At 71.6% G+C, this 108,134-nt stretch carries 120 protein-coding genes, 2 tRNA genes, 1 rRNA gene and 2 pseudogenes (1 of these 125 running past the window's edge); 29 read left to right on the top strand and 96 right to left on the bottom strand.

Annotated features, from left to right (window positions below; translation table 11 throughout):
• From AC07BS_RS11725 to AC07BS_RS11715, 3 genes are all read right to left on the bottom strand, one after another.
• Positions 1-256, bottom strand: the 5' portion of a protein-coding gene (locus AC07BS_RS11725; protein ID WP_478931668.1) for a hypothetical protein. Its footprint begins 218 nt before the window's first position; the window shows 256 of its 474 coding nt (coding positions 1-256); the start codon lies at positions 254-256; the stop codon falls past the left edge of the window.
• A 72-nt stretch (positions 257-328) separates the two neighbouring features.
• Positions 329-1,330, bottom strand: coding sequence for an IS481 family transposase (locus AC07BS_RS11720; protein WP_478931666.1), 1,002 nt, complete (start codon positions 1,328-1,330; stop codon positions 329-331).
• Between the two features lie 5 nt (positions 1,331-1,335).
• Entirely contained in the window at positions 1,336-2,151 is an 816-nt protein-coding gene (locus AC07BS_RS11715; protein ID WP_478931664.1) for an NAD(P)H-binding protein, read from the bottom strand.
• A gap of 85 nt (positions 2,152-2,236) precedes the next feature.
• Between AC07BS_RS11715 and AC07BS_RS11710 the strand changes: the two genes are divergently transcribed.
• Positions 2,237-2,659 (top strand): winged helix-turn-helix transcriptional regulator, encoded by a 423-nt coding sequence (locus AC07BS_RS11710; RefSeq protein WP_478931662.1) that lies wholly within the window; start codon positions 2,237-2,239, stop codon positions 2,657-2,659.
• A gap of 380 nt (positions 2,660-3,039) precedes the next feature.
• Here the strand turns inward: AC07BS_RS11710 and AC07BS_RS11705 are convergent, their stop codons facing one another.
• From AC07BS_RS11705 to AC07BS_RS11655, 11 genes are all read right to left on the bottom strand, one after another.
• On the bottom strand, positions 3,040-5,547 hold the full coding sequence (locus tag AC07BS_RS11705; protein ID WP_478931660.1) for a helicase associated domain-containing protein: 2,508 nt from the start codon (positions 5,545-5,547) through the stop codon (positions 3,040-3,042).
• A 56-nt stretch (positions 5,548-5,603) separates the two neighbouring features.
• Positions 5,604-6,254, bottom strand: a complete 651-nt coding sequence (locus AC07BS_RS11700) for a hypothetical protein (protein ID WP_478931658.1) — start codon at positions 6,252-6,254, stop codon at positions 5,604-5,606.
• A gap of 115 nt (positions 6,255-6,369) precedes the next feature.
• A complete protein-coding gene (locus AC07BS_RS11695; protein WP_478931656.1) occupies positions 6,370-6,825 on the bottom strand; it encodes an Aca2/YdiL-like domain-containing protein in 456 nt (151 codons plus the stop codon).
• Positions 6,826-6,924: 99 nt separating this feature from the next.
• Positions 6,925-7,560, bottom strand: coding sequence for a hypothetical protein (locus AC07BS_RS11690; protein WP_478931654.1), 636 nt, complete (start codon positions 7,558-7,560; stop codon positions 6,925-6,927).
• 48 nt (positions 7,561-7,608) lie between these two features.
• Positions 7,609-8,037: a hypothetical protein gene (locus tag AC07BS_RS11685; protein ID WP_478931652.1), complete on the bottom strand. Its 429-nt coding sequence runs from the start codon at positions 8,035-8,037 to the stop codon at positions 7,609-7,611.
• 179 nt (positions 8,038-8,216) lie between these two features.
• Positions 8,217-8,729 (bottom strand): hypothetical protein, encoded by a 513-nt coding sequence (locus AC07BS_RS11680; protein ID WP_478931650.1) that lies wholly within the window; start codon positions 8,727-8,729, stop codon positions 8,217-8,219.
• Positions 8,730-9,018: 289 nt separating this feature from the next.
• The gene (locus AC07BS_RS11675; RefSeq protein WP_478931648.1) at positions 9,019-9,219 is read right to left on the bottom strand and encodes a hypothetical protein; all 201 of its coding nucleotides are present in this window, start codon (positions 9,217-9,219) and stop codon (positions 9,019-9,021) included.
• A 13-nt stretch (positions 9,220-9,232) separates the two neighbouring features.
• The gene (locus AC07BS_RS11670) at positions 9,233-9,379 is read right to left on the bottom strand and encodes a hypothetical protein (RefSeq protein ID WP_478931646.1); all 147 of its coding nucleotides are present in this window, start codon (positions 9,377-9,379) and stop codon (positions 9,233-9,235) included.
• On the bottom strand, positions 9,376-9,864 hold the full coding sequence (locus tag AC07BS_RS11665; RefSeq protein ID WP_478931644.1) for a hypothetical protein: 489 nt from the start codon (positions 9,862-9,864) through the stop codon (positions 9,376-9,378). The genes AC07BS_RS11670 and AC07BS_RS11665 overlap by 4 nt, the downstream gene beginning before the upstream one ends.
• 97 nt (positions 9,865-9,961) lie before the next feature.
• Positions 9,962-10,315 (bottom strand): hypothetical protein, encoded by a 354-nt coding sequence (locus tag AC07BS_RS11660; protein WP_478931642.1) that lies wholly within the window; start codon positions 10,313-10,315, stop codon positions 9,962-9,964.
• A gap of 69 nt (positions 10,316-10,384) precedes the next feature.
• Positions 10,385-10,762 (bottom strand): hypothetical protein, encoded by a 378-nt coding sequence (locus AC07BS_RS11655; protein ID WP_478931640.1) that lies wholly within the window; start codon positions 10,760-10,762, stop codon positions 10,385-10,387.
• Between the two features lie 136 nt (positions 10,763-10,898).
• Between AC07BS_RS11655 and AC07BS_RS11650 the strand changes: the two genes are divergently transcribed.
• The 4 genes from AC07BS_RS11650 to AC07BS_RS11635 all read left to right on the top strand — a co-directional run bounded on the left by AC07BS_RS11650 (position 10,899) and on the right by AC07BS_RS11635 (position 12,312).
• Positions 10,899-11,126, top strand: coding sequence for a hypothetical protein (locus AC07BS_RS11650; protein ID WP_478931638.1), 228 nt, complete (start codon positions 10,899-10,901; stop codon positions 11,124-11,126).
• Positions 11,127-11,161: 35 nt separating this feature from the next.
• A complete protein-coding gene (locus tag AC07BS_RS11645) occupies positions 11,162-11,470 on the top strand; it encodes a hypothetical protein (RefSeq protein WP_478931636.1) in 309 nt (102 codons plus the stop codon).
• Between the two features lie 94 nt (positions 11,471-11,564).
• Positions 11,565-11,915, top strand: coding sequence for a DUF6221 family protein (locus tag AC07BS_RS11640; RefSeq protein ID WP_478931634.1), 351 nt, complete (start codon positions 11,565-11,567; stop codon positions 11,913-11,915).
• Positions 11,916-11,970: 55 nt separating this feature from the next.
• Positions 11,971-12,312 carry a hypothetical protein gene (locus tag AC07BS_RS11635; RefSeq protein ID WP_478931632.1) on the top strand — a complete coding sequence of 114 codons (342 nt, stop codon included), beginning with the start codon at positions 11,971-11,973 and terminating at the stop codon, positions 12,310-12,312.
• Positions 12,313-12,374: 62 nt separating this feature from the next.
• Here AC07BS_RS11635 and AC07BS_RS11630 read toward each other — a convergent pair whose 3' ends face one another.
• The 18 genes from AC07BS_RS11630 to AC07BS_RS11545 form a co-directional block, all read right to left on the bottom strand.
• Positions 12,375-13,016, bottom strand: coding sequence for a hypothetical protein (locus AC07BS_RS11630; protein ID WP_478931630.1), 642 nt, complete (start codon positions 13,014-13,016; stop codon positions 12,375-12,377).
• Positions 13,013-13,261 carry a response regulator transcription factor gene (locus AC07BS_RS11625; protein ID WP_478931628.1) on the bottom strand — a complete coding sequence of 83 codons (249 nt, stop codon included), beginning with the start codon at positions 13,259-13,261 and terminating at the stop codon, positions 13,013-13,015. The genes AC07BS_RS11630 and AC07BS_RS11625 overlap by 4 nt, the downstream gene beginning before the upstream one ends.
• A gap of 38 nt (positions 13,262-13,299) precedes the next feature.
• Positions 13,300-13,869: a hypothetical protein gene (locus AC07BS_RS11620; RefSeq protein ID WP_478931626.1), complete on the bottom strand. Its 570-nt coding sequence runs from the start codon at positions 13,867-13,869 to the stop codon at positions 13,300-13,302.
• A 395-nt stretch (positions 13,870-14,264) separates the two neighbouring features.
• The gene (locus tag AC07BS_RS11615; protein ID WP_478931624.1) at positions 14,265-14,573 is read right to left on the bottom strand and encodes a hypothetical protein; all 309 of its coding nucleotides are present in this window, start codon (positions 14,571-14,573) and stop codon (positions 14,265-14,267) included.
• Positions 14,566-15,006 (bottom strand): hypothetical protein, encoded by a 441-nt coding sequence (locus AC07BS_RS11610; RefSeq protein ID WP_478931622.1) that lies wholly within the window; start codon positions 15,004-15,006, stop codon positions 14,566-14,568. The genes AC07BS_RS11615 and AC07BS_RS11610 overlap by 8 nt, the downstream gene beginning before the upstream one ends.
• Positions 15,003-15,185: a hypothetical protein gene (locus tag AC07BS_RS11605; RefSeq protein ID WP_478931620.1), complete on the bottom strand. Its 183-nt coding sequence runs from the start codon at positions 15,183-15,185 to the stop codon at positions 15,003-15,005. The genes AC07BS_RS11610 and AC07BS_RS11605 overlap by 4 nt, the downstream gene beginning before the upstream one ends.
• Positions 15,182-15,415, bottom strand: a complete 234-nt coding sequence (locus AC07BS_RS11600) for a hypothetical protein (protein WP_478931618.1) — start codon at positions 15,413-15,415, stop codon at positions 15,182-15,184. The genes AC07BS_RS11605 and AC07BS_RS11600 overlap by 4 nt, the downstream gene beginning before the upstream one ends.
• 48 nt (positions 15,416-15,463) lie before the next feature.
• On the bottom strand, positions 15,464-15,691 hold the full coding sequence (locus tag AC07BS_RS11595; RefSeq protein ID WP_478931616.1) for a hypothetical protein: 228 nt from the start codon (positions 15,689-15,691) through the stop codon (positions 15,464-15,466).
• A complete protein-coding gene (locus AC07BS_RS11590; protein ID WP_478931614.1) occupies positions 15,688-15,861 on the bottom strand; it encodes a hypothetical protein in 174 nt (57 codons plus the stop codon). Before AC07BS_RS11590 ends, AC07BS_RS11595 begins: the two co-directional genes overlap by 4 nt.
• Entirely contained in the window at positions 15,858-16,097 is a 240-nt protein-coding gene (locus AC07BS_RS11585; protein WP_478931612.1) for a hypothetical protein, read from the bottom strand. Before AC07BS_RS11585 ends, AC07BS_RS11590 begins: the two co-directional genes overlap by 4 nt.
• Before the next feature lie 106 nt (positions 16,098-16,203).
• Positions 16,204-16,575 (bottom strand): hypothetical protein, encoded by a 372-nt coding sequence (locus tag AC07BS_RS11580; protein ID WP_478931610.1) that lies wholly within the window; start codon positions 16,573-16,575, stop codon positions 16,204-16,206.
• Positions 16,575-16,763, bottom strand: coding sequence for a hypothetical protein (locus tag AC07BS_RS11575; RefSeq protein ID WP_478931608.1), 189 nt, complete (start codon positions 16,761-16,763; stop codon positions 16,575-16,577). The genes AC07BS_RS11580 and AC07BS_RS11575 overlap by 1 nt, the downstream gene beginning before the upstream one ends.
• The gene (locus tag AC07BS_RS11570; protein ID WP_478931606.1) at positions 16,763-17,092 is read right to left on the bottom strand and encodes a hypothetical protein; all 330 of its coding nucleotides are present in this window, start codon (positions 17,090-17,092) and stop codon (positions 16,763-16,765) included. The genes AC07BS_RS11575 and AC07BS_RS11570 overlap by 1 nt, the downstream gene beginning before the upstream one ends.
• Positions 17,093-17,115: 23 nt before the next feature.
• Entirely contained in the window at positions 17,116-17,295 is a 180-nt protein-coding gene (locus AC07BS_RS11565) for a hypothetical protein (RefSeq protein WP_478931605.1), read from the bottom strand.
• 25 nt (positions 17,296-17,320) lie between these two features.
• Positions 17,321-17,464 carry a hypothetical protein gene (locus AC07BS_RS11560; protein ID WP_478931603.1) on the bottom strand — a complete coding sequence of 48 codons (144 nt, stop codon included), beginning with the start codon at positions 17,462-17,464 and terminating at the stop codon, positions 17,321-17,323.
• Position 17,465: 1 nt separating this feature from the next.
• Positions 17,466-17,618, bottom strand: a complete 153-nt coding sequence (locus AC07BS_RS11555; RefSeq protein WP_478931601.1) for a zinc finger domain-containing protein — start codon at positions 17,616-17,618, stop codon at positions 17,466-17,468.
• Positions 17,615-18,355, bottom strand: a complete 741-nt coding sequence (locus AC07BS_RS11550; protein ID WP_478931600.1) for a zinc finger domain-containing protein — start codon at positions 18,353-18,355, stop codon at positions 17,615-17,617. The genes AC07BS_RS11555 and AC07BS_RS11550 overlap by 4 nt, the downstream gene beginning before the upstream one ends.
• Complete coding sequence (locus tag AC07BS_RS11545; protein ID WP_478931598.1) at positions 18,352-19,317, bottom strand: mucin-2; 966 nt, start codon at positions 19,315-19,317, stop codon at positions 18,352-18,354. Before AC07BS_RS11545 ends, AC07BS_RS11550 begins: the two co-directional genes overlap by 4 nt.
• A gap of 129 nt (positions 19,318-19,446) precedes the next feature.
• Between AC07BS_RS11545 and AC07BS_RS11540 the strand changes: the two genes are divergently transcribed.
• Positions 19,447-19,644 (top strand): type II toxin-antitoxin system prevent-host-death family antitoxin, encoded by a 198-nt coding sequence (locus AC07BS_RS11540; RefSeq protein WP_478907680.1) that lies wholly within the window; start codon positions 19,447-19,449, stop codon positions 19,642-19,644.
• A gap of 65 nt (positions 19,645-19,709) precedes the next feature.
• Here the strand turns inward: AC07BS_RS11540 and AC07BS_RS11535 are convergent, their stop codons facing one another.
• The 21 genes from AC07BS_RS11535 to AC07BS_RS11435 form a co-directional block, all read right to left on the bottom strand.
• On the bottom strand, positions 19,710-19,913 hold the full coding sequence (locus AC07BS_RS11535; protein ID WP_478931596.1) for a helix-turn-helix domain-containing protein: 204 nt from the start codon (positions 19,911-19,913) through the stop codon (positions 19,710-19,712).
• Positions 19,910-20,626, bottom strand: coding sequence for a hypothetical protein (locus AC07BS_RS11530; RefSeq protein WP_478931594.1), 717 nt, complete (start codon positions 20,624-20,626; stop codon positions 19,910-19,912). Before AC07BS_RS11530 ends, AC07BS_RS11535 begins: the two co-directional genes overlap by 4 nt.
• Positions 20,627-20,659: 33 nt before the next feature.
• Positions 20,660-20,734, bottom strand: a tRNA-Leu gene (locus tag AC07BS_RS11525).
• A gap of 7 nt (positions 20,735-20,741) precedes the next feature.
• Positions 20,742-21,629 (bottom strand): hypothetical protein, encoded by an 888-nt coding sequence (locus AC07BS_RS11520; protein WP_478931593.1) that lies wholly within the window; start codon positions 21,627-21,629, stop codon positions 20,742-20,744.
• Positions 21,629-22,102 carry a hypothetical protein gene (locus AC07BS_RS11515; RefSeq protein WP_478931591.1) on the bottom strand — a complete coding sequence of 158 codons (474 nt, stop codon included), beginning with the start codon at positions 22,100-22,102 and terminating at the stop codon, positions 21,629-21,631. Before AC07BS_RS11515 ends, AC07BS_RS11520 begins: the two co-directional genes overlap by 1 nt.
• A gap of 66 nt (positions 22,103-22,168) precedes the next feature.
• The gene (locus tag AC07BS_RS11510; protein WP_478931589.1) at positions 22,169-22,423 is read right to left on the bottom strand and encodes a hypothetical protein; all 255 of its coding nucleotides are present in this window, start codon (positions 22,421-22,423) and stop codon (positions 22,169-22,171) included.
• On the bottom strand, positions 22,420-22,647 hold the full coding sequence (locus AC07BS_RS11505; protein ID WP_478931587.1) for a hypothetical protein: 228 nt from the start codon (positions 22,645-22,647) through the stop codon (positions 22,420-22,422). The genes AC07BS_RS11510 and AC07BS_RS11505 overlap by 4 nt, the downstream gene beginning before the upstream one ends.
• Positions 22,644-23,129, bottom strand: a complete 486-nt coding sequence (locus AC07BS_RS11500; protein WP_478931585.1) for a WhiB family transcriptional regulator — start codon at positions 23,127-23,129, stop codon at positions 22,644-22,646. The genes AC07BS_RS11505 and AC07BS_RS11500 overlap by 4 nt, the downstream gene beginning before the upstream one ends.
• Positions 23,126-24,562: a DNA cytosine methyltransferase gene (locus AC07BS_RS11495; RefSeq protein WP_478931583.1), complete on the bottom strand. Its 1,437-nt coding sequence runs from the start codon at positions 24,560-24,562 to the stop codon at positions 23,126-23,128. The genes AC07BS_RS11500 and AC07BS_RS11495 overlap by 4 nt, the downstream gene beginning before the upstream one ends.
• Positions 24,559-25,143 (bottom strand): hypothetical protein, encoded by a 585-nt coding sequence (locus tag AC07BS_RS11490; RefSeq protein WP_478931581.1) that lies wholly within the window; start codon positions 25,141-25,143, stop codon positions 24,559-24,561. The genes AC07BS_RS11495 and AC07BS_RS11490 overlap by 4 nt, the downstream gene beginning before the upstream one ends.
• Positions 25,140-25,388, bottom strand: a complete 249-nt coding sequence (locus AC07BS_RS11485; protein ID WP_478931579.1) for a hypothetical protein — start codon at positions 25,386-25,388, stop codon at positions 25,140-25,142. The genes AC07BS_RS11490 and AC07BS_RS11485 overlap by 4 nt, the downstream gene beginning before the upstream one ends.
• Positions 25,385-25,672, bottom strand: coding sequence for a hypothetical protein (locus tag AC07BS_RS11480; RefSeq protein WP_478931577.1), 288 nt, complete (start codon positions 25,670-25,672; stop codon positions 25,385-25,387). The genes AC07BS_RS11485 and AC07BS_RS11480 overlap by 4 nt, the downstream gene beginning before the upstream one ends.
• Positions 25,669-26,067, bottom strand: a complete 399-nt coding sequence (locus tag AC07BS_RS11475) for a hypothetical protein (RefSeq protein WP_478931575.1) — start codon at positions 26,065-26,067, stop codon at positions 25,669-25,671. Before AC07BS_RS11475 ends, AC07BS_RS11480 begins: the two co-directional genes overlap by 4 nt.
• Before the next feature lie 64 nt (positions 26,068-26,131).
• On the bottom strand, positions 26,132-26,992 hold the full coding sequence (locus AC07BS_RS11470) for a recombinase RecT (RefSeq protein ID WP_478931573.1): 861 nt from the start codon (positions 26,990-26,992) through the stop codon (positions 26,132-26,134).
• Positions 26,989-27,927 carry a YqaJ viral recombinase family nuclease gene (locus tag AC07BS_RS11465; RefSeq protein WP_478931571.1) on the bottom strand — a complete coding sequence of 313 codons (939 nt, stop codon included), beginning with the start codon at positions 27,925-27,927 and terminating at the stop codon, positions 26,989-26,991. The genes AC07BS_RS11470 and AC07BS_RS11465 overlap by 4 nt, the downstream gene beginning before the upstream one ends.
• Positions 27,924-28,169 carry a hypothetical protein gene (locus AC07BS_RS11460; protein WP_478931569.1) on the bottom strand — a complete coding sequence of 82 codons (246 nt, stop codon included), beginning with the start codon at positions 28,167-28,169 and terminating at the stop codon, positions 27,924-27,926. Before AC07BS_RS11460 ends, AC07BS_RS11465 begins: the two co-directional genes overlap by 4 nt.
• On the bottom strand, positions 28,162-28,362 hold the full coding sequence (locus AC07BS_RS11455) for a hypothetical protein (RefSeq protein WP_478931567.1): 201 nt from the start codon (positions 28,360-28,362) through the stop codon (positions 28,162-28,164). The genes AC07BS_RS11460 and AC07BS_RS11455 overlap by 8 nt, the downstream gene beginning before the upstream one ends.
• Complete coding sequence (locus AC07BS_RS11450; protein ID WP_478931565.1) at positions 28,359-28,661, bottom strand: hypothetical protein; 303 nt, start codon at positions 28,659-28,661, stop codon at positions 28,359-28,361. The genes AC07BS_RS11455 and AC07BS_RS11450 overlap by 4 nt, the downstream gene beginning before the upstream one ends.
• A 68-nt stretch (positions 28,662-28,729) precedes the next feature.
• Positions 28,730-28,954 carry a hypothetical protein gene (locus AC07BS_RS11445; RefSeq protein WP_478931563.1) on the bottom strand — a complete coding sequence of 75 codons (225 nt, stop codon included), beginning with the start codon at positions 28,952-28,954 and terminating at the stop codon, positions 28,730-28,732.
• On the bottom strand, positions 28,951-29,349 hold the full coding sequence (locus AC07BS_RS11440) for a hypothetical protein (RefSeq protein WP_478931561.1): 399 nt from the start codon (positions 29,347-29,349) through the stop codon (positions 28,951-28,953). The genes AC07BS_RS11445 and AC07BS_RS11440 overlap by 4 nt, the downstream gene beginning before the upstream one ends.
• A 242-nt stretch (positions 29,350-29,591) precedes the next feature.
• Positions 29,592-29,810 carry a helix-turn-helix domain-containing protein gene (locus tag AC07BS_RS11435; protein ID WP_478931559.1) on the bottom strand — a complete coding sequence of 73 codons (219 nt, stop codon included), beginning with the start codon at positions 29,808-29,810 and terminating at the stop codon, positions 29,592-29,594.
• 236 nt (positions 29,811-30,046) lie between these two features.
• Between AC07BS_RS11435 and AC07BS_RS11430 the strand changes: the two genes are divergently transcribed.
• Together AC07BS_RS11430 and AC07BS_RS11425 are read left to right on the top strand one after the other, a co-directional pair.
• Positions 30,047-30,505 carry a helix-turn-helix domain-containing protein gene (locus AC07BS_RS11430; protein ID WP_478931558.1) on the top strand — a complete coding sequence of 153 codons (459 nt, stop codon included), beginning with the start codon at positions 30,047-30,049 and terminating at the stop codon, positions 30,503-30,505.
• An 11-nt stretch (positions 30,506-30,516) separates the two neighbouring features.
• Positions 30,517-31,056: a hypothetical protein gene (locus tag AC07BS_RS11425; RefSeq protein ID WP_478931556.1), complete on the top strand. Its 540-nt coding sequence runs from the start codon at positions 30,517-30,519 to the stop codon at positions 31,054-31,056.
• Here the strand turns inward: AC07BS_RS11425 and AC07BS_RS11420 are convergent.
• A complete protein-coding gene (locus tag AC07BS_RS11420; RefSeq protein WP_478931554.1) occupies positions 31,043-32,623 on the bottom strand; it encodes a recombinase family protein in 1,581 nt (526 codons plus the stop codon). The two genes, AC07BS_RS11425 and AC07BS_RS11420, sit on opposite strands and share 14 nt — an antisense overlap.
• 35 nt (positions 32,624-32,658) lie before the next feature.
• Positions 32,659-32,814, bottom strand: a pseudogene (locus AC07BS_RS11415) (DUF4192 domain-containing protein); the annotation flags it as partial.
• A 157-nt stretch (positions 32,815-32,971) separates the two neighbouring features.
• On the opposite strand from AC07BS_RS11415, the gene AC07BS_RS11410 reads away from it, so the two are divergent.
• Complete coding sequence (locus AC07BS_RS11410) at positions 32,972-35,137, top strand: RecQ family ATP-dependent DNA helicase (RefSeq protein WP_478931552.1); 2,166 nt, start codon at positions 32,972-32,974, stop codon at positions 35,135-35,137.
• Positions 35,138-35,356: 219 nt separating this feature from the next.
• Positions 35,357-35,935, top strand: a complete 579-nt coding sequence (locus AC07BS_RS11405) for a hypothetical protein (protein WP_478931550.1) — start codon at positions 35,357-35,359, stop codon at positions 35,933-35,935.
• Between the two features lie 61 nt (positions 35,936-35,996).
• Here the strand turns inward: AC07BS_RS11405 and AC07BS_RS11400 are convergent, their stop codons facing one another.
• The 5 genes from AC07BS_RS11400 to abc-f form a co-directional block, all read right to left on the bottom strand.
• Complete coding sequence (locus tag AC07BS_RS11400; protein WP_478931548.1) at positions 35,997-36,590, bottom strand: hypothetical protein; 594 nt, start codon at positions 36,588-36,590, stop codon at positions 35,997-35,999.
• A 59-nt stretch (positions 36,591-36,649) separates the two neighbouring features.
• Positions 36,650-37,351, bottom strand: coding sequence for a ribonuclease HII (locus AC07BS_RS11395; RefSeq protein WP_478640969.1), 702 nt, complete (start codon positions 37,349-37,351; stop codon positions 36,650-36,652).
• 79 nt (positions 37,352-37,430) lie between these two features.
• Positions 37,431-38,324 (bottom strand): ADP-ribosylglycohydrolase family protein, encoded by an 894-nt coding sequence (locus tag AC07BS_RS11390; protein WP_478640971.1) that lies wholly within the window; start codon positions 38,322-38,324, stop codon positions 37,431-37,433.
• Between the two features lie 11 nt (positions 38,325-38,335).
• Entirely contained in the window at positions 38,336-38,995 is a 660-nt protein-coding gene (locus AC07BS_RS11385) for a histidine phosphatase family protein (protein ID WP_478640973.1), read from the bottom strand.
• A gap of 34 nt (positions 38,996-39,029) precedes the next feature.
• Positions 39,030-40,661, bottom strand: a complete 1,632-nt coding sequence (gene abc-f, locus AC07BS_RS11380; protein WP_478931545.1) for a ribosomal protection-like ABC-F family protein — start codon at positions 40,659-40,661, stop codon at positions 39,030-39,032.
• Between the two features lie 89 nt (positions 40,662-40,750).
• On the opposite strand from abc-f, the gene AC07BS_RS11375 reads away from it, so the two are divergent.
• A complete protein-coding gene (locus AC07BS_RS11375; RefSeq protein WP_478931543.1) occupies positions 40,751-41,407 on the top strand; it encodes a TetR/AcrR family transcriptional regulator in 657 nt (218 codons plus the stop codon).
• A gap of 62 nt (positions 41,408-41,469) precedes the next feature.
• Here the strand turns inward: AC07BS_RS11375 and AC07BS_RS11370 are convergent, their stop codons facing one another.
• On the bottom strand, positions 41,470-42,075 hold the full coding sequence (locus tag AC07BS_RS11370; RefSeq protein ID WP_478931541.1) for a YdbC family protein: 606 nt from the start codon (positions 42,073-42,075) through the stop codon (positions 41,470-41,472).
• A 315-nt stretch (positions 42,076-42,390) separates the two neighbouring features.
• Positions 42,391-43,176, bottom strand: coding sequence for an amidohydrolase family protein (locus AC07BS_RS11365; RefSeq protein WP_478931539.1), 786 nt, complete (start codon positions 43,174-43,176; stop codon positions 42,391-42,393).
• Between the two features lie 101 nt (positions 43,177-43,277).
• Here AC07BS_RS11365 and AC07BS_RS11360 point away from each other — a divergent pair, with 101 nt between their 5' ends.
• Positions 43,278-43,640: a MerR family transcriptional regulator gene (locus tag AC07BS_RS11360; RefSeq protein WP_478931537.1), complete on the top strand. Its 363-nt coding sequence runs from the start codon at positions 43,278-43,280 to the stop codon at positions 43,638-43,640.
• Positions 43,641-43,780: 140 nt separating this feature from the next.
• On the opposite strand, the gene AC07BS_RS11355 is transcribed toward AC07BS_RS11360, so the two are convergent.
• Positions 43,781-46,660: a vitamin B12-dependent ribonucleotide reductase gene (locus AC07BS_RS11355; RefSeq protein ID WP_478640986.1), complete on the bottom strand. Its 2,880-nt coding sequence runs from the start codon at positions 46,658-46,660 to the stop codon at positions 43,781-43,783.
• A 110-nt stretch (positions 46,661-46,770) separates the two neighbouring features.
• A complete protein-coding gene (gene nrdR / locus AC07BS_RS11350; protein WP_478640988.1) occupies positions 46,771-47,304 on the bottom strand; it encodes a transcriptional regulator NrdR in 534 nt (177 codons plus the stop codon).
• A 615-nt stretch (positions 47,305-47,919) separates the two neighbouring features.
• Between nrdR and lexA the strand changes: the two genes are divergently transcribed.
• Positions 47,920-48,705, top strand: a complete 786-nt coding sequence (lexA, locus tag AC07BS_RS11345; RefSeq protein WP_086570154.1) for a transcriptional repressor LexA — start codon at positions 47,920-47,922, stop codon at positions 48,703-48,705.
• A gap of 79 nt (positions 48,706-48,784) precedes the next feature.
• On the opposite strand, the gene AC07BS_RS11340 is transcribed toward lexA, so the two are convergent.
• The 4 genes from AC07BS_RS11340 to AC07BS_RS11325 form a co-directional block, all read right to left on the bottom strand.
• Positions 48,785-50,761 carry an ATP-dependent DNA helicase gene (locus AC07BS_RS11340; RefSeq protein ID WP_478640990.1) on the bottom strand — a complete coding sequence of 659 codons (1,977 nt, stop codon included), beginning with the start codon at positions 50,759-50,761 and terminating at the stop codon, positions 48,785-48,787.
• Between the two features lie 173 nt (positions 50,762-50,934).
• A complete protein-coding gene (locus AC07BS_RS11335) occupies positions 50,935-51,693 on the bottom strand; it encodes a GNAT family N-acetyltransferase (protein WP_478931534.1) in 759 nt (252 codons plus the stop codon).
• 6 nt (positions 51,694-51,699) lie between these two features.
• Positions 51,700-53,634, bottom strand: a complete 1,935-nt coding sequence (locus tag AC07BS_RS11330; RefSeq protein WP_478931532.1) for an IucA/IucC family protein — start codon at positions 53,632-53,634, stop codon at positions 51,700-51,702.
• A complete protein-coding gene (locus AC07BS_RS11325) occupies positions 53,631-55,226 on the bottom strand; it encodes a diaminobutyrate--2-oxoglutarate transaminase family protein (RefSeq protein ID WP_478931530.1) in 1,596 nt (531 codons plus the stop codon). Before AC07BS_RS11325 ends, AC07BS_RS11330 begins: the two co-directional genes overlap by 4 nt.
• Positions 55,227-55,528: 302 nt before the next feature.
• Between AC07BS_RS11325 and AC07BS_RS11320 the strand changes: the two genes are divergently transcribed.
• Positions 55,529-56,737, top strand: coding sequence for a trypsin-like serine peptidase (locus AC07BS_RS11320; RefSeq protein ID WP_478640997.1), 1,209 nt, complete (start codon positions 55,529-55,531; stop codon positions 56,735-56,737).
• A 96-nt stretch (positions 56,738-56,833) separates the two neighbouring features.
• Here the strand turns inward: AC07BS_RS11320 and hflX are convergent, their stop codons facing one another.
• From hflX to miaA, 6 genes are all read right to left on the bottom strand, one after another.
• Positions 56,834-58,327 (bottom strand): GTPase HflX, encoded by a 1,494-nt coding sequence (gene hflX, locus AC07BS_RS11315; RefSeq protein WP_478640999.1) that lies wholly within the window; start codon positions 58,325-58,327, stop codon positions 56,834-56,836.
• A 136-nt stretch (positions 58,328-58,463) separates the two neighbouring features.
• Positions 58,464-59,942, bottom strand: a complete 1,479-nt coding sequence (locus AC07BS_RS11310; RefSeq protein WP_478641000.1) for a M1 family metallopeptidase — start codon at positions 59,940-59,942, stop codon at positions 58,464-58,466.
• 162 nt (positions 59,943-60,104) lie between these two features.
• On the bottom strand, positions 60,105-62,255 hold the full coding sequence (locus AC07BS_RS11305) for a RelA/SpoT family protein (RefSeq protein ID WP_478641002.1): 2,151 nt from the start codon (positions 62,253-62,255) through the stop codon (positions 60,105-60,107).
• 242 nt (positions 62,256-62,497) lie between these two features.
• The gene (gene dapF / locus AC07BS_RS11300) at positions 62,498-63,388 is read right to left on the bottom strand and encodes a diaminopimelate epimerase (RefSeq protein ID WP_478641004.1); all 891 of its coding nucleotides are present in this window, start codon (positions 63,386-63,388) and stop codon (positions 62,498-62,500) included.
• 95 nt (positions 63,389-63,483) lie between these two features.
• The gene (locus AC07BS_RS11295) at positions 63,484-63,960 is read right to left on the bottom strand and encodes a hypothetical protein (protein ID WP_478931844.1); all 477 of its coding nucleotides are present in this window, start codon (positions 63,958-63,960) and stop codon (positions 63,484-63,486) included.
• A 107-nt stretch (positions 63,961-64,067) separates the two neighbouring features.
• The gene (miaA, locus tag AC07BS_RS11290; RefSeq protein ID WP_478641006.1) at positions 64,068-65,006 is read right to left on the bottom strand and encodes a tRNA (adenosine(37)-N6)-dimethylallyltransferase MiaA; all 939 of its coding nucleotides are present in this window, start codon (positions 65,004-65,006) and stop codon (positions 64,068-64,070) included.
• 183 nt (positions 65,007-65,189) lie between these two features.
• Here miaA and AC07BS_RS11285 point away from each other — a divergent pair, with 183 nt between their 5' ends.
• Positions 65,190-65,432 carry a hypothetical protein gene (locus AC07BS_RS11285; RefSeq protein WP_478641007.1) on the top strand — a complete coding sequence of 81 codons (243 nt, stop codon included), beginning with the start codon at positions 65,190-65,192 and terminating at the stop codon, positions 65,430-65,432.
• Positions 65,433-65,472: 40 nt separating this feature from the next.
• Positions 65,473-65,709, top strand: coding sequence for an antitoxin (locus AC07BS_RS11280; RefSeq protein WP_478641008.1), 237 nt, complete (start codon positions 65,473-65,475; stop codon positions 65,707-65,709).
• 203 nt (positions 65,710-65,912) lie between these two features.
• Here AC07BS_RS11280 and AC07BS_RS11275 read toward each other — a convergent pair whose 3' ends face one another.
• Positions 65,913-66,635: a class III extradiol dioxygenase subunit B-like domain-containing protein gene (locus tag AC07BS_RS11275; protein ID WP_478931525.1), complete on the bottom strand. Its 723-nt coding sequence runs from the start codon at positions 66,633-66,635 to the stop codon at positions 65,913-65,915.
• Between the two features lie 73 nt (positions 66,636-66,708).
• Positions 66,709-68,235, bottom strand: coding sequence for a tRNA (N6-isopentenyl adenosine(37)-C2)-methylthiotransferase MiaB (gene miaB / locus AC07BS_RS11270; RefSeq protein ID WP_478641012.1), 1,527 nt, complete (start codon positions 68,233-68,235; stop codon positions 66,709-66,711).
• A 78-nt stretch (positions 68,236-68,313) separates the two neighbouring features.
• Here miaB and AC07BS_RS11265 point away from each other — a divergent pair, with 78 nt between their 5' ends.
• Positions 68,314-69,315 (top strand): TAXI family TRAP transporter solute-binding subunit, encoded by a 1,002-nt coding sequence (locus tag AC07BS_RS11265; RefSeq protein ID WP_478641013.1) that lies wholly within the window; start codon positions 68,314-68,316, stop codon positions 69,313-69,315.
• An 83-nt stretch (positions 69,316-69,398) separates the two neighbouring features.
• Here the strand turns inward: AC07BS_RS11265 and AC07BS_RS11260 are convergent, their stop codons facing one another.
• Positions 69,399-70,808 carry a sensor histidine kinase gene (locus AC07BS_RS11260; protein WP_478641015.1) on the bottom strand — a complete coding sequence of 470 codons (1,410 nt, stop codon included), beginning with the start codon at positions 70,806-70,808 and terminating at the stop codon, positions 69,399-69,401.
• 14 nt (positions 70,809-70,822) lie between these two features.
• On the bottom strand, positions 70,823-71,521 hold the full coding sequence (locus AC07BS_RS11255) for a response regulator transcription factor (protein ID WP_478641016.1): 699 nt from the start codon (positions 71,519-71,521) through the stop codon (positions 70,823-70,825).
• A gap of 258 nt (positions 71,522-71,779) precedes the next feature.
• Between AC07BS_RS11255 and AC07BS_RS11250 the strand changes: the two genes are divergently transcribed.
• The 8 genes from AC07BS_RS11250 to AC07BS_RS11215 all read left to right on the top strand — a co-directional run bounded on the left by AC07BS_RS11250 (position 71,780) and on the right by AC07BS_RS11215 (position 78,539).
• Complete coding sequence (locus AC07BS_RS11250; RefSeq protein ID WP_478641017.1) at positions 71,780-72,556, top strand: amino acid ABC transporter ATP-binding protein; 777 nt, start codon at positions 71,780-71,782, stop codon at positions 72,554-72,556.
• Positions 72,557-72,803: 247 nt separating this feature from the next.
• Positions 72,804-73,724 (top strand): glutamate ABC transporter substrate-binding protein, encoded by a 921-nt coding sequence (locus AC07BS_RS11245; RefSeq protein ID WP_478641018.1) that lies wholly within the window; start codon positions 72,804-72,806, stop codon positions 73,722-73,724.
• A 49-nt stretch (positions 73,725-73,773) separates the two neighbouring features.
• The gene (locus AC07BS_RS11240; RefSeq protein WP_478641019.1) at positions 73,774-74,424 is read left to right on the top strand and encodes an amino acid ABC transporter permease; all 651 of its coding nucleotides are present in this window, start codon (positions 73,774-73,776) and stop codon (positions 74,422-74,424) included.
• A complete protein-coding gene (locus tag AC07BS_RS11235) occupies positions 74,421-75,290 on the top strand; it encodes an amino acid ABC transporter permease (RefSeq protein WP_478641020.1) in 870 nt (289 codons plus the stop codon). Before AC07BS_RS11240 ends, AC07BS_RS11235 begins: the two co-directional genes overlap by 4 nt.
• A gap of 262 nt (positions 75,291-75,552) precedes the next feature.
• Positions 75,553-77,397 carry an FAD-dependent monooxygenase gene (locus tag AC07BS_RS11230; RefSeq protein WP_478931521.1) on the top strand — a complete coding sequence of 615 codons (1,845 nt, stop codon included), beginning with the start codon at positions 75,553-75,555 and terminating at the stop codon, positions 77,395-77,397.
• 32 nt (positions 77,398-77,429) lie between these two features.
• Positions 77,430-77,516 (top strand): putative leader peptide, encoded by an 87-nt coding sequence (locus AC07BS_RS11225; protein ID WP_372478799.1) that lies wholly within the window; start codon positions 77,430-77,432, stop codon positions 77,514-77,516.
• A 100-nt stretch (positions 77,517-77,616) separates the two neighbouring features.
• Positions 77,617-78,156, top strand: a complete 540-nt coding sequence (locus AC07BS_RS11220) for a cupin domain-containing protein (protein ID WP_478641117.1) — start codon at positions 77,617-77,619, stop codon at positions 78,154-78,156.
• A complete protein-coding gene (locus AC07BS_RS11215) occupies positions 78,153-78,539 on the top strand; it encodes a rhodanese-like domain-containing protein (RefSeq protein WP_478641022.1) in 387 nt (128 codons plus the stop codon). Before AC07BS_RS11220 ends, AC07BS_RS11215 begins: the two co-directional genes overlap by 4 nt.
• A 113-nt stretch (positions 78,540-78,652) precedes the next feature.
• Here AC07BS_RS11215 and recX read toward each other — a convergent pair.
• The 4 genes and pseudogenes from recX to AC07BS_RS11195 all read right to left on the bottom strand — a co-directional run.
• Positions 78,653-79,258: pseudogene (gene recX, locus AC07BS_RS11210) on the bottom strand (recombination regulator RecX); the annotation flags it as partial.
• A complete protein-coding gene (recA, locus tag AC07BS_RS11205; RefSeq protein WP_478641024.1) occupies positions 79,180-80,301 on the bottom strand; it encodes a recombinase RecA in 1,122 nt (373 codons plus the stop codon). The gene recA and the pseudogene recX, both read right to left, overlap by 79 nt.
• A gap of 198 nt (positions 80,302-80,499) precedes the next feature.
• Positions 80,500-81,822: an AI-2E family transporter gene (locus AC07BS_RS11200; RefSeq protein WP_478931519.1), complete on the bottom strand. Its 1,323-nt coding sequence runs from the start codon at positions 81,820-81,822 to the stop codon at positions 80,500-80,502.
• 113 nt (positions 81,823-81,935) lie between these two features.
• Positions 81,936-82,130 (bottom strand): DUF3046 domain-containing protein, encoded by a 195-nt coding sequence (locus AC07BS_RS11195; RefSeq protein ID WP_478641026.1) that lies wholly within the window; start codon positions 82,128-82,130, stop codon positions 81,936-81,938.
• Between the two features lie 80 nt (positions 82,131-82,210).
• Here AC07BS_RS11195 and AC07BS_RS11190 point away from each other — a divergent pair, with 80 nt between their 5' ends.
• The 3 genes from AC07BS_RS11190 (at position 82,211) to AC07BS_RS11180 (ending at position 88,877) form a co-directional block, all read left to right on the top strand.
• The gene (locus AC07BS_RS11190) at positions 82,211-83,152 is read left to right on the top strand and encodes a hypothetical protein (protein ID WP_478641027.1); all 942 of its coding nucleotides are present in this window, start codon (positions 82,211-82,213) and stop codon (positions 83,150-83,152) included.
• A gap of 119 nt (positions 83,153-83,271) precedes the next feature.
• Complete coding sequence (locus tag AC07BS_RS11185) at positions 83,272-88,032, top strand: ATP-dependent helicase (RefSeq protein WP_478931516.1); 4,761 nt, start codon at positions 83,272-83,274, stop codon at positions 88,030-88,032.
• Between the two features lie 41 nt (positions 88,033-88,073).
• Positions 88,074-88,877, top strand: coding sequence for a DNA-formamidopyrimidine glycosylase family protein (locus AC07BS_RS11180; protein ID WP_478931515.1), 804 nt, complete (start codon positions 88,074-88,076; stop codon positions 88,875-88,877).
• Positions 88,878-88,967: 90 nt separating this feature from the next.
• Here the strand turns inward: AC07BS_RS11180 and AC07BS_RS11175 are convergent, their stop codons facing one another.
• The 11 genes from AC07BS_RS11175 to AC07BS_RS11125 form a co-directional block, all read right to left on the bottom strand.
• Positions 88,968-89,291, bottom strand: a complete 324-nt coding sequence (locus AC07BS_RS11175; RefSeq protein WP_478641032.1) for a hypothetical protein — start codon at positions 89,289-89,291, stop codon at positions 88,968-88,970.
• A 28-nt stretch (positions 89,292-89,319) separates the two neighbouring features.
• Positions 89,320-89,532, bottom strand: coding sequence for a hypothetical protein (locus tag AC07BS_RS11170; RefSeq protein ID WP_478931513.1), 213 nt, complete (start codon positions 89,530-89,532; stop codon positions 89,320-89,322).
• A gap of 11 nt (positions 89,533-89,543) precedes the next feature.
• Entirely contained in the window at positions 89,544-90,014 is a 471-nt protein-coding gene (locus tag AC07BS_RS11165; RefSeq protein ID WP_478641035.1) for a Dps family protein, read from the bottom strand.
• A 257-nt stretch (positions 90,015-90,271) separates the two neighbouring features.
• Positions 90,272-90,655 (bottom strand): helix-turn-helix domain-containing protein, encoded by a 384-nt coding sequence (locus AC07BS_RS11160; RefSeq protein WP_071965196.1) that lies wholly within the window; start codon positions 90,653-90,655, stop codon positions 90,272-90,274.
• Positions 90,656-90,764: 109 nt separating this feature from the next.
• Positions 90,765-91,289 (bottom strand): CinA family protein, encoded by a 525-nt coding sequence (locus AC07BS_RS11155; protein WP_478641037.1) that lies wholly within the window; start codon positions 91,287-91,289, stop codon positions 90,765-90,767.
• Positions 91,286-91,912 (bottom strand): CDP-diacylglycerol--glycerol-3-phosphate 3-phosphatidyltransferase, encoded by a 627-nt coding sequence (gene pgsA / locus AC07BS_RS11150; RefSeq protein WP_478641038.1) that lies wholly within the window; start codon positions 91,910-91,912, stop codon positions 91,286-91,288. Before pgsA ends, AC07BS_RS11155 begins: the two co-directional genes overlap by 4 nt.
• Positions 91,909-93,426, bottom strand: a complete 1,518-nt coding sequence (gene rimO / locus AC07BS_RS11145; RefSeq protein ID WP_478641039.1) for a 30S ribosomal protein S12 methylthiotransferase RimO — start codon at positions 93,424-93,426, stop codon at positions 91,909-91,911. Before rimO ends, pgsA begins: the two co-directional genes overlap by 4 nt.
• Positions 93,427-93,556: 130 nt before the next feature.
• Positions 93,557-94,411, bottom strand: a complete 855-nt coding sequence (locus AC07BS_RS11140; protein WP_478641040.1) for a helix-turn-helix domain-containing protein — start codon at positions 94,409-94,411, stop codon at positions 93,557-93,559.
• Positions 94,412-94,610: 199 nt separating this feature from the next.
• Positions 94,611-97,382 (bottom strand): DNA translocase FtsK, encoded by a 2,772-nt coding sequence (locus AC07BS_RS11135; RefSeq protein ID WP_478641042.1) that lies wholly within the window; start codon positions 97,380-97,382, stop codon positions 94,611-94,613.
• A gap of 137 nt (positions 97,383-97,519) precedes the next feature.
• Positions 97,520-98,206, bottom strand: coding sequence for a response regulator (locus tag AC07BS_RS11130; protein WP_478641043.1), 687 nt, complete (start codon positions 98,204-98,206; stop codon positions 97,520-97,522).
• 274 nt (positions 98,207-98,480) lie between these two features.
• Entirely contained in the window at positions 98,481-103,976 is a 5,496-nt protein-coding gene (locus AC07BS_RS11125) for a HAMP domain-containing protein (RefSeq protein ID WP_478641045.1), read from the bottom strand.
• Between the two features lie 212 nt (positions 103,977-104,188).
• Here AC07BS_RS11125 and AC07BS_RS11120 point away from each other — a divergent pair, with 212 nt between their 5' ends.
• Entirely contained in the window at positions 104,189-106,843 is a 2,655-nt protein-coding gene (locus AC07BS_RS11120; protein WP_478641046.1) for a SpoIIE family protein phosphatase, read from the top strand.
• A gap of 58 nt (positions 106,844-106,901) precedes the next feature.
• Here the strand turns inward: AC07BS_RS11120 and AC07BS_RS11115 are convergent.
• The 3 genes from AC07BS_RS11115 to rrf form a co-directional block, all read right to left on the bottom strand.
• A tRNA-Thr gene (locus AC07BS_RS11115) sits at positions 106,902-106,974 on the bottom strand.
• Positions 106,975-107,035: 61 nt separating this feature from the next.
• On the bottom strand, positions 107,036-107,743 hold the full coding sequence (locus AC07BS_RS11110; RefSeq protein ID WP_478931507.1) for a DegT/DnrJ/EryC1/StrS family aminotransferase: 708 nt from the start codon (positions 107,741-107,743) through the stop codon (positions 107,036-107,038).
• Between the two features lie 119 nt (positions 107,744-107,862).
• A 5S ribosomal RNA gene (rrf, locus tag AC07BS_RS11105) occupies positions 107,863-107,979 on the bottom strand.
• Between the last annotated feature and the right edge of the window lie 155 nt (positions 107,980-108,134).

The raw sequence follows: 108,134 nt of genomic DNA, 5'->3' as shown, positions 1-108,134 counted from the left end.
CGCCTTGCACCTCCCACGCTGTCCTTCTGTCCTGGGGCGGGTTGGCGTCCCAGACTTCGACGGTCAAGGTGGCGGTGTGCGTGTGGCCGGCGCTCTCGATGTCGATCCGACCTTCGTAGGCGGAGAGGAACGGGCCACCCGGTTCACGCCCGTCGGGGTAAGGGTCGGGCACAGCTGAGTCGTCGGTGTCTTGCAGCCCGAATCCGTTGAAGTCGACGTCCACGTCAACTTCTTGTCGGCGCAACATGGTTGCCATGGCTACTCCACTATGAAGGCGGTGGGTTGCATCCCGGTGGGGTGGATCGTATCGATTGGTTGCCCATCGGCTCTAGATGTACGAGGTCAGGACGTTGGTTACGCCGTCTCGTAGTCGAGCCGCCGGGGGCTGGTTCCCGATGGAGGTGTGGGGCCGGTGGTAGTTGTAGTGGATGTTCCAGACGCCGAGAGCCTCGCGGCGTTGGTCTTCTGATGTCCAGGTGCGGGCGTACAGGAACTCCTCGGAGATGATCCGGTTGTAGCGCTCCACCTTCCCGTTGTGGCGCGGCGTGTAAGGCGTGATCCGCTGGTGACGCGAGCCGAGCAGCGCCCGTGGGAAGGCTTCGGCGCGGTAGCAGGCTCCGTTGTCGGTGACGATCCGCTCGATGCGGGTGATGCCGTGGGCCACGAACCATGCACGGGCGCGGTGCATGAACGCGATCGCAGTAACTGCTTTCTCGTTAGGCAACGCCTCGGTGTAGGCGAGTCGGGAGTAACCGTCGACCGCGGAGTGCAGGTAGACGTAGCCGCCCCGCTTCGTCCTCCTCTTGGAACGTTCGGCTGCCTTGGCCTGGTCTGTTCCTCGGCCGTGGACTCGCCAGCCGCCGCCGTCGGGGATGCGGCCGACCTTCTTCACGTCGATGTGGACCATGTGGCCGGGCCGCCGAGCGATGATCTTGCGTGGTTCGCGGTTTGAGGAGCCGTTCGGGTCGATGAACTTGCGGCGGTTCAGCCCGAGGGCGAGAAGGTGACGAGAGACCGTGCGACAGCTGACCTTGATGCCCTCGTCTCGGAGTTCGAAGGCGATCCGGGAGGCGGGCCACTTCTGCGTGCGACGTAGGTCCTCGATCCGTGCCACGGCGTCCGCAGAGACTGCTGTCGGTTGGCGGTGAGGGGCCGAGGAACGATCCAGGAGGCCGAGCTCCCCATCCTGGCGGTAGCGGTTGACCCACTTCGATGCGCACGCACGAGAGATGCCCATCTCAGCGGCCACATGCGCGATGGGACGGGTAAGGCAGCGTTCGACCAGCCGCCGACGACCTTCGAGGGACAGCGGCGCGTTGCGATGAACCATCCGCGTCAGCGTGCGCCGGGGCGCATCGCAGCCGCGGTGTCCACCGCAACGGCCAGCGCATCGGTGAGCGGTCGGTCGAGCAGTCCCACAAGGTCGGGGCTGGAGTTGCTGAGGAACCTATGGCGGACGCTGGTGGCGATCGAGGCGAGCATCGGCGGCTGGAACGGCAGCAGTGCGTCGTCCGCGAGGAGCCGGGCGCGGTACTCGCTGAGCCCGATCGCTCGGTGGGCGACGTCGAGACGTTCGGCGACGTCGCCGGCGGTGATCGGGTCGCCGACCAGGTCGTAGGTCTTGTCGACGTGCGCGGTCGGGTGGCTGGCAACGATGGCTGCGGCTGCGGCCAGGTCCGCCCGAGCCACCGCAGAGAGAGCGCCATCGCCAAAAGCTGACTCCAGGCCATCGGGTGTCCACGTCAACAGCGCTCCGAAGAGCTCGGCGTAGAGACCATTGCGCAAGATCGTCCACCCGAGACCGCTGGCCTTGACCAGGTCCTCAGTGGCGCGGTGGGCGAGCGCGAACCCGAGATGATCCCCGGCGCCGGTCAGGCTGGTGTAGATCACGTGCGCGACGCCGTCCCGGACCGCAGCGTCAAGAAGGGCCCGGTGACGAGCGATGACCTGGTCGTCCTCCGCATACCCGGCCGAGACCAAGACCAGCGTCGAGACACCGGCGAGGTCCAGGCTGGTGGAGTCGTCGAAGTCCAGTCGGCGCTGCCCGTCGGCGGGTGTTCGGCTGCCACCCAGAGCGGGCACCTTCCGGCCGGCCAACTCCTGGAGCGTGAGGGAGGCAAGCTGTCCGTTCGCGCCGGTCACCATGATCATTGCCGTTCAATCTCCTACCGTGGTTCTCTTCAGTAACTACGGCGATCCTGAACCGACCGCGGTCGGCCCACAAGGAGGCAGTTTCATGTCAGTGACGCACACCGATGTAACCGCTGGCCCCGCAGGGCTGGAACCGTGCGGGCAACCGGACCACCCCGACTGCGGAATCCGCGACGTTCTCGACCGCGTGGGCGACAAGTGGTCGGTCCTCGTGATCGTCGAGCTTGCGAACGGGGCGCGGCGCTTCCGGCAACTCCAGCGCGCCATCGATGGAATCTCCCAGCGGATGCTGACGCTGACCGTGCGCCGGCTGGAACGCGACGGGCTGGTAATTCGGACCGTCTACCCAACCGTGCCTGCCCAGGTCGACTACCGACTCACCGAGACCGGCGCAAGCCTGACCCACCTCGTCAAGGCACTGGCCGACTGGTCACTCGAGCACCGAGACACCATCGCCCAAGCCCGCCAGGCTTACGACGCGCAGCATCCCGACAACGAGATCCGATGACCATCGGCGTCAACAACGTCATGACCCGCAACATCTAGATCCACCTGGACCTACTGGATGTGGTGCTCGCGCGCCTCGTGGAGCTCGTCCTTCCTAGTCCTCCGGTACGGGCCTGGTGGTTGTGGCCCCGTGAGTCCCTCCAGCGCACCGCGGATGCGGTCCGGATCCGAGTCCGGACCGCACCATCTGGGTGACGCCTGCCTCGGCAGCAGCCTCCTCAACGCTCTTCCCCCTCGCGCAGCGCCATGAGTACGGTCTGCCGCTCGTCGAGTCGAAGGCCGCGGTACCGGTTGCTCTCTTCGTTGTGGGCGTGCCGGCATCGAAAGCAGCGTCCTCCCGTACGCCAGCCGGAGGGCGTGCCGCAGTGCTTCGTTGTGCACTCAGTCTTTCCCGCGAGGCGTTCCCTTACTCGCTCGTGTGGTTCCGCGGGTGGTCCAGGTGCCGGTTTCTTTGAAGTGTTCGATTTTGGAAGTCAGGTAGGAGGCGTGATAGCCCACGGCGGCGGCGATGCTCTTCCGTGTGACTCCCTGATCAACGAGACGAATGATGGCGGTGGCGAGTTCGGTTCCACTAAGGCCCTCGAGGATCTGGTGCTCGTCGGGGTGCAGGTCGCGCAAGGGGGCGATGCGCCAGACCATGCCGCGTTTGTCGAGTTCCTCCCGGCGCTGGGCGGGGAGGGGGTGGGAATTGGCCTTGGTGCCGTTGTAGAGATTGCGGTGGTAGGAGATGCGGGAGCCGAGGGCATATCCGTGGTCGTCGACGTACTTCTTTTCCACGGTTGCCAGGGTGCCGTGGGCCGCAATGTATCGGTCGCAGGCGGCCAGGAATTTCACCCAGGCCTTATCTGGCTCGAACTCCAGGCCAAGTTCCTCCAGCGAGAGGCGCTCGGCTGGGTCAAGGCGTCCTTCGGCTGCGAGCCTACGCAGGCGCTTGATGCGTTTGCCGAGGGTGTAGCCGGCGGGGGTGACGTAGGCGGCGGGGACGTTGAGGTGGCCGTGGTCGGCGGAGTACTGCTGGCAGGCGGTGAACAGCTGTTGCCAGCGCAGGTCGCGGGTATTCCAGACCATGCCGAGGTCGTCGAGGGCTTGCAGGACATAGTCGGGGGTGCGTTCGCGGTGGGTGCGGGTGGAGTTGATCTTGCTGCCCAGGGGGTAGCCGGAGGGTGAGGTGTAGGTCTGGGGGACGAGTGCGTGGCCGAACTGCTCGTGGAATGCCTTCAGTTCTTCCAGGAACCTGCGCCAGGGGAGGCCGGTGGTGTTCCAGATCATGTCGATCTTCTCGAGGGCGCCGACCCGGTCGGGGCGTAGCCACCCCTTGCGGTGGTGCTGGCGGGCATTTTGGATCCATCGCCCCAGATGGAAGCCGCCGTTGGTGGTGTGGTTGGAGGGGACCTGGAGGTCGCCGTGCTCGGTGTGATAGTCGCGGGCGTGGCCGTAGCCGGCCCACCAAGCGGAGGTGGTCTGGCGGACGGTGAGGGCGGTGAGCTGGTCCAGCATGCTGTCGCTGGTTCCGGGAGGCAGCTGGATGGTGATCCGTGCGGGCAGTTGAGGGTTGTCTGTGGAGTCGTGGCTGCGCTGGATGTCGAGCTCGATGCCCAGGGATTCGTCGTGAACGCGCAGGGCGCGCACAACTTGCCATAGGGTGCGGAACTCTCCCGGGTCTAGATCGCCGATGTCCTCGGTGGAGTCGGGGACGATGATGGGGACGATCACTGTGGCGGTCTTGTGGTCGCCGGAGCGGCGCAGGGCCCGGCCGACGGCTTGGACGATGTCGACCTGGGATTGCTTGGGGTGGGTGAAGAGCACGGCGTCGACGCTGGGTACGTCCACGCCCTCGGACAGGCACCGCACGTTGGCCAGCACGGTCCAGGCTCCCGGAGGTTCGCGCAGTGTGTGGAGGATCTCCTCGCGCTGGGTGTGGTTGTGGTCACCGGTGATCCGTTCGGTGTGCACGGATCCGGCAGGCTGCTGCTCGGCAGGGATTCGGCGAAGGGTGGAGGGCAGGGTGCGGGTGAACTCAGCTGCGGCGTCCAGTCGGGGGCAGAAGGCGATGACGCGGCGCAGCCCGTACCGGCGGGCGGCCTTGGCCAGGACGCTTTGGGCGGCCATCGTGCGCAGGTCCGCAGTACCGGGGGCATCGACGTAGTGGTGCTGGTCGTCCTGCAGGAGGCTGAGGATCTCCGGCTCGGTGACGCCGGCGATGACGACGCGGTAGTCGTCGAGGTGGCCCTCACTGATGGCCCGTGCCCATGGGTAGTTGTACAGGACGGGGCCGAAGACGTCCTGGTCGTCCATCGACAATGCGTTGCTGGTCTCCGCGCGGACGTCGTCGATCCGTGGAGTGGCCGTCATGAACAGCCGGCGCCGGGCCGGAAAGAAGCCGGCGTCCAGGATGCGTCGGGTAGTGAAGTCGGACCGGCCCGCAAGGTGATGCGCTTCGTCGTGCACGGCAAGGTCCGCCGTGATGTCCGTGCTGCGCAGCACCTCGGCCAGCAGGTGCGCGGAGAGGTAGGTGGCGACCACCAGCCGCCGGCCGCGGGCTGTGCCCAGCCATGCGTTGATCTCCTGCTCGTCCGTGGTGACGTGTGCGGGGATGTCGGACAGGTGGGCGGGGGCGTCGGTGACGGTGTCGTCGCTGCACACGGCCAGGACGGCGTCAACGCGTGAGGCGGCCCGCCACTCTTTGATCGTCTGGGCGATCAGGGCCAGCGATGGGGCGAGCACGACCAGCAGCCCATCGCCGGGCACCAAGCGGGAAGCCGCGGCAATGGAGATGAAGGTCTTTCCGGACCCGCAGGCTGCATGCAACTGGCCGCGGCCCCCGTCGGCCAGGCCGGAGCCGATCGCCTCCACAGCCTCGGCCTGGTAGGGACGCAGCTGGCGCACCATCGATACACCAGGCGCGTGGTTCTCCCCCGGGTGTGGCGCTGTGGCCTCGATGCTCCTCATCGGCGCACGCCCCTGGTGACATGGCGGGTCTTGGCCTTGGGCTTCTCCGCGTCGTACCACTGTGGCTGATAGCTGGGGTGGATATTGGAGTGGCCCAACTCTTCCGCGTGGTCCAGGCAGAACGCCGAGATCAGGTTAGGCGCACCCGGGCGGTTGGCGGCCAACCGCAGGGGGCCCCGGTTGCTCTTGAGGATCTGAGCCAACCAGCCATCCTCGGGCACGTCCAAGCGGGCCAGCAGCCTCTCCACGTCTGCAGCTCCGGCAAAGTCCTCGTCGGTCATCCACGTGATCACGTAGGCGGCCGCAGTCAAGGGCAGGACCCCCTTGGTCATGGAGATGTAGCGGCAGGCATTGAAGACGAATGCGTCCGTGCGCCGGCGCAGCTCCTTCATCTCCTTCAGCGCCGCGTCGCGTTCCTGGCGAGCGGTGGCCGCCTCCTCTGCCAAGTCGGCCACAGCCTGCCCAGCCAGATCGCTGGCCGTCCGGGCCGCTTCGAGCCTGAGCTGGCTAACCTCGCTCTTCAACCTGGCCGTCTCCTGGGCATGCTGAGACTTCAGGTCTGCGAGCTCCGCTCGCAGCTTCTCGACCTTCTTCTGCGCAGCGGATTCGCGGCGCTGAGAGGCCTTCGCGGCTTCCTTACCCCTCACGATTCTTGTCCCCCCTGAAGGAGGCGTGGCGGCGATCGACGATCGCCCCACGCGCATGAAGATGGGTATTCCGGGCGCGGCACGGCCACGGAGGCCGTGCGGTGGCGCGTTGTGCTCAGGCCTGCAGGACAGCGCCCACAGGCTGCGTGGCAGAACCCCGCTCCGGCCCTGGCGGCGCGTAGGCGATACGCACGGCAGGGACGTCCTGGGCGACGCGGGCCACGACCGCGCGATGCCATGAGGCGGGGAACGGGTCTTCCGGATGGGCGGTGTGGTACTCGTCGTCGTCCCGGTAGGTGATCAGCACCGGATCTGACATGTCCGCCAGCTTCTCGATGATCCCGCCAATGATTTCGACGGTACGCGTCTCGAGGTCCTCGATCTCCAGGCGCTTGTCGTCAGGGACGGCGTACCTCCCCTGCTCCCAGTGGCGGACAGTCCGGGGGGAGACGCCGAGGTGGTTGGCGAGCCAGTCACCGGTGAGGCCAAGGAATTCGCGGGCGACCTTGAGCTCGGCTGGGTTCATCGCTTCGCCAGCCGGGAGTTCTGACGTTCCGCTAGCGTGATTCATGGTCTGGGTTCCTTCCATGCCTTTCCGGCCCGTATTCCGGGCGGGCCGGGAAAAGGGCTCTCCCCTGCTCGTGGGGGGAGAGCCCGTCTGTGCCAGGAGTCAGTCCTGGTCGGCGTTGTCGCGAAGCTCACGGAGGTAGGCGCCCAGGCCGGAGCAGACCACGATGCCGCTCTCGCTGGTGTCGGCCAGATCCGCGAGGATCTCCGCTTCGATTTCGTTCAGCTGCTCGTCGGTGGTCTCGGGCGTGATGTCGTAGTCGGTGGCCTCGTTGCCGTTGGTGGCGCTGTCGATGTCGTACACGTCGATCAGGTCGTCCAGGGCGAAGCCCTGGGTGTCCTCGTCGATGTCGCCGTAGCCGAGGTGGAGGCCGAGCTTCTCCTCGATGGCGTCCTCTGCCTCACGGGCGTCGGGGCCGAGCGCGGCCTTGTGGTTGTTGCCGTCCCACACCATCTCCCAGTCGGCGAGGATGCGCTCGGCGAGCGGCAGGAGTTCCGTCATGGTGCGGTTGGCGGCCTCGGCGGTCAGGAGGGGGATGCGGTAGCGGCGCTCAAAGCCGTGGTGCACGGCGGCCGGGACCGCGTTGCCGACCTCGCTGTTGTAGTCGGCCAGCAGGGTGCTCTCGCGGAGGTCGAGTTCGATGTAGGCGGGCTGGGGCTCGGACTGGCCGTGGTAGTGCTGGTAGAGCTCGGTAGGGCTGGTGCAGGAGATGATGCGGACGGTGGCAGTGCGGGTCATGACTTCTCCTTGAGGTGTGTATAGGCGGAATAGACCGGCGTAGGCTGGTCAGTTCGCCGGGGTACTGGCCGTTGACGTGTTCAGCTGGATGGCAGGGGGCTTGGCTGCCCACTTGTGTGCGGCTACCCAGAGCAGCAGGAATCCGATGGTGAGAGCAGTGGAAACCCAGAGCGACGGTCCGGGGAGGGTTTCGGAGTAGCCGATGTGGCCGTGGCTGAAGTCGCTCACGCAGGTTGCTCCTAGCCCGCCAACCATTAGACAGTCAAGGGCGAAGGCGAGGTTTGCCCAACCGCGGTGGACATAGCCCACCGGTCGATCAGACAGGCTCGCGCTCCCCAGGCCTGTCCTGAAGAGGTCGTCGTAGGACTTGCCGAGGATCGCCCTGAGCACGCTCGCAATCAGGACACCGGTGAGCCACGAGATCCCGATGTACGTCAGGCTGCTTGCAGTCAATCGGACAGCCATGGCAAAGATCACGAGGGCCAGGCACCAGTGGGCGTGCCAGCAGTAGCGGTGGGGGCAGCGTGCCGTGGGCTTCCGGGGCTGGAGCATGCTAGGCCTTCGCATGAGATTTCTCCGGTGTAGGGGCCAGGCGGTGCAGGACGGTGAACAGCAGTGCGGCAACCGGGGCTTCCACTGTGCGAGGGCGCACCTTCTCAGAGGGCGGCGATGGCGGTGCGGATGCCGGCGACGATGTGGCCCCAGACCTCCTGCGGGGTGGCGACGCGGGACTCGCTGTAGCCGAGGCGGCAGTGCAGCTTGCCGGTGGCCGTGTCGAACCAGACCTTGTCGATCGAGCCGAGAAGCTTGGAGCCCTGCGAGTTGGAGATGTGCTCGCCCCGGTAGGAGGCGCTGGAGATGTTCCCGGTCCCGTAGTAGCTGAGGTCAAGGCCGGCGAAGCGGGCCCAGTCGTTGATGTAGACCCGGTCCATGCCGTTGCGCTGCCAGCGGTTGCCGCCGATCGCGGTCATCGTCTCGACGCTGAAGATGACCTTGGTGGCCTTGCGGGCGGTGCGCATGGCGGCGATGGCGATGCGGCGGGCCAGGGAGGTCGCGTCGATGGTCCAGCGGCCGGCGGCCTTGGTGGCGGCGATGACGCCGCGGCGGCACCAGGTGCGGATGGTGGCGATGGTGACGCGGGCTTCGGCGGCGGCGGTGCTGGTGTCCATGACCGGGTCCTTCCGGCGGGGCCTGGGGCTGTTCCCCTGGCCTCACACCATCAAGGTAACTTCCTAAATTAGGAAGCAGTAAGAGGAATGGCGAAGCTCACCCGATCGGATTAACTCGCCATGAACCAGAGACATTTGAGGCTGCCCGTGCCCCTTCGTTACGCATGGCCCAACACGCACAGGCTCAGCCTCCACTGCGACACCTCGACGACCGTAGCCCTGCCGACGGATGCCGCGCGGAGGATTCCGGATGCGGTCCGGATCTGTGTCCGGACCGCATCCGTCGAGGTCAGTCCTCGTCGATGTACGCGCTGAGCCTGCGCGGACTGACCGTCTCCTGGACGCCCCAGGAATAGCGGACGAAGACAGCGCCGTCCCAGTCCTCGTCCGGGGGTGTGATGCTCAGGACGGTCACGGGGATGTTGTTGTCCACCCAGGCAGTGCCCTCGATCGGGATTTCCTGGCCGTCATTGCCGATCAGCTTGGACATGGTGTCTCGCTCTCTAGAAGGGCGGTTCGGTGGAGTAGCCGCCGACGGGCCAGGGCTCCGACGGCCTGGCGGTCTCGGCCGCCTCGTCGTAGTAGTCGTCCCACTCGGGGTCTTGATCGTCCGGACGGTGGTTGTCGCTGAAGTCGTCGATGTCGGTCACTCGTCTCCTCGTTCCTTGCCGTGATCGTCGGCGATCTGGTGAGCGGCAGAGAGCTCCGCGTCGAGGCGCGCCGAGGCTGCCTGCAGCTTCCCCTTGGTGGTCCGCAGGGCGCTGCGCGTGCGCCTCAGTGCTGCTGCTTGCTCGGCTTCCAATGTGGTCAGGCGCTCGACCTGGCGGGTCAGGTGTTTGACGCGCTCGTTCGCGATGGTGGCCGCGGGACGCTGTGGGGCCCGCTGCTGGGGGCGCAGCCTGGGGGTGTTGAGCCGATTGCGGGCGAATTCGATGAATTCGTCCCTCGCCACGTGCTTGGTGCGCCTGCCGGCCAGGCCGGATACGAGCACAATGCGGGGAAAGTCCGGGTGGCGGTTTGCCCAGTTCGAGACCGCGCTTCTGGTGACGCCGACGAGCGCTGCCGCGGCGGAGAGGTGGATGAGCTCGTCTTCACGGCCCTGGTATTCGGGCCGGAGCCAGGTGATCGGCTCCATGGTGGTCCTTCCGGTGGTGGGCGGCCGGGACGCCCGGCGGCCGGTTGGCTGCCGGGCGGGTAGGGCCCGGCGGCAGATGGCCGCCAGGCGCAGAGGCTCAGGCCAGCAGGGCCGCGAGCGAGGAGATCGCCTGGATCACGGGCAGGTCCAAGCCGCCGTCGCCGAGGGCCCGGTCGGTGAACACCGTGACCTCGCCGACGTCCGGCAGGGTCGCGGTGACGGTGATGCGGTGGAACAGCGGCAGGTTGGTGCTGAGTACGGCCTGGGCGGTGACGGTGCCGCCGACGCGGTTGTAGACGTCCTGGAGTTCGCGGATGGAGTACACGAGGACGCGGGTGGTGGTCTCGCCTTCCTCGGCGCGTGGTTCGCCGTAACCGGGCAGGCCGAGGGCGGTGCGGACGGCGGCCGCGGTGGGCGCGAGGGTGGCCTGGAGGTCGTGGAGCTTGATCACTGGTTCTCCCGATGCCGTGCTGGGTGATTTGAGGGGCCCGGCGGGTGGGGCCGCCGGGCGGAGCGGTTGTCAGGCGGCGAGCTGGAGGTCCACCGCGGTGAGGTGGCGGGTGGCCTTGTACGTGCCGAGGGCGACGATCAGGGCGCGGTCGGTGGGGGTGTAGACGTGGACGTGGATCCAGCGGCCGGTGGTGCGGTGCTGCGCCCAGACGCGGATGGCGTTGGCGCCGGCGTTGAGGGCGCGGTAGGCCTTGGCGACGTGGCGGCCGTACCAGGAGCGCTGTCCGTCGGGGAGGTCGGCGCCGAGGCGGTCGAGGAGGTCGCCAGTGCGGATGAGGCGGCCGGTGTCGACGAGGTGGGCGACGAGGCCGGAGAGGGTGCGGTAGGCGAGTGCGCGGGTGGCGGTGCGGGCGGCGGTGATCGTGCGGCGGATGGTGGTGAGCTTCATCGAGTCCCCCTCTGGCGTTCCGTCTTTTGTAGCTACAACAGTAGGGGGTTGTAGCTACACGACAAGGGTCTTTTGTAGCTACGACACGATCGGGTGAATGTTGCGAGTCGTAGCTACAGGCCGCTACCGTTCACGCATGCTTGACGAGACCGGCGCCAGCTACGACAAGCCGCGCCAGATGCGCGTGCCGCAATCCGAGTGGGGGCCCTTTGAGGCTGCCGCCAAGGCCATGCACCCCACCGGTCGCAGCCCCCGGGCCGCCGTTGTCCGCGAGTTCATCCGCTGGTACATGCGTCGCCCCGGAGCGAAGCTGCCTGAGCGTCCGCCGGCTGGCCCGTGGTCCAAGCCTCCGGCCGACGAGTAACCACGACGCCCACATGGTTCTTAAGGAGAGATGACGTGAGTGACGCGACTGAGGCTGACCTGCCCCAGGAGATCGAGAACATCATCGCCAAGAGCAAGGAGTTCATCGAGAATCGGAGTTACAGCGAGACGCGGCAGACGCTGTCGTTCATGTACGAGCACAATGGCGAGGAGGTCGACCTCGAGATGTTCCAGGGCCCCCTCCCCGTACCGATGGTGGGGCAGCATGTCGTCCTCCACAACTCCCAGACTCCTCTCGTCGTCGACCGGGTGCAGACGCACTACGGGATTGCTGGTCGCCAGCAGCACGCGAGCGTGATGGTGTACGTACGGCTGCCGCGATGACCACCGATTTGGTGGCGTTCATTCGCGCCCGCCTCGACGAGGACGAGTAGATAGCGCGAGCAGCACAGCCGGCCCGTGGATCCGCCGCGACCACGTGGCCGGTGTCCACGCCAACGACGCGACCGACGGCCGACCGTACGGATCAGCGGTGGCCGACTGCCGCCGCGTGCCGGACGGGTACGGCGTACCCAACGCCGAGCACATCACCCGGCACCAGCCGGCTCGCGTGCTTGCTGACGTCGACGCCAGGCGCCGAATCCTGGCATTGCACGGAGAGGAGCTCGGCGGGTGCACTGTCTGCGCCGAGCCGGATTCCTCCGAGGAGGACGCGGAAGGCAACTGGGAGACATTCCGCTGGGCAGAGCCGGCGCCGTGCGCGACGCTGCGCCTGCTGGCCCTGCCGTATGCCGATCATCCGGACTACCGCGAGGAGTGGCGGCCGTAGTGGTGCGCCGTAGAGACTGGACTGCCAGCACCGCACGAACGATAGGGAGTTGCCAGTGAACTCGGTCGAATACCTTCGCGAGCGCGTCGCTGATGATTTGGCCACTGCCCAGGGCGGGCGTGAGCGGGCTGAAGCAGAGTTCAAGGCAGCGGTCCTCGACGTGCTTGACAAGATGAGGTGCCTGACGCCGGAACCGCGATCTGCAGGGACCGACTTGGTGGAAGCGATGCTTGCGCTGTATGCCGAGTACTTCACCACCGAGGACAGTGATCTATACCACTCCGTGGTGCACTGCCCCCGGTTCCGAGAGCGCTATCGAGGCCCGATCGTGCGCTTGAACCGAGAGCAACTCGCACGTGGAGACAAGCAGGCCTGCCGCTGCGTCACGGCTGCGTAACCGGGGACCCATGGCTGGCCGACGGTGCCTGTGTCATAACGGGCGCCGCCGGCCGGGCCGACTCACCGCTGGTTCAGGGGAGGCAGCAGGTACACGTGTGTGCGGATGCACTGCGCGCGCGGATCGTCGGCGGTCACGTGCTCGACGTCGTGGAAAAGGCTGGCATCGCGCGGGTGGACGTGACAGGACATCTGTACGCCATCGGCGTTAAGGTACAGGAGCTGCCATCCGGGTTCCTCGACGTCGGCAGCTGGCGTGATGACCGATGGGTGGAGACGGGCGAGCCACGCGAGGAGGTGAGCTCGCTCGCGGTATACGGCGTCGCGCTCGGTCTCAGCGGCGGTGAGTTGCTGGCGGAGCCGTTGCTCGTACTGGTCGGCGTCTGTTGCGTGTCGCCTGCGGGTGCGCTCGGCTGACACGGCGGCGTCGGCCCAGCGTTGGCTGTCGTGGCGCAGCTGCTCCATCTCGTGATCGCGTATGGCGAGGAGGGTGTCGACGATGGCTGTGACGGTGCCGTCGATGTGGGTGTGTCCGCCGGCGGTACCGGACCAGGTGATGGGGTGGGCGGCGTAGCAGGCCCGTTCATCGAGCCCGCAGTCGCCATCGCATTGGTGGGCGGCGGCGGCCAGGGCGTCCATGTACTGCTGACGGAGGCTGTCCGTCGATGTCCGGATGCTGCCCGGACTCGTGTCCTTGCTGGTCATGCGGCGTTCCGATCGGTGTAGGTGTCCAGGAGTCCGCGGCGGAATCCGATCGACACAGCGTGGGTCTTGCCGCGGGCGCCGAGCTTGCGGTTGATGCGGAGCAGGTGGCTCTTGATCGTGTTTTCGGACAGGACCAGGCGCGCGGCGATCGAGGCGATGGTGTGGCCGTGGCTGACGGCCTCGAGGATCTCGATCTCGCGGTCGGTCAGGGGGTCGCCGGGGCGCGGGCGGGTCGGGGTGGGCATGGTCGTCCTCCGGTGGGTGAGCGTGGCTTCGTGGCGGGTTACGGGGTCTCGGGATGCGGAAGGGGTGTGCGGGCGCCGCCCTCGAGCTGGCGCCTGAGCACGTGGTTGGCGGCTTCGAGCTCGGCCAGGCGCAGCTGCTGTTGGGCGAGGGTGGTGCGCAGGGCGTCCAGGGCGCGGTCATGGACGTCCATGACCGAGTCCGTGATGGCCTCAACACGGGTGCGGGCGGGTGACCAGGTGTGGGCGCGGATGGCCGAGGAGTACTCCTGGCGGAGGGTGTCCGGATCGGCGAGGCGGGTGTCCGGACTGGTCCGGACCCTGTCCTGGGCCTGCTCGGCGGCGCGGTGGTGCGCGGTGACGTGGTGCTCGTAGGCGGCGCGGGCGGCCTCGGTGGTGGGGTAGCCGATGTCGTGGCCGCCGGCGCAGTCGGGGCCGCCGAGGCAGCGCCATCCGTGCCAGGTGCTGCCCGTGGAGAAGACCGCGGCGTCCGCGTCCTCCGGGTGACGCTCGCAGCCAGGGCGGCTCTGGTCCTCGAGGGCGGCGGGCGGGAGGCTCTGCAGGGCGCTTATGTGGCGCACGAGTCGTGATGCGGGTGACTGCTCGGTCATGACGTCCTCCTTCGAGGTGTGGCTGGCTGTGCGCCTCGCTGGCGCCTGGGAGGTTGGAGTGACTCCCGGCCGTCCAGGGCGGGTTAGGCCGTCAGAGAGGCGTCTGGGGTGCTTCTCGGGGCTGCTGCGCCCGACGCGTGAGTCGACGGAGTGCGCGGCGGGTGGCCCGATTGGGTGCTGGGTCCGGGGTGTCGTCGTCCACGACCTGCTCGACGCGGACGACGACGGACTCCCAGGTACGCCCCGGGGCGCGCGTGTGCTCGCCCCGGGGGTTGCTCGATATGCCGTTCACCGCCTGCCGTCCGTTCTGCGACAGCACTGGCCCGCTACGGCCAGGGCGACGATCGACAGGGCGTTGAAGGCGCCGGCCACGAGGGAGACGCGCTCGAAGGCTGTCATCGGCCGGCCCCGCGGTCTTCGACGGCCTCCTGCTGGGTGAGATCGCGCACCTTGAGCGTGATGGGCGGTGGGGGCGGGTCGTTGCGGTGACGCCAGACGTTGATCACGTGCCGGGGGTCGAGGACGAAGTCGACACCGATCTGGATCGCGAACACGCCCTGTGCGAGCCACCAAGCCGGCCGTCGGTATGGGTTCGGGCAGCCGATCTGGCGCCAGGCCCACGCGTAGCTGTGGGTGTAAGGCTGGACACGGCCGAGGGTGTAGCCGGCGGCGAGACTGATGGCGGCGATGAGTAGCTCAGGCATGCCCGGCCTCCGGCTCCACAATGTCCGTGGTGGTGCGCCGCACGAGCCGGTATCGAGCACCGGCGTCCTGTGTCCGCAGCTTGGCAAGGCGAGCGAACGCCGAAGCACGATCGTCGCTGCCGTCGACGGCGCCCCAGCCGGTGGAGAAGCGCTGCTGTACGAGCCATGCGGTGTGGCTCCAGAGGTCCTCGGCGAGGTCGTCGGCGCAGTGACGAGCGCGACTGGCCTCCTCCCCGAGCAGTTGCTGGGCGATCGCGAGTGCCCACGGGTTGACGACCCCTTCGTCGTCGCCGTCGGCGAGGTCGTCGAGGAGATCGGCGAGGGCCTGGCCGGCCTCGGGGTCGATGGCAACCGTCAGCCCGGGTGGATGGAACGGGTTGCGGAGCTGGAAGGCGGCGGCGCGTAGTACGGCGGCCGGTGCAGTGTCGGTCATCGCGAGGTCTCCGGGTGGGCGCTGAGCCAAGTGCGATAGGCATCGATGGCCAGGCGTGCCTCGGCCTCGCGAGGGCAGTGCTCGGGGATGCCGTAGGGGCAGTGCGGCTCAAGGGCGAAGTGCACGGCGCGGACCGGGTCGTGCAGACCGAACGGCCACGAGGTGGGGCTGGTGGTCACTGGTCGGCCTCCAGGACGTAGCCGTTCTGCCGGGGCTTGCCGTACTGGGTGGTGGCGGTGGCGTGGAGCTGGGTGACGAGGAGCCAGCGGCGCCGCTTCCCCGTGGCCGCGTCGACGACGAGAGCGTGAGCGTGGCCGGGCGTGTACTGGACGATGCGGATACGACGGCCCTCGGCGTGGGGGTGGCACGCGACGTAAATCTGGTCGGTGCGGATGCGGGTGTCGGTCATCGGGGTCCCTTCGTGGGGCCCGGCCGCGGACGGCGGCCGGGCGAATGGTCAGAGGTGGGCGATGACGAAGGCCGCGGACGAGTCGGAGGCATGGCCCTGCTCGGCGGCCCACTCGGCGATGTCGAGAGGCCAACGCTTGTCGAAGTAGTCGATGACCACGTCGGCGCCGTCCTGGCGGACGGTGTTGCTGGGGCCTGCGCCGAAGTAGTCGGCGTGCTCTTCGACGACCGCGGCTGCGGCGTCGGGGGTGAGGCAGGAGAGGCGGATCTCGGTCATCGGGTGGTCCTCTCGGTTCGGCGGGCGAGCATGCGGGCCTTGATCTGCTCCTCGGTCGGCGGGGTCCACTGGTGCCAGCCCACCGGGGGCTTCCACCGCTGGAAGTGCTCGCGGGCGTCGAGGTCGCAGTGGCGGCAGGCGTTCGGCGGCGGAGTGGTCGTATCGGTCACCGACTTCCCTCCGTGCGGGTGAGGGCGTGCTCGATGCTGGCGATGGCGGCCGTGACCTGGGCATGGAGCGGGGAGTACATGACCGTGGTCGAGCAGTGGAGGGCCGCGTTCATCTCGGCGTGCGCGGCCAGGTGCGTCTGGACAGTGACGAAGGTGAGCCGGGCTTTCTCCAGCTCGCGGCGGAGGTCGGTGACGGTCGGGTCGGTCTCAGTGACGGTGACGGTCTCGTCGGTCATCGGCGGTTCTCCTTGTGTCGGCCGGTCAGGCGCCGGCGGTCGGGTGGGGTGACGAGGATGCTCGTCGCGGGGCAGATCACGGCTACGCAGGCCAGCACCGCACCCATCAGCGGCTTCCCGACTCGTCGACGAACGCGAGTTGGCCAGCTGCCTCGACAGCAGCCCGGCGGGAGGAGGCTGCAGTCTGCCGGTGGTGCTCGGCGTCGTAGGCGAGATGACAGCCCTGGCAAAGGGCGCGCAGGTTCTCGGGAGCGCAGTTCTCCGGCGTGTGGTCCAAGTGCGCGGTGGTGAGTACCACCAGGGAGCCGGTGCCATAGGCCGGTGCGCCATGCCGGTTCGGGCAACGGCCCTCGTGCGTACCGCGGCCGCACTCACCGAGACACTCGCACTGACCGGCCGCACGCTCGAAACGGATGCGCCGGCTGACCTCCGGCCAGTCGGCCGGGTACCGGTGACGCTCCACGGGGCGGATGGGCATCAGGGCTCCTTGTGGTCGGTCTGGCGGAGGCCGGCCCGCATGTCCCGGTAGGCGACCGCGGCGAGCAGGACGGCGACGACGAGGAGGGCGGCGGTCAGCGGCGGGCTGTCGGTGAGCCAGGCGCTGGACCCGAGGAGGACTGCGGCGCTGCTGGTGGCGCTGGCGCGGGCGAGTCGGAGGTCGTCCATCACGCGCACCCCCTGCCAGCGAGGGCTGGGCAGTTGGCGAGGTGTTCCCGGCCGCGGCTGACGAACCAGCTGTCGCAGCACCAGTCGGCCAGCAACTCGTCCTGGACGGGTGGCCGTCGGAGGCGTTCGGCTCGACGGGCTCGCAGGGCGGCTGTGCGGGCCTGTGTGGCGTTGTGGTGCTCGTGGTGGACGAGGAGGGCCAGGAGGAGGGTCACGGCCCCGTAGGAGGCCGTCTGGCGCCATTCCTGGGCGTGTGTGGCGTGGAGGGTGGCGGCGGCCATGGTGCCGGCGGTGAGCGCGGCTATGAGGGTGCCGGTGCGGTGGGTCATGAGGGTGCCTCCGGTTGCGGCGGTTAGGCGTTGGGTCGGGTCAGGGCAGCGAGTTCGTGACGGAGGAGTTCGAGGCTGGCGATGCCCCAGTTGTTCAGTTCCATGGCGGCGACGTCGGTGAAGGCTTCGAGGGCTTCGAGCCGGGTGTAGAGCTCGTCGAGCTGGCTGCCGGTGAGGTCGTCGAGGCGGATGCGGTCGGTCATGGCGGTGGCTCCTGGCTGGCGGGTGTCAGTCGGCGTAGGTCATCCACTGGTCGTGCTGGGAGCACTCGCATGCGCAGTTGTGCGAGCGCTCGCACGGGCAGGGCTCGCAGCAGTAGTGCGTGCCGCAGTTTCGGCAGTTGGGGCGGTGGCAGTCTTCGCAGTTGTCCATGTCAGTGGGCCTTTCGGTTCCAGGCGGTGATGCGGGCGTCGTGGCTGGGGATGCGGATGGGGCGACCGCGGGGGCTGGTGCAGCGTTGGCCGGCGGGGGCGTGGCACCAGGGGCAGCGGATGGCGTGCTCGGGGTGAGTCAGGGGCGCGGTCACGAGGCGGCCGCTTCCTCGGTGTCGGGCGGCGCGGGGGTGGGGATCACGGTGCCGGGCGGGAGGGCGGCGAGCGCGGCCCGAGAGGCTTCGCGGCGCCGTTCCAGCTCACGCTCGGCTTCCGCACGGGCGTCGAGCGACTGTCCGGAGGCGAGGAAGCGGCTGGCTTCGATGCGGCTGGGGTGGGCGTCGCGCATCCGAGGCGTCCGGCTGTTGTGGCAGGACACTCCCGGTTCGGCGCCGCAGCGCGGGCAGGGAGCGGCGAGTTCGGGGCGCCGGCTGAGAGCCTCGCGGCCAACGGCGTTGAGGATCGCTCGGCCCCGGCCTTCGGCGCTCGCAGCGTCGCCCTTGATGATCGCGGCCCGGGCTGTCTGCGCGGGGATCTGCCCGCTGGCCGCGGCCCGGGTGAGGGCGCGCATGTTCTGGATCGACTGAGCGCCGGTCTCGCCCGGGATGCCGTCGTACATGGTGTTGGCGTCGGCGAGGCGGGCGTTGCGGATCTGCTGGCGGTGGTGGCGGACATGGTGGGGCTCGAGCCACCGGCGCTTGGTCGGGTCGAACTTCGCGGCGCCGTCGAGGGTGGTGCTGCCGTAGAAGGCGGCGACGGCGTCGAGGGTGTCCTGGTCGAGGGGGATGTCGCGGAGGGCGGTGGCCCAGGCTTTGCCGGCGACAGCACTGGGCTGCCGGTTGTCGAAGGCGGCGGCGTGGGCGAGGAGCTGGAGGGCTTCGGCGGGTGTCACTGGTCCTCCTGGGCGGCTTGTTCGGCGAGGGCGAGCCAGCCGGCGACCTTGGCGTCGGTGCCGGCGAGCTGGCCGGGAGTCTGGAAGGGGATGACCTGGCCGACGGCGGCCGGGAGGTTGTTCGTGGCCTGCGGCTGGGCGGGGGCATCGGGGAGGGCGCGCCAGGCAGGTACGAAGTAGCGGGCGGATCGGGGCTGGCTGCGTGCGCCGTGCCAGCTGGCGGTGGCCGAGCTGACGAGGACGGGGATGCCGCATCGCTTGATGAGGGCTTCGATCAGGAACCACTCGGCCGGCTTCAGGTCCCAGCCGACGACGAGTCGGGCAGTGGTGAGGGCCTCGACGAGGGGGCGGCAGGAGTCGGGGATCCGGGGACGGTCACCGACGTGCGGGAGCGCGCTGTCGCAGCTAGCTAGCTCCTCCTTCTCTTCCAGGGGAAGAGAAGGAGGGAGAGGGTTAGGGCGCGGGCGCGCGCGAGTCTGACTTTCGTCCCCGGGGGACACACCCGCCTGACCTGCGGAATCTCGAAAAACAGGGGTGTCTTTCGCGCGCGAAACATCTTCTTTTCCATCTCGATTCGACGCTGAATCATCGGCGAATCGACGAGCGTTTTCCTCCGCGGCCCTCTGCTCACGCTTCTTCACGGCCGCCTTCTCGCGACGCTTCTCGACAACCGCACGGGAGGAGTTCGGGCCGATGTAGTCGTGCAAGACGTAGTCGCCCGGCTCCGGCTGGGCGCAACGACGGCAGGCGTGTCCCGCGGCGTGAAGCATGCCGACGGACACGAGCTTCTTGATCTGCGGCGCGGTGCCGTACAGGGCGGCGATCTCGGCCGGGATGACGCCGTCAGTCAGGTAGTCGCAGGCGTACGAGCCGAACCGGGTCCACAGCCCGAAGGCGGCGTTGCCGACGCGCATGACCTTGCGGTGAGCGTGTGCGCTCGTGTCGACGGCGAAGTGGGGCATGTGGTGCTCTTCTCGGTCGTGTCAGCAGGGGACGCAGGAGAAAAGGCGAGGTCAGGGCGGTAATTCGGCTATCCCGACCTTCAATGTGTACACTAGCGTACGCTCGCGTACCTTGGCTACCATCTGCGTATGCCTGCGAACACAAGCGCCGAGATCGGGATCCGCGAACTGCGAGCCGCACTGTCCGACGTCCTGAACGAGACCGCCGTCCGCGGCCGCGTCACCTACGTGACCAGCCGAGGCCGACGCATCGCGGCGATCGTCCCGGTGCCGGACGCCGAAGCCATCGAGGAAACACGGGCAGTGCAGCCGCCAACGGACGTGTAACTCCGGAGCCTGGCCATGAGGCGAAAGGCCCGCACGGGCTACCATCTCGGCACCCCCCTGGACTGTCACCGCGCGTTCCAACGCTTGGCACCCTTGGGCAGCCCCTTCGGCCGCATCGTCACGCCGGCCTCCAGCAACAGCGCGCGCGTCAGTGTGTACGAGCGGCGCGTCTCGACCGCGAGGTCCTGGATAGTGGCACCGGCCTCGTACCGCGGCACGAGACGAGCCGCGACGTCACGACGGGCCTCGCCCCGCAGGTGCGCGGTCACCGAACATCGCCTTCCAGCGCGGCCCGGCCGATCGCGTGAGGCGAAGGGCCGAGGGCGTCGTCGTGGTCTTCCTCCCGGAGCCCAGTCCAGTAATCGACGACGAGAGCGTTGATCGCGTCCTCGTACTCCTGGCGCGACATCTGCGCGAAGACCTGGCGGGCCAAGTACGCCACGTCGTCGGCGTTCAGTGGCTGGTCGGGGTTCTGCTTGTGGGCCTCGGCTAGAGCGCTGGTGAACTTGATGTACCAGTTCATGCGGAACACCGGCTGGAGCTGGCTCGGGCGGAACTCGGGGTGCAGGTGGCCTGACGGGCTCGCGCTGAGGCCGACCGTCGCGAGCCGAGCCTTCAGGGACCGGAGCGCGGCCTCGGAGTGCCTGGCCTTCTCGGCGTCCAGCGACTGCTCTTCCTCCGGCCTGAGTGCACGGAAGGGCAAGGTGTTCGCGTGGCGGACGACTTCCTCGAAGGATGCCCCGTCGAAGTACTCGTTGCCGCCGGAACGCTGCCACCTCTTCTCGCAGAAGGCGATAAGGGATCGCTCGTTCGCGGCGAAGTCGGCATGCGCTGGTGACACCCACGTGCGGTCAACCGTTACTGCGTACCGTGCTGCGTCCCGCGCATGGGAGGCGAGTCGGTTCGTCGGCTCGATTGTGCGGCCGACCTTGACGACGCTGTTGCTGAAATCTATGACGTAGATGAATCCTTCGTTGCTCACTCCTCCGCCTTTCCACGTACTGGTGGTGCTGGGTGCCCGGAACGAGATTCGAACTCGCACGTTTGCCGGTTTTAAGCCGGTTGCGTCTACCAGTTGCGCCACCCGGGCTGGGCGTTCACGCTGCGGATCGGTCGCGACCCCGCCGTCGGATCCGCGCGACGGCTGACCCTTCGCCGACAGTGCCGCGGACTTTCCCGGCGCGGCGATCGCATCCCCAGTGCCCGGACGGTGTCTCCCCCTCGTGCCACAGGGCTCGAAACCGGCGACGCCCCTTCATCAGCTGCGACTTCAACCCGCTCTCAGATCCGAAAAGACGGGCAGCCTCGTCGTAGTCCCCTGCAGCAGCCAGGGCCTGGACGGCGGCCAGCTGCCGGGGGGTGAGGGCGGGGAGGATCTGCTCGATGGCGAGGCGTTCGACGATGGCGTTTTCGGGGCTTGGTACGGCGCGCCCAGCCCATTTCCAGTACAGGGCGTAGTTCCGGCCGCTGTTGCTGCTGTCGCGCCTGGCACCGTGGTGCCGCATGCTGGCCCTGACGTCGTCGGCCAGTGCGCGGCGTCCGGCCTCCATGAGTTCGGTCCGCCGCGGCGCGCTGTCAACGGTGTAAAGGTGCTCGACGATGCCGTGCCAGGCAGCGGCGTACAGGTCGTCGCGGTCGCCGGCGGGCCACCACGCGCGGTTGTTGGAGACGACGGCCCGGGCGAGCTGGTCGAGGTCGGCGAGGGCCCACCCGTAGCGGACGCCCATATCGTCTTCGGGCTCTACCGCCGGCGGCTCTACTTCAGTGGGGTAGAGAGCGAATGAGCCGACGACCGCTCCGGCATTGATCACCTCGCCCGTCAGCGTGTCGTGGTCCAGGTGGATGTCGACCCGGCGGGCCGCGAGGTAGCCGCGGGCGTGGCGGTGTGCGGCGGCAGCTAGGTCCGCGGTCTGGTCGGCTTCGACGGTGAGGGGCGGGATGCCGGAGTCCGCCCCGATCTTCATGTGCAGGGTGTACGTCGCCATCAGGCCGCCTCCTCGGGCTCAGCCGCGGGACGGGTCGGCGCAGCGGCGGTCGAGGTCTCCGGCATGCCTGGCAGGAGGAGATCGGTGTAGCGGGCGGGGTGATCTCCGGCTACATCGCGGCAGCCGGGATAGCGGCACCAGTGGGAACCGGCGAACGTCACGCCCCCGTCAGCTGTGAGCGCCAAGGCAGCGAGCGCGCGGGCGAGCGCGTTGAACGCTTCAGCGCACCCCTTGCCGCCGTATTGGAGGACATCGCCTTTGTGAGCAATGACATCCAGGCACTGGCGTCCGATGGCAGCAATCTGCCGATAGCTGAACTGCCTCAGTTTCATCATGTGCATCGGGACAGCCGCGCCGAGGGCCGCCATCAGCAGCAGATTTTCCGCTGCTGCGGCCGCGGCAGCATTCGACGAGAATGCAGCCGAATCGGCGAGGCACGCCTCCAAAACATCGAGGTCGTTTTCTTCGTTCATAAAAGGGCCTCCACAAGCCTGGTGCTCCCGGGGCGGGGGTGCGTGGTCGCCCCGCCCCGGGGGCCGTCAGTCGTCGTCCTCGCAGATGTCGATGGCGTCGTGATCGTGGTGCTTGTGCTTCTTCGGCTTGGCCTTGGTCTTGGCCGGCTTGGGCTTCGAGGCACTCCGGCTACTGCCGCCCTTCGATCCGCCGGAGGGGCGCTCCGGGGCCGCCAGGGCCGCCACGGGGGCGGCGTCGCAGTCGTCGGGGGCGTCGCTGCACGCGGTAAGCGTGGCGGCGAGCAGGAGCAGGACGGCCGCGGGTGCGGTCGCGCGCTTCATGAGGAGCCCTTCGGGTCGATGGGGCACTGGTGGGAGGTGATCGTGTCCGTGATGGTCAGCACGCCGGCCGCGCTCGCGTGGGCCGTCCAACCGCACCGGCCGCACCGGTAGTCGGCCGTGGGGAGACGGAGCCAGTAGCCGCATCCCGGGGCCCACGGGCGGGTGTAGTCGCCCATGTCGATGTGGAGCCCCGGGAGCGTGGCCGGCGGCCATATGCCGCTCATGCCGCCTGCTGGGCCCGCGTGACGTCGTCCTGCATGTGGCTGGGCTCCACACACCCCCGGTGTCCGCAGCCAGAGACCCGGCCCTCAGGCTCACGGTGGTGGTGGAACCTGAAAGCGATCCGGTACGCGGAGAAGTTCTTGGTGCCAGACCGCAGGACAGGGCAGCCGCCCTTGGAGAAATAGCCACTCCACCCCAGGTGACCGTCAGGCAGCGCCCTGGTCCGGGAATAGAAGAGGGTGGCGAGGTCGCCTCTCGTCGGGGGGCGCTGCTTGTCCAGCTGCACTCCTCCCCACATGCCGTGCTCGTCGCCGCTGCGCTCGGCCAGGTCCAGGCACTGCGCTCGGACAGGACAGCGACGGCAGTAGGCCAGTGCGTCCTCGCGGTCCTGCACAGCCTCGGCGTCGTAGCCCACGGTGAAGAACAGCTCGGGGTCGGCACCGCGGCAGGCCGCGAAGTTCATCCAGTCGGTGGTCGTCCTCATGACAGTGCCTCCATGACGCGTGCACCGATCCACTGGGCGACGTTGGACGAGACGGCGTTGCCAGCCTGCATGGTCTGCTCGCCCTTGTTGCCGTGGACGATGTAGTCCTCGGGGAACCGCTGGGCGAGGAGCTGCTCGCGGGGCTGCACCATGCGGAAGTAGCAGTCCTCGACCGCGGGCGCCGGGGCGAGGAGCCCGGCGGAGTCCTTCGTGCCGAGCGTCAGCATCGGCTCGGCCGTCGTCTTCGGTGCTGCGTTGCGGTACGGGATGACGAGCCCGTGGTGGTTCCCGCCCGCGGTGACGGTGGCGAGCGGTCGGCGGACGGTCTCGGCGCCGCCGTTGCGCCGGTACTCGACGACGAACGGAGAGGCGACCAGGGCCTCGAAGCCCTTGGGGTTCGCCATGCGGGTACGCATCGGCTGCCCCGTGTGGGTGGGCTCGGTGTTCCAGGTGCCGCCTGACGGGACGAGGAGCCCCTCGCCGATCTTCACGGTGCGGGACGGCAGTGGCGCCCCATCGGCGGGGAACGCGCGCCCGTCGTGGCCTGAGTGGTTGACCGTGACGATGGTGCGGGTCTGCGGGTACTGCTCCAGACCCTTGCGGATGCGACGCATCGTGGCCGCGGCGAGCGGCTTGTCGCGGTCGCCGATCCGCGTCCCGGTGTTGGACCAGTCGATGATGGAGGCGGCCGGCCGGATGTACGGCTCGACGATCGCGTGACGGCACCGGCTGTTCGGGCACCGGTAGTCGTACTGCTGCTTGTACTTCCCGATCGTGCGGCCGTTGCGCCACGACTGCACCGCGTCGACGTCCTCGCTACAGTCCGGGCACCAGGCGCGTGGGCGGGGCTTCAGGTCCGGGAGGGGGATGCCCTTGCGGGTGAAGGCGATATAGATCCGGTCCCGCCACTGCGGCGCCCGGTCGTTCCCGTCGTCGTCTCCGAGGTGCGCCGAGGAGGCGGACACGACCTGGGAGTTGTAGCCGAGCATCTCCATGCCCGTGCGCCACCAGGCGAACAGCTCCCAGTCCACGGCGAACTCCACGACGTTCTCGCACAGCACCACCTTGTAGCGGTGGACCTCGGTCGCCCGGATGACGTCGTAGGCGGTGGCGCGGGTCCGCTCCCACGCGGCGTCCGGCACCGAGCCGTACTCCATGAGCGCGAGCTGGCCCTTGGTCCGCTTCCGCCCGCCGGCCGGGCTGATCTCCGTGCAGATCGGGGACGCCCACAGGACGTCCGTCTTCGGCAGCCTCCGCATGTCGTAGTTGTTGATGTCGGCGCACAGGTGGTCGGCGTCCCGGTGGTTGGCGGCGTGGGTCTCGATCGCGCGCTGCCAGTGGTTCGCGGCGAGCTTCAGTTCCAGCCCGGCGGAGACGAGACCGGTCGAGGAACCGCCCGCGCCACAGAAGATGTCGGTGAAGGTCAGCGTCATCGTGGAGTCGCCCCCTGAAGAAGGTGTGGCCAGCGGACTTTGTTCAGTCGTGCGCGTTGGGCGTCCGGCAGGATGAACTCCGGGCGGCTGTAGTGGTCGAGGCCGGCGGCCCGCAGCCACCACGCGTCGCACCGGTCGCCACCACGATCGGGAGCGAACTCGGCTCCGGCGGCCAGGTAGGCGGCCGCGGCCATGCGCTCTTTGGTGGCTTTGCCGTAGTCCGTGGCGTGGCTCTTGAGCGTGGCCGGGGCCACCAGGGCGTACGGAACCTCGGCGTCGAGCAGCTCCGCCTTGACGATGCCGTGCACGTGAGCAGTGACACCCGCACCCATCGCGTGCCGCGGCAGGTCCTCGAGGACCGCCACGTGCGGCTCGGTGGAGACGAGGATGCGGCGGATCTCATCCCGGATGATCAGCAACCGGCGGTCCCCGTCGCGCAGGTGGGTGGGGATCAGGTAGGTCGTGCCGCCGGGGAGGGCGACGCCGGTGGAGGTGAGAGACAGATCGAGGCCCAGGACGCGGAGGGCGCGGCCCGCCCCGGCCGAAGCCGGGGCGGACACGCTCGTGGTGAGACGGTTCACTGGGCACCGTCCTCGGCGTCGTGTGCGGCGAGGGCGTCCTCGTCCTGCTCCGCAGTGCCCACGGCCGCGGTCGCCGGCCAGTACCGGTGGCGGCCCCGCTTGCGGCCGCCGAGGCCGGTCAGTCCGGCGAGCCAACAGCCGACCCACCACACGCTGGCGAGGATGCACAGCAGCAGGACTGCGAGCCACACGAGCAGGCCGGTGAGGATCAGAGCAAGAACCAGAGGGGTGCCTGGGAATGTCATGGCGTCTCCTCGGGGGTGAGGGGCCGGGTGGTGTGGCAGTCCACGCACCGGGCGGTGTCGGCCTGCTCGTCGACCTCGTGCGGGAGATGCAGCCCCTCGCAGGGCGCGCAGGGCAGGTAGCGGACGGCGTAGACGTCACGGAGATCGAAACCGGCATAGGCTCCGGGGCTGTACCGGCCCTGCCGGAGCCGCGCAGTGGCGGCGATCAGCCGGCCGTTGACGGCCCAGGCCACTGCGGTGAGCCCGCCCAGGCCCAGGCCCGCGCCCGCCATAGCGGTGATCACGAGACCACCCCCGGCTCACGCGCGGCCGACATCTTGGGAGCGAGCGTCCCGGACCGGTCCAGCAGCTCGCGGCTCATGGCGTCGTTCGACCGCTGCAGCATCTCCATCTGCGCCGCCAGGGATCGACGGGCACGCTCCGAAAGCTCCAGCGCACTACCCCCGGGCTGCTCCCGCTCCTGCGCAAGCTCGGCCCGGTAGCCCGCACACCCGCGGGACAGCCGGTCGATGCGGCTGCTCAGCTGTGCGGCCTCGGCCACCTGGCCCTGCCGCGCCGCCTGCAGCAGCCCCTCCAGACGCACGACCCGCTCGTCCAGGCGCCGGGCGCTCCTCTCCGCCTCCGACCGCGCCTCCCGCTCCATCCGGAGGTCACGCTCCAGGTCGCGAAGCTCGCGCATCAGGCGAAAGATCGTGTGCCAGCGCCTGCGGAGGCTGCCTCGGAGGATGTTGTACTTGCGGCGGCTAACGGGCATTGTGGGCCTCCCCGGGCTGGGCCACCGTCGGCCACTCCGTGACGCCGGGCTCGTCGTCGACGAACTCCGCCTCGATCGGCTCGTCCACGGGCTCACCCTCAGAGACCGGGACAGCAGCCGGCGGGGCCGGCGACGGCCGGTTCTCCGCAGCGACTTCGGCAGCTGCTCGGAGCTGCTCGCGCATGTACTCGGCGCTGGTCGGTACCCACTTCGTCAGCCGGTGCGCCGCCGTCTTCATCCACATGGCCTCTTCATGCTTCTGCCACGGGGAGTACGGGCTGTCGGAGCCCTGGCTCAGGGCCTTGGCCGCCATGACCTGGGCCCGGTTAAGAACGACGACCTTCGAGGTCGCACCGTCCTTCATCACGGCATACGCGTACACCAGGCGCAGCGGGCCGCGGTCGGTGGCGTCCCAGTCGATCTCGTGGTGGGGGCGCTCGTCCCGGCCGGGTGAGTACCGGAAGGTGTCGGCCTCGCGGACGACTTCCACGATCACGGACGACACGGCCCCGGCCCGGTAGATCAGCTCGATCTCGCCCTGGTAGCCGCGGATGCCCTGGATCTCCAGGCGGCCCTTGGTCTTGCGCGGCACGAGGTAGAACTGCTCGGTGCCCGGCGTCAGGCCGAGTTGGGCGGCGTCCATGAGAGCCCCCATGAGGGCGGCCGGGTTGTTGCTCGCCGCCTGGGCAAGGTTCCTGTCCCGGCGCAGGACACCGACGGCAAGGCGGACGAAGGTGTCCGGCTTCACGTGGGACGGCATGACCTGGGCGAGGTCGGCCTTGTACTGCTGGACGAGGGCGCCAGGCCCGCTGTCCCGGACGGCAATAGCGTTGGAGACGGTCTCGGTCATCGGGCGGTCCTTCGCGTGCGGGAGGGCAGGAGCTGGTGGGTCTTGCCGTCGCGGACAGTGCGGGTAGCGATTCGCTCCCCCAGGCACACCGCCCGCCGGCCGGTGCCGATCGCGTCGAGGAGCTCGCCCTTGCAAGCGGTCAGCTCGTCCTCGGCCTCCCAGAAGGCGTCCTGCGCCAAGTGGAAGCGATCACGCAACCCGGCGAGGACCTCGACATCAATGTCGTCGAGCCCTTCGGGGAGTTCACGGATGGCCTGGTACGTCGCGGCGTGGCCGTCGATCGACGGACGCTCGTTAGCGGCGAGCGTGCGCATGAACTCCTCGGCCGCAGCCCGCATGAACGCTGCCTCGTCCGAGTCGTACTCCACGACGTACTCCCGGTACTCGGCCCCGGCGATCCGGACAGCGACGTGGCAGCGGGACACGCCGAGGACGTCGCAGTACCAGAGGCACTGGGCCCGGTAGTGCACCGGAATCTCGCCGGTCCCCTCGGCGCCCCACCCCTCGGCGTCGCGAGAGGTCTTTGCCTCCAGCAGCTCCGTGGGTGGGCCGCCGATGGTGGCGGTCACCGGGCGGATGATGCGATCGGGATTGGCGATCTGCCACGGACGCTCGCTGTGCGCGTACGTGGGCGCGGCGGTGAGGTCCCAATCGCGGTGGTTGATCGCGAAGCGGTTGCAGATACCCGGCTCATCGACCTTTCCCCAGTACATCGCCTCGGTCTCCTCGACCGGGGCAAGGAGACCCTTCTTGCGGTGCCAGAGGGAGAACGGGGACTCGTACGGGCTGATCCCCAGGACGGCAGCGATCTCGGAGCCACCGATGCCACCCGCCCGAGCGGCGTGCCACTCGGGACTCCCGGGCCTGAACCAGCCGACGATGGTCGGCCCGGCGGCCGGGGCCTTCGCGGCCCCGGCCGACGCGGTCTCAGTCATCGGCCACCACCGCCCGGCTCGACCAGGGCGAAGGAGATCCGGCCCGGCTGGTAGCGGCGGCGCAGGTAGCCAGCACGGGTCAGCAGGTCGAGATCACGGCGAGCCGTGCCCCGCTTCGGCGCGTCGTGCCCGGCACGTCGGTGCGCCGCCAGCACGCGATGGGTCGTCCACGTCCCGCCCTGGCGCCGGATGGACTCCAGCAGGTCGACGACCCGGGGGCAGAAAGGAGGAATGTCAAGCATCGGCCCGCCCTTCCGTCAAGCCCAGCGCCTCCAGCAGATGACGCGCGTCCTGCTCGTCACGCGCCGAGCGCTGCACCAGTCGCCGGGCAGCCGCGCTGTCCTCCGACGGAATGGGGAAGACACCCACCACGTCGCTGACACGGCCGAGCCGCTCGTTGATCGGGATACCGGTCCCGTCCGCTCGGGCAGTCACGCGGCATCACCCTGGCTCTGCGAGGGGATGGCCTGCGCGAGGTTCCCGAACTGCAGTCGATGCGCCGTGATGATCCGGTTCAGCTGATCCCGCAGCCGAATCGCCTCGTGGAACGAGATCTCGATCTGCGCCCGGTAGTCCATGCAGGACGCGTCCTCCACGTCCTCCAGACGAGCATCGACCTCCGCCATCTCCACATCGACACCCGGGCCAGTCACCTCAGCCAGCGCGTCGAGCGCATCCAGCACATCGTTCTGCGCGTCCGACCACTCCCGCACCAGGCCCTTGAGCGTCTCCATCCGGATCTCATCCGCCCGGAGCACCACGCCCAGCCCGTTGACAGCGAGGGAGAACCCCAACCCCGCCTTCACCGCACATCCCCTTCGAACTCGACGAGGACCGCGCGCAGCTGCTCGACCGCCGTGGCGATGCACGCCCGCATCCGCTCGGCCTCAGCCGCGGTCTCCGGCGACTGCAACAGCCCCCGGTCGTGCAAGGCCTGCGCCGCATCCATGGCGGGGCTGACCGCTACCCCGCGGTCCCACGACGCCTCGATCACCCGGGCGGCGTGCACTACCTGCTGCTCGCTCATGCCGCCACCGCCTTGGGCTCGGCCGGCACCGCCGGGTCCATCAGCTGATGGCGCTCCTCGTCCAGCAGCCCCTCCATCAGGGCCGGGTCGTGAAGGTCGGCCGGAATGCTGACCGCGATCTCCACCGGCACGTCACGCCAGGTGGTCGTGATCTCGTACGTCCGCAGACGCACCCCGAGCGCCTCGTAGGTGCCGGGCCGGGGCCGGGGGGTGGCACCGAAGAGGTCGGCGACGACGTGCAGCGTCGCGAAGTTCCCGTCGAGCGGGCCACAGACGTAGCCGCGCAGCGTGCCCGGATCGACCGACCAGCGGACCACGGTCAGATCCGGGTGATCGGTGAGCACCTGCACCAGCGCCAGGGCCGGCGGTAGCTGGGGGTTAGGCTGTGTGTTCACGGTGATCCTCTTTCGTTGGTGTGAGAGGTGATCCGTATGGGGTCGCGCCGGGTAGCAGCCGGTGGCGGCCCCTCTTCATCAAGCAGCGGCGCTGTCAGCGCCTAGAGCCGGCCTTCCGGGACTAGCGAAGATTCGCCGCAGGCGAGCGATCACCTCCGCCGACGGAAGCGGAGCTTCCGCGACTTCGCGGTGTATGCGCTCGATGACTTCGTCCCCCAAGAGCGCACGGCGCTCAGCGGGTGTCATACGGAGACCTCGATGCGTTCCATGAGCGCCTCGACGTGAACGCCGTACGTCTCGCAGATGCGCAGCATCGAATTCAGGTCAGGCTGTGACTCGCCATTGAGGATCCGGTACATCGCCGACTCCGCGATCTGCGTGCGCCGGGCGATGGCGTAGCCCGTGTAGTCGCCGTGCTTGCCGGTCTCTTCCAGCAAGCGATCAATGCGCAGGCGGAACACAAGTCCTCCCTCTTCTTGCTGACCAGGGGGCATTCCTCCCTGACGAGGGAAACTCTACGGGGCAACCTCCCTCCCTAGCAAGGGAGAGGTCGCTCTCGGTTCAGCCTCTTTCCTGGGTTCGCACGATCGTTCGGACTAATGTCGCCACGGGGGATGTAGACGGCTGGCCAGACAGCAGCCCTCGCTAGGGAGGGAGGCTAGCTTTACCCCCTCGCTAGGGAGGTAAGGTACCCCTCATGACAGCCCACGAGGCACTCACGCGCGCCCAGAAGTTCGCCAACGTTGTCAAGGCGGCAGCCGACCGTGCTGGCTATACGGAGTACGGCGCAGTGGCCCGCCTGGCACGCGAATCAGGCCTCTCCGACACGACTGTCAGCGCCATGTTGAAAGGCAAACGAATCCCGGATGCGACGACGTTTGCCCGCCTGGCAGAGGCGCTGCAAATTCCGCTTCGCGAACTGCTCGTTTCCGCCGAAATTGTTCCTGCTTCAACACTGCACGAGATCGCCACACCCCCGGTACGATCACAGCCCATGTCAGCCGAAGAAGCCGCCGACGGGCTGGGCATCACGGACCCCGTAGGACGCGAGATGCTCGTAGCCACGATCGAACGACTCAAGAGGCTGGAGCGGGGACAAGACACCCCCGGCGCCAAGAGCGATGGCGACGAGGGAGGCGTAGCAGCCGGACGTTGAACGGGGGGCCTGTGATCCTCTCAGGCAAAGGAAGCACCACAGCAGCAGCCGCAACGATCCTCACCATCGGTCTAACCGTCGTGTCACACGGCACCATCACCAACGAGCCCGCTCGGGCGGCCGGCGGTGCCTGCCTCACCATGACCGCACTCACACTCATAGCCCTGCGTCTCATCAGGCACTGGATCACCGACGCCTCAGACGAACGCGCCTACAGTCACCGCGCGGCCCGAGAAGCGGAAGACGAGCGCATGAAGTACCTCGCCGCCCAGGCAGCAGTCGAAGTCGAGCGCGAGCGCATGCGCCGAGATGCAGCCGAAGCCGGCCAGCGGGCCAGTGCCCAACTAGATGCCGAACGCACGAGACTGCAAGAAGAGTTCGAAGAGAAGCGCAACCAGCTGATCAGCAGCAGCCTTGAAGCTGCCTTCATCATGCTTACCAAAGGTCGCCTGCTAGAGACTCCAACTGACCGTCAGGTCATCCCCTTCCCCACACCTCCTCAGCCAGCCGAGGGAGACACAGCAAGCGGTGGCGGTCTCAGCCCGTCTTAATGAACCCGGGCTGACCAATGAAGGAAAGCTTGACGCGACCAGGCTCAGGGGCATGAGAACCAACAACGGTAGATTTGAATACACGCACGGTAACGATCTGCCGCAGAGCCTCCCGCTGCTGCTCCACCAGCAAGCCAGCCCAAGCGTCCTCCACACTTGAACTCTCCAGCAGTCCGCGGACTAGCGCAGACAACGGGACTGCTAGAGATTCAGCCCTGCCTCGGGCCTCATCAATTCTAGGCTTTAGATTCTGCTCAAGCGCAGCCAGAGAGGCGACCGAGAGTTTCGGCTCTCCACTAGCGTCGAAATCAGTGGCCATTTTCCGCGCCTCTTCCAACTGGGCTTCCAGGCGCTCCGCGAGAAGGCGAGCGGACTTCGCTTCCGCCTTTTCATCTGCGTTACGGAAAACTGCTCTCGCTTTATCTGAACTCAGCCAATGCACTACCGCTTCCTCGACGTATGCATCTAGCCAATCAGCCTTGATCGCAGTGTCGTTCCTCATGGCGCAAACATATGATCGCCCCCCATTTCGCTTCGCACTCTTAATCAATGGCACCTTCTCATGCAAACGCAATTTCCGGAGTTCACCTCCCCCTGCAAGACGGGCGACTTCCTCTTTCTCTTCAGCTTCCGAGTGTTCCCCACAACGACCGATGAACGACAGGAGGTACTTCGCCTTTGCGTTACGCTGCGTCCGCCGCCGCGGATCATCCAAGATTTTCTTTGCCTCAAAAAACAGCCGCTCGTCATCACCTTCTAGGACAGGCTTCCAATTAGCTTTCCCCGGAATTACTTTGCCACGATGCACACGTTCGCCGATATAGACGCGCATCCGCAACTGAGCTACTACCCTCTCCTGATCCCAAAGCACTCCCGAAGGGTGTGCAGCTTCAGGCCGACTGTTGAGGTATTTCGCAATTCGATAGGCCGTTTGACCGGCGACGAATCGCTTGAACATCTCGAGGACGAACTGAGCGCGAACCGGATGCGGCACCTGATCAATGAGATCGCCATTTTCCGGATCATAACGACGCATATACCCGTAAGGTGTGCGACCGGCCGGCCTTCCCGCCTTCACGATCGCCTGCTGGGTTCGCAGGCTGCGCAGGCTGATCGCCTCTGCCTCATCTTCCGCCTGCAAGGCATCCTGCGCAGTCGCCTTGCGATCCTCGCGGGTGGAAAGGTCATAGATCATGCCGTTGTAGCAGAGCAGAACCCCTGCTTTGATGCACGCCTTGCGCAGCCGTACGTAGACCTCAAGATCTCGATAGTACCGTGACGCTTCGAACGCTACGACGATGCGGCACTTCCCTGCTTCGATCCCCTCAATCATGGTCTCGAAGTCATCACGTCGCCGCTTCGCATAGCGGGATGCAGACCGATCCACATCCTTGTCGAAAACCCCGACGATAGGCCAGTTCCATTTCTCACACAGCTCGCGACCATCGTCTACTTGAGCGGCGACGCTACGGCCTTTCCCTGAGGGATCGTGACTGTTGCGCCCATAGAGGAAGGCGGGGAACGGGCCGGGTAGTACGAGGTGCAGATACTGCGGCGCGATCGGCATGGGCGCAGACTAACGAGGAACCAGTACCCCTAGCCAGAGTTGTGCGGGTGAAATCCCATCAGGTACGGCAGGGCGTCGGCCAGTTCGGCCGGGCTGCGCAGGGTGATCTGCTGGTCGGGCCGGGCACCCCACCCGGAGGCCGGGGTGGCGGACGGGACGGACGGGCGGGCTGATTCATCGCGCTGGGTCATGGCCCGAGAGTCCCGTGCGCAAGCCGGGGCCCGCCAGGCCTGTGGATAACTCCGGACCGATCGTCGCACCGGTGCTGTGGACAACCCGTCGGCCGGTTTTCCACAGGTCACGGCGGCCCATTCGCGCTTTGTCGGTGGGCTCGTGTTGCATGGGGGCATGACCAACGAAGCCCTCCGTACCTCGGCCGACCACGTCCTCGCCCGTCTCGTGGGCGACACCACCGGCACGGCGACCCTGCGCGAGGACCAGTGGCGCGCGATCGAGGCCCTCGTCGCCGAGCGCCGGCGGGCGCTGGTCGTGCAGCGCACCGGCTGGGGCAAGTCCGCGGTCTACTTCGTGGCCACCGCGCTGCTGCGCGAGCGCGGGAGCGGCCCGACGGTGATCGTCTCCCCGCTCCTGGCGCTGATGCGCAACCAGGTGGAGGCGGCCGCGCGGGCCGGCATCCACGCGCGCACGATCAATTCCTCCAACACCGAGGAGTGGGACACGGTCCAGGCGGAGGTGGCCGCGGGCGAGGTCGATGTGCTCCTCGTGTCGCCGGAGCGCCTGAACAACCCCGACTTCCGCGATCAGGTGCTGCCCAAGCTGGCCGCCGCCACCGGTCTCCTGGTCGTCGACGAGGCGCACTGCATCTCCGACTGGGGCCATGACTTCCGGCCCGACTACCGCCGGCTGCGCACCATGCTCGCGGATCTGCCGCCCGGGGTGCCCGTGCTCGCCACGACCGCCACGGCCAACGCGCGCGTCACCGCCGATGTCGCCGAGCAGCTGGGGACGGGCGAGGGGACGGAGGAGGCGCTCGTCCTGCGCGGGCCCCTGGACCGCGAGAGCCTCAGCCTGAGCGTGCTGAGCCTGCCCGACGCCGCCCACCGGCTGGCCTGGCTCGCCGACCACCTCGACGAGCTGCCCGGCTCCGGCATCGTCTACACCCTCACCGTCGCCGCCGCCGAGGAGGTGACCCAGTTCCTGCGCCGCCGGGGGCACGTCGTCGCCTCCTACACCGGCAAGACGGAGAACGCCGACCGGCAGCAGGCCGAGGAGGACCTGCTCGCGAACCGGGTCAAGGCGCTCGTCGCGACGTCCGCCCTGGGCATGGGCTTCGACAAGCCCGACCTCGGCTTCGTGGTCCACCTCGGCTCGCCCTCCTCCCCCATCGCCTACTACCAGCAGGTGGGCCGCGCGGGCCGCGGGGTGCGGCACGCCGAGGTGCTGCTGCTGCCGGGCCGCGAGGACGAGGCGATCTGGAAGTACTTCGCCTCGCTGGCCTTCCCGCCGGAGGAGCAGGTCCGCCGCACCCTGGACGTGCTGGCCGCGGCCGACCGGCCGCTCTCCCTGCCCGCCCTGGAACCGCAGGTGGAGCTGCGCCGCTCGCGCCTGGAGACCATGCTCAAGGTCCTCGACGTGGACGGCGCCGTGCACCGGGTGCGCGGCGGCTGGACGGCGACGGGCGCGCCCTGGGCCTACGACGCGGAGCGGTACGCCTGGGTCGCGCGGCAGCGGGAGGCCGAGCAGCAGGCGATGCGCGAGTACGCCACGACCACGGATTGCCGCATGGAGTTCCTGCGGCGGCAGCTGGACGACGAGGAGGCGGCTCCCTGCGGGCGGTGCGACAACTGCGCGGGGGGCCGCTTCACCGCGGAGGTCTCCGACGGCTCCCTGGACGCCTCGCGCGGCGAACTGGGTCGTCCGGGGGTGGAGGTGGAGCCGCGGCGGATGTGGCCGACGGGCATGCCCGCGGTCGGTGTGGACCTCAAGGGCCGCATCCCCGCCGGCGAGCAGGCCGCTCCCGGCCGGGCGCTGGGGCGGCTGTCGGACATCGGCTGGGGCAACCGGCTGCGGCCGCTCCTGGCGCCGACCACGCCGGATTCGGAGATTCCGGACGATGTCGCGAACGCCGTGGTGACCGTGCTGGCCGACTGGGCGCGCGGCTCCGGCGGTTGGGCGTCGGGGGCTCCCGACGCGCCCGCGCGCCCGGTGGGCGTCGTCACCGTCGCCTCGCGCACCCGGCCGCGGCTGATCCGGTCCCTCGGCGAGCGCATCGCCACGATCGGCCGCATGCCGCTGCTGGGCACGGTCGAATACGGGGACGAGGAGGCGGACACCCGGATTCCGCGCACCAACAGCGCGCAGCGCCTCCGGGCGTTGGACGGGGCCCTCACCGTCCCTCCGTCCCTCGCGCGGGCGCTGGCGGAGGCGGACGGGCCGGTGCTGCTCGTGGACGACATGACCGATACGGGCTGGACGCTCGCGGTGGCCGCCCGCATGTTGCGGCGCAACGGCGCCCGGGAGGTCTTCCCGCTGGTCCTGGCCGTCCAGGGCTGAGGGAGGCGGGGCCGCCGCCGCGGGGCGGAATGTGGACGGCGGACCGTCGGATACCGGTCACTGGCGCCAATTGATCGTTGCCGCACGGCCGGTGGCGCCGGAGAATCGAAGCGGCTCCCCGCTCGCGCCCGTGTCCCGCCCGCCGGGACCGCCTCGCGGCATGCGCCTCGCCTGACCTCCCGCCCCGGACCGTGGGCGCGTACAGACGAAGGGAGAACCATGGCCCTCGGCTTCGCCCCACCGCTGTCCGCCGATTCCGGTTCCCGTCTGGGCAGGCTGCTCGAACCCGCCGAATGGGCCGCGTGCGGCGTTCCGCTGCTGCGCAATCCCCGCGAGGTCGTCACCGGGCTGCACGACCGTCACCGGCCGACGCCGTCGACGGCCGTGGTCGCCGTCCTCCATCCGGACGAACGGCTCGCGGCCAGCGCCTCCTTCACACGCGGGACGGGTCCCGTCGACGGGTGGGAGCTGCGCAACGATCTCCTCTCCCAGCTCCGCCGGGTGATCCCGCACGACCTGCGCAGACGCACCCCGGTCCGGACGGCCGTCCTGCTCTACTGCCGCGAGGGCGGGCCGCGTTGGACCGAGGAGGACGGCGCGTGGATGTGGGGGCTGCGCGACGCCTGCACCCTCCACGGGCTGCGCTGCGGCGCGTACATCACCCTCACCGCGGCCGGATGGCGGATCCTCGGCGAGGGCCGCAGCGGCCGTCAGCCGTGCTCGCCCGCCCTGCCGGCCCCGCGGACCGGATCCGGCGGCGGGTTCACCGAGGCGCACCGCCGCGCGTCCGCGCGGTGAGGGAACGGGACACGGCGGCCGAACGGCCCCCTGCGGGGCGGCCGGCCACCGGGACCACTCGTCAGACGCCCGCGGCCAGGAGGGTGTTGACCCGCTTCGGGTCGCCGCAGACGATCAGCAGCGCTCCGGCACGGGACATGGCCGAGGGCAGCGCCCGGGCGACCTCGGCGTCCGTGCCGCCGTTGACGACCACGACCACGACGGGGCGCGGGCGGGCCCGCTCGGCGTCGGCGGCCGCGTAGAAGACGTCGTCACCGGCGTCGTGCTGGGCCCAGTAGGACGCCTCACCGAAGGACAGCTCGTGGGCCGCCCAGGGGTGGGGGTCGCCGGTGGTGAGCACGAGGACCTCGCCGGGCGCCCGGCCGGCGTCCAGCAGCAGGTCGACGGCCTCGTCGGCAGCGTCCAGGGCACCCTCGACGGACGCGGGTATCAGCTGGATCTGCGCGCCGGGCGCCGGGGCGTCCGCCGCGGCCTCGCGCGGGGCACGCCGGGGCGGGGCCGGGACCGGGCCGCGGGGCGAGCCGGCGTCGGACCGGGGGGCCGGGCGGGGACCAGGAACAGGGCGGGGGGTCGGCGCGGTACGGCCGGGGGCCGGAACTGCGCGGGGACCCGGGACACTCTCGTGAATCTGAGGCTCCTCGGGGAAGAGAGGCATGAGTCGATATTTATCAAACGCCGGTGCGAGTCGCGTCGGCGGGTGGCGTTTCGGGCCACTCAGAAGTCGAAGCCGAGCTGGCCACCGGCCTCCAAAGCCATGTTGTCAGGGGTGATGCGGACCCTCTTCAGATGCTGCCACTTCGGCAGCGCGTCCAAGTAGGCCCAGGACAGCCGGTGGTGCGGGGTGGGGCCCAGCTCCGCCAGGGCGGCGCGGTGCACCGGCGAGGGATAGCCGGCGTTGTCCCCGAAGCCGAAGTCGGCGTGGACCGCACCCAGTTCGGCCATCTGGGCGTCGCGCCGGACCTTGGCTATCACGGAGGCGGCCGCGACCGCCACGCAGGACTGGTCGCCCTTGATCACCGTGCGGACCCGCCACGGGTCCCCGAGGTAGTCGTGCTTGCCGTCGAGGATCACCGCGTCGGGCCGGACGGGCAGGCCGTCCAGGGCGCGGGTCGCGGCCAGCCGCAGCGCGGCCGTCATGCCCAGGTCGTCGATCTCCCGCGGCGACGCTTCGCCGAGGGCGTAGGCGGTGACCCAGCTCTCCAGCCGCACCGCGAGCACGGTGCGGCGCTTGAGGGTGAGCAGCTTGGAGTCGGTGAGACCCTCCGGCGGGCGGCGCAGTCCGGTGACGGCGGCGCACACGGTGACCGGACCGGCCCAGGCCCCTCGGCCGACCTCGTCCACACCGGCGACGATCTTTGCTCCGGTCGTCGCTCGGAGCGAGCGCTCGACGCTGTGGGTAGGCGGTTGGTAGGGCATGGCGCCAGTAAGGTTACGCCCCCGGCGCCGTGCTGTCCCGCCCCGCCCCCACCCCTATTTCCGGTGGGACGGCCTTCGGTCAGCGCGGGGCGGCCGGAAGCCAGGCCGGGAGCTCCTCGGTGTCCCGGAGCCAGGCCTGTGGCGGAGCGCCTCGTTCCGCCGCGGCGACCACACCGCACGCGATGGCGGAGGTGGTGTCCACGTCGCCGCCGGCCCGGGCCGTCGTCCAGAACGCCGCCTCGAACGAGTCGAGATGGCGGGCCGCCGCCCACAGCGCGAAGGGCACGGTGTCATGGGCGCTGGTACGGCGCCCGCAGCCGAGCACCGCGGCCACGGTGGTGACGTCCGCGTAGTCGAGCATGTCGCGGGCGCGGCGCAGCCCGGCCTGGACGGCGCTGCGCGGCACCAGCGCGATCACGCCGTCGAGGAGCTCCCCCGGGGCGGCCGCCCGGGAGGGGTCGCCGGCGACGGCCGCCGCCGCGGCCACCGCCATGGCCCCGGCGACGGCCTCGCGGTGCTGGTGGGTGGTGTAGGCCGAGATCTCGGCCTGGTGCGTGGCCTGCTCCGGGTCGTCGGCGTACCAGGCGCCCAGGGGGGCGATGCGCATGGCGGCGCCGTTGCCCCAGGACCCCTGCCCCTTGAACAGCCCGGCGGCCAGCTCCCGCCAGTCCCCGCCCTCCCGGATCAGGCGCAGCATGCGGTTGACCGCCGGACCGTAGCCGCGGTCGAAGTCGTGGCGCTCGGCGAAGGAGCGCGCGAGGGCGTCCTGGTCGATGCGGCCGTGCTCGGCGAGGACGGCCAGCACGGAGCAGGCCATCTCGGTGTCGTCGGTCCACTGCCACGGGGCGGGCGGCAGCACGCGGCGCTGGAGGGACGGATAGTTGGCGGGGACGAAGAACTGGGATCCGAGGGCGTCACCCACGGCCAGCCCTCGCAGACTCGCCAGGGCTCGGTGGAATCGGTCAGCGGTCATCGCAGCGAACTCTAACCGGTGAAGCCGTACGATTCAGGGGTGCACCAGCGCTCGAACGGGCGGTCCAGGTGATAGCGGCCGTCCGGGCCGAGCAGCAGCATCCGCGTCTCGGCGTTCCCGGGGTTCGACAGCGACTCGAACTCGGCGACGGTCCAGTGCAGCCACCGCATGCAGAACAGCCGCATGGTGAGGCCGTGGGTGACCAGCAGGACGTTCGGCGGGTGGCCCGGGTCCTCGAAGCTGCGCCACAGGCTCTCCAGGAAAGCGCCCACCCGGTCGTACACGTCGGCACCCGACTCGCCCTGCGCGAAGCGGTAGAAGAAGTGCCCGTACGCGTCCCGGTAGGCCTTCTGGCGGCGGACGTCGTCGCGGTCCTGCCAGTTCCCCCAGTCCTGTTCGCGCAGCCGCGGCTCCTCCCGGACCCGGATGCGGCGCCGGTCGAGCCCCAGGGCCTGGAGGGTCTCGTGGGCGCGCCGGTAGGGCGAGACGTAGACGGAGACCTCCTCGTCGCCGAAGAGCTCCCGCAGCCCGACCCCCGCCTTCTCCGCCTGCTGCCGGCCGGCCGCGGTCAGGCTCAGGGCGTGGTCCGGCTCGCGTTCGTAGACCGTGTCGTCGACGTTGCCCTCCGACTCGCCGTGCCGGAGGAGGACGATGCGCCGGGGCCGTGCCATGCCGACACCCTAGTTCGCCCGGCCCGGGGCCGCCTCACGCCCCCCGCCCCGCGGGCGCGAGCAACGCGCGGCCGTCCCGGATCTCGCACCGGCCGCCGCCGAACCGCCTGCTCAGCGCCCTGTCGTGGGAGACGACCACCAGCGCGCCCGGCCAGGCGGCCAGGGCCTGCTCCAGCTCCTCGACCAGGCCGAGGGCGAGGTGGTTGGCGGGCTCGTCGAGCAGCAGCAGATCCGCCGGACGGGCGAGCAGCCGGGCCAGCCCCAGACGGCGACGCTGCCCGGCCGACAGGGAACCGACGGGCACGTGCAGGTCGCGCTCCCGGAAGAGGCCGTACGAGAGCAGGAGGTCGCGCTGCTCGTCGGCGTCGCCCGGCAGACCGCGCCGGAAGGCGTCGGCCAGCCGCTCGTCCGGCCGCTCGACGGGAACCTCCTGGGGGAGGTATCCGACGCGTCCCGCGCGGTGGACCGTGCCGGCGTCGGGCCGGGCGACCCCGGCCATCAGCCGGAGCAGGGTGGTCTTCCCCGCGCCATTGGGCCCCTCGACGAGGAGGCGCTCGCCGGCACGGACGGTCAGGGCGTCGACCGCGAGCCGCTCGCCGACGCGCACGCCCTCCAGCGTGACCAGGGCCCCCTCGGTGGCGCCCGCCTCGGGCAGGGCGGCGAACCGCAGGGGCGCCGGCGGGCGGGGCACCGGCGCCTCGTGGAGGCGTCGGAGGCGTTCGCGGGCGTTGCGCACCCGGCTGGAGACGGAGGCCTGCACACGCCCCCGGTCCCGGTCGTACGCCATCTTGTTGCCGTCCTTCATCGTCCGGTCGGCGGCGACCGCGCGGGCGGTGGTCTCGGCCGCCCGGGCGAGCGCCTCGGTCTCCGCGCGCCAGTGCTCGTAGGCCTGCTCCCACCGGGCGCGGGCCGCGGCGCGCTCCGCCACGTACCCGGCGTAGCCACCGCCGTAGCGGACGAGCGTCCGCCGGTCGGCGTCGACCTCGATCACGGCGGTGGCGACGCGTTCCAGGAAGACGCGGTCATGGGAGACGGCCACGACCGTGCCGGGGTGCGCCCGGAGGCAGTCCTCCAGCCAGGCCAGGGCGGTGGCGTCGAGGTGGTTGGTCGGCTCGTCCAGGAGCATGACCTCGGGGGCCGCCGCGAGGAGGCAGGCGAGGCCGAGCCGCGCCTGTTCCCCACCCGACAGCGTCCCGAGCCGCCGCTCGCGGCCGATGTGGGCGACGCCCAGACCGTGCAGGGCCTTGTCGACGCGGGCGTCGGACTCGTAGCCGCCGCGGGCCTCGAAGGCGGTGAGCACGTCACCGTACTCGGCGAGGGCATCGGCGGTCGCGGAGGTGAGCCCGGCCTCCAGCTCGCGCAGCCGGGCCTCCATGGCCCGCAGCTCGGCGAGGGCCGCGTCGATCACCTGGGCGACCGTGCTGTCCGCGGGAAGGGCCGGCGTCTGGCCCAGATGGCCGATGCCGCCGTCGGCGGAGGCCACCACCGCCCCCTCCGCCGGGCGTTCGAGCCCGGCGAGGAGCCTGAGCAGCGTGGACTTCCCCGCGCCGTTCTCCCCGACCACGCCGATCCGTTCGCCCGGGCGGACCGAGAGGGACACGCCGTCGAGGAGGAGGCGGTCCCCCCGGCTGACGGACACATCGCGCAACGAAAGCTGAGCAGGCATGGACGACCCCCCGAGGACCCACGACGGAACCGGCCGCGGCGGATACCGCCGCGAGCAGCAAATGCAACGACTGTTGCGTTACTCTCAGTATGGCACGGTTCACCCATCTAACGCAACGGGAGTTGCAATTGCCTTCGGAGACTTCGCCCTCCGGCGCCCCGGGCACGGTCCGCCCCGGCGGACGCACCGCCCGCACCCGCGCCGCCGTCCGCGACGCGGTCCTCGCCGGCCTGGTCGAACACGGCTACCCCGGACTCACCGTCGACTACGTCGCCGAGCACTCCGGCGTGCACAAGACCACGCTCTACCGGCGCTGGGGCGGCGTCGAGGGACTGGTGGCGGACGCCCTCGACCTCGCCGGGGAGGACACCTGGACCCCGCCGGACACGGGATCGCTCGACGGGGACCTGCGCGCCCTCGCCCGCGAGATCACCGAGACCTTCACCGACCCCGCGGTCGCGGCGGCCCCCACGGCCTTCATCGCCGCCGCCTTCCAGTCCGACCGCGCCGCGGACGCCCTGCGCGGCTTCTACACCGAGCGCTTCGCGCGCTGCGCCCCGCTGGTCGAGCGGGCCGTCGCGCGCGGTGAGGCCCCGGCCGGGACCGACGCGGGGGCCGTCGTGCGGGCCGTGTCCGCGCCGCTGTTCCTCCGGCTCTTCATCACCCGCGAACCGCTGGAGGAGGGCGCCGCCGACCGGGCCGCCGAGGCCGCCCTCGCCATGATCCGGGCCGGGGCCCTGGCCTGACCGAGCCCCCGGCGGTCACACCGTGACGGACCGCCGGCCCACGCACGAGGGCCCCGGGCCCGTCACACCGTCCAGGACGGCTCTATCCCCACCACATCACCGGTGATCGACGCGACATCGGCCTCGGTCTGCGCCCGCAGGCCGAGCCGCTCGACCCGGTCGGCCCGGTACTTCCCGTGCTCGGCCTCGGAGTTCCACATCGACAGGACCAGGAACTCCTGGCCGGGCGCCTCCCCGAACACCCCGCGCAGCATGCCGGGCGAGCCGGCCATGGCCGGGTTCCACACCTTCTCCTGCATGAGCGTGAAGTGCTCCACACGGTCCTCGCGGATCCGGCAGTGGGCGAACCGGACCACGTCCGCGTCACCGAACTGCGGCTGGAATCCGACCTTCACATCCAAGCGGTGCTCGAAGAGTTTCACCTGGATGTCCTTGAAGGTGCCGACCTGGGCGGCGGCCAGCCGGTCGTGCGACCGCGCCATGAAGGAGTCGTAGAAGCCCCTGTTCTCCCAGAAGCCGAAGAGATGGACGACGTCGGGGCGTGCTCTGCTCCAGCCGCCGCCCTGCCCCCGGAACCCGGGCTCGCCCAGCAATCCCGCCCATTTCCGCTGCCCCCGTTCGAAGCCGCGGCGGTCCACCACGGTGCAGCGAATCCACTTGACCAGCACCGGGCCATCGTACGGCCCCGGCAGTGGCGTGGGTCACGTACGCGAGGAGTACACGCGGCCGGGCCCGGCGGCCCCGCCGCCGCGCGGCCCGATGCCGCTCCCCGGAGATCACCTCGGTCAATTCCTCCACGGGAACCCCTCGTTGCTCCCCCGATCCGTCCGCACGCACGGCCGACGGCGCCGGGCCCACCCTCATCCGCCGTACGCCCGCTCCGCACTCCGGACGATGACCCGCCGGACGGACGATGAGCGGGGATGCGTCGTCCGACGGCACTGAGATCCACCCGAGGCCGATGCCGGCCGCACAGTGGCGCGTCAGAGGCCGAGCAGTTCCGCGAGCGTGCCGCCCAGGACGCGGTCGCGCAGTGCGCCCGGCACGGTCACGCGCTCCACGGTGGCGCGGGCGAGGACCGGGTCGCCGTAGGGCGCGTCCGAGCCGAACATCGTGCGGTCGGGCACCTCCTTGATCGCCAGCCGGACCGCGAAGACGACGTTGGCCGTGGACAGGTCCAGGAACAGGTTCGGGGTGTCCCGGGCCAGCTCGATGGCCGTCAGCCAGTTCAGGCCGCCGAGTTGGCTGATCACCAGGGGCACGGACGGGTGGCGGCGCGCGAGTCCGGCCAGGGTCGCCAGGTCTCCCGCCGTGGTCGGCGCGAACCCGTGTACGACGACCGGCAGACCACCGTGATCGGCGGCGGCCCGCAGAACGGGCTCGACGAGACCGGCTCCGTCCGGGGGCGGGGTCAGCTCGCCGATGCCCCGGAACCCCCGGCCGACGACATCCCGCTCGACATCCGCCGCGATCTCCTCGGCCGACCGGTCCAGGAGGACCTTCCCGAAGCCGATGAAACGATCGGGGTGCGCCGCGACCGCCTCCTCCAGTTCCCTCGACGCGTCCCGGTGGGCGTCCGGCCCGCCGGGGCGTCCGCTGATCGTCTCGCCCAGCACGCTCATCTCGCGCCGGAACAAGGCCAGATCGGTGGCCCGCTCGGGGTGGGGCCGGGTACTGAAGAGCACGGCGCGGTCGACCCCCGCCTCGTCCAGCAGGGCGATGTGATCGCGTACGGGATCGTGGACATGGCTGTGGGCGTCAATGATCAACGAAATCTCCTGGTCAGGACCGATGACGGCGACGGAATGCCGCCGTGGGACCCATCGTTGAACGTTGACACCGTTGGAAGGTCAAGATCCGTGGAGAAACGATGCTGATCGGGCAGTTGGCCCGGAGGACCGGGACGAGCGAGCGCCTGCTCCGCCACTACGAACGCGTCGGCCTTCTGACCTCGGACCGTCGGGCCAACGGCTACCGCGACTACGACGACACCGCCGAGCGGACGGTCGGACAGATTCGCGCCCTGCTGGCGGCCGGACTGTCCACAGAGTTGATCCGGCGGGTGCTGCCCTGTGCCCTCACGGACGGCTCGCTGCGTCCGTGCCCGGGAGTGCTGGACACGCTGCACGAGCGGCTCGCCGAGCTCGACCGGCGCGCCGACGAGCTGGCCCGGGCCCGCGAAACCCTGCGCCAGGCCATCGCGGCGGCCGAACACGCCGAACACGCCCGATAGCCACGCCGGCACAAGCGCGGGTGGGGTGCCGGCACGATCGCCGGCACCCCACCCGAGTGGTGCGTTCACGCCCCCCAGGGGCTCACCGTCAGCCGGCCCCCCAGGGGCGCACCGTCAGCCGGCCCTACAGGGGCTCACCGTCAGCTGCAGCCGCTGGTGGAGCCGCAGCCCTCGCACAGGTAGCAGCTGCCCGCGCGGCGCATCTTCGTCCCGCAGGAGAAGCACAGCGGGGCGTCGGCGTTCAGGCCCAGCTGCATCTCGACGAGCTCGGTCGAGTTGTGGACCTGCTTCGGCGCCGGGGCGACGGCGGCGGGCTGGGCCGGGAGCTCCGGCTTGGCCGGCTGCTCGACGTGGCGCGGCGCCGACTGGGCGAGACCCTCGACGTCGACCTCCTCGTCGGCCGGCTCGTACGAACCGGTGTCGAGGTGACGCTGACGCTCCTCGGCGGAGTGGATGCCCAGGGCCGAGCGGGTCTCGAAGGGCAGGAAGTCGAGCGCCAGGCGGCGGAAGATGTAGTCGACGATCGACTGCGCCATCCGCACGTCCGGGTCGTCCGTCATGCCGGCCGGCTCGAAGCGCATGTTGGTGAACTTCGAGACGTAGGTCTCCAGCGGCACGCCGTACTGCAGGCCGACCGAGACGGCGATGGAGAAGGCGTCCATCATGCCCGCGAGGGTCGAACCCTGCTTGGACATCTTCAGGAAGACCTCGCCCAGGCCGTCGTCCGGGTAGGAGTTGGCCGTCATGTAGCCCTCGGCACCGCCCACCGTGAAGGAGGTGGTGATGCCCGGGCGACCCTTGGGCAGGCGCTTGCGGACCGGGCGGTACTCGACGACCTTCTCCGCGGCGGGGGCCGGGGCGGCCTCGACAGCCTTGGCCTCCTCCTTCTTCTTCGCGGAGAGCGGCTGGCCGACCTTGCAGTTGTCGCGGTAGATCGCGAGGGCCTTCAGGCCCATCTTCCAGCCCTCGAAGTAGACCTCCTCGACCTCCTCGACGGTGGCCGACTCGGGCAGGTTCACGGTCTTGGAGATCGCGCCCGAGAGGAACGGCTGCGCGGCGGCCATCATGCGCACGTGGCCCATGGCGGAGATCGCGCGCTCGCCCATGGCGCAGTCGAAGACCTCGTAGTGCGCGGCCTTCAGGCCCGGGGCGTCGATCACGTTGCCGTACTCGGCGATGTGGGCGACGATCGCCTCGACCTGCTCCGGCTGGTAGCCGAGCCGCTTGAGCGCCTTGGGGACCGTGTTGTTCACGATCTGCATGGAGCCGCCGCCGACGAGCTTCTTGAACTTGACCAGGGCCAGGTCCGGCTCGACGCCCGTGGTGTCGCAGTCCATCATCAGGCCGATGGTGCCGGTGGGGGCCAGCACGGAGGCCTGGGCGTTGCGGAAGCCGTCCTTCTCACCGAGGCGGAGGACGTCCTGCCAGGCCTCGGTCGCGGCGGCCCAGACCGGGGTGTCCAGGTCGTCCATGCGCTTGGCGGCGGCGTTGGCGTCGGAGTGCTGCTTCATGACGCGCTTGTGGGCGTCGGCGTTGCGGGCGTAGCCGTCGTACGGGCCGACGACCGCGGCCAGCTCGGCGGAGCGCTTGTAGGACGTACCCGTCATCAGCGAGGTGATGGCGCCGGCCAGGGCACGGCCACCGTCGCTGTCGTAGGCGTGGCCGGTGGCCATGAGCAGGGCGCCCAGGTTGGCGTAGCCGATGCCCAGCTGGCGGAAGGCGCGGGTGGTCTCGCCGATCTTCTCGGTCGGGAAGTCGGCGAAGCAGATGGAGATGTCCATCGCCGTGATGACCAGCTCGACGACCTTGGCGAAGCGCTCGGCGTCGAACGACTGGTTGCCCTGGTCGTCGTCGCGGAGGAACTTCATGAGGTTGAGGGAGGCCAGGTTGCACGAGGAGTTGTCCAGATGCATGTACTCGCTGCACGGGTTGGACGCGGTGATCCGGCCCGACTCCGGCGAGGTGTGCCAGTGGTTGATCGTGTCGTCGTACTGGATGCCCGGGTCGGCGCAGGCCCAGGCCGCCTCGGCCATCTTGCGGAACAGACCCTTGGCGTCGATCTCCTCGATGACCTCACCGGTCATCCGGGCACGCAGACCGAACTTCGTGCCGTTCTCGACGGCCTTCATGAACTCGTCGTTGACGCGGACGGAGTTGTTGGCGTTCTGGTACTGGACGGAGGTGATGTCCTCGCCGCCCAGGTCCATGTCGAAGCCGGCGTCGCGCAGGGCGCGGACCTTCTCCTCCTCCTTCACCTTGGTCTCGATGAAGGCCTCGACGTCGGGGTGGTCAACGTCGAGGACGACCATCTTGGCCGCGCGGCGGGTGGCGCCGCCCGACTTGATCGTTCCGGCGGAGGCGTCGGCGCCGCGCATGAAGGAGACGGGACCGGAGGCGTTGCCGCCGGAGGAGAGGAGCTCCTTGGAGGAGCGGATGCGGGAGAGGTTCAGGCCGGCGCCGGAGCCGCCCTTGAAGATCATCCCCTCTTCCTTGTACCAGTCGAGGATGGACTCCATGGAGTCGTCGACGGAGAGGATGAAGCAGGCGGAGACCTGCTGCGGCTGCTTGGTGCCGACGTTGAACCAGACCGGGGAGTTGAAGCTGAAGACCTGGTGCAGCAGGGCGTAGGTCAGCTCGTGCTCGAAGATCTCGGCGTCCGCCGGGGAGGCGAAGTACCCGTGATCCTCACCGGCCTTGCGGTAGGTGAGGACGACCCGGTCGATCAGCTGGCGGAGGCCGGCCTCTCGCTCCGGGGAGCCGACGGCGCCGCGGAAGTACTTGCTGGTGACGATGTTGACCGCGTTCACCGACCAGAAGTCGGGGAACTCCACGCCGCGCTGCTCGAAGTTGATCGAGCCGTCGCGCCAGTTGGTCATGACGACGTCACGACGTTCCCACACGACCTCGTCGTACGGGTGCACGCCGGGGGTCGTGTGGACACGCTCGATGCGCAGCCCCTTGCCGCCCTTGTTTCCCTTGGAGCGGGAACCTCGCGCGGAGCCGCTCGTCGTCTCGGTCATGCCGCCTCCCTCTACGGGCAAAACGCCCTAATGCGCCTAATTCTTCCGGGGCGCGATGTGTTCTGGCACCCGGTCGCGCGGGGCGCGCCGGGCAAGTCTTCTGGTGGCCGCTACTCGGCGGCCGGCGTGGGCGCGGGAACTCCGGCGCCGGCGCGACCGCACACGGCCGTCGCGGCGTCGTCGCACTCATCGGCGCGGCACATGCCCGCGCGGAGCTCGGCGACGGCGGCCTCGAAGTCCTCGAGCGAGTCGAACGCCTGGTACACGGACGCGAAGCGCAGGTAGGCGACGAGGTCCAGGTCCTTGAGCGGGCCGAGTATGGCGAGCCCGACGTCATGGGTGGACAGCTCGGCGCTGCCCGTGGCGCGCACCGCCTCCTCGACCCGCTGGCCGAGCTGGGCCAGTGCGTCCTCGGTGACCGGCCGGCCCTGGCACGCCTTGCGCACCCCGGAGATGACCTTGGTGCGGCTGAACGGCTCGGTGACCCCGCTCCGCTTGATCACCATGAGTGACGCGGTCTCCACCGTGGTGAACCGGCGGGCGCAGTCGGGACACTGGCGGCGCCTGCGGATCGAACAGCCGTCATCGGTGGTCCGGCTGTCGACGACTCGACTGTCGGGGTGCCTGCAGAAGGGGCAGTGCATCGCTCTCCACCCTCCTTCACCCTCGAGGACCTCGAAAACCACGTACGCCTCAGGCTCCGCGATCACGTACGCCTCAGGCTCCGGCGGACACCCCTGTGGGGTCCCGCCGGGCAGGCCCCCAAGCATAGGCGATGGCCACCACTGGGATTGACCAGGAGGGGGCGCCGACCACAACTTGTGGGTAGCCGTCGCCATCAAAGCACTAGATCTGGTGCCAGGGGGCCAACCGACACCCGGAGCGTGTCGCGGCGCCGCACACCGCCGGAGGGCCGCCGCACACCCGCGGAAAGGGCCCACGAGGGGCCCTGGAGGAGCCCGGGGGCGGGTCATGGACGCACGGGTGACACACTGGACCCAGGGCGCGGCGATCCCGCGGGACACCCTCGGACCCACCGATTCCGGGCCGGCCGGGACTCCTGGGACCCTCCGACCCACCCTCGGCGGACTTCGCACCGAAGGTTACCGTAATGGGGCGAATTGATCCCCCGCTCGTACACCCTTCCCCTTGATCGCGTCAGGCGATCCTCGATATTTCACTCGAACGTGTGTTTGGCGCAACCTTTCGAAAGCAACTACCGTTGTCCAGCTAGGGAGAACATTTCGAGAGGGGCCGACGTGACCACCACCGCAGACAGCGCCACCATCACCGCCCAGGACCGCTCCCAGAACCGACTCGACCAGGCACACCCGATGAATGACGCAGCCATGAACGCCGAGGGGCAGAAGCCGGCCCGCTCGCTCCCCGGAAGGCCACCCGGCATCCGGGCCGACAGCTCCGGCCTCACCGACCGGCAGCGGCGCGTGATCGAGGTCATCCGGGACTCCGTCCAGCGCCGCGGGTACCCACCCTCCATGCGCGAGATCGGCCAGGCGGTGGGGCTGTCCAGCACCTCTTCCGTCGCCCACCAGCTCATGGCGCTGGAGCGCAAGGGCTTCCTGCGCCGGGACCCGCACCGCCCCCGCGCCTACGAGGTGCGCGGCTCCGACCAGCCGAGCACCCAGCCCACCGACACCTCGGGCAAGCCCGCCGCGTCGTACGTTCCCCTGGTCGGCCGCATCGCCGCCGGTGGCCCCATCCTGGCCGAGGAGTCCGTCGAGGACGTCTTCCCCCTCCCCCGCCAACTGGTGGGCGACGGTGAGCTGTTCGTCCTCAAGGTGGTCGGCGACTCCATGATCGAGGCCGCGATCTGCGACGGCGACTGGGTCACGGTGCGCCGCCAGCCGGTCGCGGAGAACGGCGACATCGTCGCCGCCATGCTCGACGGCGAGGCCACGGTCAAGCGGTTCAAGCGCGAGGACGGCCATGTCTGGCTGCTCCCGCACAACGCCGCCTACCAGCCCATTCCCGGCGACGACGCCACCATCCTGGGCAAGGTCGTGGCGGTCCTGCGGCGGGTCTGAACACCCACCGCACGGTCGGGCCCCGGAACGTCCTACCGGTTCCGGGGCTCTTCTGCGTCCGGGGCTCCGCTCAGCGGCCCTATCGGCCCTCGGCCTTCGCCGCCGCGTCGATCGCGGCCAGCGAGCGCCGCGCCTGGTTACGGTCCGTGGTGTACCAGAAGTCGGGCAGCGAGGACCGCAGGAAGCCGCCGTAGCGCGCGGTCGCCAGCCGGGGATCGAGCACCGCCACGACGCCCCGGTCGCCCGAGGCCCGTACGAGACGGCCCGCGCCCTGGGCCATCAGCAGGGCGGCGTGCGTCGCCGCGACGGCCATGAAGCCGTTGCCCCCGCCCTCCTCCACCGCCCGCTGCCGGGCGCTCATCAGCGGATCGTCCGGCCGCGGGAACGGCACCCGGTCCATGACGACCAGCTGGCAGCTCGACCCGGGGACGTCCACGCCCTGCCACAGCGAGAGCGTGCCGAACAGGCACGTCCGGGGGTCGGCCGCGAAGGTCCGGATGAGCTCGCCCAGCGTCTCCTCGCCCTGCAGCAGGATCGGCACGTCGAGCCGGCCGCGCAGCTCCTCGGCGGCCGCCTGCGCGGCCCGCATCGACGAGAACAGCCCGAGCGTCCGCCCGCCGGCGGCCTCCACCAGCTCCGCCAGCTCGTCGAGCATGTCGCTCCGGGTGCCCTCGCGCCCGGGCTGGGCCAGATGCCGCGCGACGTAGAGGATGCCCTGCTTGGGATAGTCGAACGGCGAGCCGACGTCGACGCCCTTCCACTCGGGGAGGTCCTCCCCCTCGACGCCCTCGGGCGCCAGGCCCAGGGAGGCGCCCACGCCGTTGAAGTCGCCGCCCAGCTTGAGCGTGGCGGAGGTGAGCACCACGGAGCGCTCGTGGAAGAGCTTCTCCCGCAGCAGCCCCGACACCGAGAGCGGCGCCACCCGCAAGGACGCGCCGAAACGGTCGTGCCGTTCGTACCAGACGACGTCGTACTCCGAGCCCGCCACGATCCGCTCGGCCACCGCGTGGATGTTCTCCACGGACGCCAGCGCCTGCTTGCGGACCGCGTCCTCGTCCTGGACCGACTTGTCGCGGGTGTTGCCGATCGCCGTGATGACCGTACGCGCGGCGTCACGCAGAGCCATCAGGCAGTAGCCCAGGTCCTCCGGGATCTCCTCGAGCCGCCCGGGCAGGGCCAGCTCCATCAGCCGCTCGAAGCTCTCGGCCGCGGTCTGCAGGGCGTCCGCCGCCTTCTCGTCCACCAGCTTGGCGGCCCGCCGCACGGCACGATTGACCTGCCCCGGGGTGAGCTCGCCGGTGGCCACGCCGGTGACCCGGGAGACCAGCTCGTGGGCCTCGTCGACGATCAGCACCTCATGGCCGGGCAGCACGGGGGCGCCCTCGATCGCGTCGATCGCGAGCAGGGCGTGGTTGGTGACCACGACCTCCGCCAGCTTGGCCCGCTCCCGCGCCGCCTCGGCGAAGCACTCGGCTCCGTACGCGCACTTGGAGGCGCCCAGGCACTCCCGGGAGGTGACGGACACCTGCGACCACGCGCGGTCGGAGACGCCGGGGGTGAGATCGTCCCGGTCGCCCGTCTCGGTCTCGTCCGCCCAGTCGCGCAGCCGCAGCAGGTCCTTGCCGAGCTTGCTGGTCGGCGCCGCCGTCTCCAGGGGGTCGAACAGCCCGTCCTCCTCGTCCTGCGGCACGCCCTCGTGCAGCCGGTGGAGGCAGAGGTAGTTGGAGCGGCCCTTGAGCATGGCGAACTCCGGGCGGCGGCGCAGCAGGGGGTGCAGCGCGTCGACCGTGCGCGGGAGGTCGCGCTCGACGAGCTGCCGCTGCAGCGCGAGCGTCGCCGTGGCGACGACCACGCGCTCGCCGTGCGCCAGGGCCGGGACGAGATAGCCGAGCGACTTGCCGGTGCCGGTGCCCGCCTGCACGAGCAGGTGGGAATTGCCGTCGATGGCCGCGGCGACGGCTTCGGCCATGGCGACCTGGCCGGGCCGCTCGGTGCCCCCGACGGCGGAGACGGCCGCGTGCAGCAGATCGGTGAGAGTAGGCGAGGTGGCAGTCATAGCGATGTCAGCCTACGGGGCGGCACTGACATCGCGGGCCGTGATCGCGCCACCCGGGCCGCCACCGACCCGCCACCGGCCGCCTCCGGCCCGCCCGCGGCGCGCGTCGCCCGGGGGCACCGTCACACCGCGCGCCACACCTGTCACAGCACGTCGCCCCACGGCATGGTGCGTCACAGCAGCCCGCGCAACGCCCGGTCGCGGATCATCACGGCCGCGTGCTTGTCGGGCAGCCGCACCTCGCCGGTCAGGCGGAAGCCCGCTCCCAGGAAGGCTGCCAGGGAGGGCGTGTTGCGCAGATCGGGCTCCCCGACGACCCGGCCGCAGGCCGGACGGCGGTCCAGGACGAGGTCGGCGACCGTCCGCAGCAGGAGCGTGCCCAGCCCCCTCCCCCGGTCGGTCACGTTGCCCAGCAGGAGGTGGAGGCCGGTGTCGTGCGGGCGGGAGGGGTAGTAGCGGGCGAGGGGGTCGAGGTCCGCGCGGTAGATCTCCCAGTAGCTCATGGGGACGCCGTCGAGCACCCCCAGGCAGGGCACGCTGCGGCCGTCCCCGTCGAGCTGGGCACGCAGGTGCCGCGCGGTCACCTCCTCCGTACCGGCCAGCCCCCAGAAGGCCGCGACCGCCGGATCGTTCATCCACCGGCTGAGCAGCCCGAGGTCGCGCCCGAGGTCGACCGGCATCAGCAGGAACGGTCCGGCATCCGTGCCGACGGACCCCCAGAAGGCGACGCCGTCGAGCAGATCGGGGGCGGGCGGCAGGACGGGGGCGCCCCGCCGCTCGCGGTCCATGAGCTCGATGAGCTCGGGCGTCAGTGGCAGTTCGAGGGGTAGCTCAAGCGTGTCGACGAGGTCCGCCGCCCCGGATCCGGAGCCGGCCCCTGATCCGGTGTCGGTCCCGAATCCGGCGTCGGCGCCGGTGCCGTCCGTGCTCATTCCGCCTCACCCCGCCGGTGCCGCGAGGGGGTTGGTGACCGTCACGTACACGGACTGGGTGTCGACCGGCCCCACGAGCTCGTCCAGGCCGCGCAGCCTGGTGAGGAGGTTGGCCTTGCAGCGCAGGGTGGGCGGGTCCAGCAGGCGGGCGGGGAGCGCCGACCGGGTGGGGGACGAACCGGAGAGGGTGTCCTTGAGGAAGCTGCGCAGGGCGGCCAGCAGCACCTCCTCGTCGGCCAGGCGCTGGGAGCCGAAGGCGCCGATCAGGCCGAGGAGGTTGTTGATGCCGAGGTAGTAGCCGAAGCGCTCGTCGGCGACGTCGTCCGCCACGAAGGTGTCGCTCTCCCGGCCGATGCCGGACAGCAGCCCGTCGAGCGCGGCGCGGTGGGACTCCCGGAAGTAGTAACCCTGGTTGTCGCGGTAACGGCCGCCGACGGGCCAGCCGTCACCGTCGAGAAGGACGAGGGTGTTCTGCTGGTGGGCCTCCAGCGCGATGCCCATCTCGCCGTCGAGCCACAGCAACGGCCGGACGATCGCGTCCAGATAGCGCAGGAACCACTCGGCGGCGACGGCTCCGGCGGGCCGGCCCGTACGGAAGGCGAGCCGGCCGACGATGTCGGCGAGGCGCGAGCTCATGGCGGGCTGTCCGGCGGGCGTGGCCGTGCCGGGCCAGGGGCGGGGCGAGACGAGCCCGGCGACGCAGACGGCGTCGTCGCCGGGGCCGAAGGGGTTGTGCCGGACGACGACGTCGGCGCCGCGCAGCGGGGTGCCCTCGGGGGTGTCGACCGCGAGCCAGGCGGGGTCGCGGACGATGTCGAAGCCGAGGCCGCCGGGGCAGGCCGCCCGCCAGCGCTCGGCGACGCCGCTGCGCAGCAGCCGGTGCACCTCGACACCGCGCCGCAGCTCCTTGCGGAGGTTCTCCCGGCGGGAATTGGTGACGCGCAGACCGAGGGAGAACTTCAGCATGGCCGGCGCACCGGGCCGGTGGGCGGTGCGCACGGAGGAGGTGGCGTACCAGGGGTCGCCGTGGACGCCGAGGTCGTGCAGCAGGCCGGCGTCGAAGAGGCGGGCGGCGTCGGGGCGGTGCCGGAGGTCGCGGGCCTGCCAGGGATGGACCGGGAGCGCGACGGTGCCGGACGGGAGGGAGCGTTCCAGGACGGGCCCGGCGAGGCGGGCGGTCAGGGTGGGCGCGTCGACGGCGCGGCCGCGCTCGGTCCAGGCGGAGTCGGCGGCCAGGACGGAGCGGTCGACGGCGAACCAGTGCAGCGGGAAGCCGCCCCGCGTCTCGGGCGAGAAGCCGGCCGTCTCGGCCTCGGACAGGCCCTCGCGGCTCTTGGGCGCGGGGTGGAGGGGGTGGCCGAGCAGCAGGGACTGCTCGGCGTGGAGGAAGAGGGCGTCGTCGCCGGGGTCGGCGGGGGCCGCGCGCCGGTCGGCGAGGAAGACGGCCGTGCGCCGGGCCGAGTCGGCGACCCGGGCGACGAGCTCGGCGCCCTCGTCGGTGGGCGGGTGGCCGGCCTGGGCGGCCCGGTGGGCGGCCTCGCGGCCGAGCAGGGCGGCCAGGGTGACGGCGTCGAAGGCCGGGGCGTCGTCGGGACCGCCCGTGAGGGTGACCGTGCCGAAGCGGTGCCAGCCGGTGCGGGACCAGTAGCGCACGGGGACGCTGAGCGGGATGCCGGAGGCGTTGAGCGGGAGGTAGAGGATGTCGCCGTGGGGGCGCGGGATGTCGTTCTCGCGCACCCAGCAGCGCAGCAGGTTCTCGACGGCGGCGGCGTCGGCGGCCGCGCGGGGGTCGGGGTCGTCCAGCGGCTCGGGCCGGTCCGGCAGGGCGGACGGGATGGTGGCCGCGGCGGGGACGCCGGTCGGGGCGGCGCGGTGACCGCCCGGGCGGGGCACCACGGGGGGCGCGGCCGGGGACGCCTCGGTGGGGCGGGACGCGTTCATGCGGTGTGCGGCGCGCTGCTGCACGGCGTTCCGGCCGGGGTCGCGGCGCCTGCCTCCTTCGGCGTGCGAGGGGTGGGGATGCGTCGGCCGGAACGGGCGACCGCGGCGACGGCGTCGGCCAGGCGGTCGAGGACGGCGTCCGCCTGCTCGTCGGTGATGGTCAGGGGCGGCAGGAGACGGACCACGCAGGAGTGGCGGCCGCCCAGCTCGACGATGAGGCCGCGGCGCAGGCACTCCCGCTGGACGGCGGCGGCCGGCCCGGGGGCGGCGGGCAGCGGCCCGGCACCATGACGACGGGCGTCGTACGGGCCCCCGTGGTGCGGAGCGGTGTCGTGCGGCCCGGCATCGCACGGACCGGTCTCGTGCGGACCGGTCTCGTGCGGACCGGCATCGCACGGACCGGTCTCGTACGGGCCGGGGCCGCCGGGCCCGGGGGCGCCGGGTGCCGCCGACTCGGGGTCGACGAACTCGACGCCGATCATCAGTCCCCGGCCGCGCACCTCAGCCACGCAGTCGTATTCGGCGGCCAGCGGGCGCAGCCGGTCGAGCATGCGCGCGCCGAGGGTGGCGGCCCGCTCGGCGAGCCCGTTCTCCCGGACGTGGCGCAGGGTGGCGGTGCCGGCGGCCATGGCGAGCTGGTTGCCGCGGAAGGTGCCGGCGTGGTCGCCGGGCCGCCAGGTGTCGAGCTCCTCGCGGTAGACGACGACGGCGAGGGGGAGGCTGCCGCCGATGGCCTTGGAGAGGACCATCACGTCGGGGACGATCCCGCTGTGCTCGACGGCCCAGAAGGCGCCGGTGCGGCCGACGCCGGTCTGCACCTCGTCGGCGATCAGCGGGATGCCGCGGGCCGCGGTGATCTCGCGCATGCGGCGGAGCCAGCCGTCGGGGGCGGGCAGCACGCCGCCCTCGCCCTGCACGGGTTCGACGATCATCCCGGCCGGGGCGGGGACGCCGCTCGCGGGGTCGTCGAGCAGGCTCTCCGTCCAGTGGGCCGCCAGCCGCTCGCCGGTCTCGCCGCCGACGCCGAAGGGGCAGCGGTAGTCCTGCGGGAAGGGCAGCCGGGTGACGCGCACGCTCGGCGCGCGGCCGGAGACGGCGAGGGCCCCGGCGGTCATGCCGTGGTAGGCGCCGGAGAAGGCCAGCAGCCCGTCGCGGCCGGTGGCGTTGCGGACGAGCTTGAGGGCGGCCTCGACCGCGTCGGTGCCGGCCGGTCCGCAGAACTGGACGCGGGCCGACGCGGCCAGCCGCGGCGGCAGGGTGGCGAACAGCTCGCTCGTGAACTCGTCCTTGACCGGCGTGGCGAGGTCCAGGACGTGGAGGGGGGCGCCGGAGTCGAGGACGGAGCGGATGGCTTCGAGCACCACGGGGTGGTTGTGGCCGAGGGCGAGCGTCCCCGCGCCGGAGAGGCAGTCGAGGTAGCGGCGGCCGTCGGCCCCTTCGATCGTCAGTCCGCGGGCGCGGACGGGGACGATCGGCAGCGAGCGGGCGTACGTACGGGCCGCCGACTCGCGTGCGGCCTGGCGGCGCAGGATGCCTTCGTGGCCGGCCGGGGCGCCGGGCGGTACGGGCGGCGGTAGTTGGGTCAGGGCCACGGCTCGGTTGCCTCCTCCTGCCGCTGAACGACGGTCGGGTGTCCCCCGTACGTACCAACGACGCCACGAGCTGCGGATCACGGCCGGAACACAAGTTCCTTCGCTCCGGAACCAAGATCCTTCGTACCGGAACCAAGATCCTTCGCGCCGGAACCGCCCACCCGCCCCCGTCCGTCTCTCCCGGCACCGGCATAGTGTGGCCCTGCCCCTCGCCGGGGCGGTGCATGACAAGTTCACATCATTCCGCGCGCACAGCGGGCATTCGTCCACAACTGGTACAGATCACAGGGGGAGTCCACTCCATGCCATCGACACGCCGGCCGGCCCTGGCCGCCGCCGCACTCACCGCCGCGTTGGCGCTGACCGCCACCGCGTGCGGTCCGTCCGACGACAAGGCCTCGGGCGGCGACACCAAGCCCAGCGCGGCCGCGAGCCAGCAGGGAGACGACCTCCCCAGCCTGCCGAAGGGCATCCCGAGCCAGGAGCTCGAGAAGTGGAAGAAGAAGTGGAAGGACGGCGCCTGGAAGAACTGGGACAAGGAGCAGTGGCTCCGTGAGGCCCGGGACTTCATCAACCCGATCATCGAGGGCCACTGGAAGCCCGACACGATGAAGGACGCCCGGTCCAGCGACAAGACGCTCTCCACCCAGGGCGCCCCGGGCGGCGTGCCGGGCGGCGGCAGCGCCAGCGACGAGGGCGTCACGGACCCCGTGCCGCGCCCGGTGCAGGCCAAGGCCGTCAACCTGCCGTACCACAACAACGCGGCCCCGGTGGGCAAGGTGTTCTTCGACAGTCCCGAGGGCCACATGGTCTGCTCGGCGACCGTCGTCAAGGACCCGGCACACCCCGGCAAGTCCAACATGGTCTGGACCGCGGGCCACTGCGTCCACGCCGGCAAGAAGGGCGGCTGGTACCGCAACATCGCCTTCGTCCCGTCGTACAACGACAAGGGCCTGCCGGCCTCGCAGGTCAACTCCGCGCCGGTGACCGACGTCGCGCCGTACGGCGTGTGGTGGGCCGACTGGGCGCAGACCTCCAGCCAGTGGATCACCCAGGGCGCCGAGACCGGTGGCGCGGGCGCCCCGTACGACTTCTCCGTGCTGCACGTGAAGTCGGAGAACGGCAACGGCAAGTCGCTGGAGGAGACGGTCGGCAACGCCCTGACGGTCGACTTCAGCACGCCGCAGGTGAAGTCGATCCAGAGCATGGGCGCCTGGGGCTACCCGGCCGCGCCGCCCTTCGACGGCCAGAAGATGTACGACTGCATCGACAAGCCGAGCCGGCTGACCATCGAGCCGTCGCAGCCGACCATGTACCGCATCGGCTGCACGATGACCGGCGGCTCCTCCGGCGGCGGCTGGTTCGCCCCGGGCCCGGACGGCAAGGCCGTGCTGGTGTCCAACACCTCGATCGGCCCGTCCAACAGCACCTGGCTGGCCGGCCCGCGCCTGGGCCCCGAGGCCAAGGGCGTCTACGACGCGCTCAGCCGGAAGTTCGCCAACAAGCGCTAGCGCGCATGGTTCCCCGCGCCCCTTCGGGGCGCCGAAGCCGGAAGGCCCGCACCGACAGTCGTCGGTGCGGGCCTTCCGCGCGTTTGGGACGCGCGCTCAGGCGCGCGCGGCGGGCGCGTACCGCTGGAGCTCGGCGGCGAGCTCCTCGTGGACCCGCGCCTTGATCAGCGTGCCCTCCGGGGTGTGCTCCTCGGAGATCACCTCGCCGTCGGCGTGCACCCGCGCGACCAGGGAGCCGTGCGTGTACGGCACGAGCGCCTCGATCTCCACGGCGGGCCGCGGCAGCTCGCTGTCGATCAGCGCCAGCAGCTCCTCGATGCCCTCGCCCGTGCGCGCCGAGACCGCGATGGAGTGCTTCTCGATGCGCATCAGCCGCTGGAGGACGAGCGGGTCGGCCGCGTCCGCCTTGTTGATCACGACGATCTCGGGCACGTCCACCGCGCCGACGTCCCGGATCACCTCGCGGACGGCCGCCAGCTGCTCCTCCGGGTCCGGGTGCGCGCCGTCGACCACGTGGAGGATCAGGTCGGAGTCGCCGACCTCCTCCATCGTGGAGCGGAACGCCTCGACCAGGTGGTGCGGCAGGTGCCGGACGAAGCCGACGGTGTCGGCGAGGGTGTAGATCCGGCCCGAGGGGGTCTCGGCCCGGCGCACGGTCGGGTCCAGGGTGGCGAACAGGGCGTTCTCCACCAGCACGCCCGCGCCGGTGAGGCGGTTGAGCAGGGAGGACTTGCCGGCGTTGGTGTAACCCGCGATGGCGACCGAGGGGATCTTGTTCCGCCGGCGCTCCTGGCGCTTGATGTCGCGGCCGGTCTTCATCTCCGCGATCTCCCGGCGCATCTTCGCCATCTTCTCGCGAATCCGGCGCCGGTCCGTCTCGATCTTGGTCTCACCGGGACCACGGGTGGCCATGCCGCCGCCGGACGAGCCGGAGCCACCACCACCCATCTGCCGGGACAGCGACTGACCCCAGCCGCGCAGCCGGGGCAGCATGTACTGCATCTGGGCCAGCGAGACCTGCGCCTTGCCCTCGCGGGACTTGGCGTGCTGGGCGAAGATGTCGAGGATCAGGGCGGTCCGGTCGACCACCTTGACCTTGACGACGTCCTCGAGGTGGATCAGCTGGCCGGGGCTGAGCTCACCGTCGCACACGACGGTGTCGGCACCGGTCTCCAGGACGATGTCACGGAGCTCCTGGGCCTTGCCCGAGCCGATGTACGTGGCCGGGTCCGGCTTGTCGCGGCGCTGGACGACACCGTCGAGCACCATGGCGCCCGCGGTCTCCGCGAGCGCGGCCAGCTCCGCCAGGGAGTTGTCCGCGTCCTGCGCGGTGCCGGACGTCCATACGCCGACCAGCACTACGCGCTCCAGACGCAGCTGCCGGTACTCGACCTCTGTGACGTCCTCCAGCTCGGTGGAGAGACCCGCCACGCGCCGAAGCGCCGCGCGCTCGGAGCGGTCGTACTGATCGCCGTCGCGCTCCCCGTCGATCTCGTGGCTCCAGGCGACGTCCTCTTCCATCAGGGCGTCGGCCCGAAGGCTCTCCGGGAGGCTCTGCCGGTCCTGCGGAAGGGAAGAAGAGGAGGTCATTTGATCCTTTACGTCGTCGGTACCCGGGCCCCCGGGTGGAGGGCCCGCACCGTCGGCAACGTCCCGCGGCCCCCGGAGATTCCCGGGGCCGGCGGCCCCGCCGACCCGTCGATGGTCCCACGCCCCCGCCGGGCCGTCACGCGGGTTTCCGCGGGGCCGCCTTCCAGTCGGGGTGGCCGGGCATCGGCGGGGTCTTGGCGCCGTACAGCCAGGGCTTCAGGAAGCCCGACTGATCGCGGCCCGAGATCTCGGAGGCGAGGGCGACGAAATCGGCCGTGGTGGCGACGGAGTCGCGGTAGCGGGAGACCCAGGCACGCTCCAGGCGGTCGAAGGCGGCCGTGCCGATCCGCTGCCGCAGCGCGTAGAGGACGAGCGCGCTGCCGTCGTAGACGACCGGGCGGAAGATGCTGATCTTCTTGCCGGGCGTCGCCCCCTTGGGGGCGGCCGGCGGGCCGCCCTCGGCGCGCCACTGGTCGGAGAGCCCGTAGGCGGCGCGCATGCGGTCCTGCAGCCTGCGGCCGGCCTTCTCCTCCGCGTACAGCGACTCGTACCAGGTGGCGTGCCCCTCGTTGAGCCACAGGTCCGACCACTGGCGCGGGCTGACACTGTTGCCGAACCACTGGTGGGCGAGCTCGTGGACCATGACCGACTCGATGTACCAGGCGGGGAAGCCGGGCTTGAGGAAGAGGTCGCGCTCGAAGAGGGAGAGGGTCTGGGTCTCCAGCTCGAAGCCGGTGGTGGCGCCGGCGATGAGCACGCCGTAGCTCTCGAAGGGGTACGGGCCGACCTTGCCCTCCATCCAGGAGACGTGGGCGGGGGTCTTCGTCGTCCAGGCGTCCAGCTCCTTCTGGTCCTCCGCGGGCACCACGTCACGCAGCGGGAGGCCGTGCGGGCCGGAGCGCTGGGGCACGGCGGAGCGGCCGATGGCGACCTGGGCGAGCTCGGTGGCCATGGGGTGGAGGGTGCGGTAGACCCAGGTGGTGTTCTCCCCCTCGGTGGTGCGCCCGGCGGGCCGGCCGTTGGCGACGACCGTGAGGTCCTTGGGGGCGGTGACGCGGAAGGTGAACAGCGCCTTGTCGGAGGGGTGGTCGTTGCCGGGGAAGACGCGGTGTCCGGCGTCGGCCTGGTTGGCCATGACCAGGCCGTCCGTGGTGGGCACCCAGCCGCCGTCGCCGTCGCCGCGCGGGTCGCTGGTGTGGTGGACGGTGACGGTGAACGAGGCACCGGCCGCCACCGGCTTCGCCGGGGTGACGACCACGTCCTCCCCGGCGGCCGCGTACTCCGCCCGGGCCCCGTCGACCTCCAGCGCGCCGATCGTGCCGTGGGTGAAGTCCAGGTTGAAGCGCTCCAGCCGGGTGCCGGCACGGGCGACGATCCTGGTCACGGCGTCGAGCGGCTGGTTGTTCGCCCGGTAGACGAAGGAGATGTCGTAGGCGGCGATGTCGAAGCCGGGGTTGCCCAGGTGAGGGAAGAGCCGGTCGCCGATCCCCAGGGGGACCGGGGCGGGCGGCGCCGCGGCCCCCAGGACCAGGGCGGCCGAGGCCGCGACCAGGACGGCACGGCGGCGCAGGGACTGACAGCGCTGAGGGGTGCGGCCCCCCGGTGAGTACGGCATGCGTCCACGGCTACCAGCGCCACGCGGCCCACCGGTGGCGGCACGACGCCGTCCCACCCTTACGAGCGTTTCGGATGGTGGGAGGAGTGTCGTATGGCCCTTTTTTGGGCATACGGGGCGCCCGGTGCGCGCCCATGACGACTCGGCCGGAAGACCACGTGGCTACGACGGCGCCGCCGCCACCGCCCGGCCGGCCCGCTCGACGTCGTAGACGCCCGGCACGCGCCGCATGGCCCGCATCAGCTCCGGCAGCAGGGAGGCGTCCGGCAGCTGCAGGGTGTACGTGTGCCGGACGCGCTGTTCGTGCGGCGGCTCGACGGCGGCGGAGATGACGGCGGCACCACCGGCGGCGATGACCTCGGTCAGATCGGCGAGGAGCCGGGGCCTGCTGAACGACTCGGCACGCAGGGTGACGCGGTAGTCGCCGGACCCTTCGGCGCCGGGGCCGGTCCAGCGCACCCGCACGGGCCGCCGGCCGGAGGCGGTCATCCGGTCGACCACGGGACAGGGCGCGCGGTGGACGGTCACCGACCCGCCGCGCACGGCGAAGCCGGTGATCTCGTCGGGAGGCACGGGCGTGCAGCAGCCGGCCAGACGCACGCCTCCTCTGGGCGGCTTCTCGCCCTCGGCGACGGCGACCGGCCCCCCGGCGGCGGGGGCGCCGGAGCGCTGGACGGGCCGGGGCGGCCCGGGGGCGGGCGGCGCCACGGGCGCCGGGGCGACGGGATCGGGGACCGGGTGGGCGGCCAGCCAGCGGCCGATGGCGATCCGGGCGGCCGGCGTGCGGGCGTGTTCGAGCCAGTCCGGCGACGGCCCCGAGGCGGAGTCGGAGGACATCAGCAGGTGCAGTGTGTCGCCGTCGCGCAGCACCGTGCTGAGCGTGGCGAGGCGGCCGTTGACGCGGGCGCCGATGCAGTGGTGGGCGCCGTCGCCGAACTGTGTGTAGGCCGCGTCGACACAGCTGGAGCCGGCGGGGAGTCCGATCGTCCCGCCGTCGGCGCGGAAGACCGTGACCTCCCTGTCCTGGGCGAGGTCGTCGCGCAGGGAGGTCCAGAAGGTGTCGGGGTCGGGGGTGGCGCGCTGCCACTCCAGCAGGCGGGAGAGCCAGCCGGGGCGGGTGGGGTCGGCGCGCTCGCCGGTGGGGTCGGCGCGCTCGCCGTCGGCCGCGTCGGGGGCCTCCGGGGCGGCGTAGGGGTTGCCCAGGGCGATGACGCCCGCCTCGGCGACCCGGTGCATCTGGTGGGTGCGGATGAGCACCTCGGCCGCGTGGCCGTCCTCCCCGGCGACGGCGGTGTGCAGCGACTGGTAGAGGTTGAACTTCGGGGCCGCGATGAAGTCCTTGAACTCCGAGATGAACGGGGTGAAGCAGGTGTGGAGCTCGCCCAGCACGGCGTAGCAGTCGGCGTCCTCCGCGACGAGCACGAGCAGCCGGCCGAGGTCGGACCCGGTCGGCTCGCCGCGTTTGAGGAGGACCCGGTGGACGGAGACGAAGTGGCGCCTGCGGACGAGGACTTCGGCGGCGATGCCCGCCTCGCGCAGGACGGCCCGCACCCGCGCGGCCGTGGCCCGCAGGGGGTCGGGGCGGCCGCTGTGGGCGAGGACCAGATCGCGGGTGCGGGCGTACTCCTCGGGGTGGAGGACGGCGAAGACCAGGTCCTCCAGCTCGGTCTTGAGCGCCTGGACGCCGAGCCGTTCGGCGAGCGGGATCAGGACGTCCCGGGTGACCTTGGCGATGCGGGCCTGTTTCTCGGGGCGCATCACGCCGAGCGTGCGCATGTTGTGCAGCCGGTCGGCGAGCTTGATGGACATCACACGGACGTCGTTGCCCGTGGCCACCAGCATCTTGCGGAAGGTCTCGGGCTCGGCGGCGGCGCCGTAGTCGACCTTCTCCAGCTTGGTGACGCCGTCGACCAGGAAGCGCACCTCCTCGCCGAACTGCGCGCCCACCTGATCGAGCGTCACCTCGGTGTCCTCGACGGTGTCGTGGAGGAGGGAGGCGGTCAAGGTCGTCGTCTCCGCGCCCAGTTCGGCCAGGATCAGGGTGACGGCCAGCGGGTGGGTGATGTACGGCTCGCCGCTCTTGCGGGTCTGGCCCCGGTGCGAGGACTCGGCGAGGGCGTAGGCGCGGCCGAGGATGCGGAGGTCCGCGCCGGGATGGTGGCCGCGGTGGACCTTGGCGACGTGGTCGATGGCATCGGGGAGCCGGCCGCGGGCACCCGAGCCGCCGAGCGCCGCCCGCCCGAGCCGTCTCAGGTCGAGACGGCGGCCGCGCCTGCGGCCGGGAGCACCTTCGTTCGTGGCCTCTGCGCTCATGGGCACCTCCGGCAGCCTCGACCGGCGGTGGGCTCACGCCTCCGGACCGGTGCTTGATGCTACCGAGCCCATCACGCACCGCTCACCCGCTCTCGCCCAGAGTGAAACGGATCACCCATTCGAGGGAGCCCACCGCGCGGCGGGGCGGGCAGGGGCCGACGGAGCCGCCGCGCCCGGGCGAGGCCGGGGCGGGAGGCGCCGCGCCCGGGCGAGGCCGGGGCGGGAGGCGCCGGGCGGCGGCGTCAGGCGGTCGCCGCGGCGAACCAGGAGGCGTCCAGGCGGCCTTCGGCGACGATCACGGCGGGGCCGGTCATCTCGACCGTGCCGTCCGGGTGCTCGCTGATCATCAGACGTCCGCCGGGCAGGTCCACCCGGTACGTGACGGGGTGGCCCAGGACGGCCGGGTCGGCGCCGTCCCGGCGGGCGGTCGCGACCATCACGGCGCAGGCGCCCGTGCCGCAGGACCGGGTCTCGCCGGAGCCGCGCTCGTGGACCCGCAGGGCGACGTGGCGCGGTCCTCGGTCGACGACGAACTCGACGTTCGTGCCGTCCGGGTACGCGGCGGCGGGGGCCACACCGGGGGCCTCCAGCAGCTTCCCGGCGTCGGCCAGGTCGTCGACGAAGGTGACGGCGTGCGGGTTGCCCATGTTGACGTTGCGCGCGGGGCGGGTGACACCGTCGACGGTGACGGTGACCTCGCCCTCCGGGAGCACCGCCCGGCCCATGGAGACGGTGATGTCGCCCGGCTCGCCGTCCGGACCGGGCTTGGCGATGTGGGCGCCGCGCACGCCGGCGCGGGTGGCGACGGCGACGTCGCCCTCCTCGACGAGGCCCGCGTACCGCAGGTAGCGCGCGAAGACGCGGACACCGTTGCCGCACATCTCGGCGATGCTGCCGTCACTGTTGCGGTAGTCCATGAACCACTCGGCCTCGCCGGCCATGGCGCGCGCCTCGGGGTGCGCGGCGGAGCGCACGACCCGCAGCACGCCGTCCGCGCCGATCCCGGCCCGCCGGTCGCACAGCCTGGCGACGGCGGCGGGGGACAGGTCGAGGCGGTTGTCGTGATCGGGGATGATCACGAAGTCGTTCTCGGTGCCGTGACCCTTGAGGAAGACGATCTGCGCGGTGCTCACGCTTCGATGGTACGGGGGGCCGGCGGGGACGCCTCGCCGGGCCCGTGACCGCGGGCCGGGGCCGGGGCCGGGTGGGCCGCCGGGCCAGGAGCGGGTCAGCGCAGCCGCGCCACGCGCCACACGGCGAGGACGACGGCCACGGAGACGAGGGCGGCGTAGGCGGCCACGTAGCGCCAGTCCGGGCGGCGGCCGGAGCCGCGGGGCGGCAGGCCGGGCCAGGTGTAGCCGACGCGACGGGCGGCCATCATGCCCCAGCCGGCGGCGCAGCAGCTGATGAGCAGGCCGAGCATGGCCACCACAGGGCCGCCGTCGCCGAACTCGAACGCGAGCGGGAAGGAGAACATCAGCGAGCCGATGGCGGCGAGCACGACGATGGGCGCGAGCTGCCAGACGCGCAGTTTGCGCTGTGGCCGCAGTTCGCGCCACCACGCCGGGGCGGTCGCCTCCGGCGTCGTGTCCGCGGTGTCGTCCGGGCCGTCCGGGGTCAGCTCGTCCGGCTCTCCCCCGGCGACCGCGGGGAGACTCCCCGCGCGCGGCGGCTGCTGCGGTCTGTCACGAGGGCCGGCCTCCATCGCCACGCGCCCTCCCAACTCGGACTTCACGGCTCGATCGAGCCTTGATGATGGCACGTCGGACGACGCCCGCACGGCGTGCGGAGCGTCCCGATGCCATCACGTGATCAGGCTGTGACCGCCCGTTCGACCAACGCCAGCGCTTCCCCGGGGAGTTCCGCGCGCCGGTCGGCCGCACCACTGAGCCAGTGGACGCGGGAGTCCCGCCGGAACCAGGAGTCCTGGCGGCGCGCGAAGCGCTTGGTGGCGCGGACGGTCTCGGCCCGCGCCGCCTCCTCCGTGCACTCCCCCGCGAGGAAGTCGAGCACCTGCTGGTAGCCGAGCGCACGGGAGGCCGTGCGCCCGTCGCGCAGCCCCTCGCGCTCCAGCGCGCGCACCTCGTCCACGAGCCCCGCCTCCCACATGCGGTCCACCCGTACGGTGATCCGCTCGTCCAGCTCGGGCCGCTCGACGTCGACGCCGATCTGCAGGGCGTCGTAGACGGGCTCCTCACCGGGCAGGTTGGCGGTGAAGGGGCGCCCGGTGAGCTCGATGACCTCCAGGGCCCGCACGATGCGGCGGCCGTTGCCCGGCAGGATGGCGCGGGCGGCGTCGGGGTCGGCCTCGGCGAGGCGGGCGTGCAGGGCGCCCGGGCCCCGCTCGGCCAGCTCGGCCTCCAGCCGGGCCCGCACGGCCGGGTCGGTGCCGGGGAACTCCATGGCGTCGATCGCGCCCTTGATGTACAGGCCGGAGCCCCCGACGAGCACGGGGGTGCGGCCCTCGGCCAGCAGGCGGTCGATCTCGGCCCGCGCCAGCCGCTGGTACTCGGCGACGCTGGCCGTCTCGGTGACGTCCCAGACGTCGAGGAGGTGGTGGGGGACGCCCTGCCGCTCCTCCACGGTCAGCTTGGCGGTGCCGATGTCCATGCCGCGGTAGAGCTGCATGGAGTCGGCGTTGACGACCTCCCCGCCCAGGTGCTGGGCGAGGGCGACGCCGAGATCGGACTTGCCGGCCGCCGTGGGACCGACGACGGCGATGACCCGGGGTGCGGGGACTGCGTTTCTCACCAGAGCAGTGTCCCAAACCTCACGGCCGCCCCACGAACGAGCGACGTGACGCGACGCCGACGCCTTCGTTGCCTGTTGCGAGGTTCCGAGAGCCGATTCGCGGACCGGCGTCCGCAGGGAACGCCGTGGGCCGCCCCCGGCGACAAGGGATTTCGCTCACACCAGTAAGGTAATGGAGTAGATATGGGCGTGTTTGCAAGGCTTCTCCGCAGGAAGTCGCCGGCGTCAACGGACGAGGCCGCGGCTGCCACCCGGACGGCGGAATCCACCGACGTCGCCGAGACGGCGGAGGAGAAGCCGGAGGAGGCGGCCGAGGCCAAGGCCGAGGACGCCGCGGAGGAGCCGGCCGAGGGAGTCGAGATCCCGAAGCAGCAGTCCGCGGAGAAGGCGGCCGACAGCGAGGCCGGTGAGGGCGCCCGCAAGTAGGTGTGGCAAGGAACGACGAGGGGCGGTCTCCATGGGCCTGATGAACGATCTCAAGGCCAAGCTCGGTCCGCTGAAGGACAAGGTCGGCGATCTCGCGCAGCAGCACGAGGAGACGATCGGCCGCGGACTGGAGAAGGCCGCGCAGGCGGTCGACGAGAAGACCAAGGGCAAGTACAGCGGGCAGATCCGGACCGGCACGAGCAAGGCCCGGGACGTCCTCGGCCGGCTCGCCGAGAAGGACGGCAGGGCCGGCGGTACGGGCTCCGGGGGCCACTGACCCTCCGACCGCCTTCCGACCCTCGTCGGCGGCCGTGGAGCGTGCTCCGCGGCCGTCGCCGTGCCGGGGCCCGTCCCCGGCCCGAACCCCGTGGCGCCGGAGCGTGCGCAGCGGCCGGCCCCTCGGGGGCCGGCCCGGCACGGGCGGGGCCGGACCCTGGCGGGGGCCAGGGCCGGCTCGCCACTAGGGCCAGCCCACCACCGCTAGGACCAGCTCGCCACGAAGTACCCCACCCCGTACGGCGCCTCGTCGTGGAGCAGCCTGCCGGCCAGTCCGGCGCCCTCCGCCGCACCCGCCAGCACCTGCCAGGGTGCCCGTCCGGCGGCCTTCAGCTCGTACGCCGACTCCGCGTCCATGGCGGCCAGCGCCGCCGTGTCGGCGGCTCCCAGGGCCCGCGCCGCGGCGGCGTCGAAGGGCTCCGCGCGCTCGTCGAGATAGCCGGGCGCCTTCACGGTCCGGCAGGCGCTGCCGTCCCCCATCACCAGCAGGGCGAGGCGCTCGGCGCCCTCCGCCAGCTCCCGGCCGGCGGCCAGGCACCGCTCCGTCTCCAGCTCCTCCCCCACGCCCAGGCCCGTCACGGGCGCGGCGGCCCAGCGGGTGCGCTCCAGCAGCCAGGCGGCCACGGCGAGGGACGGCGGCAGCGGGCGGGCGTCGGCGGGTCCGTCCGCCGGGCCGGCGGACCCCAGCCGGACGGCGAGGTCCACGCCGAACTCGCGGAACGACCCTGCGGCACCCTCCGGGTGCGCTCCCCGGCCCTCGGGGGCCGCGGGCCCGACGACGAGCAGGCGGTCCGGGCGGGCGGCCGCCAGGACCGCCACGGCGTCGAGGCAGGCGGCCCGCAGGGCGTCCAGTTCGGAGGCGGCGCCGGCGGCGACCTCCGGGACGAGCAGCGGCGGGCAGGGGCATACGGCAGCGGCGACGAGCATGCGGGAACGATACGCCCCGCCCGGGTCCTGCCGTCGGCACGGACCCGGGCGGGGCGCGGGAAGCGGAAGGGGATCAGCCGGTGAGGCCGCACCCCGGGGCGGCCGGGGCGGGCAGCGGCGCGGGCGCGCCGATGCTCGGGATGCCCAGCATCACGCCCTGGGGCTTGTCCGCCGGGGCGGCGGTGCGCTTCTCCCAGGCGTCGCCGGAACGGGTCCGGCGCACACTCTTGGTCGGACCCTCGGCCAGCAGGTGGTGCGGGGCCGCGTAGGTGATCTCGACGGTCACCATGTCGCCCGGGCGGACCGGCTCGTCGGGCTTGGTGAAGTGCACCAGGCGGTTGTCGGGGGCGCGACCGGACAGGCGGTGCGTCGCGTCGTCCTTGCGGCCCTCGCCCTCGGCGACCATGACCTCCAGGGTCCGGCCGACCTGCTTCTTGTTCTCCTCCCAGGAGATCTCCTCCTGGAGGGCGACCAGGCGCTCGTAGCGCGCCTGCACGACCTCCTTGGGGATCTGGCCCTCCATGTCGGCGGCCGGGGTGCCGGGGCGCTTGGAGTACTGGAAGGTGAAGGCCTGCGCGAAGCGGGCCTCGCGGACGACGTGCAGGGTCTGCTCGAAGTCCTCCTCGGTCTCGCCGGGGAAGCCCACGATGATGTCGGTGGAGATGGCGGCGTCCGGCATGGCGGCGCGCACCTTCTCGATGATGCCCAGGAAGCGCTCCTGGCGGTACGAGCGGCGCATCGCCTTGAGCACGGTGTCCGAGCCCGACTGCAGCGGCATGTGCAGCTGGTGCATCACGTTCGGCGTCTCGGCCATCGCGGCGATCACGTCGTCGGTGAAGTCGCGCGGGTGCGGCGAGGTGAAGCGCACGCGCTCCAGGCCCTCGATCGTGCCGCAGGCGCGCAGCAGCTTGGAGAACGCCTCGCGGTCGCCCATGTCGGAGCCGTAGGCGTTGACGTTCTGGCCGAGCAGGGTGATCTCGCTGACGCCCTCGTCGACGAGCGCCTCGACCTCGGCGAGGATGTCGCCGGGGCGGCGGTCCTTCTCCTTGCCGCGGAGCGCCGGGACGATGCAGAACGTACAGGTGTTGTTGCAGCCGACGGAGATCGAGACCCAGGCGGCGTAGGCGCTCTCGCGGCGCGTCGGCAGCGTCGAGGGGAAGGCCTCCAGCGACTCGGCGATCTCGACCTGAGCCTCCTCCTGGACGCGGGCGCGCTCCAGCAGGACGGGCAGCTTGCCGATGTTGTGCGTGCCGAAGACGACGTCGACCCAGGGGGCGCGCTTGACGATCGTCTCGCGGTCCTTCTGGGCGAGGCAGCCGCCGACGGCGATCCGCATGCCGGGCCGCTTGGTCTTCATGGGGGCGAGCCGGCCGAGGTTGCCGTAGAGCTTGTTGTCGGCGTTCTCACGGACCGCGCAGGTGTTGAAGACGACGACGTCGGCGTCACCCTCGGCGGTGCCCTCGGGCGCGCGGACGTAGCCGGCGTCCTCCAACAGGCCGGAGAGCCTCTCGGAGTCGTGGACGTTCATCTGGCACCCGTAGGTGCGTACCTCGTATGTTCCCTGGACGTCCACTGCCTGGCTCCGGTCGCTGCTGGTCATGCAACCAGGGTAGGTGGTGCCGGGGGAAGCTCCTCCCTAACCCTGGATCGGGCGGGGACGGGCTGGCAGTATCCGCGCATGGTTCCCCGACTCGCGCTCCCGGCCCGGCGCCGTGCCCTGCGGACGGGCGTGGTGGCCGCCGCCGTGCTCGCGCTGCTGATGTGGTGGCTCCTGCCGCCGGCCGAGGGGCCCGTGCCGGGCGGCCGGATCCGGGTGGCGACGGGTGTGCCGACGGGCGTCTACGCCAAGTACGGCGACCTCCTGAAGGAGGACCTGGCGCGCGATCTCCCGGGCCTCGACGTACGGCTGCGGGCCAGCGAGGGGTCGGTGGACAATCTGCGGCAGCTGACGAGCGGCAGGGCGGACTTCACCCTGGCGACCGCCGACGCGGTGGGCACCTACCTCGACGAAGGGGGACCGGGAGCGGAGCGGCTGCGGGCCTGCGCCCGGCTGTACGACGACTACATGCAGCTGGTGGTGCGGCGGGACTCCCCGGTGCGGTCCACGCGCGACCTCAAGGGCCTCAGGGTGGGCGTGGGCGCGGACGGCTCGGGGGTACAGCTGATCACCCGGCGGCTGCTCGCCGCGGCCGGTCTCGGCTTCGACCGGGACATCACCCCCGTACGGGTCGGCATCGACCGGATGCCGGGGCTGCTGGAGCGGGGCGAGCTCGACGCGTTCTTCTGGTCCGGGGGCCTGCCGACGAGCGCGATCCAGTCGCTGGGCGGCCGGCTGCCCATACGGCTGGTGCAGCTGGGCGACCTCCTCGGGCCGCTGCTCGCGCAGGGGCGCCTGACGCGGTTCTACCGGGCGGCGGTGATGCCGGCGGACGCCTATCCGGAGTTCGGGGCCGCGGCGGACAGCGTGAAGACGATCGCGGTGGCGAACCTGCTGATCACGACGGACGACGCGGACGCCGGGCTGACCGAGAGCATCACGCGCACCGTCATCCGGAGCCGGGACCGCATCGGCGTCCAGGTGCACGCGGCGCAGAAGGTGGACCTCCGTACGGCGATCTTCACCGATCCGCTGGAGCTCCACGAGGGCGCCCGCCGGTACTACCTCTCGGCGAAACCCTGAGGCGCGAGGCGCGAAACCCTGAGGCACCGAGGCGCGCGGCCCTGAGGCACCGAGGCTCCTGAGGCCCCGGGGCGCGGGCCGGGTCAGTCCGCCGGCCCGTCGCGGGGCACCGCGATCGTCGCCCGCAGCCCGCACGGTTCGTTCTGCGCGTACGACAGGGTGCCACCGCCCGCCGTCAGCAGGGCGCGCGAGATGGACAGTCCGAGGCCGGAGCCGGAGACGTTCTGGTGCCGGCCGCTGCGCCAGAAGCGGTCGCCGATGCGGGTGAGCTCCTCCTCTGTGAGACCGGGGCCGCCGTCCGCGACCGTGATGTGCACCCGGTCGCCGGCGACCGCGACGCCGACGTCGACCCGGGCCCCGGCCGGTGTGAACTTGAGCGCGTTGTCCACGACCGCGTCGAGGGCGCTGGAGAGCGCGATCGGGTCGGCCCAGCCGGTGACGGCGGCCGGGCCGCCGTAGGCCAGGGTGACGCGTTCGCGGGTCGCGACCGGGGACCAGGCGCCCACCCGGTCGGTGACGATCTCCGCTATGTCGGTCAGCTGGGCGTCGCCGGCGGCGTGCTCGGCCAGGGCCAGGTCCAGCAGGTCGTCCAGGACGCGGCCCAGCCGCTTCCCCTCGGCGCGCACCGAGCGGATCTCCTCGTGCCCCTCCGGCAGGTCCAGGGCCACCAGGTCGATGCGCAGCAGCAGGGCCGACAGGGGGTTGCGGAGCTGGTGCGAGGCGTCGGCGACGAAGGCGCGCTGCTGTTCGAGGACCTCCTCGACGTTGTCGGCCATCTCGTTGAAGGAGCGGGCCAGGCGGCGCAGTTCCGGTGGTCCGCTGTCGGCGGCCACCCTGGAGTTCATCCGCCCGGTGGCGATGCCGTGGGCGGCGGCGTCCAGGGTGCGTACGGGCTTGAGCACCCACCCCGTGAGCCGGAAGGCGGCCGCGACGGCCACGAGCATGGCCGCCGTCTCGCCGGCGCCGAGGAGCATCCAGTCGTGGACGATGCGGGAGCGCAGCTGCCCGGTCGGCGAGTGGGTCACGACCACGGCCACGACGTCGCCGTCGCGGATCACGGGCGAGGCGACCGTCAGCCTGCTGTGCCGCCAGGGCCAGACCTGTCCGGGGTCGCTGCTGCGGCGCCCCGCGAGGGCCTCCTGGAAGGCCTGCCGGACCTCGCCCCGGCCGGGCAGCCGCCACCCGGCGGGGGCACTGGCCAGGGGCTCCCCGGTGCGCTGGAAGACCCCGGCATGGATGCCGTACAGCTCCTCGTAGCGGCCCAGTTCGGCGTCCAGCACCGCGAGCCGCTCGCCCTTGGCCTCGGTCGAGCCGGGCGTGGGGGTGGCGATGACGTACTGCGCGAGGGAGGCGAAGCGGGCGGTGTCGTCGATGCGGTCCACGACCACGCGTTGCTGCTGCACGGCGGCCATGCCGGCGGCGAGCGGGAAGCCGAGGGCCAGCAGGACGCCCGCCATGAGGACGATGAGCAGTGGGAGGAGTCGGGTGCGCACGGTCCGGTCGACTCCTACGCCGGGACGACGATCTTGTAGCCGACGCCGCGGACCGTCTCGATGAGGGCGGGCATGCGCAGCTTGGAGCGGAGCGAGGCGATGTGCACCTCGAGGGTGCGCCCGGTCCCCTCCCAGCTGGTGCGCCACACCTCACTGATGATCTGCTCCCGGCGGAAGACGACGCCCGGGCGCTGGGCGAGCAGCGCCAGCAGGTCGAACTCCTTGCGGGTCAGCGGGACGACGGCGCCGTCCACGGCGACGCGGCGGTTGGGGAGCTCGATGGTCAGCGGGCCCAGGGTGAGGGACCGCGGGCCGTCGGGCCCGGGCGGCCGGACGTCCTCGGTGGGCGGGGTGCGCCGGGCCACGGCGTGGATGCGGGCGAGGAGTTCGCCTGTGTCGTAGGGCTTGACCACGTAGTCGTCGGCACCGAGGTTCAGCCCGTGGATCTTCGAGCGGGTGTCGGAGCGGGCGGTGACCATGATGACGGGGGTGGCCGTACGCTTGCGGATCTTGCCGCAGACCTCGAAGCCGTCCTGGTCGGGCAGTCCGAGGTCGAGCAGGACGACGCCGAACGGCTCGCCGGCGCCCGGCAGGAGGGCCTGCAGGGCCTCCTCGCCGCTGCGCACGTGGGTCACCTCGAAGCCGTGCCGGGCCAGTACGGCCGACAGGGCGGCGGCGACGTGATCGTCGTCCTCCACGAGCAGCAGTCTCATCGGCCCCCTCCGGGCGGCTGTGGTGCGGCAACACCGCATCCACGCCGATGGATGCCCGGTACGTCAAGGGGTTCCTGCCCGGCCGGGGGCTTCCGTTATGCAGCCGGTACGCCCGGGCGCCCCCGACCGCCCCGCTGACGCACCGTGTCCGCTTGAAGCCGGATCGTTATGCTCAATTTCCGCTCAGATGTAATGACGCTGGTCGTTGCGGCTCATTAGGGTCCTCCCCAACCGAGGAGGACGGAGCGAGGAACGCCGATGAGCGAGATATCGGTGACCAAGGACGCGGCGCCCGCCGCGGACGCACTGGTCGTCCTGAACAAGGTCAACAAGCACTTCGGCGCGCTGCATGTGCTCCAGGACATCGACCTGACCATCGCGCGAGGCGAGGTCGTAGTCGTCATCGGGCCGTCGGGCTCCGGCAAGTCCACATTGTGCCGCACCATCAACCGCCTGGAGACCACGGACTCCGGCACGATCACCATCGACGGCAGGCCACTGCCGCAGGAGGGCCGCGAGCTGGCGCGGCTGCGCTCCGACGTCGGCATGGTCTTCCAGTCGTTCAACCTCTTCGCGCACAAGACGGTGCTGGAGAACGTGACGCTGGGCCAGATCAAGGTCCGCCGGAAGGACCGGAAGTCGGCCGAGGAGAAGGCCCGGACCCTGCTGGACCGCGTCGGGGTGGGCGCGCAGGCGGACAAGTACCCCGCGCAGCTCTCCGGCGGTCAGCAGCAGCGTGTGGCCATCGCCCGCGCCCTGGCCATGGACCCCAAGGTCATGCTCTTCGACGAGCCGACGTCCGCCCTGGACCCGGAGATGATCAACGAGGTGCTGGAGGTCATGCGGCAGCTCGCCCGGGACGGCATGACGATGGTCGTCGTCACCCATGAGATGGGTTTCGCCCGCTCCGCCGCCAACCGCGTGGTCTTCATGGCCGACGGCCGCATCGTCGAGGAGGCGCGGCCGGACCAGTTCTTCAGCAACCCTCGCAGCGACCGGGCGAAGGACTTCCTGTCGAAGATCCTGCACCACTGACCGACCGACGGCCCGAGCTCCCCGTCGAGCGGCCGGCCGGCCCACCGGACGATCCCGCGTCACCCGGCATCCCGCCACCGAGCGATCCCCGCCACCGCGCCGGCGCCCCTCCGCCGGCCGTCTCCCCGGCCGTCCCGGCCGTGCCCCGCCGGCACGGCGCCGCGACACCACCCACCGCCGGCCCTTCCCCCGCCCCACAGCACCGGCGACCGACGCCAACGCCCCGCAGACGCAAAGGATGTTCTCCATGAAGCACCGCTCCACCGCCACTGCGGCCGTCGCGCTGCTGGCGCTCGCCGCGACCGCCACCGCCTGCGGCAAGTCGGGCAGCCCCGACGAGAAGGGCGGCGCGTCCTCCGACGGCGCCAAGGCGCCGTCGGGTCTCACGTACAAGATCAACACCTCGGCCGACGTCAAGGACTCCTCCGTCTTCGCGAAGATCAAGGGCAAGACGATCACCATCGGCACCAAGGCGGACCAGCCCGGCCTCGGCTACGAGAACCCCGGCACCAAGAAGCGCTCCGGCTTCGACGTCGAGATCGCCCGCATGATCGCCGCGGACCTCGGCTTCGACGAGGACCACATCAAGTTCGTGACCGTCCCCTCCGAGGCGCGCGAGACGCAGATCGCCAGCGGCGGCGTCGACCTCTACGTGGGCACGTACACGATCAACGACGAGCGCAAGAAGCAGGTCGGCTTCGGAGGCCCGTACTACGTCGCCGGCCAGGACCTGCTGGTCAAGACGGACAGCTCCATCAAGGGACCGGACGACCTCAAGGGGAAGAAGGTCTGCTCGGCGACCGGCTCCACCCCGCTCAAGCGGATCAAGGAGCCGAAGTACGGCGTGGCCGAGGCCAAGGCGCAGCAGGGTTACCAGCTGTGCGTGCAGGACCTGGTCAACGGCTCCGTCGACGCGGTCACCACGGACGACTCGATCCTCAAGGGCTACGCGGCCGAGAACAAGGGCGCCCTGAAGGTCGTCGGCAACCCCTTCTCCAAGGAGCCGTACGGCGTCGGCCTCAAGAAGGAGGACACGGCGCTGCGCGAGGCGGTCAACAAGGCGCTGGAGGCGCACGTGCAGAACGGCGACTGGAAGAAGGCGTACGACGCGACCCTCGGCAAGTCCGGCTCCGCGGCCCCCACCCCGCCCGCGGTCGAGCGCTACTGACCCGGCGGACGGTGCCGGATGACCGCCACGCGATACCCGGAGAATTGACGTGAACGTTCTGTCGGACAACTTCGCGATGTTCCGCGAAGGCTTCGTCGGCACCGTCGAGCTGACGGCGCTCAGCGCCCTGCTCGCCCTGGTGCTGGGCATCCTGGTCGCGGCGTTCCGCGTCTCTCCGGTGCCCGCGCTACGGGCGTTCGGCACCGCCTGGGTGACGCTGCTGCGCAACACCCCGCTGGTGCTGCTCTTCCTCGCGGTGACCCTGGGGCTGCCCGCCCTCGGACTCAAGGGCTGGGACTCCTTCTGGCTCGCGGTGATGGCCCTGGGGTGCTACACCTCGGCGTTCATCTGCGAGGCCGTCCGGTCCGGCATCAACACGGTGCCGGTGGGCCAGGCGGAGGCCGCCCGGTCGATCGGGATGACCTTCGGCCAGACGCTCGGCCAGATCGTGCTGCCGCAGGCCGCCCGGACGGCGATACCGCCCATAGGCAGCCTGCTGATCGCCCTCGCCAAGAACACGGCGATCGCGTCGGGCTTCAACGTCACCGAGCTCGGCTCGGTCCAGAAGACGCTCAACGCGGCGTCGGGCTACAACATTTACGTGATCTTCCTGTGGATCGCGATCTGCTACATCATCATCACATTCACGATCAGCGGCCTCTTCCGGCTGCTGGAGAACCGGCTGGCGGTGGCCCGATGAGCGGCAGCGTCCTGTACGACGTCCCGGGCCCGCGGGGCCGGGCCCGCAACCGCCTCTACGGCGCGCTCTCCGTCGTCGCCCTCGTGGCCCTGGCGGCCTTCGTCGTCTACCGGCTGGACGAGACCGGGCAGTTCCAGGCCGGCCTGTGGGACGACTACGAGTACACGGAGACCCAGCAGCGCATCGTCGACGGCCTGCTGACGACCCTGAAGACGTTCGCGATCGCCGCGGTGCTCTCGCTGGCGCTGGGCGCCCTGCTGGCCACCGCGCGGCTCTCGGACCACCGGCCGGTGCGCTGGGCGGCCACGGTGGCCGTGGAGTTCTTCCGGGCGATGCCCCTGCTCATCATGATCTTCCTGCTGTACGCGGCGGTGTTCACCGCGGACCCGATGTGGGCACTGGTCATCGGACTCGTGCTCTACAACGGCTCGGTGCAGGCGGAGATCTTCCGCTCGGGCATCAACGCCGTGCCCAAGGGCCAGAGCGAGGCGGCCTACGCGCTCGGGCTGCGCAAGACGCAGGTGATGGCGAGCGTGCTCGTGCCCCAGGCGGTCCGCTCGATGCTGCCGTCGATCATCAGCCAGCTCGTGGTGACCCTGAAGGACACCTCCCTCGGCTTCATCATCCTCTACGAGGAGCTGCTGTTCGTCGGGAAGGCCTTCGCCCAGCAGACCCCGCCCGTGAACGGCGTCTACGCCTTCATCCCGATGGTGATCGTGTTCGGTTCGATCTACATCCTGCTGTGCCTGGCGCTGTCGTCCCTCGCCACCTGGGTCGAACGGCGCACCCAGCGCTCCCGCAAGGGCACTCCGCCGCCCATGCCCGCCACGACCCCGGTGGGCACCGGCGAGGGCGCGGGGGGCTGAGCCGGGGCGGCTCCGGCGCGTCCGGGGCCGAGTCCGGCCGCTCCACCCGCCGATGACGCCCCGTCGGCCCGCCCGGGCCGGCGGGGCGCACGCGTCCGGCGCGCCGTGGCGAGGCCTCTGATCGCTTGACGCGGACAGCGGCAATGGGTTGCATACGTTCTGTGATCGCGCACCGTTTTCCCCCTGCCAGTCCCCGTACGTCCCGTACGCACCACGCGCAGGGCCAGGTCACCGTCCGCGCCGGGGTCCGGGGGGTCGTGCCGTGGACCCGGTGATCGTGGTGGGGGCCGGGCCGGTCGGTCTGACCCTGGCCCTGGCCCTGGCCCGGTACGAGGTGCCCGTCACGGTGCTGGACGAGGCCCCCTCCGAGACCCCGGCGGGGGACGAGGGGCGCCTCGCGCGGACGGCCGTGCTGCGACCGGAGACCGCCGGGATGCTGGAGCGCCTGGGGTGCCCCACGGCGGACGGCGCCCGCTGGTCGGCCTGGCGGACGGTGCGCCGGCGGAGCGTGGTGACGCGGGTGCCGTTCACGACGCCGGGGGACGCGGGACACGCGGCGACTTCCGGGGTCGGGGCCGGGGTCGCCGAGGATCCGGTGGAAGCCGGGGCGGCGGGTGGCGACGAGGTCACGGACGTCCCAGCAGAACCGTCTCCGCTGCACCTCCCCCAGCACGCGCTGACCCGTGAGCTGGGCGCCGCGCTGGCCAAGGAGGCCGACGTACGGATCGTCCGCGACAGCCGGCTGACCATCCTCAAACAGGACTCCTCCGGCGTCACGGTGCACACCCGGGGCGACAACGGCACGGTCTGGCGCGCGAGTTACGTCGTCGGCTGCGACGGCGCCCGCTCCGTGGTCCGCAAGCTGCTGGGCGCGCGTTTCCCGGGCCGCACGGCCGTCGAGCGGCACGCGATCGCCGCGATCCGGGCGGAGCTGCCCTGGCCCGGCGAGGCCCTGCTGCACCGCTCGCCGCCGCGCGGCCGCGAGGTGACGGCCCGTCCGCTGCCGGACGGCGTGTGGCGGCTCGACTGGCTGCTGCCGCCGGACGGCGAACTGGTCACCCCCGACGCCCTGCTGGCCCACGTCGGCGACACACTGTCCGCCTGGTGCGGGGAGACACCGGCGTACGACCTGCTGGACACCGGAGTGCACGCCGTGCACCACCGCCTCGCGCGCCGCTGGCGCAGCGGGCGCGCCTTCCTGGCGGGCGACGCCGCGCACCTGCTGGGGGCGCTGGGCACCCAGGGGCTCGACGAGGGCCTGCGGGACGCCGAGAACCTCGCCTGGAAGCTGGCACTGGCCTGGCACCACGGGGCCTCCGACGCGCTGCTGGACAGCTACCAAAGCGAACGCCGGGCGGCGGTGGCGGAGCGACTGCGCGCCGCCGACCGCGCGCTGCCCGCGGTACGCGCCGAGAGCGGGTGGCACTCCGTACGTCGCGCGGTCGTACCGGGCGCCCTGCGCGGCCACGACGCGCTGCTGACCGATGGTCACCTGGGGCGCGGGAGCCAGGCCGCGCTGCCGGTCTACGCCCGCACGCCCCTGCTGCCCGCCGCGCCGCCGGCGAGCTCGGTCCTGGTGGGCACGGACGTCGGGGCGCCGGTGGAGGACGTGCCCGTGACCGCGCCGGACGGCTCCCAGGCGGGGCTGCGCGAGCGGCTGGGCGGCGATCTGCTGGTGGTGCTCGTCGCGCCGGGCACGGGTGTGTGGGAGCGGCGGCACTGGCTGGGCGCGGGGCTGATGCCCGGGCTGGCGGCGGCCGTCTCGGCGCTGCCGATGCGCGCGGAGCTGCTCGTGGCCGAGGGCTATCCGGGGGCGGCCGCGCACACGGTCCTGGTCGTGCGGCCCGACGGCCACCTCCTCGCGGCGCTGGACGGGGTGCGGCCCGCGGAGCTGTACGCGTGTGCCGACGCGGCGCGCGGCGGCCCGGCACAGGCCGCGCCGGGTGCCGACGCCGAAGCGGACAGGGTGGCGGACGGGACGGCGGTGCCGCACGGGGGCGTGGAGGCGGTGGTGGACGCGGGCGCCGACGCGCGCGCCGGCGCCGGAGCGAACGCGACGGCGGCCGGGCCCGGCGAAGCCACCAGTGAGGCTACGGCCAATCGTTGACCCGTCCGGAGCACCGTGGTTGACTCCGGAGCGTGACTGACGACGGCGCGCGTTTCTGGCGGAGGGTCCATCTCGACCTGGTCCGCTACGCGGGCTGTGTCTGTCGTCCGTCCTGCTGATCCGCTCCCACGTATCGCGCGACCGCCCGCCTCCGACGGCCGGTGTCGCGCGTTTCTCCTCGCGATCACTCAGGACGGTTTCGCTGTGTCTTCCCCACGTGTGTCCTCCTCCGTACGCGCCTCCCTGCCCGCCACCCCACGGCGCGGCCGGCCCTCCGAGGCCGCTCTCCTCGACTTCGTCCGCCGGACGGCCGCCGACGCCGCGCTCGTCGCCTCCCTGCCCCTCGACCCCGAGGGCCGCACCTGGATCCGGCTGGAGGGGCCGGGCGGCAGCGAGGCCTGGCTCATCGGCTGGCCGCCGGGCAGCGGCACCGGCTGGCACGACCACGGCGGCTCGCACGGCGCCTTCGCCGCGGCGGCCGGCCGGCTCACCGAGCAGTCGCTGGCCGCGCGGCTGCCCACCGAGGGCTGGACGTCGCTGGAGCTGGCCGACGACATCGACCGGGAGCGCCTGCTCACGGACGGCGACGGCCGGGCCTTCGGCCCGCACCATGTCCACCAGGTGTTCAACGCCTCCACCGAGGCGCACGCGGTGTCGGTGCACGCCTATCACCCACCGCTGCCCATGATGCGGCGGTACGGCCGCACCGGCCGGTGGCTCCGGCTGGAACAGGTGGAGTGGCCGGAGGAATGGGCATGAGGGTCGAGGAGCTGCTGGCCGCCGCGCGCGCGGAGCTCGACCGGCTCGGCCCGGCCGAGGCGGCCGCCGTCCAGGCCGGCGATGGCCTGCTGGTCGACATCCGCTACGCGGCACTGCGGGAGCGCGACGGAACCATTCCGGGCGCGCTCGTGGTGGAGCGCAACGAACTGGAGTGGCGGCTCGACCCGTTGTGCGACCACCGGGCGGACCGGGCCACGGGGCACGATCTGCGGGTGGTCGTGGTCTGCGACGAGGGCTACGCGTCGTCGCTGGCCGCCGTCTCGCTGCGCAGACTGGGGCTGCACCGCGCGACCGATCTGGTGGGCGGCTTCCAGGCCTGGCGGGCGGCGGGGCTTCCCGTCGCGCCCCACCCCGCCGGCTAGGGCCTGACACCACCCGGGACCGACCCGGGTCAGTCCTGGGGCAGCCAGGTGTCGAGCAGCTCGGGGTCGTCGCCCTCCTCCTCCAGGGCCCGGCGCACCACGCGCAGGGCGAGCCCCTCGGAGTACCCCTTGCGGGCCAGCATCCCGGCGAGGCGGCGCAACCGCTTCTCCCGGTCCAGGCCCCGGGTCGAGCGCAGCCTGCGCTCGACCAGCTCGCGGGCCGTGCGCTCCTCCTGCTCGGCGTCGAGCTGCCCGACGGCCTCGTCGATGAGCGCGGAGTCGACGCCCTTGGTGCGCAGCTCGCGGGCGAGGGCCCGGCGGGCCAGGCCGCGGCCGCGGTGCCGGGACTCCACCCAGGCCCCGGCGAAGGCCGCGTCGTCGATCAGGCCCACGTCCGCGAACCGGGAGAGCACCTCTTCCGCGGTCTCGTCCGGTATGCCGCGCTTGGCGAGCGCGTCGGCGAGCTGTTTGCGGGTGCGCGGCGATCCGGTGAGCAGGCGCAGGCAGATCGCCCGCGCCTGCTCCTCCGGTGACGACGGCGCCCCGGCCCCGGCCCTCGACGGGGAGGGGTCACCATCGTCCGTACGGGTGTCCGCCCGGGGCTGCCGTGCCTCGGGCCACTCGCTGCGCCGGGTCACCGCTAGCTCTTGGCCGCGGTCTTGGCGGCCTTCCCCGCGGACTTGGCGGCCGGGGCGGGCACGGACTTGGCCGGCTCGCCCGCGGCGGACGCGGCGTCGGCGCCGGGCTCGCCCGCCGGGGTCTCGGGCCGGACGCCCACGCCCAGCTTCTCCTTGATCTTCTTCTCGATCTCGTTGGCGAGGTCGGGGTTGTCCTTGAGGAAGTTGCGGGCGTTCTCCTTGCCCTGGCCGAGCTGGTCGCCCTCGTACGTGTACCAGGCGCCGGCCTTGCGGATGAAGCCGTGCTCCACGCCCATGTCGATCAGGCCGCCCTCGCGGCTGATGCCCTGGCCGTAGAGGATGTCGAACTCGGCCTGCTTGAACGGCGGCGAGACCTTGTTCTTGACGACCTTCACACGGGTGCGGTTGCCGACGGCCTCGGTGCCGTCCTTGAGGGTCTCGATGCGGCGGATGTCCAGGCGCACCGAGGCGTAGAACTTCAGGGCCCGGCCACCGGTCGTGGTCTCCGGGGAGCCGAACATGACGCCGATCTTCTCGCGGAGCTGGTTGATGAAGATCGCGGTGGTCTTGGACTGGTTGAGGGCGCTGGTGATCTTGCGCAGCGCCTGGCTCATCAGACGGGCCTGGAGACCGACGTGCGAGTCTCCCATCTCGCCCTCGATCTCCGCGCGCGGCACCAGGGCGGCGACGGAGTCGATGACGATCAGGTCCAGGGCGCCGGAGCGGACCAGCATGTCCACGATCTCGAGCGCCTGCTCGCCGGTGTCCGGCTGGGAGAGGATGAGGTTGTCGGTGTCGACGCCCAGGGCACGGGCGTACTCGGGGTCGAGGGCGTGCTCGGCGTCGACGAAGGCGACCGTGCCGCCCGCCTTCTGAGCGTTGGCCACGGCGTGGAGGGTGAGGGTGGTCTTACCGGAGGACTCCGGTCCGTAGATCTCCACCACTCGGCCGCGCGGGAGGCCGCCGACGCCGAGGGCCACGTCAAGGGCGGTCGAACCGGTGGGAATGACCTCGATCGGCTCGTTCGCCCGGTCGCCCAGGCGCATCACGGCGCCCTTGCCGAATTGCCGTTCAATCTGCGCGAGCGCGGCGTCCAGGGCCTTCTCGCGGTCGGTTCCTGCCATGGGTTCCACCCGGTTCGCTTGAGTCGATCGCTTCACGTCCACGACGCTAACGCCTGCCACTGACAATGCGCCCGGGCGTCGCCCCGGCCTGTGGAAAACCCGCGGATTTCCTGCCTCCACCCGGGCCGGGACACCCATGAGAATGGATGTTCGAATTTACTGTCAAGCGCGCCACACCGGCCCGTCGGGGCGGTCCCGTCAGCGCCTGCGCAGCGCCTCGCGCAACCGCGCGAGCACCCTGGAGCGCCCCTCGCCCGGGGCGCGCCGGGGCGCGCGACCAGGGGCGCGACGGGCCGGCGAACGCCCGCTGTCGGTGTCGCCCGCGGCGCCCCCGGCGCCCCCGGCACCCCCGGCGGCCGGAGCGCCTCCACCGTCCGGGCCCTCACCCCGGCCCTCGTCCGGACCCTCGTCCGGGCCCGGGCCCTCCCCCGCCACCTCGTACCGCTTGACGTACACCCCCAGGAACGCCTGCAACGTCGCCGTCGCCGGGATGGCCACCAGCGCGCCCACCGCGCCGAGCAGCGCGGCGCCCGCGACCACGGAGCCGAAGGCCACGGCCGGGTGGATGTCCACGGTCCGGGCGGTGATGCGCGGCTGCAGCAGGTAGTTCTCGAACTGCTGATAGACCACGACGAAGGCGAGCACCCACACCGCGTACCAGGGATTGACGGTGAAGGCGAGCAGCACCGGCAGCGCGCCCGCGAGGTAGGTGCCGATGGTCGGCACGAACTGCGACACCAGGCCCACCCAGACCGCCAGCGCCGGGGCGTAGGGCACGCCCAGCGCCTCCAGCAGGACGTAGTGGGCGATGCCGGAGATGAGGGCCATCAGGGCCCGCGAGTAGATGTAGCCGCCGGTCTTGGCGACCGCGATCTCCCAGGCGCGCAGGACCTCGGCCTGCCGTCGCGGTGGCAGCACCGAGCACAGCGCCCGGCGCAGCCGGGGGCCGTCGGCCGCGAAGTAGAACGCGAAGAGCAGGACCGTCAGCAGCCGGAAGAGCCCGCCGAGGACCGCGGCGGAGACGTCCAGTACGCCGCTCGCGCTGTTGCGCACGTACTTCTGGAGCCAGTCCGAGCGCAGCACGCTCTCCTGGATCTCGACGCGGGAGAGGTGGGTGCGGAAGGTCCGGTTGGTCCACCGGATGAGGGCGTCCAGGTAGGTGGGGAAGTTCTCCACCATGCTCTGGATCTGCCCGGCGAGCATCGAGCCCAGGAGGGTGACGAACCCCACGGCCAGGGCGGTCACCCCGAGGAAGACCAGACCCGTGGCCAGGCCGCGGCGCATGCCGCGGGCCGCCATCCGGTCCACGGCCGGCTCGATGGCCAGCGCCAGGAAGAACGCGATCAGGATGTTGACGAAGAGACCGATGAGCTGGTGGAAGGCCCAGCTCGCGAGCTGGAAGCAGGCGAACAGGGCGAGGGTCACCACCACGGCGCGGGGCAGCCAGCGCGGAATCCGCGTGTCGTCGGCGGCCCGGGGCGGGCGGGGGGCGTCCGGAACGGTGTCGTCTGTCGCTGCCACGCAGCAAGTGTGGACTATCCGACGAAATGAGCGGCCCCGCCATGGGGCGTCGACGCCATGCAGCGCCCACGTCATGAGCCGCGGTGGGGACGCCCGGGCCGGACGCGACCGGTTCAGCGCCGGTGGTCGGGGATCTCCATCGCCCGGCACACGGCGCGCCAGACGTCCTTGGCGTCCCAGCCCGCGTCCAGCGCCTGGTGGACGGTCCTGCCGCCGAGCTCGGACATCACATGATCGCGCGCGAACGAGTCGGCGTACGCCGCTCCGAAGTAGTCCGCCATTCGCTGCCAGAAGACCGTCAACCGCATGGACCAAGTATCCCGCCCCTGAGAGTGCAGCCGTGCACGAGCCGGTCCCCGGGGGCGCCGGGCGCCCTACGGTCTTGTGCATGGTCCCCTCCGGAGCATCCGCCGTAGCCCGCGCCGAACACTTCATCTGGCTCACCGCCCGCGTCCTGGAGCAGCGCAGATTCGCGTACCACTTCCTGGGCGGCGGACCCGACGCCGTCGAGGCGGCGCTGACCGCCTACACGGGGGACGACGGGGGCTACGGCTTCGCCCTGGAGCCGGACCTGCGCGGCCCGGTGAGCCAGCCGCTGCACGTCGCGCACGCCCTGCGGGTGCTGGACGAGATCGGCCGGTGCCGGGACCGGCGGGTGGAGCGCGTGTGCCGGTATCTGACGGCGGTCTCCACCACGGACGGCGCGCTGCCCGCCCTGCACCCGTCGCTGCGCGGCTACCCGGCGGCCCCCTGGATCCCCGTGGTGGACGACCCGCCGAGCGACCTGCTCGCCACCGGCCCGGTGGTGGGGCTGCTGCACCGCAACGAGGTCTGGCACGCGTGGCTGTTCCGGGCCACCGACTTCTGCTGGGCCGCCGTCGACGCCCTGGGCCGGGGGGCGCGGACCCACCCCTACGAGGTCAGGGCCGCCGTCGACTTCCTCGACGGGGCGCCCGACCGGGCCCGGGCGCAGGCGGCGGCCGAACGGCTCGGCCGGGCGGTACGGGAGCAGCGGCTGGTGGTCCTGGACCCGGAGCGCGCCGCGGAGTACGCCCTTCCGGAGGGGTACGCGCCGGGCGAGCACCACTTCCCGCACGACTTCGCCCGCACGCCCGCCTCGCTGGCCCGCTCCTGGTTCACCGACGCCGAGCTCGCGCGGTCGCTGGACTTCCTCGCCGCCGCGCAGGAGGCGGACGGCGGCTGGCCGGTCCGGTGGCGGGCCTGGGCCCCGGGCACGCTCCTGGAGTGCCGGCCGGTGGTGACCATCGACGCGCTGCTGACGCTGCGGGCCCACGGCCGCCCGGTCCACGGCCGCCCGGTCCAGGGCTGACCGGTCCAGGGCTGACCGGTCCAGGGCTGACCGGCGGATCCCTCGCGCGAGCGGGCCCCGGGGGCCGACGTGCCGCGGCCCGGGCCGGATTGTCAGTGGTCCGGTGCACGATGGGGGGCATGGCGAACGACACGGCCCACGGTCCGGCGGACGACCACGCCGCGGCCCTCGACGCGTTCTCCCCCGCGACCCGCGCCTGGTTCAGGGGGGCCTTCACGGCGCCCACGGCCGCGCAGGCCGGCGCCTGGCGGGCGATCGGCGAGGGGTCCGACGTGCTGGTCGTCGCGCCCACGGGCTCCGGCAAGACCCTGGCCGCCTTCCTCGCCTCGCTGGACCGGCTGGCGAGCATCCCGCCGCCCGCCGAGCGGAAGCGGCGCTGCCGGGTGCTGTACGTCTCGCCGCTGAAGGCCCTCGCCGTCGACGTCGAGCGCAATCTGCGCAGCCCCCTCACGGGCATCCGCCAGGAATCGGTGCGGCTGGGCCTGCCCGAGCCCGACGTCCGGGTCGGCATCCGCTCCGGCGACACCCCGGCCGCCGAGCGGCGGGCCCTGGTCACGCGCCCGCCGGACATCCTGATCACCACGCCCGAGTCGCTGTTCCTGATGCTCACCTCCGCGGCGCGCGACGCGCTCGTGGGCGTGGAGACGGTGATCCTCGACGAGGTGCACGCCGTCGCCGGGACCAAGCGCGGCGCCCATCTGGCGCTCTCGCTGGAGCGCCTGGACCAGCTGCTCCCCCGGCCCGCCCGCCGCATCGGCCTGTCCGCGACCGTACGGCCGGTGGACGAGGTCGCGCGCTATCTCTCCCCCCGGCGCAAGGTCGAGATCGTCCAGCCGCCGTCCGGCAAGGAGTTCGACCTGTCGGTGGTCGTGCCGGTGGAGGATCTGGCCGAGCTGGGCGGCTCGCCCGTGCAGGAGGGCGGTGACGGCAAGGAGAAGCCGTCCATCTGGCCGCATGTGGAGGAGCGCATCGCCGACCTCGTCCAGGCCCACCGCTCCACCATCGTCTTCGCCAACTCCCGCCGGCTGGCCGAGCGGCTGTGCAACCGCCTCAACGAGATCGCCTACGAGCGCGCCACCGGCGAAGCCCTGCCCGAGCACCACTCCCCCGCCGAGCTGATGGCCGAGTCCGGCGCGGCCCGGGGCGCCCCGGCGCTCCTCGCCCGCGCGCACCACGGCTCGGTCTCCAAGGAGCAGCGGGCCCTGGTCGAGGAGGACCTCAAGGCGGGCCGGCTGCCGGCCGTCGTCGCCACGTCCAGCCTGGAGCTGGGCATCGACATGGGCGCGGTCGACCTGGTCGTGCAGGTGGAGTCGCCGCCGTCGGTCGCCTCCGGGCTGCAGCGCGTCGGCCGCGCCGGGCACCAGGTCGGCGCGGTCTCCACCGGCGTGGTCTTCCCCAAGTACCGGGGCGACCTCGTGCAGGCGGCCGTGGTGACCGAGCGGATGCGGCAGGGTGCCATCGAGGCCCTGCGCGTACCCTCCAACCCACTGGACGTGCTGGCCCAGCAGATCGTCGCCATGGTGTCCATGGACGCCTGGGACGCGGAGGAGCTGCTCGCCCTGGTGCGCCGCGCGGCCTCATTCTCGTCGCTGCCGGAGTCCGCGTACACCGGGGTGCTCGACATGCTCGCCGGGCGCTATCCGTCCGACGCCTTCGCCGAGCTGCGGCCCCGGCTGGTGTGGGACCGCGTGACCGGAGAGCTCACGGGCCGCCCGGGGGCGCAGCGGCTGGCCGTCACCTCCGGCGGCACCATCCCCGACCGCGGCCTCTTCGGCGTCTTCCTGGCCGGCGCGGACCCGAAGAAGGGCGGCGGCCGGGTCGGCGAGCTGGACGAGGAGATGGTCTACGAATCGCGCGTCGGCGACGTGTTCACCCTCGGCACCACCTCCTGGCGCATCGAGGACATCACGCGCGACCGCGTCCTCGTCACCCCCGCCCCCGGCACCCCCGGCCGGCTGCCGTTCTGGAAGGGCGACCAGCTGGGCCGCCCGCTCGAACTGGGCCGCGCGCTGGGCGCCTTCCTCCGGGAGCTCGGCGGCCTGACGCCCGACGCGGCCCGCGAGCGGCTCACCGCGGCCGGCCTGGACCGGTGGGCGGCGGACAACGTCCTCGCCTATGTGGACGAGCAGCGCGCCGCCTGCGGGCACGTCCCCGACGACCGGACGATCGTCGTCGAGCGCTTCCGCGACGAGCTGGGCGACTGGCGGGTCGTCGTCCACTCCCCCTTCGGCGCCCAGGTCCACGCCCCCTGGGCACTGGCCCTCGGCGCCCGGCTCGCCGAGCGCTACGGCATGGACGCCCAGGTGATGCACGCCGACGACGGCATCGTGCTGCGCCTGCCCGACGCCGATGTGCTGGGCCTGGACCTGCTCGACGCCGACCCCGCCCGGCAGGGCACCGAGTACGACGGCGAGCAGTCCCCCGTGGGCGCCGCCGACGTCACGTTCGACCGGGGCGATGTCGAACGGATCGTCACCGACCAGGTCGGCTCCTCCGCCCTGTTCGCCTCCCGCTTCCGCGAGTGCGCGGCACGCGCCCTGCTGCTGCCGCGCCGCGACCCCGGCAAGCGCACCCCGCTGTGGCAGCAGCGCCAGCGCGCCTCCCAGCTGCTCCAGGTGGCGAGCGAGTTCGGCTCGTTCCCGATCATCCTGGAGGCCGTCCGCGAGTGCCTCCAGGACGTCTTCGACGTCCCCGGCCTGACCGAGCTGATGGGGGACATCGAGTCCCGCCGGGTCCGGCTGGTCGAGGTGACCACCGCCGAGGCCTCGCCGTTCGCCCGCTCCCTGCTCTTCGGCTATGTCGCCCAGTACCTCTACGAGGGCGACTCCCCGCTCGCCGAGCGCCGCGCCGCCGCCCTCTCCCTGGACTCCCGGCTGCTGTCCGAGCTCCTCGGCCAGGCCGAGCTGCGCGAGCTCCTCGACCCCGACGTGCTCACCGAGCTCGAACGGGAGCTGCGGTGGCTGACCGAGGACCGCCGCGCCAAGGACCGCGAGGGCGTCGCCGACCTGCTGCGTCTCCTCGGCCCGCTCACCGACGCCGAGCTGGCCGAGCGCGGCGCGGAGCCGGAGTGGGCCCGGGAGCTGGCGGACGCCCGCCGCGCCCTGCGGGTGCGTATCGCCGGCCAGGAGCACTGGGCGGCGATCGAGGACGCCGGGCGGCTCCGCGACGCCCTCGGCACGGCCCTGCCCGTGGGCGTGCCCGAGGCGTTCACCGAGCCCGTCAAGGACCCTCTCGGCGACCTCCTCGCCCGCTTCGCCCGCACCCACGGCCCGTTCACCTCCGCGGACGCCGCCGCCCGCTTCGGCCTCGGCACGGCCGTCACGGACGGCGCGCTGCACCGCCTGGCGGCGGCCGGCCGCGTCGTCCAGGGCGAGTTCCACCCCTCCGGCATCGGCCAGGAGTGGTGCGACGCGACCGTCCTGCGCCGGCTGCGCCGCCGTTCGCTGGCCGCGCTGCGGCAGGAGCTGGAGCCCGTGCCGCCGGCCACGCTCGCCGCCTTCCTCCCGCAGTGGCAGCACGTCGGCTCCGACAGTCTGCGCGGCCTGGACGGGCTGGTGCGCGCCGTCGAACAGCTCCAGGGCGCGCCGGTCCCGGCCTCCGCCCTGGAGAAGCTCGTCCTGCCCGCCCGCGTGGCGGACTACTCCCCCGCCCTGCTCGACGAGCTCACGGCGGCGGGCGAGATCGTCTGGGCCGGCGCCGGGGCGCTGCCCGGCAAGGACGGCTGGGTGTCCCTGCTGCTCGCCGACGCGGCCCCCCTGCTGCTGCCGGCGCCCCATCCGCTGGAGCTCTCCCCGGTCCACCGGGCCGTCCTCGACGCCCTGTCCGGCGGCTACGGACTGTTCTTCCGTCAGATCGCCGACCGGGTGCGGGAGGCGGTCCCCGACGCGGGCGACGCGGTCACCGCGGACGCCCGGATCGCCGAGGCCGTCTGGGACCTGGCCTGGACCGGCCGGCTGACGAACGACACCCTCGCCCCGCTGCGCTCCCTGCTCGGCTCCGGCCGCACGGCCGGCTCCACCGCCCACCGCGCCCGGCGCTCGGTCCCCCGCGGCCGCTACGGCGCCTTCCTCGGCCGTACGAGCACGCTCGCCGCGGCCGGCCGGCCCACCGCCTCCCGCGGCGGCCCACCGACGGTCGCGGGCCGCTGGGCGCTGCTGCCCGGCCGCGAGCCGGACGCCACCCACCGGGCGCACGCCCTGGCCCGTACGCTCCTGGACCGGCACGGCGTGGTGACCCGGGGCGCGGTCGCCGCCGAGGGCGTCGAGGGCGGCTTCTCCGCCGCCTACCGGGTCCTCGCGGCCTTCGAGGAGAGCGGCCAGGCCCGCCGCGGCTACGTCGTCGAGGGCCTGGGCGCCGCGCAGTTCGCCATGGACGGTGCCATCGACCGGCTGCGGGCCGCCGGCACGGCCCGCGAGCGCGCCGCCGGAGCGGCGGAGGCGCCCTGGGAGGCCCCGCGGCCCACCGGCCGCCCCGCCCGCCGCCGGGCCCTCGTGCTGGCCGCCGCCGACCCGGCCAACGCCTACGGCGCCGCCCTGCCCTGGCCCGAGCCGCCCGCCGGGGCGACCCACAAGCCGGGCCGCAAGGCGGGCTCCCTGGTCGTCCTCGTCGACGGCGCGCTGACGCTCTACGTGGAGCGTGGCGGCAAGACCCTGCTCGCCTGGCCGGGCCGGGACGGCGACGGTCCGGCGGACGCGGACGCCGACGACCCGGGCCTGCGGGAGGCGGCCGCGGCGCTCGCCGAGGCGGCCCGCGCGGGGGCCCTGGGCACGGTCACCGTCGAGCGCGTCAACGGCGCCGCCCTGACCTCGCCGCTGGGCACGCTGCTGGAGTCCGTGGGCTTCCACGCCACACCGCGGGGGCTGCGCCTGCGCGCCGGCTGACGAAGGCGACATCATGGGCTCAGGCCCGAAGGAGACGTCCCATGCCCGAAGGAGACACCGTCTGGCGCACCGCGCGGGACCTGCACGAGGCCCTGGCCGGCGAGCCCCTGCTCCGGTGCGACCTGCGCGTGCCGAGCCTGGCCACGGCCGACCTCAGCGGCCGGACGGTGGCCGAGGTCGTCCCGCGCGGTAAGCACCTGCTCACGCGTGTCGAAGGGGGGCTCACCCTCCACTCCCACCTGGGCATGGACGGCTCCTGGCGGATCCACGTCCCCGGCGAGCGCCCGCGCGGCGGAGCCGCCCACCAGATCCGGGCGGTCCTCGGCAACTCCGGCCACACGGCCGTCGGCTACCGCCTGCTGGCCCTGGACCTCCTGCGCACCACCGACGAGAGCACCGTCGTCGGCCATCTGGGGCCCGACCCGCTGGGCCCCGACTGGGACGCCGAGGAAGCCCTCCGCCGGCTGCTCTCCGACCCGGGCCGGACCATCGGCGAGGCCGTCCTGGACCAGCGCAACCTCGCGGGCGTCGGCAATGTCTACAAGTCCGAGCTGTGCTTCCTGCTGCGCGTCACCCCGTGGCTGCCCATCGGCTCGCTTCCGGACCCCGGCCGCCTGGCCGCCCTCGCCCGGAAGCTGCTCGACGTCAACAAGGCCCGTACCGCCCGCGTCACCACGGCCGACGCCCGCCCCGACCGCCGTCTGTGGGTGTACGGCCGGGCCGAGCGGCCCTGCCGGCGCTGCGGCACCCCGGTCCTCACCGCCGCCCAGGGCGCGGCGGGCCAGGAGCGCACCACGTACTGGTGCCCCCACTGCCAGACGGGCCCCGCTCCCCCGACCGGCTGACGCACGGCCGCGCCCGCCGCCGCTGACCCACGTGGGTGACCCCGCAAGCCCCGCAAGCCCCGCAAGCCCCGTACGGGACCTCCCGGCCCCTCAGGCGTCCGGGCCGCCCGCCCCGGCCTCGTCGCCTCCCCGGCGTCCCCGGCGCGCTCGGCGCTCCCGGCGTGGGGAGCAGTGCACCGGCAGCAGGCTCAGCCCCCATCCGCCGGTCGCGATCAGCCCCTCCGCCAGCCCCGGCCGCCCCGGCTGCGCCAGCAGCCGGACCACGGCCCAGCACCACAGCCCGCCCGCCACGAGGGCGAGCACCCGCACGCCGTACTCCAGGGGGTCCGGGCGCCCCCGGCGGTTCCCCTGCCGCCGGGCGCGGACCCGGGCGTTCCGGCCGTACCGGTCGTTCCGGCGGACCACACCCACCACGCGCACCTCCTCGGCCCCTCGGCCGGCCTCAGCCGGCCCGCTCCTGGAGCAGCGCTGCCAGCTGCCGCTCCAGCTCGTCGATGCGCCGGTCGCGCCGGTGCAGCTCGACGACCACGCGCGCCTCGCCCTCCCGGACGCCCTCCTGGAAGACGGCGCGCACGAACGTCCCCGCGGTCGCCTGGTCGAGGTCGGAGACCACCACCAGGTCGCGCGTGAAGCGGATCACCGGGTGCTCGGCCATGACGGACCCGCTCAGGCGTTCTCTGCCTGGAACATCCAGTGGTGCTTCTCCAGATCGCCGGTGAGGCCGATGAGGATGTCCTGGGTGACCGGGTCCGGATCGGCCGTGGCCGTGATGCGCTCGCGCATGCGGGTGATCACCGCGCCGAGCGCCGCCACCAGGGTCTTGACGGCGTCGGTGTCCTTGATCCAGCCGCCGCCGACCGGGTCGATGCCGCTGGTCTTCGCGACGGTCTCGGCCCGCCCGTCCGGGGTGATGCCCAGCGCCGAGGCCCGCTCGGCGACCGTGTCACCGTGCGTGCGCGCGCTCGCGACGACCTCGTCGAGTTGCAGGTGGACGGTACGGAAGCGCGGTCCCACGACGTTCCAGTGGACCTGCTTGGCCACGAGGGAGAGGTCGACGAGATCGACCAGCGAGCCCTGGAGGGCATCGCCGACGATCTTGCGGTCCTGTTCCGACAGTGGGCTCTTCACGACAGACATCCGCTTCCTCCTCGGCCCGTTATGTCACGTTCACCCGCTTTCCCACCATGGCACAGGGAGACCGAATCGGCCGGAGGAAGCCGGAAGGACGAAGGGAGGACGAAGGGAGGACGAAGGGAGGGCAACGGAAGGGCGACGGGAGGGCGAAGAGACGGAAGGGCGAAGAGAGGAGGCCGGGTACGCGAAAGGCCCCGGCCGGAGAATCCGGCCGGGGCCCTCACACGTCGAGACGCTGTGCCTCCGGGCTCGTCGCCCGGTCAGGCCGCGACCACGTCCACGGCCTCCGCAGGGGCCTTGATGGTCACGCGCTCCCCCGGAACGCCCGTCACGGACGTCACGGACATCGAATTGAACATCGGCCGCATCGGCGCGGGTACCGGCTCGCTCGCCGCCGCCGACTGCGCCAGCTCGGCGAGCGACAGCTCGTCACTCACCTCGCGCATGACCTCGGACATCCGAACGTCCAGAGCGTCGCAGATTGCGGAGAGAAGCTCGGAGGACGCCTCTTTCTGCCCGCGCTCGACCTCGGAGAGATATCCGAGCGAGACCCGGGCGGACGAGGAGACCTCGCGCAGAGTGCGGCCCTGGCGTTGGCGCTGCCGACGCAGCACGTCACCCAGCAGGCGACGGAGCAGAATCATCGGTGGCTCCCTCCTTGGACCGCGAATCCGGTTCCTTCACGCCCCACCGTACCGCCTCGGGGTGCGGCCGTGCGGGGAGCTATGTCGTGTTCACTCAGGGCTGCAAACATCAATTCCCCCCGTTGTGTTCCGTATCCTTTGCCCCCGCGTTCCCCACGAGTTCGCGCAGGAGCAGCGCCAGGACCGCCTCCACGGACGCGGACCGGATCTCCGCGCGGTCGCCGTCCAGTGCCAGCCGGCGCACCGCGGCCGGTCCCGAGGGTCCCGCCACGGCCACGAAGACCGTGCCGACGCCCTGGCCGTCCTGCGGTTCGGGGCCCGCGACCCCGGTCGTGGCGACGCCCCAGTCGGCGCCCAGCAGGGTGCGCACTCCGGCGGCCATCCGTCCGGCCACCTCGGCGTCCACGGCCCCGCGCTCGGCCAGCAGGGTCCCGTCCACGCCCAGCACATCGCGCTTGACGTCGGTGGCGTACGCGGTGACCGAGCCGCGCACCGAGCGGGAGGCGCCCGGGGCGGCGGTCAGCTCGGCGGCGACCAGGCCGCCCGTGAGCGACTCGGCGGCGGCCACGGTCTGCCCGCGCGCGAGCAGGGCCGCCAGGACCGCCGCGGCACCGCCGCCGTGCGCCGGGGTCACCGCGCGGGCTTCCGGGAGCGTCCGGCCCGGCGCAGCGTCACGGCTTGCCGGATGTAGTCGAGGCCGGTCGCGACGGTCAACACCACGGCGACCGCCATCACCCAGAAGCGCAGCGTGGCCAGCGCCCCCGTGAGCGGGAGGATGTACATCCCCACGCCGACGCCCTGGGCGAGCGTCTTCATCTTGCCGCCCCGGCTGGCCGGGATGACGCCGTGCCGGATGACCCAGAACCGCATCAGCGTGATGCCGATCTCGCGGAGAAGGATCGCGCCGGTGACCCACCAGGGCAGGTCGCCCAGGACCGAGAGGCAGATCAGCGCCGCGCCCATGATCGCCTTGTCCGCGATGGGGTCGGCGATCTTGCCGAAGTCGGTGACCAGGTTGTAGGTGCGCGCCAGATGACCGTCGAAGAGATCGGTGATCATGGCGATGGCGAACGCCGCCCAGGCGAAGGAGCGCCAGGCCGGGTCGGTGCCCCCGTCGTGCATCATCAGCAGCACGAAACCGGGCACCAGCACCAGGCGCACCATGGTGAGGATGTTGGCGATGTTCCACAACCCGGCCGGCCGCATGCCGGTCCGGGGCGCCGGGCCTCCTGCGGCGGAGGCCGGGACTCCGCTCATCTGCCCGCCTCCTCGGTACACCCGCCCTCGATCCCGAGCGGCTCGGCGACGAGGTCCACGCCCTCGCTCGCCACCACCTTGGCCACGACCATACGCCCGGGCTCCGGCTCCCCGTCCATGGTGAGCAGCACCTGGCCGTCGGTCTCGGGCGCCTGGTGGGCCGCGCGCCCGATGATCCCGTCCTCGTCGTCCACCCGGTCGACGAGTACTTCGATGGTCTCACCGACGCGCTCCTCCGCGCGCTGCGCGGTGAGCTCCTCGGCCAGCCGGGAGATCCGCGCCAGCCGCTCGGCGACGACCTCGGCGGGCAGCTTGTCCTCGTAGGTGGCCGCCTCGGTGCCGTCCTCGTCGGAGTAGCCGAAGACGCCGATGGCGTCCAGGCGCGCCCCCGTGAGGAAGCGCTCCAGCTCGGCCACGTCCGCCTCGGTCTCGCCGGGGAAGCCGACGATGAAGTTGGAGCGGGCACCCGCCTGGGGCGCCTTGCCGCGGATCGTCTCCAGGAGGCCCAGGAAGCGGTCGGTGTCGCCGAAGCGGCGCATCGCGCGCAGCACGCCGGGCGCCGAGTGCTGGAAGGACAGGTCGAAGTAGGGCGCGACCTTCTCCGTCGAGGTCAGCACGTCGATCAGGCCGGGCCGCATCTCGGCGGGCTGGAGGTAGCTGACGCGGATGCGCTCGATGCCGTCGACGGCGGCGAGCTCCGGCAGCAGCGTCTCCAGCAGCCGGATGTCGCCGAGGTCCTTGCCGTACGAGGTGTTGTTCTCGGAGACCAGCATGACCTCCTTCACGCCCTGCTCGGCGAGCCAGCGCGTCTCGCCCAGCACGTCGGAGGGACGGCGGGAGATGAAGGACCCGCGGAAGGAGGGGATGGCGCAGAACGAGCAGCGGCGGTCGCAGCCGGAGGCGAGCTTCACCGAGGCCACGGGGCTGGACTCCAGCCTGCGGCGCAGCGGCGCCCGGGGCCCGGAGGCCGGCGCCAGGCCCTCCGGCAGGTCGGCCGGGGCCTCGGCCGGCGCCTCCGCCGGGGGAAGCTGACCGGAATCCGCCTGCGCGTGGCCGGGCAGCGCCACACCGGCGGCCTCCTGGCGCTCGGCGGGGCTGATCGGCAGCAGCTTGCGGCGGTCGCGCGGGGTGTGGGAGGCGTGGATGCCGCCGGAGAGGATGGTCTGCAGGCGCTCGGAGATGTTGGAGTAGTCGTCGAAGCCCAGGACGCCGTCGGCCTCCGGGAGGGCCTCGGCGAGCTCCTTGCCGTAGCGCTCGGCCATGCAGCCGACGGCGACGACGGCCTGGGTGCGGCCATGGTCCTTGAGGTCGTTCGCCTCCAGGAGGGCGTCGACGGAGTCCTTCTTGGCGGCTTCGACGAAGCCACAGGTGTTGACGACGGCCACATCGGCGTCGGCGGCGTCCTCGACGAGGTCCCAGCCATCCGCCGCCAAGCGGCCTGCCAGCTCCTCCGAGTCCACCTCGTTACGGGCGCAGCCAAGTGTGACAAGAGCGACGGTACGGCGTTCGGGCATAGGGCTCAGCCTACTTTGTCCCGGCGCCGCATCGGCTGCCGAGTGGCCGACGGACGCGGAGAGCCTGGTCACCCGCTCAGGCTCCCCGCGCCCGCCGGCGCCGCTCGTGGACGCGCCGGGAGGCCCCCGCTCAGCCCGCCGAGGGGTCGCCCCGGGTGTAGCTCAGGCGCTGGACCTGGCCGGCGTCGCCGAGGTTCTTGACCTCTTTGCCGTTCACGAACAGTTGCACGGCTCCGGCATTGCCCAGGACCAGATCGATGCGCTTACTGTCCGTGAACGTCTTGGACGCGCCCCGCTTGAGCACGCCCTCCTCCAGCAGCTTGCCGTTGTGATCCTTGGCGGACATCCAGGTCTGGCCGTTGTCGGCGGTCAGCTTGACGGTGACCTTGTTGGCCGGGACCCCCGCGATGGCGCTGGCGGATGCCTCGGCCTTGGGGTCGGAGGCCTTCTCTGAGCCCTTCTTCTTGGCGCTGGGCGCGGCGGACGGCTTGCTGGAGGCCGGGTCGGCCGAGACCGGTCCGTCGTCCGCGCCGCCGTTGAAGAGCGTGAAGCCCACGAAGCCGACGACCGCGACGATGGCGGCCACCATGGCCGCCGTCCAGTTGGGCCGCCGGGGCTCGGGACGGATGCGCTCGGCCTCGAAGATCGGCGCGGCAGGGGTGGGCGCGGGACGGCCGCCGTGCTCGGCGTCGTACCGCGCGATCAGCGGCTCGGGGTCGACGGCGACGGCCCGGGCCAGGGTGCGGATATGTCCTCGGGCGTAGACGCGTCCACCACAGCGGGTGAAGTCGTCCTGTTCGATCGCATGAATGATCGGAACGCGTACACGGGTGGTCGAACTGACCTCGTCCACGGTCAGTCCGGCGTCGATACGGGCTTGCTGGAGGGATCGTCCGACGGAGGGCCGGTCATCGGACGGCAGGTCATCGGACGGCCGGTCATCGGAGTGCCGGTCATCCTCTTCTGGAGAGTTGCCGATGGACACGTGGGCGCCTTTCGAGCGTGCAGCCACCTGCTGGAGATTCAGTCTAGGGGGGATGCGAAACGGTCGGGCAAGCGGGAAGCCGGACTTTGTAGGCCATCAGAATGCTCTGGCGTAACGACGGTGGCACATCGCCCCTCCCCCCTCGCTCAACTCCGCTCACGCTCGAGAGAAACGGTTGGTCAGGGATCTTTCGCGGCGGCTAGGAGGCCTCCCCGCGGATCACCGCCAGGACCCCGTCCAGATCGTCGGGTTTGACCAGGACGTCGCGCGCCTTGGAGCCCTCGCTGGGCCCCACGACACCGCGCGACTCCATCAGGTCCATCAGTCTGCCCGCCTTGGCGAATCCCACACGCAATTTCCGCTGGAGCATCGAGGTCGACCCGAACTGGGTGGAGACGACCAGCTCGGCGGCCTGGCACAGCAGGTCGAGGTCGTCGCCGATGTCCTCGTCGATCTCCTTCTTCCGGGCCGTGCCCACGGTGACGTCGTCCCGGAAGACCGGCGCCATCTGATCCTTGCAGTGCTGGACGACGGCGGCCACCTCGGCCTCGGTGACGAACGCGCCCTGCATACGGACCGGCTTGTTGGCCCCCATGGGCAGGAAGAGCCCGTCACCCTTGCCGATGAGCTTCTCGGCGCCCGGCTGGTCGAGGATGACCCGACTGTCGGCGAGCGAGGAGGTGGCGAAGGCGAGCCGTGAGGGCACGTTCGCCTTGATGAGGCCGGTGACGACGTCGACGGACGGCCGCTGGGTGGCGAGCACCAGATGGATGCCGGCCGCGCGGGCCAGCTGGGTGATGCGGACGATCGAGTCCTCGACGTCGCGCGGGGCGACCATCATCAGGTCCGCCAGCTCGTCGACGATCACCAGCAGGTACGGGTACGGCGACAGCTCCCGCCCGCTGCCCTCCGGCGGCTTGACCTTGCCGGCGCGCACGGCGGCGTTGAAGTCGTCGATGTGCCGGAAGCCGTAGGCGGCCAGGTCGTCGTAGCGCAGGTCCATCTCGCGCACGACCCACTGGAGGGCCTCGGCGGCCCGCTTGGGATTGGTGATGATCGGGGTGATCAGGTGCGGGATGCCCTCGTAGGCGGTCAGCTCGACGCGCTTGGGGTCGACCAGCACCATCCGGACGTCCTCCGGGGTGGCCCGCACCATGATCGAGGTGATCAGGCAGTTGATGCAGGACGACTTGCCGGAGCCGGTGGCGCCGGCCACGAGGATGTGCGGCATCTTCGTGAGGTTGGCCATCACATAGCCGCCCTCGACGTCCTTGCCGAGCGCGACCAGCATGGGGTGCTCGTCGCCGGCCGCGTCCGCCAGCCGCAGCACGTCTCCGAGGTTGACCATCTCGCGGTCGGTGTTGGGGATCTCGATACCCACCGCCGACTTGCCGGGGATGGGGCTGATGATCCGCACGTCCGGGCTGGCCACGGCGTAGGCGATGTTCTTGGTGAGCGCGGTGATCCGCTCGACCTTGACCGCCGGGCCCAGCTCGACCTCGTAGCGCGTGACCGTCGGGCCGCGGGTGAAGCCGGTGACGGCGGCGTCCACCTTGAACTCCGCGAAGACCGTGGTCAGCGCGGCCACTATGGCGTCGTTCGCGGCGCTGCGGGCCTTGCCCGGGCCGCCGCGCTCCAGCAGGTCGAGCGTGGGCAGGGAGTAGGTGATGTCCCCGGAGAGCTGGAGCTGCTCGGCGCGGGCGGGCAGCCCGGAGGAGGGCTCGGGCGCGGGCTTGGTGAGGTCGGGTACGGAGGAGGGCCGCTCGGACGCGGCCGGTGCCGTGCGGCCGGCGCCACGGGCGGACGCCGGGGCGCCGCTCCGGCCGCCGTCCGGCGTGACCCCGCTGCTGAGGCCGGCCACGAGCGGGGAGGGCTGGACGCCGTGCAGCACGGCCCCGTCCAGCGCGGCCGCGGCGGCCGCGGCGACGTCCACCGCGTCGGGCTCCCGGTCCGCGGGGGGCGCCACGGACTTACGGCGCGGCGCGCGCCGCCTGCCGAGCTCCTCCTCCTCGGCGGCCTCGGGTCCGGCCTCCGGTCCGGCGGCGGGAGCGGCGGCGCGGCGCGGGCGCCGGGCCGGGGCCGGCTCGCGCCATTCGTCGTCGTAGGGCTCATAGGGGCCGTAGGACTCGTAGGAGCCGTGGACCTCCTCGGCCCGCGGGTCGTACTCCCCGGGGTGCGGTTCGACGACGCCCAGTCGTACGCCCAGCTGCCGCAGCCGGCGCGGGATGGCGTTGACGGGGGTCGCCGTGACGACCAGCAGCCCGAAGAAGGTGAGCAGGGCCAGCAGGGGGACGGCCAGGACCTCGCCGACCGCGTAGACCAGGGGCTTGGAGGCACCCCAGCCGATCAGTCCGCCCGCGTCCTGCAGCGCCTGCGAGCCGTCGTCGCGGCCGGGCGAACCGCAGGCCACGTGGACCTGCCCGAGGACGCCGATGACCAGCGCGGTCAGGCCGATGACGATCCGTCCGTTGGCCTCGGGCCGCTCGGGGTGGCGGAAGAGCCGGACGGCGATGACGGCGAGGAGCACGGGCACGACGAGGTCGAGGCGGCCGAAGGCGCCGGTGACGAGCAGCCTTATGAGGTCGCCGACGGGGCCGTCGAGGGTGGACCAGGTGCCGACGGCGACCACGAGGGCCGCGCCGAGCAGCAGCAGGGCCAGCCCGTCCTTGCGGTGCGCCGGGTCCAGGCCCTTGGCGCCGCGGCCGACGCCGCGGAACAGGGCGCCGGCGCCGTGCGCCAGACCGGAGCCGACCTTGCGGGCCCCGCCGGGCGCGCGCTTGGGCGCCGCCTTGGCGGCGGGCTTCCGCGCCGCGGCCTTGCGGGCGGGCGGCCGGGCGGCCGCCTTCTTCGCGGGTGCCTTGGCCGGAGCCTTCGCGGGTGCCTTCTTGGCAGCGCCTCCGGAACGTCCGGCGCGCTGCTTCGAGGTGCCCGCCGTGCTCTGGGAACCCTTGCCGGACGTACGTGAGGCCATGGTGCCGAGATTACCGGTGTCGGCCACGCGGTACACGCGGGGCCGGGCGTTCACCCGTTCGTGTCGTGGTGCGGTGGTGACGGAGGTGACACGACGTCAAGGGCCGGGAGGGGCAAGGCCCTGGAGGCCGGAGGGGGTCAGCTGGGCGCGGGGAGCGGGCTCGCGCCGCTGCCGGCGCCGGGCTCCAGCGCGTCCAGGGCGCGCCGCAACCCCGTGAGCTTGCGCTCCAGATGGGCGGCGGTGGCGACCGCCGCGGCGTCGGCGGACTCGTCCAGCTGCTTGGACAGCGCCTCGGCCTGCTCCTCGACGGCGGCGAGCCGCGCGGACAGCTCCGCCAGCAGGCCGGCCGGCTCCTGGGGTTCTATCGCCCCGCCGCGGCCGGACTGGCCGCTCTCCAGCTGGAGGCGCAACAGGGAGGCCTGCTCGCGCAGCTGGCAGTTCTTCATGTACAGCTCGACGAACACGGAGACCTTGGCGCGCAGCACCCACGGGTCGAACGGCTTCGAGATGTAGTCCACCGCACCGGCGGCGTAGCCGCGGAAGGTGTGGTGGGGGCCGTGGTTGATGGCGGTGAGGAAGATGATCGGGATGTCCCGGGTCCGCTCCCGCCGCTTGATGTGCGCGGCGGTCTCGAAGCCGTCCATGCCGGGCATCTGAACATCCAGCAGGATCACCGCGAAGTCGTCCGTCAGCAGCGCCTTGAGCGCTTCCTCCCCTGACGATGCCCGCACCAGTGTCTGATCGAGCGCCGAGAGGATGGCCTCCAGCGCCAGCAGATTTTCCGGCCGGTCATCGACCAGGAGGATCTTGGCCTTCTGCACCATGCCCCGTCCTCCTCGTCCCGGCTTGGGGTCTCCCCAGCTCGGAGAGCCGGGGGAAGCACCGGGCGCCGCCCCAGGGGACGACTCCCTTGCGCCGCCCGTCCTTGTGCCGGTCATGGTAGCCGCACGCCGCCCGTCACCACACCCTGTCACCGCGATGTCACTGTGCACGTAGCGGAAACGTGGCGGGAGACCGGAAGGTTCCCCGAAATCCGCGGTCCCACACGTCCTCGGCCACACTCCGTCAACAGATCGCCCAAGACGGACCGGGATTCCGTCACTCTGCGCGCATCCACTGCTCCATCACCGCCAGAAGATGGTCTGTATCGACAGGTTTCGTGACATAGTCCGAAGCCCCGGCGTCGATGCTCTTCTCCCGGTCGCCCTTCATCGCCTTCGCCGTCAGAGCGATGATCGGCAGCCCCGCGAACTGCGGCATCCGGCGGATCGCGGCCGTCGTGGCGTAGCCGTCCATCTCCGGCATCATGATGTCCATCAGGACCACCACGACGTCGTCGTGCTGCTCCAGCACCTCGATCCCCTCGCGGCCGTTCTCCGCGTAGAGCACCGACAGCCCGTGCTGTTCCAGCACGCTGGTGAGGGCGAAGACATTGCGGATGTCGTCGTCGACGATCAGCACCTTCTCGCCGTGGAACCCACCGGTGAAGCCCGTCGCCGCCGGCTCCCCGGCGGCGTTGTGCCCGCCGGTCAGCCAGGGCTCGTGCGGCGGGACGTCCGGACGGGCCGCCCGCGCGCCGGGCACCGCCCCCTCGCCGAACCCGCCGGCCGACGCCGGGGCGGCCTGCCCGGCCGCCAGGCCGGCGGCGGCCTGCGCGGCCCTGCGGCGGCGCAGCACCAGCCCGGCGGCCTGCCGCGCCGGCGAGCTCTCCGGCTCGGCCGCGCCCGGCTCCGGGGCGAGGCCCGCGGCACCCTCGGTCTCCGGCTGCGGATATCCCTGGGGCGGCAGCTCGCCGGGGTTGAGCGGGAGATAGAGGGTGAAGGTCGAGCCGCGGCCCGGCTCGCTGGCCGCGTCGATCTCACCGCCCAGCAGCCGGGCGATCTCCCGGCTGATGGACAACCCCAGCCCCGTACCGCCGTACTTGCGGCTCGTGGTGCCGTCCGCCTGCTTGAACGCCTCGAAGATGACCCGCATCTTGCTGGCGGCGATGCCGATGCCGGTGTCGGTGACGGAGAAGGCGATCATCTCGCCGTCCGCGTCGCGCAGCGAGCCGGCCTCCAGCAGCTGCTCCCGGATGCTGTCCGGCACGTCCGCTCCGGCCGGCCGGATGACCAGCTCGACGGCGCCCGTGTCCGTGAACTTCACCGCGTTCGACAGCAGGTTGCGCAGCACCTGGAGGAGCCGCTGCTCGTCGGTGTGGAGCGTGGCCGGGAGCTCGGGCGAGACCCGCACCGAGAAGTCCAGGCCCTTCTCCGCCGTCAGCGGCCGGAAGGTGGCCTCCACATAGTCCACGAGCTGGACCAGCGCGATCCGGCTCGGGCTGACGTCCATCTTGCCCGCCTCGACCTTCGACAGGTCCAGGATGTCGTTGATCAGCTGGAGCAGGTCGGAGCCGGCGCCGTGGATGGTGTCGGCGAACTCGACCTGCTTCGGCGAGAGATTGCCCTCGGCGTTGTCGGCGAGCAGCTTGGCGAGGATCAGCAGCGAGTTGAGCGGGGTGCGCAGCTCGTGCGACATGTTGGCCAGGAACTCGGACTTGTAGCGCATCGAGACCGCGAGCTGCTCGGCGCGCTCCTCGAGCACCTGCCGGGCCTCCTCGATCTCGGTGTTCTTGACCTCGATGTCGCGGTTCTGCCGGGCCAGCCGCTCGGACTTCTCCTCCAGCTCGGCGTTGGAGATCTCCAGGGCCTTCTGCCGGTTCTCCAGCTCCGCCGAGCGTTCGCGCAGCTGCTCGGTGAGCTCCTGCGACTGCTTGAGCAGCACCTCGGTCTTCGTGTTGACGCTGATGGTGTTGACGCTCGTGCCGATCATCTCGGCGATCTGGCTGAGGAAGTCCTTCTGGATCTGGGCGAACGGCTGGAAGGAGGCCAGCTCGATCACGCCCAGGACCTGGCCCTCGAACAGCACCGGCAGCACGATCACATGGGCCGGCGGGGCCTCGCCCAGCCCGGAGGCGATCTTCAGATAGCCCGGCGGGACGTTCTCCACCAGGATCGTGCGCTTCTCCTTGGCCGCCGTCCCGATGAGCGACTCGCCGGGGCGGAAGGACGTGGGCATCGCGCCCATCGAATAGCCGTAGGAGCCGAGCATGCGCAGCTCGTAGGCGTGCTCGTCGTGCTCGGTCTCCTGCGGGTCCGCCGGCATCGCCAGGAAGAACGCGCCGTGCTGCGCGGAGACCACGGGGGTGAGCTCGCTCATGATGAGCCCCGCCACGTCGTCCAGGTCGCGGCGGCCCTGCATCAGGCCGGAGATCCGGGCGAGGTTGCCCTTGAGCCAGTCCTGCTCCTTGTTGGCCAGGGTGGTCTCGCGGAGGTTGGCGATCATCGTGTTGATGTTGTCCTGGAGCTCCAGGATCTCGCCGGCCGCGTCGACATCGATCTTGAGGTTGAGGTCCCCGCGGGTCACCGCGGTGGCGACCTCGGCGATGGCCCGCACCTGACGGGTGAGGTTCCCCGCCATCTCGTTGACGGACTCGGTGAGATCGCGCCAGGTGCCGTCGACGTCGCGGACCCGGGCCTGACCGCCCAGCTGACCCTCGGTGCCCACCTCACGGGCCACCCGGGTGACCTGGTCGGCGAAGGACGACAGCTGGTCGACCATCGTGTTGATGGTCGTCTTCAGCTGGAGGATCTCACCGCGGGCATCGATGTCGATCTTCTTGGTGAGATCGCCCTGGGCGATCGCGGTGGTGACCATGGCGATGTTGCGGACCTGGCCGGTGAGGTTGGACGCCATCGAGTTCACCGACTCGGTGAGGTCCTTCCAGGTGCCGCTCACCCCGGGCACACGCGCCTGGCCGCCGAGAATGCCGTCCGTGCCGACCTCGCGGGCCACGCGCGTGACCTCGTCGGCGAACGACGACAGGGTGGTCACCATGATGTTGACGGTGTCGGCCAGCTGCGCGACCTCGCCGCGCGCCTCGACCGTGACCTTCTTCGTCAGGTCGCCGTTGGCGACCGCCGTCGCCACCTGGGCGATCCCCCGCACCTGGCTGGTCAGGTTGTTGGCCATCAGGTTGACGTTGTCGCTGAGGTCCTTCCAGATGCCGGTGACGTCCCGTACCCGGGCCTGGCCGCCCAGCTGGCCCTCCGTGCCCACCTCGCGCGCCACCCGGGTGACCTGCTCGGCGAAGTCCGACAGCTGATCCACCATCGTGTTCACGGTGGTGACCAGTTCGAGGATCTCGCCCTTGGCGTCGACGGTGATCTTCTTCGAGAGGTCGCCCTTGGCGACCGCCGTGGTCACCTCGGCGATGTTGCGCACCTGCGACGTCAGGTTGTTGGCCATGAAGTTGACCGACTGGGTGAGGTCCTTCCAGGTGCCCGACACCCCCTGGACCTCCGCCTGGCCGCCGAGGATGCCCTCGGTGCCCACCTCACGGGCCACCCGCGTGACCTGCTCCGCGAACGACGACAGCTGGTCCACCATCGTGTTGAGGGTGTTCTTCAGCTCCAGGATCTCGCCCCGGGCATCAACGTCGATCTTCTGCGACAGATCACCGCGCGCCACAGCGGTGGCGACCTGGGCGATGTTGCGGACCTGGGCCGTCAGATTGCCGGCCATGCCGTTCACCGAGTCGGTGAGGTCGCGCCAGACGCCCGCCACACCCGGCACCTGCGCCTGACCGCCCAGCCGGCCCTCCGTGCCCACGTCGCGGGCGACCCGCGTCACCTGGTCGGCGAAGGCGGAGAGCTGGTCGACCATCGTGTTGATGGTGTTCTTCAGCTCCAGGATCTCGCCGCGCGCGTCCACATCGATCTTCTGCGACAGATCACCGCGCGCCACCGCCGTGGTCACCTGGGCGATCTGGCGCACCTGCGACGTGAGGTTGCCCGCCATGAAGTTGACGGAGTCGGTGAGCTCCTTCCAGGTGCCGCTGACGCCGTCCACCCGGGCCTGGCCGCCGAGGCGGCCCTCCGTGCCCACGTCGCGCGCCATCCTGGTGACCTGGTCGGCGAAGGACGACAGCTGGTCCACCATCGTGTTCACGGTGTTCTTCAGCTGGAGCATCTCGCCGGAGACGTCGACCGTGACCTTCTGCGAGAGATCTCCGTTGGCGACGGCCGTCGTCACCTGGGCGATGTTGCGGACCTGGCCGGTGAGGTTACGGAAGGCGGTGTTCACCGAATCGGTGAGGTCCTTCCACGTACCCGCCGCGCCCGGCACCGCCGCCTGACCGCCGAGCTCGCCCTCGACGCCGATCTCCCGGGCCACCCGCGTGACTTCGGCGCCGAAGGACTGGAGCTGGTCCACCATGCCGTTGACGGTGTTCTTCAACTCCAGCATCTCGCCGGAGACGTCGACCGTGACCTTCTGCCCCAGATCGCCATTGGCCACCGCGGTCGTCACCTGGGCGATGTCCCGCACCTGGCCGGTGAGATTACGGAAGGCGGTGTTCACCGAATCGGTGAGGTCCTTCCACGTACCCGCCGCGCCCGGCACCGCCGCCTGACCGCCCAGCCGGCCCTCGGCGCCCACCTCATTGGCCACCCGGGTGACCTCGTCGGCGAAGGTGCGCAGCGTCTCCGTCATCTGATTGATCGTCTCGGCCAGCTGCGCGACCTCGCCGCGCGCCGTCACCGTGACCTTCTGCGACAGGTCGCCGTTCGCGACGGCCGTCGTGACCTGCGCGATGCCGCGCACCTGGGCGGTGAGATTGCCCGCCATGAGGTTGACCGAGTCGGTGAGGTCCTTCCAGACGCCGGCCACGCCCGGCACCTTCGCCTGGCCGCCCAGCTCGCCCTCCGTACCCACCTCGCGGGCCACCCGCGTGACCTCGGAGGCGAAGGAGGACAGCTGGTCCACCATCGTGTTGACGGTGTTCTTCAGCTCCAGCATCTCGCCGGCCACATGCACCGTGACCTTGCGGGAGAGGTCGCCCTTGGCGACCGCCGTCGTCACGAGAGCGATATCACGCACCTGGGCGGTCAACCGGGACGCCATGGTGTTGACGGAGTCCGTGAGGTCCTTCCACGACCCGGACATTCCGCGCACCCGGGCCTGGCCGCCCAGCTTGCCCTCGGTGCCCACCTCGCTGGCCACCCGGGTCACCTCGTCGGTGAACGCCGAGAGCTGGTCCACCAGGCCGTTGACCGTACGCCCGACCTTGAGGAACTCGCCGCGCAGCGGGTGCGCCGCGCCGTCCGGGCCCGCGGAGCGCAGGTCCATCCGCTGCTCCAGATCGCCGTCGGCCACCGCCGACAGCACCCGGCCGACCTCCGACACCGGCCGCACCAGATCGTCCACCAGGGCGTTCGCCGCGTCGATCGCCGACGACCAGGCCCCCTCGCAGGTGCCGACCTCCAGGCGCTCGGTGAGCTTGCCCTCCCGGCCGACGACCCGCCGCACCCGGGCCAGCTCGCCGGTCAGCTGCAGATTGCGGTCCGCCACCTCGTTGAAGACCGCGGCGACCTCGGCCATCACTCCGTCCCCGGAGACCGTCAGCCGCTTGCGGAAGTTACCGTCCCGCATCGCCTCCAGGGCCGACAGCAGCCGGCTCAGCGCGGCGGTGTCCACCTCCGTGGTGCCGTGGGGCCGGGACCGTCCGCCCTTCGCGCGCGTGCCTGCGCCCCGCGCCGCTGCGCCAGACTCCACCGTGTCCCTCCCGCTGGGTCGATCTTCTCGCCGGGCTTCCGCTTCGAGCTTTCCCAGTGTTTCACCCCGGCCCAACCAGGCCATAACAGTCGGCAGCATCGCACACGGTCCACCCGCACCCCGCAAGGTGGAATCCCTGTGCACCGCCATCCGCACACCCGGCGGAGGTAAGTAACCTGGCATCCGGCCAGGGCAACGGAGGGGCGCTGCACATGGGTGAGCAGATCGCCGAGACCTACACGAGGAGACCTGTGATCACCGCGCGGGCAGCCGCCACCTTCGAGCCGGTCGGACGCTCGGTCGCCGCCGCCCGGGCCTTCGTCCGGGACACCCTCCAGGGCTGGGGCTTCCCCGACATCATCGACGATGCCGTCGTCCTGACCAGCGAGCTCGTCACCAATGCCGTCGTCCACGCAGGCACTCATGCCGACGTGCTCTGCGTACGTATGAACACCGGTGTGCGCGTCGAGGTTGCGGATCGTTATCCCGAACGCGAGCTTCCGCTTCAGGAGCCCGGACGTCAGTTCGGCGGCGTCGACCGCGAAGGCGGCCGCGGCCTCCTGCTGTGCGCGGCCATCGCCTCCCGCTGGGGCGTCGAGTACAGCGCCACCGCCAAGACCGTGTGGTTCTGCCTCGACCTGCCCGACCGCCCGGCCGGCACCCGCTCCGCCGGCCCCGCCCTCCCCGCCGAGGCCCTCCCCGTCGCCGACGCGCGCGTCCGCGTCGCCGTCGTCCAGATCGACCGCACCGGCGCGATCACCGCCTGGAACGACGACGCCCACGAGCTCTTCGGCTTCGCCCCCGACCAGGTCGTCGGCAAACCCCTGGCCGACCTCGCCGCCTGGCCGCACACCCCCGGCACCTCCACCGGCATCGCCGAGGCCCTGCGCCTCTCCCGCTGGGAGGGCTCCTACGGCATAAGGGGCGCCGACGGGCGCGTCATCCCCGTCTACGCCTCCCACCTGCGCGTCCGCGACACCGCGGGCGCCCCCTCCACCGTCTGCCTGCTCGTACGCGACGAGGAGCGCGCCGTCCTGCAGAGCCCGCCCCGCACCCCCGCGGCGGACAGCGCGGGCGACCGCGGCACGGCCACCGACCCCTTCGAGGTCTTCATCGGCTCCCCCGCCCCCGACGACCTCGACGGACTCCTCCAGCGCACCGTCGAACGCGCCCGCGACATGCTCGACGGCGACTCCGCCTATCTGCTGCTCGCCACCGACGACGAGACGGAACTGGAGGTCCGCGCCTCCACCGGCCTGCCCTCCACCCGCCAGCGGTTCGCCCGCGTCCCCGTCGAGGCCGGTACCGGACGCTACGGCTCCGCCCGGATGCCCGCCGTCCACGACGACCTCGCCGCCGTCCCCGGCGCCGTCCCCCTCCTCAACGACACCGGCATGCGCTCGGTCGTCACCGTGCCCCTGAAGGTCGAGGGACGCCTCACCGGCTCGCTCGGCGTCGCCGCCGAGTCACCCCGCCGCTACGGCAACGAGGAGGCCCTGCGCCTGCAGTTCGCCGCCGACCGGATCGCCCTGGCCGTCGAGTCCGCCCGCCTCGGCGAGCTCGAACGCCTGCGCCGCGGCTCCCTGTCCTTCCTGGTCGAGGCCTCCGACCTGCTCGCCGGCACCCTCGACCGCGACCAGACGCTCGCCCTCATGGCCCAGATGACCGTCCCGACCCTCGCGGCCTGGTGCGCGGTCTACACGATCGCCGACCAGTCCTCGGACCCCGAGCTCTCCTACGTCCTCCACGAGGACGAGGACCGCATCGACGGCCTCAAGGCCCTGCTGTCCAAGGTCCCGCCGCCCGACCCGGTCCCCACCCCCGGCGCCCGCGTCTGGAGCGCCCCCACCGAGGCCGCCCACTCCGCGGCCCTGCGCACCTCCCTGCGCAGCCTCGGTCTCGCCGACACCACGGGCGGCCTCCCCGCCCCCGGCACCTCGCTGGCCACGGCGGCCGCGGTCGGCGGGGAGACCGTCGTCCTGCCGCTCGTCGCCCGCAACCGCGTCATCGGCATGCTCACCCTCGGCAAGCCCGCCGACGACCACTTCCGTCAGGAGATCCTCGAACTGGCCGAGGACCTCTCCCGCCGCGCGGCCCTCGCCCTGGACAACGCCCGCCTCTACAGCGAGCGCACCGCCATCAGCCAGAGCCTCCAGCGCAGCCTGCTCCCGCCCGGCCTGCCCGACGTCCCCGGCGTGGAGGTCGAGGTCATCTACCGCGCGGCGGGCGAGGGCAACGAGGTCGGCGGCGACTTCTACGACGTCTTCCCCATCCGCGACGGCGCCTACGGCTTCGCGATCGGCGACGTCTGCGGCACGGGCCCCGAGGCCGCCGCCGTCACCGGCCTGGCCCGCCACGCGCTGCGCCTACTGGCCCGCGAGGGCTTCGGAGGCCCCGCGGTGCTCCAGCGGCTCAACGCCGCCATCCTGGACGAGGGCGCCCGGAGCCGCTTCCTCACACTCCTCTACGGCGAGCTGTGGCCCCAGCCGGACGGCAGCGCACGCCTGAAGGTCGTCTGCGCCGGCCACCCGCTCCCGCTCCGTCTGCGCCAGGACGGCACCGTGGAGCCCGCGGCCGACCCCCAGCCGCTCCTGGGCGTCATGGAGGACCTCGAGCTGTACGAGCAGACGGTCACCCTCGACCCGGGCGACGTCCTGCTGTGCGTCACGGACGGCGTCACCGAGCGCCGCGAGGGCACCCGCATGCTCGGCGACGACGGCCTGACGGACGTTCTGACGACGTGTACGGGCCTGACGGCCGGCGCGGTGGCCGCACGCGTTCTGCGCGCGGTCGAACGTTTCGCCGCGGAGCCGGCCTCGGACGACATGGCCATCCTGGCGATGCGGGTTCCCGAGCTCCAGGAATAGCGGGAGGAACGGAGACAGCAAGAAGGCCCCCGCCGAATGGCGGGGGCCTTCTTCTCTGAGCCCCAAAACGGAATCGAACCGTTGACCTTCTCCTTACCATGGAGACGCTCTGCCGACTGAGCTATTGGGGCCGGCAACGAGATAAAGCATACCCGATGTTCGTACGGGCTTTTGACCACCCGCGCGTGCGGCCTACGCCACAGCCGGCGGCACCAGCCCGCCGAGCGCGTTGCACGCCGACGCCAGACGCTGAAGGTCCCGCCGCGACAGATCGGCGCCGACGGGCAGGGCGAGACATTCGTCGGCTGCCCTCTCGGTCTCCGGCAACCACAACTCCCGGCGGAACGGCGGCATACGGTGCACGGGCGTCCGCACGGGCACCTCACACGGCACGCCCCGGGCACGCAGAGCGCGCGCGAAGGCGTCGCGGTCCGGCCGCCCGTTCCCGGGAACCCTCACGACATAGGAGTCGTAGCGGTGCTCGACCTCTGGAGCGACGACCGGGGTGACGACACCGGTCAGACGGCTGCCGAGGTACGCGGCGTTGGCCTGGCGCCGGGCCGTCGCCATGTCGGCCGGCCGCGGGCCGGTCTCCCGCCCGGCCTCCCGCCCGCGTTCGACGAGAGCGAGGTCGCGCTCGGCCGCGATGGCACGCAGGGCATGGAGATCGGCCGGATGGCCGAAGAGGTGGACGGCCACGATCGCGACCGTACGGTGCGTCACGGCGCCGGCCACGGAGGCGGGGTCGAGACAGAAGCTGACGGGATCGATGTCCGCGAAGACGGGACGCGCCCCTACACCTTGGACCGCCCGGGCGACCGCGAGGGGTCCGAACGAGGGGACGACGACGTCGGTCCCCGGCCCCGCGCCCACGACTACCAGCTGCTCTTCCGTCCCCATGAGGCGGATCGTGCCCGGGTGACGTTAACTCGACATGACGACGCACAGTTCATCGTGAAAACAAAAAAGCTCTGATGCATGAACCGGAGTTCATACATCAGAGCTTTTTCTGAAAAATTGTTCGGCGGCGTCCTACTCTCCCACAGGGTCCCCCCTGCAGTACCATCGGCGCTGAAAGGCTTAGCTTCCGGGTTCGGAATGTAACCGGGCGTTTCCCTAACGCTATGACCACCGAAACACTATGAAGATATGAACCGCCGCACCCCGCAGGGGGCGTGTTCGTTACTTCAGAACTAACACAGTGGACGCGAGCAACTGAGGACAAGCCCTCGGCCTATTAGTACCAGTCAGCTCCAACCGTTACCGGTCTTCCACACCTGGCCTATCAACC

This window comes from Streptomyces sp. NPDC044063 (genome assembly GCF_056434285.1).
This window is presented reverse-complemented; position numbering and strand designations above follow the sequence as displayed.

What these genes read in the sequence shown, in the direction of transcription:
- AC07BS_RS11720 (WP_478931666.1), bottom strand. Translation starts at nt 1,330, where the DNA reads ATGGTTCATCGCAACGCGCCGCTGTCCCTCGAAGGTCGTCGGCGGCTG.
- AC07BS_RS11715 (WP_478931664.1), bottom strand. Translation starts at nt 2,151, where the DNA reads ATGATCATGGTGACCGGCGCGAACGGACAGCTTGCCTCCCTCACGCTC.
- AC07BS_RS11710 (WP_478931662.1), top strand. Translation starts at nt 2,237, where the DNA reads ATGTCAGTGACGCACACCGATGTAACCGCTGGCCCCGCAGGGCTGGAA.
- AC07BS_RS11705 (WP_478931660.1), bottom strand. Translation starts at nt 5,547, where the DNA reads ATGGTGCGCCAGCTGCGTCCCTACCAGGCCGAGGCTGTGGAGGCGATC.
- AC07BS_RS11695 (WP_478931656.1), bottom strand. Translation starts at nt 6,825, where the DNA reads ATGAATCACGCTAGCGGAACGTCAGAACTCCCGGCTGGCGAAGCGATG.
- AC07BS_RS11690 (WP_478931654.1), bottom strand. Translation starts at nt 7,560, where the DNA reads ATGACCCGCACTGCCACCGTCCGCATCATCTCCTGCACCAGCCCTACC.
- AC07BS_RS11680 (WP_478931650.1), bottom strand. Translation starts at nt 8,729, where the DNA reads ATGGACACCAGCACCGCCGCCGCCGAAGCCCGCGTCACCATCGCCACC.
- AC07BS_RS11675 (WP_478931648.1), bottom strand. Translation starts at nt 9,219, where the DNA reads ATGTCCAAGCTGATCGGCAATGACGGCCAGGAAATCCCGATCGAGGGC.
- AC07BS_RS11665 (WP_478931644.1), bottom strand. Translation starts at nt 9,864, where the DNA reads ATGGAGCCGATCACCTGGCTCCGGCCCGAATACCAGGGCCGTGAAGAC.
- AC07BS_RS11655 (WP_478931640.1), bottom strand. Translation starts at nt 10,762, where the DNA reads ATGAAGCTCACCACCATCCGCCGCACGATCACCGCCGCCCGCACCGCC.
- AC07BS_RS11650 (WP_478931638.1), top strand. Translation starts at nt 10,899, where the DNA reads ATGCTTGACGAGACCGGCGCCAGCTACGACAAGCCGCGCCAGATGCGC.
- AC07BS_RS11630 (WP_478931630.1), bottom strand. Translation starts at nt 13,016, where the DNA reads ATGACCAGCAAGGACACGAGTCCGGGCAGCATCCGGACATCGACGGAC.
- AC07BS_RS11625 (WP_478931628.1), bottom strand. Translation starts at nt 13,261, where the DNA reads ATGCCCACCCCGACCCGCCCGCGCCCCGGCGACCCCCTGACCGACCGC.
- AC07BS_RS11620 (WP_478931626.1), bottom strand. Translation starts at nt 13,869, where the DNA reads ATGACCGAGCAGTCACCCGCATCACGACTCGTGCGCCACATAAGCGCC.
- AC07BS_RS11615 (WP_478931624.1), bottom strand. Translation starts at nt 14,573, where the DNA reads ATGCCTGAGCTACTCATCGCCGCCATCAGTCTCGCCGCCGGCTACACC.
- AC07BS_RS11610 (WP_478931622.1), bottom strand. Translation starts at nt 15,006, where the DNA reads ATGACCGACACTGCACCGGCCGCCGTACTACGCGCCGCCGCCTTCCAG.
- AC07BS_RS11600 (WP_478931618.1), bottom strand. Translation starts at nt 15,415, where the DNA reads ATGACCGACACCCGCATCCGCACCGACCAGATTTACGTCGCGTGCCAC.
- AC07BS_RS11595 (WP_478931616.1), bottom strand. Translation starts at nt 15,691, where the DNA reads ATGACCGAGATCCGCCTCTCCTGCCTCACCCCCGACGCCGCAGCCGCG.
- AC07BS_RS11585 (WP_478931612.1), bottom strand. Translation starts at nt 16,097, where the DNA reads ATGACCGACGAGACCGTCACCGTCACTGAGACCGACCCGACCGTCACC.
- AC07BS_RS11580 (WP_478931610.1), bottom strand. Translation starts at nt 16,575, where the DNA reads ATGCCCATCCGCCCCGTGGAGCGTCACCGGTACCCGGCCGACTGGCCG.
- AC07BS_RS11575 (WP_478931608.1), bottom strand. Translation starts at nt 16,763, where the DNA reads ATGGACGACCTCCGACTCGCCCGCGCCAGCGCCACCAGCAGCGCCGCA.
- AC07BS_RS11570 (WP_478931606.1), bottom strand. Translation starts at nt 17,092, where the DNA reads ATGACCCACCGCACCGGCACCCTCATAGCCGCGCTCACCGCCGGCACC.
- AC07BS_RS11565 (WP_478931605.1), bottom strand. Translation starts at nt 17,295, where the DNA reads ATGACCGACCGCATCCGCCTCGACGACCTCACCGGCAGCCAGCTCGAC.
- AC07BS_RS11560 (WP_478931603.1), bottom strand. Translation starts at nt 17,464, where the DNA reads ATGGACAACTGCGAAGACTGCCACCGCCCCAACTGCCGAAACTGCGGC.
- AC07BS_RS11545 (WP_478931598.1), bottom strand. Translation starts at nt 19,317, where the DNA reads ATGCCCCACTTCGCCGTCGACACGAGCGCACACGCTCACCGCAAGGTC.
- AC07BS_RS11540 (WP_478907680.1), top strand. Translation starts at nt 19,447, where the DNA reads ATGCCTGCGAACACAAGCGCCGAGATCGGGATCCGCGAACTGCGAGCC.
- AC07BS_RS11520 (WP_478931593.1), bottom strand. Translation starts at nt 21,629, where the DNA reads ATGGCGACGTACACCCTGCACATGAAGATCGGGGCGGACTCCGGCATC.
- AC07BS_RS11515 (WP_478931591.1), bottom strand. Translation starts at nt 22,102, where the DNA reads ATGAACGAAGAAAACGACCTCGATGTTTTGGAGGCGTGCCTCGCCGAT.
- AC07BS_RS11510 (WP_478931589.1), bottom strand. Translation starts at nt 22,423, where the DNA reads ATGAAGCGCGCGACCGCACCCGCGGCCGTCCTGCTCCTGCTCGCCGCC.
- AC07BS_RS11505 (WP_478931587.1), bottom strand. Translation starts at nt 22,647, where the DNA reads ATGAGCGGCATATGGCCGCCGGCCACGCTCCCGGGGCTCCACATCGAC.
- AC07BS_RS11500 (WP_478931585.1), bottom strand. Translation starts at nt 23,129, where the DNA reads ATGAGGACGACCACCGACTGGATGAACTTCGCGGCCTGCCGCGGTGCC.
- AC07BS_RS11495 (WP_478931583.1), bottom strand. Translation starts at nt 24,562, where the DNA reads ATGACGCTGACCTTCACCGACATCTTCTGTGGCGCGGGCGGTTCCTCG.
- AC07BS_RS11485 (WP_478931579.1), bottom strand. Translation starts at nt 25,388, where the DNA reads ATGACATTCCCAGGCACCCCTCTGGTTCTTGCTCTGATCCTCACCGGC.
- AC07BS_RS11475 (WP_478931575.1), bottom strand. Translation starts at nt 26,067, where the DNA reads ATGCGCGAGCTTCGCGACCTGGAGCGTGACCTCCGGATGGAGCGGGAG.
- AC07BS_RS11470 (WP_478931573.1), bottom strand. Translation starts at nt 26,992, where the DNA reads ATGACCGAGACCGTCTCCAACGCTATTGCCGTCCGGGACAGCGGGCCT.
- AC07BS_RS11465 (WP_478931571.1), bottom strand. Translation starts at nt 27,927, where the DNA reads ATGACTGAGACCGCGTCGGCCGGGGCCGCGAAGGCCCCGGCCGCCGGG.
- AC07BS_RS11460 (WP_478931569.1), bottom strand. Translation starts at nt 28,169, where the DNA reads ATGCTTGACATTCCTCCTTTCTGCCCCCGGGTCGTCGACCTGCTGGAG.
- AC07BS_RS11450 (WP_478931565.1), bottom strand. Translation starts at nt 28,661, where the DNA reads ATGGAGACGCTCAAGGGCCTGGTGCGGGAGTGGTCGGACGCGCAGAAC.
- AC07BS_RS11445 (WP_478931563.1), bottom strand. Translation starts at nt 28,954, where the DNA reads ATGAGCGAGCAGCAGGTAGTGCACGCCGCCCGGGTGATCGAGGCGTCG.
- AC07BS_RS11430 (WP_478931558.1), top strand. Translation starts at nt 30,047, where the DNA reads ATGACAGCCCACGAGGCACTCACGCGCGCCCAGAAGTTCGCCAACGTT.
- AC07BS_RS11420 (WP_478931554.1), bottom strand. Translation starts at nt 32,623, where the DNA reads ATGCCGATCGCGCCGCAGTATCTGCACCTCGTACTACCCGGCCCGTTC.
- AC07BS_RS11410 (WP_478931552.1), top strand. Translation starts at nt 32,972, where the DNA reads ATGACCAACGAAGCCCTCCGTACCTCGGCCGACCACGTCCTCGCCCGT.
- AC07BS_RS11405 (WP_478931550.1), top strand. Translation starts at nt 35,357, where the DNA reads ATGGCCCTCGGCTTCGCCCCACCGCTGTCCGCCGATTCCGGTTCCCGT.
- AC07BS_RS11400 (WP_478931548.1), bottom strand. Translation starts at nt 36,590, where the DNA reads ATGCCTCTCTTCCCCGAGGAGCCTCAGATTCACGAGAGTGTCCCGGGT.
- AC07BS_RS11395 (WP_478640969.1), bottom strand. Translation starts at nt 37,351, where the DNA reads ATGCCCTACCAACCGCCTACCCACAGCGTCGAGCGCTCGCTCCGAGCG.
- AC07BS_RS11390 (WP_478640971.1), bottom strand. Translation starts at nt 38,324, where the DNA reads ATGACCGCTGACCGATTCCACCGAGCCCTGGCGAGTCTGCGAGGGCTG.
- AC07BS_RS11385 (WP_478640973.1), bottom strand. Translation starts at nt 38,995, where the DNA reads ATGGCACGGCCCCGGCGCATCGTCCTCCTCCGGCACGGCGAGTCGGAG.
- abc-f (WP_478931545.1), bottom strand. Translation starts at nt 40,661, where the DNA reads ATGCCTGCTCAGCTTTCGTTGCGCGATGTGTCCGTCAGCCGGGGGGAC.
- AC07BS_RS11375 (WP_478931543.1), top strand. Translation starts at nt 40,751, where the DNA reads ATGGCACGGTTCACCCATCTAACGCAACGGGAGTTGCAATTGCCTTCG.
- AC07BS_RS11360 (WP_478931537.1), top strand. Translation starts at nt 43,278, where the DNA reads ATGCTGATCGGGCAGTTGGCCCGGAGGACCGGGACGAGCGAGCGCCTG.
- AC07BS_RS11355 (WP_478640986.1), bottom strand. Translation starts at nt 46,660, where the DNA reads ATGACCGAGACGACGAGCGGCTCCGCGCGAGGTTCCCGCTCCAAGGGA.
- nrdR (WP_478640988.1), bottom strand. Translation starts at nt 47,304, where the DNA reads ATGCACTGCCCCTTCTGCAGGCACCCCGACAGTCGAGTCGTCGACAGC.
- AC07BS_RS11340 (WP_478640990.1), bottom strand. Translation starts at nt 50,761, where the DNA reads ATGACTGCCACCTCGCCTACTCTCACCGATCTGCTGCACGCGGCCGTC.
- AC07BS_RS11335 (WP_478931534.1), bottom strand. Translation starts at nt 51,693, where the DNA reads ATGAGCACGGACGGCACCGGCGCCGACGCCGGATTCGGGACCGACACC.
- AC07BS_RS11330 (WP_478931532.1), bottom strand. Translation starts at nt 53,634, where the DNA reads ATGAACGCGTCCCGCCCCACCGAGGCGTCCCCGGCCGCGCCCCCCGTG.
- AC07BS_RS11320 (WP_478640997.1), top strand. Translation starts at nt 55,529, where the DNA reads ATGCCATCGACACGCCGGCCGGCCCTGGCCGCCGCCGCACTCACCGCC.
- hflX (WP_478640999.1), bottom strand. Translation starts at nt 58,327, where the DNA reads ATGACCTCCTCTTCTTCCCTTCCGCAGGACCGGCAGAGCCTCCCGGAG.
- AC07BS_RS11310 (WP_478641000.1), bottom strand. Translation starts at nt 59,942, where the DNA reads ATGCCGTACTCACCGGGGGGCCGCACCCCTCAGCGCTGTCAGTCCCTG.
- AC07BS_RS11305 (WP_478641002.1), bottom strand. Translation starts at nt 62,255, where the DNA reads ATGAGCGCAGAGGCCACGAACGAAGGTGCTCCCGGCCGCAGGCGCGGC.
- AC07BS_RS11295 (WP_478931844.1), bottom strand. Translation starts at nt 63,960, where the DNA reads ATGGAGGCCGGCCCTCGTGACAGACCGCAGCAGCCGCCGCGCGCGGGG.
- AC07BS_RS11285 (WP_478641007.1), top strand. Translation starts at nt 65,190, where the DNA reads ATGGGCGTGTTTGCAAGGCTTCTCCGCAGGAAGTCGCCGGCGTCAACG.
- AC07BS_RS11280 (WP_478641008.1), top strand. Translation starts at nt 65,473, where the DNA reads ATGAACGATCTCAAGGCCAAGCTCGGTCCGCTGAAGGACAAGGTCGGC.
- AC07BS_RS11275 (WP_478931525.1), bottom strand. Translation starts at nt 66,635, where the DNA reads ATGCTCGTCGCCGCTGCCGTATGCCCCTGCCCGCCGCTGCTCGTCCCG.
- miaB (WP_478641012.1), bottom strand. Translation starts at nt 68,235, where the DNA reads ATGACCAGCAGCGACCGGAGCCAGGCAGTGGACGTCCAGGGAACATAC.
- AC07BS_RS11265 (WP_478641013.1), top strand. Translation starts at nt 68,314, where the DNA reads ATGGTTCCCCGACTCGCGCTCCCGGCCCGGCGCCGTGCCCTGCGGACG.
- AC07BS_RS11255 (WP_478641016.1), bottom strand. Translation starts at nt 71,521, where the DNA reads ATGAGACTGCTGCTCGTGGAGGACGACGATCACGTCGCCGCCGCCCTG.
- AC07BS_RS11250 (WP_478641017.1), top strand. Translation starts at nt 71,780, where the DNA reads ATGAGCGAGATATCGGTGACCAAGGACGCGGCGCCCGCCGCGGACGCA.
- AC07BS_RS11245 (WP_478641018.1), top strand. Translation starts at nt 72,804, where the DNA reads ATGAAGCACCGCTCCACCGCCACTGCGGCCGTCGCGCTGCTGGCGCTC.
- AC07BS_RS11235 (WP_478641020.1), top strand. Translation starts at nt 74,421, where the DNA reads ATGAGCGGCAGCGTCCTGTACGACGTCCCGGGCCCGCGGGGCCGGGCC.
- AC07BS_RS11215 (WP_478641022.1), top strand. Translation starts at nt 78,153, where the DNA reads ATGAGGGTCGAGGAGCTGCTGGCCGCCGCGCGCGCGGAGCTCGACCGG.
- recA (WP_478641024.1), bottom strand. Translation starts at nt 80,301, where the DNA reads ATGGCAGGAACCGACCGCGAGAAGGCCCTGGACGCCGCGCTCGCGCAG.
- AC07BS_RS11195 (WP_478641026.1), bottom strand. Translation starts at nt 82,130, where the DNA reads ATGCGGTTGACGGTCTTCTGGCAGCGAATGGCGGACTACTTCGGAGCG.
- AC07BS_RS11190 (WP_478641027.1), top strand. Translation starts at nt 82,211, where the DNA reads ATGGTCCCCTCCGGAGCATCCGCCGTAGCCCGCGCCGAACACTTCATC.
- AC07BS_RS11185 (WP_478931516.1), top strand. Translation starts at nt 83,272, where the DNA reads ATGGCGAACGACACGGCCCACGGTCCGGCGGACGACCACGCCGCGGCC.
- AC07BS_RS11180 (WP_478931515.1), top strand. Translation starts at nt 88,074, where the DNA reads ATGCCCGAAGGAGACACCGTCTGGCGCACCGCGCGGGACCTGCACGAG.
- AC07BS_RS11170 (WP_478931513.1), bottom strand. Translation starts at nt 89,532, where the DNA reads ATGGCCGAGCACCCGGTGATCCGCTTCACGCGCGACCTGGTGGTGGTC.
- AC07BS_RS11165 (WP_478641035.1), bottom strand. Translation starts at nt 90,014, where the DNA reads ATGTCTGTCGTGAAGAGCCCACTGTCGGAACAGGACCGCAAGATCGTC.
- AC07BS_RS11160 (WP_071965196.1), bottom strand. Translation starts at nt 90,655, where the DNA reads ATGATTCTGCTCCGTCGCCTGCTGGGTGACGTGCTGCGTCGGCAGCGC.
- pgsA (WP_478641038.1), bottom strand. Translation starts at nt 91,912, where the DNA reads ATGAGCGGAGTCCCGGCCTCCGCCGCAGGAGGCCCGGCGCCCCGGACC.
- rimO (WP_478641039.1), bottom strand. Translation starts at nt 93,426, where the DNA reads ATGCCCGAACGCCGTACCGTCGCTCTTGTCACACTTGGCTGCGCCCGT.
- AC07BS_RS11135 (WP_478641042.1), bottom strand. Translation starts at nt 97,382, where the DNA reads ATGGCCTCACGTACGTCCGGCAAGGGTTCCCAGAGCACGGCGGGCACC.
- AC07BS_RS11130 (WP_478641043.1), bottom strand. Translation starts at nt 98,206, where the DNA reads ATGGTGCAGAAGGCCAAGATCCTCCTGGTCGATGACCGGCCGGAAAAT.
- AC07BS_RS11120 (WP_478641046.1), top strand. Translation starts at nt 104,189, where the DNA reads ATGGGTGAGCAGATCGCCGAGACCTACACGAGGAGACCTGTGATCACC.
- AC07BS_RS11110 (WP_478931507.1), bottom strand. Translation starts at nt 107,743, where the DNA reads ATGGGGACGGAAGAGCAGCTGGTAGTCGTGGGCGCGGGGCCGGGGACC.